The sequence below is a fragment of the Halorubrum sp. F4 genome, assembly GCF_027257195.1.
Taxonomy (GTDB): domain Archaea; phylum Halobacteriota; class Halobacteria; order Halobacteriales; family Haloferacaceae; genus Halorubrum.
The window spans coordinates 793,876-891,098 of the sequence record NZ_JAPDFS010000001.1 but is presented as its reverse complement, the minus strand read 5'-3'; the positions used below and the strand labels follow the sequence as shown (position 1 = coordinate 891,098).

The 97,223-nt window shown below is 67.3% G+C and carries 98 protein-coding genes and 2 pseudogenes; 52 read left to right on the top strand and 48 right to left on the bottom strand.

Annotated features, from left to right (window positions below):
* Both OKW78_RS04575 and OKW78_RS04570 read right to left on the bottom strand, forming a co-directional pair.
* Positions 1 to 262: pseudogene (locus OKW78_RS04575) on the bottom strand (halocyanin); the annotation flags it as partial.
* A 115-nt stretch (positions 263 to 377) separates the two neighbouring features.
* Positions 378 to 1,202 (bottom strand): hypothetical protein, encoded by an 825-nt coding sequence (locus OKW78_RS04570; RefSeq protein WP_281194111.1) that lies wholly within the window; start codon positions 1,200 to 1,202, stop codon positions 378 to 380.
* A gap of 128 nt (positions 1,203 to 1,330) precedes the next feature.
* Between OKW78_RS04570 and OKW78_RS04565 the strand changes: the two genes are divergently transcribed.
* From OKW78_RS04565 to OKW78_RS04535, 7 genes are all read left to right on the top strand, one after another.
* Positions 1,331 to 1,813, top strand: a complete 483-nt coding sequence (locus tag OKW78_RS04565; protein WP_281194110.1) for a hypothetical protein — start codon at positions 1,331 to 1,333, stop codon at positions 1,811 to 1,813.
* A gap of 62 nt (positions 1,814 to 1,875) precedes the next feature.
* Positions 1,876 to 2,496, top strand: a complete 621-nt coding sequence (locus OKW78_RS04560; protein ID WP_281194109.1) for an HAD family hydrolase — start codon at positions 1,876 to 1,878, stop codon at positions 2,494 to 2,496.
* The gene (locus tag OKW78_RS04555) at positions 2,493 to 3,467 is read left to right on the top strand and encodes a CobD/CbiB family cobalamin biosynthesis protein (RefSeq protein WP_281194108.1); all 975 of its coding nucleotides are present in this window, start codon (positions 2,493 to 2,495) and stop codon (positions 3,465 to 3,467) included. The genes OKW78_RS04560 and OKW78_RS04555 overlap by 4 nt, the downstream gene beginning before the upstream one ends.
* Positions 3,468 to 3,571: 104 nt before the next feature.
* On the top strand, positions 3,572 to 4,372 hold the full coding sequence (locus OKW78_RS04550) for an adenosylcobinamide-GDP ribazoletransferase (protein ID WP_281194151.1): 801 nt from the start codon (positions 3,572 to 3,574) through the stop codon (positions 4,370 to 4,372).
* Positions 4,357 to 5,073 (top strand): NTP transferase domain-containing protein, encoded by a 717-nt coding sequence (locus OKW78_RS04545; RefSeq protein ID WP_281194107.1) that lies wholly within the window; start codon positions 4,357 to 4,359, stop codon positions 5,071 to 5,073. Before OKW78_RS04550 ends, OKW78_RS04545 begins: the two co-directional genes overlap by 16 nt.
* A 44-nt stretch (positions 5,074 to 5,117) precedes the next feature.
* Complete coding sequence (locus OKW78_RS04540) at positions 5,118 to 6,125, top strand: threonine-phosphate decarboxylase (protein WP_281194106.1); 1,008 nt, start codon at positions 5,118 to 5,120, stop codon at positions 6,123 to 6,125.
* A complete protein-coding gene (locus tag OKW78_RS04535) occupies positions 6,122 to 7,030 on the top strand; it encodes an adenosylcobinamide amidohydrolase (protein ID WP_281194105.1) in 909 nt (302 codons plus the stop codon). Before OKW78_RS04540 ends, OKW78_RS04535 begins: the two co-directional genes overlap by 4 nt.
* 26 nt (positions 7,031 to 7,056) lie before the next feature.
* On the opposite strand, the gene OKW78_RS04530 is transcribed toward OKW78_RS04535, so the two are convergent.
* The 3 genes from OKW78_RS04530 to OKW78_RS04520 form a co-directional block, all read right to left on the bottom strand.
* Positions 7,057 to 7,884 carry an MBL fold metallo-hydrolase gene (locus tag OKW78_RS04530; protein ID WP_281194104.1) on the bottom strand — a complete coding sequence of 276 codons (828 nt, stop codon included), beginning with the start codon at positions 7,882 to 7,884 and terminating at the stop codon, positions 7,057 to 7,059.
* The gene (locus OKW78_RS04525; protein ID WP_281194103.1) at positions 7,884 to 9,716 is read right to left on the bottom strand and encodes a radical SAM protein; all 1,833 of its coding nucleotides are present in this window, start codon (positions 9,714 to 9,716) and stop codon (positions 7,884 to 7,886) included. The genes OKW78_RS04530 and OKW78_RS04525 overlap by 1 nt, the downstream gene beginning before the upstream one ends.
* A 118-nt stretch (positions 9,717 to 9,834) precedes the next feature.
* Positions 9,835 to 10,185 carry a TrmB family transcriptional regulator gene (locus OKW78_RS04520; RefSeq protein ID WP_281194102.1) on the bottom strand — a complete coding sequence of 117 codons (351 nt, stop codon included), beginning with the start codon at positions 10,183 to 10,185 and terminating at the stop codon, positions 9,835 to 9,837.
* 114 nt (positions 10,186 to 10,299) lie between these two features.
* On the opposite strand from OKW78_RS04520, the gene OKW78_RS04515 reads away from it, so the two are divergent.
* From OKW78_RS04515 to OKW78_RS04505, 3 genes are all read left to right on the top strand, one after another.
* Complete coding sequence (locus OKW78_RS04515; RefSeq protein ID WP_281194101.1) at positions 10,300 to 10,683, top strand: hypothetical protein; 384 nt, start codon at positions 10,300 to 10,302, stop codon at positions 10,681 to 10,683.
* Between the two features lie 83 nt (positions 10,684 to 10,766).
* Positions 10,767 to 10,922, top strand: coding sequence for a hypothetical protein (locus OKW78_RS04510; RefSeq protein WP_281194100.1), 156 nt, complete (start codon positions 10,767 to 10,769; stop codon positions 10,920 to 10,922).
* 4 nt (positions 10,923 to 10,926) lie between these two features.
* Entirely contained in the window at positions 10,927 to 11,376 is a 450-nt protein-coding gene (locus OKW78_RS04505) for an Hsp20/alpha crystallin family protein (protein WP_281194099.1), read from the top strand.
* Between the two features lie 32 nt (positions 11,377 to 11,408).
* Here the strand turns inward: OKW78_RS04505 and OKW78_RS04500 are convergent, their stop codons facing one another.
* Both OKW78_RS04500 and OKW78_RS04495 read right to left on the bottom strand, forming a co-directional pair.
* Entirely contained in the window at positions 11,409 to 12,593 is a 1,185-nt protein-coding gene (locus tag OKW78_RS04500; RefSeq protein WP_281194098.1) for an FAD-binding oxidoreductase, read from the bottom strand.
* A gap of 81 nt (positions 12,594 to 12,674) precedes the next feature.
* Positions 12,675 to 13,457 carry an LLM class flavin-dependent oxidoreductase gene (locus tag OKW78_RS04495; protein ID WP_281194150.1) on the bottom strand — a complete coding sequence of 261 codons (783 nt, stop codon included), beginning with the start codon at positions 13,455 to 13,457 and terminating at the stop codon, positions 12,675 to 12,677.
* 346 nt (positions 13,458 to 13,803) lie between these two features.
* On the opposite strand from OKW78_RS04495, the gene OKW78_RS04490 reads away from it, so the two are divergent.
* A complete protein-coding gene (locus tag OKW78_RS04490; protein WP_281194097.1) occupies positions 13,804 to 14,835 on the top strand; it encodes a glutathione S-transferase family protein in 1,032 nt (343 codons plus the stop codon).
* A gap of 42 nt (positions 14,836 to 14,877) precedes the next feature.
* Here OKW78_RS04490 and OKW78_RS04485 read toward each other — a convergent pair whose 3' ends face one another.
* The 4 genes from OKW78_RS04485 to OKW78_RS04470 form a co-directional block, all read right to left on the bottom strand.
* Positions 14,878 to 15,204, bottom strand: coding sequence for a DUF5615 family PIN-like protein (locus tag OKW78_RS04485; protein ID WP_281194096.1), 327 nt, complete (start codon positions 15,202 to 15,204; stop codon positions 14,878 to 14,880).
* Entirely contained in the window at positions 15,201 to 15,431 is a 231-nt protein-coding gene (locus OKW78_RS04480; protein WP_281194095.1) for a DUF433 domain-containing protein, read from the bottom strand. The genes OKW78_RS04485 and OKW78_RS04480 overlap by 4 nt, the downstream gene beginning before the upstream one ends.
* Positions 15,432 to 15,575: 144 nt before the next feature.
* A complete protein-coding gene (locus tag OKW78_RS04475; RefSeq protein ID WP_281194094.1) occupies positions 15,576 to 18,092 on the bottom strand; it encodes an MMPL family transporter in 2,517 nt (838 codons plus the stop codon).
* 60 nt (positions 18,093 to 18,152) lie between these two features.
* Entirely contained in the window at positions 18,153 to 20,204 is a 2,052-nt protein-coding gene (locus OKW78_RS04470; RefSeq protein ID WP_281194093.1) for a COG1361 S-layer family protein, read from the bottom strand.
* A 256-nt stretch (positions 20,205 to 20,460) separates the two neighbouring features.
* Between OKW78_RS04470 and OKW78_RS04465 the strand changes: the two genes are divergently transcribed.
* Complete coding sequence (locus tag OKW78_RS04465) at positions 20,461 to 21,114, top strand: TetR/AcrR family transcriptional regulator (protein ID WP_281194092.1); 654 nt, start codon at positions 20,461 to 20,463, stop codon at positions 21,112 to 21,114.
* 41 nt (positions 21,115 to 21,155) lie between these two features.
* On the opposite strand, the gene OKW78_RS04460 is transcribed toward OKW78_RS04465, so the two are convergent.
* A complete protein-coding gene (locus tag OKW78_RS04460; protein ID WP_281194091.1) occupies positions 21,156 to 21,857 on the bottom strand; it encodes an HD domain-containing protein in 702 nt (233 codons plus the stop codon).
* 582 nt (positions 21,858 to 22,439) lie between these two features.
* Between OKW78_RS04460 and OKW78_RS04455 the strand changes: the two genes are divergently transcribed.
* The 3 genes from OKW78_RS04455 (at position 22,440) to OKW78_RS04445 (ending at position 24,266) form a co-directional block, all read left to right on the top strand.
* Entirely contained in the window at positions 22,440 to 23,273 is an 834-nt protein-coding gene (locus OKW78_RS04455) for an alanyl-tRNA editing protein (protein ID WP_281194090.1), read from the top strand.
* Positions 23,274 to 23,371: 98 nt separating this feature from the next.
* On the top strand, positions 23,372 to 23,701 hold the full coding sequence (locus OKW78_RS04450) for a transcription factor S (protein ID WP_281194089.1): 330 nt from the start codon (positions 23,372 to 23,374) through the stop codon (positions 23,699 to 23,701).
* A gap of 52 nt (positions 23,702 to 23,753) precedes the next feature.
* Positions 23,754 to 24,266 (top strand): hypothetical protein, encoded by a 513-nt coding sequence (locus tag OKW78_RS04445; protein WP_281194088.1) that lies wholly within the window; start codon positions 23,754 to 23,756, stop codon positions 24,264 to 24,266.
* Between the two features lie 51 nt (positions 24,267 to 24,317).
* Here the strand turns inward: OKW78_RS04445 and OKW78_RS04440 are convergent, their stop codons facing one another.
* From OKW78_RS04440 to OKW78_RS04425, 4 genes are all read right to left on the bottom strand, one after another.
* Positions 24,318 to 24,617, bottom strand: coding sequence for a DUF4242 domain-containing protein (locus tag OKW78_RS04440; protein WP_281194087.1), 300 nt, complete (start codon positions 24,615 to 24,617; stop codon positions 24,318 to 24,320).
* 95 nt (positions 24,618 to 24,712) lie between these two features.
* The gene (locus OKW78_RS04435; protein ID WP_281194086.1) at positions 24,713 to 25,276 is read right to left on the bottom strand and encodes a hypothetical protein; all 564 of its coding nucleotides are present in this window, start codon (positions 25,274 to 25,276) and stop codon (positions 24,713 to 24,715) included.
* Positions 25,277 to 25,335: 59 nt separating this feature from the next.
* The gene (locus OKW78_RS04430; protein ID WP_281194085.1) at positions 25,336 to 25,761 is read right to left on the bottom strand and encodes a methylglyoxal synthase; all 426 of its coding nucleotides are present in this window, start codon (positions 25,759 to 25,761) and stop codon (positions 25,336 to 25,338) included.
* Between the two features lie 99 nt (positions 25,762 to 25,860).
* A complete protein-coding gene (locus OKW78_RS04425) occupies positions 25,861 to 27,786 on the bottom strand; it encodes a beta-CASP ribonuclease aCPSF1 (RefSeq protein ID WP_281194084.1) in 1,926 nt (641 codons plus the stop codon).
* Positions 27,787 to 28,069: 283 nt separating this feature from the next.
* Between OKW78_RS04425 and OKW78_RS04420 the strand changes: the two genes are divergently transcribed.
* A complete protein-coding gene (locus OKW78_RS04420) occupies positions 28,070 to 28,603 on the top strand; it encodes a hypothetical protein (protein ID WP_281194083.1) in 534 nt (177 codons plus the stop codon).
* On the opposite strand, the gene OKW78_RS04415 is transcribed toward OKW78_RS04420, so the two are convergent.
* The 8 genes from OKW78_RS04415 to OKW78_RS04380 form a co-directional block, all read right to left on the bottom strand.
* Complete coding sequence (locus OKW78_RS04415; RefSeq protein ID WP_281194082.1) at positions 28,593 to 29,459, bottom strand: SDR family oxidoreductase; 867 nt, start codon at positions 29,457 to 29,459, stop codon at positions 28,593 to 28,595. The two genes, OKW78_RS04420 and OKW78_RS04415, sit on opposite strands and share 11 nt — an antisense overlap.
* Positions 29,460 to 29,539: 80 nt before the next feature.
* Entirely contained in the window at positions 29,540 to 30,001 is a 462-nt protein-coding gene (locus OKW78_RS04410; protein WP_281194081.1) for a GNAT family N-acetyltransferase, read from the bottom strand.
* 80 nt (positions 30,002 to 30,081) lie between these two features.
* Entirely contained in the window at positions 30,082 to 30,855 is a 774-nt protein-coding gene (gene psmA, locus OKW78_RS04405; RefSeq protein ID WP_281194080.1) for an archaeal proteasome endopeptidase complex subunit alpha, read from the bottom strand.
* A gap of 4 nt (positions 30,856 to 30,859) precedes the next feature.
* The gene (locus tag OKW78_RS04400; protein WP_281194079.1) at positions 30,860 to 31,339 is read right to left on the bottom strand and encodes an Rpp14/Pop5 family protein; all 480 of its coding nucleotides are present in this window, start codon (positions 31,337 to 31,339) and stop codon (positions 30,860 to 30,862) included.
* A 33-nt stretch (positions 31,340 to 31,372) separates the two neighbouring features.
* Entirely contained in the window at positions 31,373 to 32,017 is a 645-nt protein-coding gene (locus OKW78_RS04395) for a class I SAM-dependent methyltransferase (RefSeq protein ID WP_281194078.1), read from the bottom strand.
* The gene (locus OKW78_RS04390) at positions 32,001 to 32,741 is read right to left on the bottom strand and encodes an RNase P subunit p30 family protein (protein ID WP_281194077.1); all 741 of its coding nucleotides are present in this window, start codon (positions 32,739 to 32,741) and stop codon (positions 32,001 to 32,003) included. The genes OKW78_RS04395 and OKW78_RS04390 overlap by 17 nt, the downstream gene beginning before the upstream one ends.
* Before the next feature lie 47 nt (positions 32,742 to 32,788).
* Complete coding sequence (locus OKW78_RS04385) at positions 32,789 to 32,986, bottom strand: DUF5800 family protein (RefSeq protein WP_281194076.1); 198 nt, start codon at positions 32,984 to 32,986, stop codon at positions 32,789 to 32,791.
* 97 nt (positions 32,987 to 33,083) lie between these two features.
* Positions 33,084 to 33,260 (bottom strand): DUF5786 family protein, encoded by a 177-nt coding sequence (locus OKW78_RS04380; protein WP_281194075.1) that lies wholly within the window; start codon positions 33,258 to 33,260, stop codon positions 33,084 to 33,086.
* Between the two features lie 176 nt (positions 33,261 to 33,436).
* On the opposite strand from OKW78_RS04380, the gene OKW78_RS04375 reads away from it, so the two are divergent.
* Positions 33,437 to 34,705, top strand: a complete 1,269-nt coding sequence (locus tag OKW78_RS04375; protein WP_281194074.1) for a polymer-forming cytoskeletal protein — start codon at positions 33,437 to 33,439, stop codon at positions 34,703 to 34,705.
* Between the two features lies 1 nt (position 34,706).
* Here the strand turns inward: OKW78_RS04375 and OKW78_RS04370 are convergent, their stop codons facing one another.
* The 6 genes from OKW78_RS04370 to OKW78_RS04345 all read right to left on the bottom strand — a co-directional run bounded on the left by OKW78_RS04370 (position 34,707) and on the right by OKW78_RS04345 (position 39,479).
* Positions 34,707 to 35,468, bottom strand: coding sequence for a ribonuclease H-like domain-containing protein (locus tag OKW78_RS04370; RefSeq protein WP_281194073.1), 762 nt, complete (start codon positions 35,466 to 35,468; stop codon positions 34,707 to 34,709).
* 94 nt (positions 35,469 to 35,562) lie between these two features.
* The gene (locus OKW78_RS04365; RefSeq protein WP_281194072.1) at positions 35,563 to 36,720 is read right to left on the bottom strand and encodes a thiamine pyrophosphate-dependent enzyme; all 1,158 of its coding nucleotides are present in this window, start codon (positions 36,718 to 36,720) and stop codon (positions 35,563 to 35,565) included.
* Positions 36,721 to 36,742: 22 nt separating this feature from the next.
* Entirely contained in the window at positions 36,743 to 37,225 is a 483-nt protein-coding gene (locus OKW78_RS04360) for a hypothetical protein (protein ID WP_281194071.1), read from the bottom strand.
* Positions 37,226 to 37,297: 72 nt separating this feature from the next.
* Entirely contained in the window at positions 37,298 to 38,338 is a 1,041-nt protein-coding gene (locus OKW78_RS04355) for an NAD(P)-dependent alcohol dehydrogenase (protein WP_281194070.1), read from the bottom strand.
* Between the two features lie 94 nt (positions 38,339 to 38,432).
* Positions 38,433 to 39,146, bottom strand: coding sequence for a J domain-containing protein (locus OKW78_RS04350; RefSeq protein WP_281194069.1), 714 nt, complete (start codon positions 39,144 to 39,146; stop codon positions 38,433 to 38,435).
* A gap of 75 nt (positions 39,147 to 39,221) precedes the next feature.
* Positions 39,222 to 39,479 carry an MTH865 family protein gene (locus OKW78_RS04345; RefSeq protein WP_122106125.1) on the bottom strand — a complete coding sequence of 86 codons (258 nt, stop codon included), beginning with the start codon at positions 39,477 to 39,479 and terminating at the stop codon, positions 39,222 to 39,224.
* A gap of 114 nt (positions 39,480 to 39,593) precedes the next feature.
* Here OKW78_RS04345 and OKW78_RS04340 point away from each other — a divergent pair, with 114 nt between their 5' ends.
* From OKW78_RS04340 to OKW78_RS04305, 8 genes are all read left to right on the top strand, one after another.
* The gene (locus OKW78_RS04340) at positions 39,594 to 40,697 is read left to right on the top strand and encodes a M42 family metallopeptidase (protein WP_281194068.1); all 1,104 of its coding nucleotides are present in this window, start codon (positions 39,594 to 39,596) and stop codon (positions 40,695 to 40,697) included.
* Positions 40,698 to 40,808: 111 nt separating this feature from the next.
* Positions 40,809 to 41,090 (top strand): 50S ribosomal protein L44e, encoded by a 282-nt coding sequence (locus OKW78_RS04335; RefSeq protein WP_066414660.1) that lies wholly within the window; start codon positions 40,809 to 40,811, stop codon positions 41,088 to 41,090.
* Between the two features lie 2 nt (positions 41,091 to 41,092).
* Complete coding sequence (locus OKW78_RS04330; protein WP_122106123.1) at positions 41,093 to 41,266, top strand: 30S ribosomal protein S27e; 174 nt, start codon at positions 41,093 to 41,095, stop codon at positions 41,264 to 41,266.
* A 17-nt stretch (positions 41,267 to 41,283) separates the two neighbouring features.
* Positions 41,284 to 42,084 carry a translation initiation factor IF-2 subunit alpha gene (locus OKW78_RS04325; RefSeq protein ID WP_281194067.1) on the top strand — a complete coding sequence of 267 codons (801 nt, stop codon included), beginning with the start codon at positions 41,284 to 41,286 and terminating at the stop codon, positions 42,082 to 42,084.
* 33 nt (positions 42,085 to 42,117) lie between these two features.
* Positions 42,118 to 42,297 carry an RNA-protein complex protein Nop10 gene (locus OKW78_RS04320; RefSeq protein WP_281194066.1) on the top strand — a complete coding sequence of 60 codons (180 nt, stop codon included), beginning with the start codon at positions 42,118 to 42,120 and terminating at the stop codon, positions 42,295 to 42,297.
* A gap of 113 nt (positions 42,298 to 42,410) precedes the next feature.
* A complete protein-coding gene (locus tag OKW78_RS04315) occupies positions 42,411 to 43,166 on the top strand; it encodes a proteasome assembly chaperone family protein (protein ID WP_281194065.1) in 756 nt (251 codons plus the stop codon).
* Between the two features lie 128 nt (positions 43,167 to 43,294).
* A complete protein-coding gene (locus OKW78_RS04310) occupies positions 43,295 to 44,461 on the top strand; it encodes a beta-ketoacyl synthase N-terminal-like domain-containing protein (protein ID WP_281194064.1) in 1,167 nt (388 codons plus the stop codon).
* Positions 44,458 to 44,919 carry a Zn-ribbon domain-containing OB-fold protein gene (locus tag OKW78_RS04305; protein ID WP_281194063.1) on the top strand — a complete coding sequence of 154 codons (462 nt, stop codon included), beginning with the start codon at positions 44,458 to 44,460 and terminating at the stop codon, positions 44,917 to 44,919. The genes OKW78_RS04310 and OKW78_RS04305 overlap by 4 nt, the downstream gene beginning before the upstream one ends.
* Positions 44,920 to 45,029: 110 nt before the next feature.
* On the opposite strand, the gene OKW78_RS04300 is transcribed toward OKW78_RS04305, so the two are convergent.
* Positions 45,030 to 45,797 (bottom strand): VOC family protein, encoded by a 768-nt coding sequence (locus OKW78_RS04300; protein ID WP_281194062.1) that lies wholly within the window; start codon positions 45,795 to 45,797, stop codon positions 45,030 to 45,032.
* A 561-nt stretch (positions 45,798 to 46,358) separates the two neighbouring features.
* On the opposite strand from OKW78_RS04300, the gene OKW78_RS04295 reads away from it, so the two are divergent.
* The 7 genes from OKW78_RS04295 to OKW78_RS04265 all read left to right on the top strand — a co-directional run bounded on the left by OKW78_RS04295 (position 46,359) and on the right by OKW78_RS04265 (position 52,215).
* Positions 46,359 to 46,790, top strand: coding sequence for an EamA family transporter (locus OKW78_RS04295; protein ID WP_281194149.1), 432 nt, complete (start codon positions 46,359 to 46,361; stop codon positions 46,788 to 46,790).
* Positions 46,791 to 46,966: 176 nt separating this feature from the next.
* Entirely contained in the window at positions 46,967 to 47,896 is a 930-nt protein-coding gene (locus OKW78_RS04290; RefSeq protein WP_281194061.1) for a spondin domain-containing protein, read from the top strand.
* A gap of 2 nt (positions 47,897 to 47,898) precedes the next feature.
* Entirely contained in the window at positions 47,899 to 49,371 is a 1,473-nt protein-coding gene (locus OKW78_RS04285) for a molybdopterin-dependent oxidoreductase (RefSeq protein ID WP_281194060.1), read from the top strand.
* 87 nt (positions 49,372 to 49,458) lie between these two features.
* Positions 49,459 to 49,734 (top strand): winged helix-turn-helix domain-containing protein, encoded by a 276-nt coding sequence (locus OKW78_RS04280; protein WP_281194059.1) that lies wholly within the window; start codon positions 49,459 to 49,461, stop codon positions 49,732 to 49,734.
* Between the two features lie 56 nt (positions 49,735 to 49,790).
* Positions 49,791 to 50,084 (top strand): hypothetical protein, encoded by a 294-nt coding sequence (locus OKW78_RS04275; protein WP_281194148.1) that lies wholly within the window; start codon positions 49,791 to 49,793, stop codon positions 50,082 to 50,084.
* 88 nt (positions 50,085 to 50,172) lie between these two features.
* Positions 50,173 to 50,655 carry a hypothetical protein gene (locus tag OKW78_RS04270; protein ID WP_281194058.1) on the top strand — a complete coding sequence of 161 codons (483 nt, stop codon included), beginning with the start codon at positions 50,173 to 50,175 and terminating at the stop codon, positions 50,653 to 50,655.
* An 84-nt stretch (positions 50,656 to 50,739) separates the two neighbouring features.
* Positions 50,740 to 52,215: an MATE family efflux transporter gene (locus OKW78_RS04265; RefSeq protein WP_281194057.1), complete on the top strand. Its 1,476-nt coding sequence runs from the start codon at positions 50,740 to 50,742 to the stop codon at positions 52,213 to 52,215.
* Positions 52,216 to 52,280: 65 nt separating this feature from the next.
* Here OKW78_RS04265 and OKW78_RS04260 read toward each other — a convergent pair whose 3' ends face one another.
* Complete coding sequence (locus tag OKW78_RS04260; RefSeq protein ID WP_281194056.1) at positions 52,281 to 53,480, bottom strand: iron-containing alcohol dehydrogenase family protein; 1,200 nt, start codon at positions 53,478 to 53,480, stop codon at positions 52,281 to 52,283.
* Between the two features lie 196 nt (positions 53,481 to 53,676).
* Between OKW78_RS04260 and OKW78_RS04255 the strand changes: the two genes are divergently transcribed.
* The 3 genes from OKW78_RS04255 to OKW78_RS04245 are packed head-to-tail and all read left to right on the top strand — an operon-like array spanning position 53,677 to position 60,254.
* The gene (locus OKW78_RS04255; protein ID WP_281194055.1) at positions 53,677 to 56,847 is read left to right on the top strand and encodes a tubulin-like doman-containing protein; all 3,171 of its coding nucleotides are present in this window, start codon (positions 53,677 to 53,679) and stop codon (positions 56,845 to 56,847) included.
* 5 nt (positions 56,848 to 56,852) lie between these two features.
* On the top strand, positions 56,853 to 58,295 hold the full coding sequence (locus OKW78_RS04250; protein WP_281194054.1) for a hypothetical protein: 1,443 nt from the start codon (positions 56,853 to 56,855) through the stop codon (positions 58,293 to 58,295).
* A gap of 6 nt (positions 58,296 to 58,301) precedes the next feature.
* Positions 58,302 to 60,254 (top strand): collagen binding domain-containing protein, encoded by a 1,953-nt coding sequence (locus OKW78_RS04245; protein WP_281194053.1) that lies wholly within the window; start codon positions 58,302 to 58,304, stop codon positions 60,252 to 60,254.
* 58 nt (positions 60,255 to 60,312) lie between these two features.
* On the opposite strand, the gene OKW78_RS04240 is transcribed toward OKW78_RS04245, so the two are convergent.
* Positions 60,313 to 60,990, bottom strand: a complete 678-nt coding sequence (locus tag OKW78_RS04240; protein WP_281194052.1) for a DUF6517 family protein — start codon at positions 60,988 to 60,990, stop codon at positions 60,313 to 60,315.
* A gap of 155 nt (positions 60,991 to 61,145) precedes the next feature.
* Positions 61,146 to 63,818 carry a PQQ-binding-like beta-propeller repeat protein gene (locus tag OKW78_RS04235; RefSeq protein ID WP_281194051.1) on the bottom strand — a complete coding sequence of 891 codons (2,673 nt, stop codon included), beginning with the start codon at positions 63,816 to 63,818 and terminating at the stop codon, positions 61,146 to 61,148.
* A 169-nt stretch (positions 63,819 to 63,987) separates the two neighbouring features.
* Between OKW78_RS04235 and OKW78_RS04230 the strand changes: the two genes are divergently transcribed.
* Positions 63,988 to 64,842 (top strand): hypothetical protein, encoded by an 855-nt coding sequence (locus OKW78_RS04230; RefSeq protein ID WP_281194050.1) that lies wholly within the window; start codon positions 63,988 to 63,990, stop codon positions 64,840 to 64,842.
* A 72-nt stretch (positions 64,843 to 64,914) separates the two neighbouring features.
* Here the strand turns inward: OKW78_RS04230 and OKW78_RS04225 are convergent, their stop codons facing one another.
* Positions 64,915 to 65,430, bottom strand: a complete 516-nt coding sequence (locus OKW78_RS04225) for a TIGR04206 family protein (protein ID WP_281194049.1) — start codon at positions 65,428 to 65,430, stop codon at positions 64,915 to 64,917.
* Positions 65,431 to 65,548: 118 nt separating this feature from the next.
* Between OKW78_RS04225 and aglM the strand changes: the two genes are divergently transcribed.
* Together aglM and aglG are read left to right on the top strand one after the other, a co-directional pair.
* The gene (gene aglM, locus OKW78_RS04220; protein WP_281194048.1) at positions 65,549 to 66,880 is read left to right on the top strand and encodes a UDP-glucose 6-dehydrogenase AglM; all 1,332 of its coding nucleotides are present in this window, start codon (positions 65,549 to 65,551) and stop codon (positions 66,878 to 66,880) included.
* Between the two features lie 191 nt (positions 66,881 to 67,071).
* Positions 67,072 to 68,010: a glucosyl-dolichyl phosphate glucuronosyltransferase gene (gene aglG, locus OKW78_RS04215; RefSeq protein WP_281194047.1), complete on the top strand. Its 939-nt coding sequence runs from the start codon at positions 67,072 to 67,074 to the stop codon at positions 68,008 to 68,010.
* Here the strand turns inward: aglG and OKW78_RS04210 are convergent.
* The 3 genes from OKW78_RS04210 to OKW78_RS04200 all read right to left on the bottom strand — a co-directional run bounded on the left by OKW78_RS04210 (position 68,000) and on the right by OKW78_RS04200 (position 71,062).
* Complete coding sequence (locus OKW78_RS04210) at positions 68,000 to 68,869, bottom strand: glycosyltransferase family 2 protein (protein ID WP_281194046.1); 870 nt, start codon at positions 68,867 to 68,869, stop codon at positions 68,000 to 68,002. The two genes, aglG and OKW78_RS04210, sit on opposite strands and share 11 nt — an antisense overlap.
* A 2-nt stretch (positions 68,870 to 68,871) precedes the next feature.
* A complete protein-coding gene (locus tag OKW78_RS04205) occupies positions 68,872 to 69,780 on the bottom strand; it encodes a glycosyltransferase family 2 protein (protein WP_281194045.1) in 909 nt (302 codons plus the stop codon).
* A 163-nt stretch (positions 69,781 to 69,943) separates the two neighbouring features.
* A complete protein-coding gene (locus OKW78_RS04200) occupies positions 69,944 to 71,062 on the bottom strand; it encodes an agl cluster protein AglQ (RefSeq protein WP_281194044.1) in 1,119 nt (372 codons plus the stop codon).
* 157 nt (positions 71,063 to 71,219) lie between these two features.
* Between OKW78_RS04200 and OKW78_RS04195 the strand changes: the two are divergent.
* From OKW78_RS04195 to OKW78_RS04165, 8 genes and pseudogenes are all read left to right on the top strand, one after another.
* Positions 71,220 to 71,357, top strand: a pseudogene (locus tag OKW78_RS04195) (IS6 family transposase); the annotation flags it as partial.
* A gap of 209 nt (positions 71,358 to 71,566) precedes the next feature.
* Positions 71,567 to 72,610 (top strand): DUF563 domain-containing protein, encoded by a 1,044-nt coding sequence (locus tag OKW78_RS16960; RefSeq protein ID WP_369335025.1) that lies wholly within the window; start codon positions 71,567 to 71,569, stop codon positions 72,608 to 72,610.
* Between the two features lie 259 nt (positions 72,611 to 72,869).
* On the top strand, positions 72,870 to 74,291 hold the full coding sequence (locus tag OKW78_RS04190) for a sulfatase-like hydrolase/transferase (protein ID WP_281194043.1): 1,422 nt from the start codon (positions 72,870 to 72,872) through the stop codon (positions 74,289 to 74,291).
* Between the two features lie 99 nt (positions 74,292 to 74,390).
* Complete coding sequence (locus OKW78_RS04185; protein WP_281194042.1) at positions 74,391 to 75,842, top strand: polysaccharide biosynthesis C-terminal domain-containing protein; 1,452 nt, start codon at positions 74,391 to 74,393, stop codon at positions 75,840 to 75,842.
* A 193-nt stretch (positions 75,843 to 76,035) separates the two neighbouring features.
* Positions 76,036 to 79,158, top strand: coding sequence for an oligosaccharyl transferase, archaeosortase A system-associated (locus OKW78_RS04180; protein WP_281194041.1), 3,123 nt, complete (start codon positions 76,036 to 76,038; stop codon positions 79,156 to 79,158).
* A 5-nt stretch (positions 79,159 to 79,163) separates the two neighbouring features.
* A complete protein-coding gene (locus OKW78_RS04175; protein ID WP_281194040.1) occupies positions 79,164 to 80,108 on the top strand; it encodes a DUF368 domain-containing protein in 945 nt (314 codons plus the stop codon).
* 62 nt (positions 80,109 to 80,170) lie between these two features.
* The gene (locus tag OKW78_RS04170) at positions 80,171 to 81,847 is read left to right on the top strand and encodes a methylmalonyl-CoA mutase (protein ID WP_281194039.1); all 1,677 of its coding nucleotides are present in this window, start codon (positions 80,171 to 80,173) and stop codon (positions 81,845 to 81,847) included.
* Positions 81,844 to 82,287, top strand: a complete 444-nt coding sequence (locus tag OKW78_RS04165; RefSeq protein WP_281194038.1) for a hypothetical protein — start codon at positions 81,844 to 81,846, stop codon at positions 82,285 to 82,287. The genes OKW78_RS04170 and OKW78_RS04165 overlap by 4 nt, the downstream gene beginning before the upstream one ends.
* Before the next feature lie 73 nt (positions 82,288 to 82,360).
* Here OKW78_RS04165 and OKW78_RS04160 read toward each other — a convergent pair whose 3' ends face one another.
* Together OKW78_RS04160 and OKW78_RS04155 are read right to left on the bottom strand one after the other, a co-directional pair.
* Complete coding sequence (locus OKW78_RS04160; RefSeq protein WP_281194037.1) at positions 82,361 to 82,675, bottom strand: YbjQ family protein; 315 nt, start codon at positions 82,673 to 82,675, stop codon at positions 82,361 to 82,363.
* 85 nt (positions 82,676 to 82,760) lie between these two features.
* Positions 82,761 to 83,564: a formate/nitrite transporter family protein gene (locus OKW78_RS04155; protein ID WP_281194036.1), complete on the bottom strand. Its 804-nt coding sequence runs from the start codon at positions 83,562 to 83,564 to the stop codon at positions 82,761 to 82,763.
* Between the two features lie 133 nt (positions 83,565 to 83,697).
* Here OKW78_RS04155 and mce point away from each other — a divergent pair, with 133 nt between their 5' ends.
* Positions 83,698 to 84,084, top strand: coding sequence for a methylmalonyl-CoA epimerase (mce, locus tag OKW78_RS04150; protein WP_281194035.1), 387 nt, complete (start codon positions 83,698 to 83,700; stop codon positions 84,082 to 84,084).
* 78 nt (positions 84,085 to 84,162) lie between these two features.
* Here the strand turns inward: mce and OKW78_RS04145 are convergent, their stop codons facing one another.
* Together OKW78_RS04145 and OKW78_RS04140 are read right to left on the bottom strand one after the other, a co-directional pair.
* Positions 84,163 to 84,363: a hypothetical protein gene (locus tag OKW78_RS04145; RefSeq protein ID WP_281194034.1), complete on the bottom strand. Its 201-nt coding sequence runs from the start codon at positions 84,361 to 84,363 to the stop codon at positions 84,163 to 84,165.
* The gene (locus tag OKW78_RS04140) at positions 84,360 to 84,812 is read right to left on the bottom strand and encodes a DUF5804 family protein (protein WP_281194033.1); all 453 of its coding nucleotides are present in this window, start codon (positions 84,810 to 84,812) and stop codon (positions 84,360 to 84,362) included. The genes OKW78_RS04145 and OKW78_RS04140 overlap by 4 nt, the downstream gene beginning before the upstream one ends.
* 84 nt (positions 84,813 to 84,896) lie before the next feature.
* Between OKW78_RS04140 and OKW78_RS16895 the strand changes: the two genes are divergently transcribed.
* Positions 84,897 to 86,009 carry a HAMP domain-containing sensor histidine kinase gene (locus OKW78_RS16895; protein WP_281194032.1) on the top strand — a complete coding sequence of 371 codons (1,113 nt, stop codon included), beginning with the start codon at positions 84,897 to 84,899 and terminating at the stop codon, positions 86,007 to 86,009.
* Between the two features lie 37 nt (positions 86,010 to 86,046).
* Here the strand turns inward: OKW78_RS16895 and OKW78_RS04130 are convergent, their stop codons facing one another.
* Complete coding sequence (locus OKW78_RS04130; protein ID WP_281194031.1) at positions 86,047 to 87,249, bottom strand: methionine adenosyltransferase; 1,203 nt, start codon at positions 87,247 to 87,249, stop codon at positions 86,047 to 86,049.
* Positions 87,250 to 87,361: 112 nt separating this feature from the next.
* Positions 87,362 to 88,483 (bottom strand): pyridoxal phosphate-dependent aminotransferase, encoded by a 1,122-nt coding sequence (locus OKW78_RS04125; RefSeq protein WP_281194030.1) that lies wholly within the window; start codon positions 88,481 to 88,483, stop codon positions 87,362 to 87,364.
* A 127-nt stretch (positions 88,484 to 88,610) separates the two neighbouring features.
* Here OKW78_RS04125 and OKW78_RS04120 point away from each other — a divergent pair, with 127 nt between their 5' ends.
* A complete protein-coding gene (locus OKW78_RS04120; RefSeq protein ID WP_281194029.1) occupies positions 88,611 to 90,056 on the top strand; it encodes an amidohydrolase family protein in 1,446 nt (481 codons plus the stop codon).
* A gap of 35 nt (positions 90,057 to 90,091) precedes the next feature.
* Here OKW78_RS04120 and OKW78_RS04115 read toward each other — a convergent pair whose 3' ends face one another.
* The 3 genes from OKW78_RS04115 to OKW78_RS04105 all read right to left on the bottom strand — a co-directional run bounded on the left by OKW78_RS04115 (position 90,092) and on the right by OKW78_RS04105 (position 92,259).
* Complete coding sequence (locus tag OKW78_RS04115) at positions 90,092 to 90,967, bottom strand: DUF5821 family protein (RefSeq protein ID WP_281194028.1); 876 nt, start codon at positions 90,965 to 90,967, stop codon at positions 90,092 to 90,094.
* A gap of 102 nt (positions 90,968 to 91,069) precedes the next feature.
* The gene (locus OKW78_RS04110) at positions 91,070 to 91,852 is read right to left on the bottom strand and encodes a 50S ribosomal protein L11 methyltransferase (protein WP_281194027.1); all 783 of its coding nucleotides are present in this window, start codon (positions 91,850 to 91,852) and stop codon (positions 91,070 to 91,072) included.
* On the bottom strand, positions 91,849 to 92,259 hold the full coding sequence (locus OKW78_RS04105; RefSeq protein WP_281194026.1) for a nascent polypeptide-associated complex protein: 411 nt from the start codon (positions 92,257 to 92,259) through the stop codon (positions 91,849 to 91,851). Before OKW78_RS04105 ends, OKW78_RS04110 begins: the two co-directional genes overlap by 4 nt.
* A 157-nt stretch (positions 92,260 to 92,416) precedes the next feature.
* On the opposite strand from OKW78_RS04105, the gene OKW78_RS04100 reads away from it, so the two are divergent.
* Positions 92,417 to 93,190, top strand: a complete 774-nt coding sequence (locus OKW78_RS04100) for a creatininase family protein (protein ID WP_281194025.1) — start codon at positions 92,417 to 92,419, stop codon at positions 93,188 to 93,190.
* Between the two features lie 513 nt (positions 93,191 to 93,703).
* Here OKW78_RS04100 and OKW78_RS04095 read toward each other — a convergent pair.
* On the bottom strand, positions 93,704 to 94,243 hold the full coding sequence (locus tag OKW78_RS04095; protein ID WP_281194024.1) for a hypothetical protein: 540 nt from the start codon (positions 94,241 to 94,243) through the stop codon (positions 93,704 to 93,706).
* A gap of 365 nt (positions 94,244 to 94,608) precedes the next feature.
* Here OKW78_RS04095 and OKW78_RS04090 point away from each other — a divergent pair, with 365 nt between their 5' ends.
* On the top strand, positions 94,609 to 95,988 hold the full coding sequence (locus OKW78_RS04090; protein WP_281194023.1) for a SipW-dependent-type signal peptide-containing protein: 1,380 nt from the start codon (positions 94,609 to 94,611) through the stop codon (positions 95,986 to 95,988).
* Positions 95,989 to 96,110: 122 nt separating this feature from the next.
* The coding region (locus OKW78_RS04085) for a SipW-dependent-type signal peptide-containing protein (protein ID WP_281194022.1) at positions 96,111 to 97,223 on the top strand (1,113 nt) is incomplete at its 3' end.

Sequence of the window (97,223 nt, the reverse complement as noted above, 5' to 3'; positions counted from 1 at the left end):
GTGCGCCGCCGTTGCCGGTCCACTCCCAGGTGATCGTCGTTCCCGGGTCGACCCACAGCTGCGTCGGGTCGAACGCGAGACCGCCGTCTCCGCCGCCGACCTCGACCGTCACTTCGCTCTCGCCGCGAGCGTCCCTGTAGCTCCCGAGGTTCCCGTTCGTGACCCCGCTCGGCCACTCCGGTTGCACCTCCTGTGCGGCGGCCGTTCCGGTCGCCCCGCCAGCGGCCGCGACCGCGGCGGTCGTGCCGCCGGCCGTTCGCACGAATTCCCGCCTTTTCATACAGTTTCACTCAGGACGGGGTGCGCTTAAACCCACCGACTATCCTCGATCGGTGGGCGGATAGTAAGGGGGGTTGAAACCCCTGAATTCGGCGTTTTCACCGATCCTCGGTCTCCTCGCTCAGGACCTCTCCGTCGACCGGGACGAACCCCGGTCGCTCCTCCGCTTCCCGGAGCGCGCGCAGCCGGTCGCGGTACTCCTCGGAACGGAACCGATCGGAGAGCCTGGCGTTGGCGACCATCGCGAACAGGAAGAGCCCCACGAGGAGGAAGACGGCTCCCATCGCGGGGCCGACGATGCTGTCGAGGTCCGTCAGGAACGACGCGCCGAGCAGGGCGACGCCCGCGATCACCTGGACCGCCGCGACGACCTGGATCATCAGGTTGCCGAACTCGCCGGACCCCTCCGGAACCGTGTCGGGATGGGGGAGCGACCAGTCGTCGGGAGGGTCGGCCACGTCGTGCTCCTCCATCGCCGCGAGCGCGACGAGCGGCTCGACGTCCCGGAGCACCGTCCCCCGGCCGCTCACCTCGCCGCTCGGACGGACGATCGCGTACCCCTCGTCGGAGTAGACGAGCACGCGCTCCTCGCCGTCCTCGCGCACGCGCTCGAGAAGCCCGAACACCTCGCGTCGGGCGATCCGCGACTTCAGTTCGGCCTCGACGCGGTCGAGCAGGCGCGCCCCGGTGATCCACGTGTCGGGGTCGAAGGCGGCGTCCCACTCCTCGGCGCTCATTCGGGCCATGTCCGCCGGCCCGAAGTCGTCGAAGTCGTACTCGTCGTCGACCCGATCGCGGAGCTCGGCGAGGTCGTCATCGGCGTCGGCCCCGTTCGGGCTCGGGACGTTCGGGTCCCCCGAACCCTCCTCGACGGCCTCCTCATCGGGACCGTCCGGCTCCGACCGCGTCGAGGTGTCCTCCATCGCCCGGACGTACGCGCTCGGGACGGTAACTCTTTTTCGTCCGATCCCGTGCCTCGGGAACTCCTGGGAACTCCACGACCCGTCGGCGGATCGTGGAGCTTTACGCACACGGGACCGAAGCGTGAGTCATGGTCGACGAGTCGGTGATCGCGGCGGCGGTGGGGCTGTCCGTAACGGCGAGTCTCCCGTTCCTTCTGTACGGCGCGTGGATCATGATCGACACCGAGGTGGTGACGTGGAACGTGTTGATGCGTCATCTGCGGTACATTCTCGTCGGCCTCCTGTTGACGACGGTTCCGATGGTGACCTGGATGATGCCCCGGCTCCTCGGTCAGCTCTCTGGCGGAGCCGTCGTCCACGCCTTCCTGGGACTTCAGGCGTACGCGCTGTTGACGTTCGCGCTCACCGGTATCGTCCGGATCTTCCAGGCCAAACGGGACGCCGACGCCTACGACGACCCCGACGTCGACATCGACGAGCTCCACGAGGACATGGGAAAGTGGCGCGGCCGGCTCCGCGTTGGTGTCGCCGGATTCATGCTTCTCTGGCTCTGTGCGTGGGTCTCCGGGCTCTATCGGTTCTACAACCTCCACCTCGGCCAGCTGTTCTGAGCCCGCGCGAGTCGTGACCCGACCGACAGGTTCAATCCCGGTTTGTCCCTACAGGGGGTATCGTGGCAGTTACGTTCGATCTCTTCGGCACGCTCGTGGACGTCGAGTACCCGACGGACCCGGCCGAGGTCGTCGCGCGCGAGCTCGAGTCGCGGGACGTCGCCGTCCCCGACGACTGGCACGTCGCGTACGGCGAGCGGCACGTCGACGCCCCGGACGGCGCGGAGGTCCCCCTCCCGGCGCACGTGGCCGCAGCTCTCGACTCGCGCGGCGTCGACGCCCCCGACAACGTCGTTCGTCACGCCGTCGTCGCCGCCTTCGATCCCGAGGTCACCCGCCGTGAGAACGCGCTGGAGGCGGTTCGGACGGCGGCCGACCGCGGCCCGGTCGGGATCTGCTCGAACTGTGCGGTCCCTGAGCTGGTTGCTCGGACGCTGATACGTGCGGGCCTCCGCGGGGAGTTCGACGCGGTCACGACGAGCGTCGGCTGCGGCTGGCGGAAGCCGCATCCGAAGGCGTTCGAGGCCGCGGCGGAGGCGCTCGGCGTCGCGCCGTCGGCCCTGATCCACGTCGGGAACGACTCGACGACCGACGGCGGCGTCGTCGAGGTGGGCGGCCGGTTCCTCGACGTGACGGAGATCCCCCTCGACGCGATCGGCGGCGAGCTGGAGGCCGAGCCGTGACGCTCGCGGCGGCCGGCGCGCTCGCGCTCGCCGCCGCCCTCGACCTGGCCTTCTCGGAGCCGCCGTCCTCCCTTCACCCCGTGGCGTGGCTCGGGCGGGTCGTCGCCGCGCTCGACGACCGCCTGCCCGACTCGCGGTCCGTCGGCGTCGCGCTCGCGGTCGTCGCTCCCGTAGCCTTCGCCGCGCTCCTCGCCACGCCGGTGATCGCGGTCGGATCCCTGTTTCCCGCGGCCGGGTCTCCGGTCGCCATCGTCCCGGCCGCCGGGACCGCGGGCGTCGTCCTCTTCGTCTGCTCGAGCCGTCGGATGCTGCTTTCCGTCGCCGGCGACGTGATCGATCTCGCCGACGAGGACCTCGAGGCGGCGCGCCGCGAACTGTGCGCACTCGCGGGGCGGGACGCCGCGGACCTGTCGTCCGCTCACGTCCGGTCCGCGGCCGTCGAGAGCGCGGCGGAGAACCTCGCCGACGGCCTGATCGCTCCCCTCTTCGGGTTCGTCGTCGGGGCGGTCCTCGCCTCGTACGCGGGGCTCCCGCCGACGGTCGTGCTCGCCGCCGCCGCGGGTGCGGCCGCCTGGATCAAGGGCGTCAACACGCTGGACTCGATGCTCGGGTATCGCGACCGGCGGGCCGGCTGGGCGCCCGCTCGCCTCGACGACGCCGTCATGTGGCTTCCGGCGCGGGCGACCGCGCTCCTGATCCTCGCGGTCGGCTGGGGAGCAGCCTCGACCGATCCGACCGCGAGGCTCGGACGCGCGCGGTCCGCGGCGCTCGTCCCCGACTCGCCGAACTCCGGCTGGCCGATGGGGTCGCTCGCGGCGGTGCTCGACGTTCGACTGGCGAAGCCGGACGCGTACACGCTGTTGGCCGAGCGCGCGCTCCCGACGACCCCGGAGGCGCGGCGGGGCGTGCGGATCGTGTCGCGGGCCGGGTGGCTCGGCGTCGGCGTCGCGGGGGTGTCGCTGGCGCTGTGACCGGGAGCGATGAGGATACCGAGGGCTTCGGAGACGACGGAGGCGACGGAGACGTGGAGGGGACCGGAGACGACCGGGACGGGGTCGTCCCACCGGTCCGCCCGATCCCCGCGCTTCGCGGCGCGTTCACGTTCCTGACGCGGGTACCGATGCCGGGTGCCGCTCCCGCGGATTGGCACGCGTTCCGACGGTCCCCCTGGACGTTTCCGGTGGTCGGCGCGGGGGTCGGATCGGTCGCGGGGCTCGCGTTTCTCGCTCCATCGCCGTGGACCGCCGCGGCCGGCTACCTCGTCGCGCTCCATCTCCTCACCGGCGTCACCCACGCCGACGGGCTCGCGGACCTCGGCGACGCGGTCGCCGCCCACGACCCCGACCGCCGGCTGGCGGTCCTAAAGGACGCCGACCTCGGCGTCGGCGGCGCGCTCGCGCTCGGCGTCACGCTGCTCGCCACGACCCTCGGTGCGCTGGCGCTCGCCACCGGCTTGGTCGGCGGTGGCGGCACGGGCGGTGGAGTCAGTGGCGCGGGCGGCAGCGTGCTCGTCGGAACCGTCGCGTTCAGGGTCGTCCTCGCCGCCGAGGTCGGCGCGAAGGCGGGGATGGCGCTTCTCGCCTGTCTCGGGACGCCGGCACACGAGGGGCTCGGATCCGCGGTGGTCGGCGAGGTCGGGCCGCGGTCGCTGGTGCCGGTCGCGGTCGCGTCCGTCCTCGTCCTGCTCGTGCCGCCGCCCGGCGCGTTCCCGGCGCTTGCGGCCGCGTTGCTCGCGGGTCCCGTCGTCTCCCTCGTGCTCCTGGCTCGCGTCCGTTCGTGGCTCGGCGGGGTGAGCGGCGATGTCCTCGGCGCGGCGAACGAGCTCGGGCGGGCGGTCGCGCTCCACGCGGGGGTGGTGGCGTGGACGATCGCGTGACCGGTGACGATCGCGAGGGCCGGACCCTCCCGGCCGTGCTCCTCTGTGGCGGGCGCGGGACGCGTCTCGGCGGCGACGTCGAAAAGCCCCTCGTCGAGGTCGGCGGCCGACCGATGATCGCCAGGGTACTCGACGCGTTGGCGGACGCCGGCGTCTCCCGCGTCGCCGCCGTCGCGTCGCCACACGCACCCGACACCCGGCGCGCACTCGTGTCGGGGCTCGCCGAGGAGGCGGCGGTGCCGTGTACCGTCCTCGACGGGAGCGGAGAGGGCTACGTCGCCGACCTCGAGGTGGGACTCTCGGCGGTCGACGGCCCGGCCGTCACCGTCGCGGCCGACCTCCCTCTGCTCCGGGGGCGCGACGTCGAGGCCGCGATCGGCGAGGCGGTTCCCGCCGGGAGTGCTCCCGACGAGGTCGGCCCTCCGCCCGACGGGACGATCTCCGCCCGCGACGAGACGACCGCCCCGCCCGACGACCCCGTCCGGTCGGTAACGGTCTGCGTGCCGGTCGCGTACAAACGCGAGCTCGGCGCGAGCGTCGACTCGTCGTTCGAACACGACGGGACCGCGGTCGCGCCGACCGGCCTGAACGTCGTCGGAGAGGGATCGGATCGGGTCGTCCTCCGCGAGCGTGACTCCGTCGCGATCAACGTCAACCGGCCGGGGGACCTCGAGCTGGCGCGCCGGATTCTCCGGTCGTGACCGAGCGGAGGTGGCTTTTTGAGGATCGCGCCGGGATCGATGACATGGACGCGCAAGCGCTGGACGACGTCGATCGCGTGCCCCACGGCGGGGCCACGGACCCCGGCGTGATCGACTTCAGCGCGAACACGAACCCGGAGACCCCCTCGGGAGTGACGGCCGTGTACGATTCGGCGCTCTCGGCGTCGGGGAGGTACCCCGCGGACGACTACGTGTCCTTCCGTGCCGCCGCCGCGGACTACGTCGACTGCGCTCCCGCCGAGGTGATCCCGGCCGCGGGCGCGATGGCCGGGATGCGACTGCTCTTCGCGGTCGCGCTCGACGACGGCGACTCCGCGGTGATACCCGAGCCGTCCTTCGGCGAGTACGCCCGCGAGGTCCGGCTCCAGGGCGGCCGCCCGATGCCCGTCGCTCACGACGCGGTCCTCGACGTCGACCCGGCCGAGCACGCGCTCGTCGTCGTCTGTACGCCGAACAACCCGACGGGGGAGCTCGTCGACCGGGACGGGTTACTCCGGCTCGCGGCGCGCTGTCGGGAGGCCGGGACCACGCTGTTCGTCGACGAGGCGTTCCTCGATTTCACGTCCCAGCCCTCGCTCGCGGGCGAACCCGGCGTCGTCGTCGCGCGATCGCTCACGAAGATGTTCGGCCTTCCGGGACTGCGCGCCGGATTCCTCGTCACGACGGGACGGATCCGTGACCGGCTCGACCGCGGGCGACTCCCCTGGGGGTTGTCGACGCCGGCCGCCGCGGTCGGCACGCACTGTCTGCGGCGGACGGAGTTCGTCGAGCGAACGCGCGACCGCGTCGCCGCCGAACGCGAGCGCGTCCGGGAACGCCTCGCGACCGAGTGGGAGGTGTACCCCTCCGACGCGCCGTTCCTCCTCTTCGATACAGGGAGGGACGATCCCGACGCGATCCTGGAGGTCGCGAGGGAGCAAGGGATCGTCCTCCGGGACGCCCGGTCGTTCCCGCGTCTCGACAACCACCTGCGTACCGCGATCCGTCGACCGCGGGAGAACGACCGGCTCCTCGACGCGCTCGGCGTATGAACGGTCGACGTCCCGCGTTCAGCGTCGACGTCGCCGACGGAGTCTGTCGGTTCCGTCGGAGCGGCGGCCCGACGCGGTTCCTCTCGACCGGGTTCGACGGCGGGGTCCGCGTCGCCGACGCCGCCCACAACGTGACGGTTCCGGAGGGTTGGGACGACGCCGGCGGACGGGACCTCCGCGAGTACGTCAACGGACGAGTCGAGACCGCGGGATTCGCCGATGTCGTAAGCGACGGGGACGACGAACACGCCGCCCCCGCGCTCCTCACCGGCGTCGATCAGGAACACGCCCGGATCGCCCGGATCGACGAGGCGACGGTCCTCGCCACCGCGGGGGTGTCGAACCCCGCCGCGCTCCCGCTCCCGAACGAGGAGGTCGACGCCGCCGGCACCCCCGAGGTCGACGTCCGATCCGACGTCGATCCGGACGCGACGCCCCCCGCCGGCACCCCCGAGGACGACGTCCGATCCGACGTCGATCCGGACGCGACGCCCCCCGCCGGCACCGTCAACCTTCTCGTCGGCGCGGACCGCTCCCTGGCATCCGGCGCGCTCGCGAACCTCGTCGCGGTCGCCGCCGAGGCGAAGGCGGCGACGCTGCTCGCGACGGTCGGGTTTCCCGGCACGACGAGCGACGCGGTCGTGGTCGGCTGTCCGCCGGAACGCGACGCGGTCGACGGAGAGAGTCCCGACACGACGGGCGAGTTCTCCGGCTCGGCTACCCCGATCGGGTCGGCAGTCAGGGCCTGCGTCCGCGACGCGGTCCGCGCCTCGCTCGTCTCGCGGTACGGGCCGGGGCTCGAGGGGGCTCCGCAGTCGGTCGCGACCGCGAAGTACGGCGTCGTGACCGATCGGTCGGCGACCGTCTCGATCCCGATCGACGGCACGGAGTCGACCGGCGGGTAGGACCCGTCGTCGGGAACGACCCCCGGCTACCCGTCGTCCCACGCCGCGTCGATCCGCCCCTCGGCGGCCAGCTTCTCGAGGTGTGTACGAACCGTCGCCCGCGCGAGGTCCGCCACGCCGGTCAGGTCCTTGTCGTAGGCCGCCTCGAGGACCGCGTCGACGTCGGCCGCGCCGGCCTCGACCGCCGCGAGCACCCGCTCCTCGCGGGCGAGCCGGTGGTCGATCAGGCGCTCGCAGGTCGTGGTCGGGTCCTCGATCGTCGGGCCGTGGCCGGGGTACAGCCGGTCGAAGCCGGAGTCGCGCACTCGTTCGAGACTCGCGAGGTACTCCCGGAGGTTCCCCTCGGGCGCCCCGACGACGACGCTTCCCTCGGCGACGGCGAGGTCGCCGACGAGGGCCGCGGTGGCGGGGTCGTCCTCCTCCTCGACAACGAACGCGACGTGGTCGGGCGCGTGTCCCGGGGTGTCGAGCGCGCGGACGCCGGTCGTCCCGAGCGTGTCGCCGTCGCGGAACGTCTCGTCCGGCTCGGTACCGGTCGCGTCGCGAAACCGTTCGACGTGGTCCGCGTGCGCGTGAACGGTCGCGTCCGTCCGGTCCGCGTAGTCGGCGACCGCGCCGACGTGGTCCGGGTGGGTGTGCGTGACGGCGACCGCCTCGATCCCGGATCCGTCCGCCGATCCGTGTGACGCCGCGGCCTCGTCGAGGTCGTCCGTCCGGACCGCGGGGTCGACGAGGAGACCGTTCGCGAGGTAGGCGTTCGTCGTTCCCGTCGTCGCGCGGGTGTCGACCGGGAGTTCGACGCGGGTGACCGTCGGCGACGGGGGACCGCTCCCGCCGGTTCCTGGCGATGCCATCAGTCCCCTCGACCGAGCGACGATCGGGACGCCGGGCCGGGCCCGGACCCGGGACGGTCGCGGCCGGGGATCGGGACCCTCGCGTCGCCGGCAACCGCGAACCGCGAGAGGTCGGCGACGCCGGCGTCGACCTCGCCGACGTCGTCGTACGGTCTCCCCACGACGACGTCGCCCGCCGTGTTCCGGTTGATCCCGGGGATCGCGGTCAGCTCGTCCATCGAGGCCGCGTTGACGTCGAGCGGGTAGGGAACGCCCGTCACGGAGCGGTAGCCGTGGTCCGTGATCGCCACGTCGATCGCGGTGCCGAGCTCGCGCTCGCCGGGAACCGCGACGAGCAGGGCGTAGGTGCCGAGCTGTCGGCCGAACGTCTTCCCGTCCTGGTGGTACTCGAGGTGGACGTCCGGGAGGACGGTGCCGGGCGGAACCACCCGGTCGAGCATCGGGTTGTCGATCGTCTCACGGACCTCGCGTTTGTAGGAAGCGAACTGGTCCTTGTGCTCCTGGGCGATGTCCGCGCCGGTCTCGGCCATCTCGGTGCCGGCGAAGGCCATCACCTGCCGGACGTTGATCCGTCGGAGCATGAGCCCCTCGTCGTAGACGCGCCCGAGGAACCGCTTGTTGTGCTCGTACGTCTCCGGGCGCTCGCCCTTCAGTCCGTGAACGAGGTTGATCCCGGGCAGGAGCTTCGGGAGCCGCGGGCTCGCGTCGGGGCCGGTGGAGGGGCCGTACCGCCGGTCGTCGTCCGGACCGGGGACGCCTCCGGAGTCGCCGGCGAGCGGGTCGCCCGGCCGCCAGCCGCCCTCCTCGTTGACGACGCGGACCGCTTCCAGACACTCGTCGGCGGTGACGAGCAGGTTGTTCTGCTCCTGAACGACTGGATCCGCGGACTCGAGGCCGAACGCGGCCGTGTCGCCGGGCGTGTTGTGCTCGGCGATGACCCGGATCGCCTCGCGGGACGCCTCCGGATACTCCACGATCGTCACGGGGTTCATGTTGTCGAGGTGGAGCGTCTCCAGGTCGGGCGCGACCGCGCGGATCCCGCCGTACAGCTCCCGCAGCGCGTCGGGGTTCGGGGCCTCGCCGTCGCCGCCGAACGCGAGGATGTCCGCCTGGCGGCCCAGCCGGAAGTGTTTGACCCCCCTGTCCGAGAGCGCGTCCACCTCCTCGACGACGGAACGCGCCTCGCGGAACGCCGGGTTGCCGTACAGCGGCTCCGTACAGAACGAACAGCGGTAGGCGCAGCCGCGGGAGGTCTCCATCTCGCAGATGAGGTAGTCGGGGTGGTTGGGGTGTTGCTCGACGACGAACGCGCCCTTCGCCGCCCACCGATCGACCTCGTCGTTGTCGCGCATCCGGTTTCCGAACCCCTCGAGCCCGTTCGCGACCAGGTCGTGGGCGGCGGCCTCGACGTCGCCTTTCGCGACGAAGTCGTAGTCGAGGTCGTCGCGCTCCATGTCCTGTGCGCCGGCGTTCTCCTCGCCGACGCCGAAGCGGACCGGCCCGCCGAGCAGCGTGACGCCGTCCGCGGTCCAGCCGAGCTCGCGGACCTCGTCCGGCTCGGCGGGCGTCCCGCCGACGTAGCTGCCGGGGACGGTCATGCCCCCGACGTAGACGAAGAGGTCCGCGTCGGCGACGTCGGCGTGTTTGCGCCGGTCGTCGCGCAACTCGTCGATGGTGTGGTAGGTGATCGAACCCTCGGGGACGCCCGCGTCGATGAGCGCGCCGGCCGTGTACCGCGGGTACGTCGAGACGTACGGCGGCACGCCGAAGTGCGCCGGCTCGTCGACGTACCCGTCGACGATGGTGACGGAGAGATCGGCCGGGTCGGTCATGTTGGCCCGTCGTAGACGGCCGAGACGGAAAACGCGTGCGGAACGTGGGGCCGGCGATCCTCAGGATCGATCTCCGAAACGGATCGTGTCACAGATATTCGGAGAGCGCTTCGACCGCTCACTCGTCGTTCCCCGCCCCGTCTCGTGCTGCGGCCAACCACTCCTCCCGGCTCTCGGAACCGAGTTCCTCGTCGAGGAATCCCGCAGTCGAGGCGAACGTCATCGCGTTCCGAACCGCGTCGAGGTCGCCGATGGCCCAGTAGGGCTCCCGGTGTCGAACCAGATCGCGGTCCGCGAGCCGTTTCAACACCGGATGGATCGAGTTCTCGTTGATCCCGGTCGCCTCGGCGATCTCGACCGCCTTGTACGCCTTGTCACGATTGTGGATCAGGAACCCGATCACCCGTTCCGCGTTCGTCTCCCGCTCGTCCGGATCGTGTGAGTCGAACTCGTCGATACCGATGGGCATGCTTCGAGGATCGTCGGTTCAATATATAAATGTATGTCTGTATTCTTGTACTAGTGTATCTATTTCGTCGGATCCCTCCGACCGTTTATGACCGATCGGGGCGAACGATCGCGTATGTTCCCCCGCCGTGCGACCCTCCTCCTGTACGTCTCGCTCGGGCTGTTCGCCGCGCTCGCCCTCGCCCGGGTCGTCGAGTCCGGCTCGGTCCCGTGGCTCCTCGTCGCCGCCTCCGCGCTCGCCGTCGCCGTGCTCGCGGGTCCGGTCGCCTGGATCGCCCGTGATCGACTCCCGGCGGCGCGACGCGCGGTCCTCTTCCGGATCGCGTTCCTCGGCGGGACGGCCCTCTTCACGCTGTATCTCGGCGTCTCGCTGGCGTTCGGCGTCCCGTTCCTGTTCGTGTCGGACGGCGTTCTCCTCGGCGTGATCTGTGGAACCGCCGTCGTCCTCCTCGCGGAGCGGACCGTCGTTCCGGAGCGGCTCCGGGGCTCCGGAATCTGAGGGGGACTCGGGTTCGAAGGAGACCGGCGTCCGGATCGCCGGCCCCACGTCGTTTAAGCCCTCGCCGACACAAGGGACCGGTAATGCCATCCACGATGGAGGTCAAATGCGAGAGCGACGACTGCGAACTCGACATGTTCGAGAACCACTACACCTACGACCTTCCCGACGACCACGCCGTCACGGACCTGACGTGTCCGTACTGCGGGGGGGACGACCTGTCCGAGATCGAGGTGTAGCCCCGTGACCCGCATCGTCGACACCGGGCGTTCGATCGTCCGCCGCACCCTCGAGCGTGTCGGCCGCGGCTGGAGCAAGATGCAGGAGCGCCGCCCGCTCTCCTCGGACCTCCTCGAGAGCGACGACGCCTACCTCGTCGTCTTCGACGCGCCCGGCGTCCACGGCGAGGACGTGGACGTGACGTTCCTCGACCACACCGTCGAGGTCCGGCTCGACCGCTTCCGCGACTTCTACGACGGCTTCGACGTGGTGTTCCCCGGCCGCGGGCTCACCCTCTCGGGCAGCGCCGAGCTTCCCGCCGACGCCGACGTGACCCCTCACGGCGCGAACGCGACGCTCACCCGGAACGGCACGCTACAGGTCGAGATCCCGAAGGACGGCGCGGCGGAGGCGGTCGACGTCGTCGAGGAGGGCGAGGGACCCGCCGTCGACGCCGACTCCAACGACGCATAGTTCGGCCGGACGGCGGTCCTTCCCTCTCGATATCAGCGGTTCCGTACCGACATCCCTTCCTCGATCTCGAACGTCTCGTCGCCCTCGAATCGGCCCGGATCGAACGCCCCGACCCACGGCGAGTCGTCGTCGCCGACCGCCGCGCCCGACAGCGACGCGAGGACGCCCTCGGCGAGGATCTCCCCGGTCGCGGGGGCGCGCATGAACCCGTGGCCCTGCCAGCCGGCGGCGACGAAGACGTCCTCGGCGACGGGGCCGAGAAGCGGGTCGCCGTCGGGCGTGGCCGTGCACACGCCGGCCCACGCACGCTCCACTTCGGGGTCGTGGTCGGCGCGCTCACGGAGCGCCGCCGAGACGTTCTCGACGAACCAGTCGTCGCCCTCGCGGTCGTACGCGTCGGGATCGGCCTCGAACGGCTCGGTGCCGTCGCCGGCCAGCAGTCCGGTCGGGTGCGGCCGGAAGTAGACCCCGGCGGTCGCGTCGTACGTCATCGGCCCGTCGTAGGCGACTCGGCTCGTCAACGCCTGGACGCGATACGGTTTCACCGGCACCGCGATCCCGGCTGACTCGAGGAAGCGCTCGGTGTGTGCGCCGACCGCGACGACGACGGCGTCGTACGCCCGCTCCTCCCCGTCGATCCTGATGGTCGCGCCCGCGTCAGCGACGAGTTCGACCTCGGCGTCGGTCTCGATCGTCACGCCCTCGCGTGCCGCGCGCTCGCCGAGCGCGACGACGTAGCTCCCGGGATCGGCCCACCCTGCCCCCTCGCCGACCGCGGCGACCGCGAGGTCGTCCGTCGAGAGCGGGAACCGCTCGCCGAGGGCGTCGGGCTCGACGACCGAGACCTCCCGGCCGTGCTCGCGCATCCGCGCGACCGTTTCCGGCACCGCCTCGGCGTCCTCGTCGCCCTCGCGGATCGCGATGACGTACGGACAGGGTGTGAACTCGAATCCGGGCAGCGTCCGATCGAACCCGCGGAACCGCTCCATCGCGCGCGCGCCGATCGCCGCGTCGACGTCCTCGGCGTAGGCGTCGTATAGCACGCCGGCCGCCCGGCCGGACGCGCCGCTCGCGAGGTCGTCGCGCTCGAAGAGAGTCACGCTTGCGCCGCGCGCGGCCAGGTCATGGGCGGCGGTGACGCCGACCGCGCCGCCGCCGACGACCGCCACCGCGGGATCCGAGGGCTCCACGCCGTTCGAAGGGTTCGAGTCCGTCATCGGCGGCCCTTCTCGAAGCGGTGATAAAAACGGTCCGGCGACGGGGCGTTCGTGTCGCCGCCGACGGGAACGCCGCGGCCCCTACGACAGGAACTCGTCGATCCCGCGGGCGGGATAGCCGACGACGCGATCGACGCCGGCCTCCCGGAGCTCCTCGACGCGCTCGCGGACCGTGGTCGGCGATCCGACGAGCGCGAAGTCGCGCGCGGCCGCCGAGAGGACCTCGCGGGTCCGTCCCGTGGCGGTCGCGTCCGTCGGCGGGGTCCCGTCGTCCGTATCGCCTCCATCGGGCAGCGCGCGGGAGACCGGGCGTCGCCGGGAGACGTACGCCCCGACCGCCTCCAGCACTGCGTCCTCGTCGTCGGTCAGCACGGTCGGCGCGTAGACGGCTATCTCGCCGTCGAACCCGGCGGCGCGGAGCGCACGGGCGTCCCGATCGGTCGACCGCGAGAGCAGCTCGTACTGCGTTCCGCCGGCCGCGAGCGCGAGCCGCTCGACGCCTTCAGTTCCGATCCAGGCGTCCGGCGCGACCTCCCGGGCGGCCCCGAACCGCGGGGCGATCGCCCGGGACGCCTCCGACTCGTCGAGGTACGCGCCGTGCCCGGCGACGAGCAGTCGACGCGCCCGGTCGGGGATCCGGTCGAGCAGCGAGTCGTCGCCGAGCGGGTCGAAGCCGTCGGCGCGGACCGGCGTGGTGACGTACAGCGACTTCTCGTCGGCGATCGCCTCGAGCGTCGCGGCGTCCGGGAAGTGCGCTCGACCCTCGTAATCGATCGCCACGCGGTCGACCGGCAGCTCGACCGCTCGCGAGACGTCACACTCGGCCGGCTTCAACGCGGCCGCGTCGATGCCGGCACGGACCATCGGGCCCGCGTCCTCGGGGAACTCCCGGTCGGACGTCCCGTGGTCCGACGCCTCGCGGTTCGGCTCGGTCGCCTCGCTCTCGCTACCGGTCAACATCCCGTTACACCCCACGTCGATCGGCGAGCGGCCGTCGCCCGCGCTGTCCTGTCCGTGCTCACGTAGAACTCCTCGTTACGATCGCGGAACGCGATCCATCGCCTGTGCGGCCATGACGGAGACACGTACCGCGTCGGCCGAGTTAAAGCCGTCGGCATGCGGCAACGATCGCGCTCGAGGATCGGAGGACTCGACCCGGTGACGCCCGTGTCCCCGGCCCGGTTATCCGTCTCGAGACCGTTGTACGCCCATGAACCAGCTCGTCGACGGCGAGTGGCGGACCGGCGCGTACGAATCGACCGACGAGGAAGGGGCGTTCCAGCGGGGGGAAACCACCTTCCGGAACTGGATCGCCGGCAGCGACGTGCCCGGTCACGTCGACGCCGAGCCCGACGAGCGGTTCCAGCCGGAGGCGGGCCGGTATCACCTGTACGTCTCGTACGCCTGTCCGTGGGCGCATCGCACGTTGCTGGCGCGGTCGTTGCTCGGCTTGGAGGACGCGATCGGCGTCAGCGTCGTCGACCCGTGGCGTGGCGAGGACGGGTGGCAGTTCTCCCCGGAGAAGGAGGGATGTACCCCCGACCGGATCCACGGGAGCGATTACCTCCGCGAGCTGTACGTCGAGGCCGACCCCGACGCGACCTGCCGGGTGACCGTCCCCGTCCTCTGGGACACGAAGGAGGACACGATCGTCAACAACGAGTCCCGCGAGGTCCTGCGGACGTTGACCACCGCCTTCGACGACCTCGGCAACGACGTCTCGCTGCTTCCCGGCCCCGACGACGACGCGACCGTCGCGGACGTCGACGAGGTCATCACCGAGATCTACGAGCCCGTCAACAACGGCGTCTACCGCGCCGGCTTCGCGACCTCGCAGGCCGCCTACGACGACGCCGTCGACGACCTCTTCGGCGCGCTCGACCGGTGGGACGAGCACCTCGCCGACGACCGCTACCTCGTCGGCGACTCGCTCACCGAGGCCGACCTCTGTCTGTTCACGACGCTGGTCCGGTTCGACCAGGTGTACCACACGCACTTCATGTGTAACCGGCAGTACGTCCACCAGTACGAGCACCTCTGGCCGTACCTGCGCGACCTGTACACCACCCCGGGCGTCGCCGACACGGTGGACATGGCCCACATCAAGGAGCACTACTACACGACCCACCCGGACGTCACTCCGAGCGGGATCATCGCTCGCGGCCCCGACCTCGACTGGGAGGCCCCGCACGATCGTGACCGGCTCGCCGGGTCGCCGCCGACGCCGCGCGCCGACGACTGAGCGGGGTCCTGGATCGGATCCGGCGAGGATCTCCGTGATGGATTATAAGTACTGAATCGACGGATCGCCGTCGGATCGGTTCTGTAGATGTTCATCGACGACTTTCACGACGTCACCGATCTGCCGTCCGGCCTGTTGTACGTAGATCAGGTCCCGATGCTCCAGTCCTTGACCTTCGACAAGCGTGAGAAAATCGTCGTCGAACGTCAGTAGAAGCCAGTCGTTTTCGACCGCATACCGCAACTGCTCGCGGTCCGCGTCACCGAGCGTACCCTCGTTTCGTGCGGTGTGAACCGTCCACCCGCGTCTGGTGAGCCCGTCAGCAACCGGGATCCAGATGCTCTCGTCACAGTACAACGGCCGCGTCATGCGGATGCTGGTTCGGACGATGCCGATCGGAAGTCGTCGATGTGGTCGTAGTAGTACGCGAGTGCCCGATGGACGTCCCCGAGACTGAGGTCGGGATACAGTTGCGTGATCTCGTCGGGACCGTAGCCGCTGTGCTCGTATGCCGAGGCGACGTCTTTTACACGGATCCCCGTCCCCTCGATCGTCGGCGCACCGTTGCTGTGTTCGGAGTCCCGGACGATTCCCATACCACGGATTGACCGTACACTGACTTGAAACGCGTGGTTGAGTGGCTCAAACGGGTTTTTCCGCTCGACACGCGATCGTTAGTGATCGACGGGTTCACTCCGTATCGTCTCCGAACGGCCGGATTTCAGCGGATCTCTCCGATCCTACCTTCCGCCGCGTTCCACGTCGCGTGCCGCCTCGTCCTCCTCCCCGAGCGTCGCCTCCAGCCCGAGTCCGACGCGGGATCCGTAGCGGTCCCAGACGACCACCAGCGACGGCACCAACACGATGGAACAGAGGTACGCGTAGAACACGCCGAGCGCGAGGAGCGCCCCGAACTCCTGGATCAGCGGGATCACGGCGAGCCAGAGGACGCCGAGGCCGGTGACGGTCGTGAGCATGCTCCCGGTGAGCGCGCCGCCGGTCCCGCCGATGGTGACGTCGAGCGCCTCCTGGATCGGCATGCCGGCCTTGTACTCGTCGACGAACCGGTGGACGAAGTGAACGGTGTAGTCGACCCCGAGCCCGATCGAGACGGAGAGGATCGGCGCGTTGATCGGCGTCAGCGGGATGTCGAGGACGTACATCGACCCGGCCAACAGCCCGACGGTCGCCAGCACGGGAACGAGGTTCAACGCGCCGTACACCGCCTTCCCTTCCAGATACCGGTACGAAAGCATCAGGAACGCCGCGGTGAGGACGAACGCGGCGATCAGGCTCCGAACGGCCGAGTCGAGAAGCAGCTCGATCACGGCCTCGTTGACCACGAGCTGCCCCGTCGCGACCGCCGTGAGCGGGGTGCGTTCGGCGAGTTCACGGACGTCCGCGACCGCCTCCGCGTCGTCGACGCCGGGCCGGATCGTGTAGTCGATCCGGGCGCTTCCACGGTCGGCGGCGATGTATCCGCGCGCTTGCCCCTCCGCCGAGGAGTCGAGCAGTTCGTCGTACACCTCGTCGACGTTGCGGTCCGGGACGCCCGTGCCGAGCCGGTCGTTGCGCTCGACGGTCCGACGGAACTCGGGATCGTTCTCGGCGTGGTCCTCGATCACGGTGACGATGCTCGTCGCGGAGGCCCGCCGCTCGTCGGTCGTCGCGAAGGTGTCCGGCGGGTTCCGCGTGGTCCGGTCGATGAGTTCGAGCGAGTCGTCGTCACGGACCGACTGATCGACGTACAGCGTCACGGAGCCGACGAAGCTCTGGTCGAACTCCTCCTCGAAGAGGGTGAGCACGTCGAGGAACGTGTAGTCGGTCGGCGCGAGCGGTTCGGGGAGTTGGCTGTACGTCTCCAGACGCCCTTCGTCCGGGAAGAACGCCTCCTCGGAGAACTCGGTGTCGACGCCCGTCCCGTACGCGCCGCCGAGCGCCCCGCCGAGGAGCACGACGACCACGACGAGGACCGGCGCGATCCGGGAGAGATCGACGCCGACGTGGAGGAGAGTTCCGAGCCGTGACCCGCCGGTCCCGAGCGGCGTGGACCCGAACTCGGGGATCGGCAGCCGGTCGCGAACCCGGTCGACGAGCACCTTCGCGGCGGGGAGGTAGACGCCGAAAACCATGAGCGTGAACACCATCCCCACGGCGGCGACGATCCCGAAGTCCCGGTTCGGGTCGAACGGGCTCACGACGTTGGCGATCAGGCTGACCACGGTCGTGATCGTCACGAGCAGGAACGCGATGAACAGCTGGTCCGTCGTCGTCCGCATCGAGTCGCCGATCCCCCCACCGTCCAGCCGCTCCTCGCGATAGCGGTTGATGATGTGTATCCCGAAGTCGATCCCGACCGCGACGAGAAGCGGGAAGACGGTGATGAGCGAGTCGGAGAAGGGGATCCCGGCGTACCCCATGAACCCGAACGTCCACAGCACCGACATCCCGAGCGCGGAGAGCCCGAGCGCCATGTCGATCGGGTCGCGATAGGCGAAGAGCAGGAACAGCAGGATCAACACGAGCGCCGCGGGGAAGACGATGATCGCGGTGTCGGTCAGAAGCGCGTTGATCTCGCTCTGGAGGATCCCGTCGCCGAACAGGATCGCGTTCTCGCCGGCCTCCATGCCCGGAACCGAGTCGACGACCTCGACGCTTCGGACCTGGAGGGTCTCGACCCGAGCGGTCGTCGCGGCGTCGGGCACGTCGTAGGTGACGCCGACGATCGCGGCCCCGGCCCGCTGTGCGGTCGGGTTGTAGTCCGTCGACACCTGTGCGGCCACCGCGCCGGACTCGTCCGCGGCCTCGATCGCCGCCGCCAGCTCCCGCGGCGTCGCCTCCGCGACCGCGTCGCGCTGTTCGCCGGGCGTCTCGGCCGACGGATCGAGCCGTCTCGCGATCGCGTTCGCGTGGCTCGTCGTCGACGCGACCCGCAGCGTCGAGCGGGACTCCAGTCTGTCCTGCGTCTCGAGGATCCGCACGAGCGCGTCCCGCGAGAGGACGTCGTCCCCCGTGACGATCACCTGTGCGGAGGTGGCCGATCCGCCGATCGAGGACTCGAACTCCTCGTCGATCTCGTCGAGCGCCTGCTGGGCCGGGATGTCCTGGGTGAACTGGTCGGCCCCCGCGGACGTCGAGATCGCCGTGACGCCGCCGAGCGCGACGACGCTCACGAGCAGGAACGCGACGATGACGGCCACCGGCCGGTTCGTCGCGAGCTCGTCGATCCGCTCCACCGCCCGATCGGCGGCGGTCACGGTCGCCTCCGGCTCGGCTCGGATCGTTCGGCGGCTCGCGTTCCGGGTCCGGTCATCGGGTCACTGTCGCCCGCGGTACCAGACCGCCCCGCCGGCGAGCACGACGAGGACCAGGACGCCGAGAACGATCGTGGCGATCGGGGGGCCGCCGCCGTCGTCGACGGGTTCGGACACGTCGAGCGGGTACTGCGTCACGTCGGAGATCCGGTCGTTTCCGCGCTCGTCGTCGTACCGGAAGTCCAACTCGAGCGGATACGTCCGCTCGCTCGCGCTCGCGGCGGCCGACACTTCGAACCGGATCTCGGTCGACTCGCCGGGCTCGAGCTCGTCCACGAACGCCTCGTCCTCGACCGCCGAGATCGGGTCGTCGGCGTAGAGGCCGGCGTTGATCGACGAGAGCGTCTCGGGACGCTGGTTGGTGATCTCGAAGGTGATCCGCCGCGTCTCGCCGGCCGGCACGACCGGGTCGTCGGCCTCGATGGCGAACTCCGGTCGACGCGGAGCGACCTCGATCCGTGCGGTCGACTCGTCGGTCAGCGTCGCGTCGTCGCCCGCGTACTCCACGGTGAACCGGACCTGCCGCGGACCCGGATCGGCCTGACCGCTCACGTCGGCGTCGAACGAGAAGTCCGTGGACTCCCCGGGTGCGAGTTCCGGGAGCGCGTACCGGTTCTCGCCGAGCGTCACTCGGGTGCTCTGCGGTTCGGCCACGATCACCGCCTCGTCGACGGTCCGCGGACCGTCGTTGGTGAGCGTCCCGTCTATCGATCCGGCGTACCCGACCTCGAGGGTCGAGTCGACGCCGTCGACCGCGAACGACTGTCCGGGACCCACCTCGATCCGTGCGGTCGACTCGTCGGTCGCCGTGCGGTCCCCGCTCCCGTGTTCGACGGTGAACCGGAGCTGTCGCGGGCCGGGGTCGGCCTCGGGGGTCACGTCGGCGTCGAACGAGAAGTCCGTGGACTCCCCGGGCGCGAGGTCCGGGAGCGCGTACCGGCTCTCGGGGAACGTCACGCCGGGACTCGTCGACTCGGCGACGAGGACGGCGTCGTCGACCGCCAACGGCCCGTCGTTGGCCACCGTTCCGGTGACGTTCCCCGAGTGGCCCACCTCCAGGCTGCCGCCGACGCCGTCGACCGCGAACCGCTGTTCGGCGATCGGCGTCACCCCGACCCGCGAGGACGGCGAGGTGACCTCCGCTCCGTCGCCGTCGCGGTACTCGACGGCCGAGCGGAGGACGTACGTTTCGCCCGCGAAATCGGACGCGACCGACGAGTCGAACGCCACGGTTCGGTTCTCGCCGGGCTCCCAGTCGCCGACGAACACGTTCGGCGGGCCGTTCGCGCCCAGCGTGACGCCGCTTCCCGACGTGCTTCCCGTGACGATCGCGTCGCGGGCGGTCTCGTCGCCGACGTTCCGCAGCGTCGCGTTCACCTCGCCGGTCCCGCCGACCTGCGCGTCGGTGTCGGCCTCGACGATCGCGAACCGCGCCCCGTCGTCGACCACGACGGTGACGTGGAACTCCTCGGTTCGGGAGGAGTCGTAGTGGTTGGTCCCGTTGGGCACGATCGTCCTGGTGTACCGGTACCGGACGGTCACCTCGAGGTCGTACTCGCCGTCCGCCGCATCGTCGGGGACCGCGACGTCGATCGGGACCGATCTGGGCGTGCCGGTCGGCACGTCGCCGACGGCGATCTCGCCGGTCGTCACCTCGATCGGATCGTCCTCGTCCTCGGCTTCCGCCTCCAGTCGGAGGCTCCGTGCGGTCGTCACGCGCGGGTCGAGCTCGCTACCCATCTCCATCTCGCCCGTGTTGAGGAGGTCGACGGTGATCGTCGACTCCCCGCCGGTCGGAACCGTCGGCTGCGAGAGATACGCCTCGAGATCGGGTTCGCCACGGACCTGTCCGCGCGCCTGCCCGACCGCGTCATCGTCGAGGCCCGCGCCGCCGGGACTTCCGACCGCGAGCGCGGTCGCCGGAGTCGGATCGTCGGGAGAACCCGTGCTCGTGGTCTCCGTCTCCGCGGCGACGCCGGCGAAACTCCCGGCGGCGACGAGGAGCGCGACGGAAACGACGACGGCGACGGCCGTTCGCCCGCTCGGCGGCGTCACCGCTCACCTCCGACGTCGGAACATCGGTGAGAAGAGCTCCGGGGAACGGAGTCCCGAAACGCGAGGGTCGTACGCGGCCGGAGTGGGAGAGCGGGGCCGGAAGCGGGAACCGCGAGCGTGACGTCGCGACTCCGGAGGGGCGACCCTCCGAGCGCCGGTTGTCGAGTCATGGGTTCGTCTCTCCCGCCCGCGTCATAAGCGTGTTGAATGAACGTTCAATCAGGGTCGATATATACCCATGCCGGGTACACACCCTATGGATGACCCGTTCACGGAGCCGGCGAACACCCGCGAGGCCATCCTCGGCGCGGCGTTCCGCGCGCTCTGTGAACACGGGTACGCGGACCTCACGATAAAGCGGATCGGCGAGGCGTTCGAGAAGAGCCCCTCGCTCGTGTACCACCACTACGACGGGAAGGACGAGCTGTTGGTCGACCTCCTCGAGTACCTGCTCGACGGCTTCGAGACGGCCGTCTCGGGGAACGCCTTCGACCTCCCGCCGCGGGCGCGACTCGACGCCTACGTGGCCGCGATGACCGACCCCGGCGGCGTCGACGACGAGTACGCTCCGGACGGGCGGTTCCTCGTCGCGATGGTCGAGCTCCGCGCACAGGCGGCGACCGACGAGGCGTACCGCGAACACTTCGACCGGAGCGACCGGGTGTTCAGGCGGTTCCTCGAACGATCGGTCCGCGAGGCGGCCGCCGAGCCGGTCGTGGACGCGGGGACCCCGCCGGAGCGGGACGACGACGTCGACCCGGCGGCGGTCGCGGAGACGCTCCAGACGCTCGCCACTGGCGCGATGTTGCGCTGGGCGACGACGACCGACCGCGAGTGGACCGAGGCGGTCCGCGAGGAGTCGAGGCAGTACCTCTCGCGGACGCTGCCCGCGGTGGACCCGGACGCGTAGCTGGCCGGACCCGAGGGGAAACGGAGCCGTTCTCCGACTCGTTACGGTTCGACGACGCCCTCGGCGTTCATCCGGCTGACCTCCTCCTCGAGCCACTCGCGGATCCACTGGACCCGTTTGATCCGTTGGTGGGCGATGCTCTCGGCGGTGTCGGAGACGACGCGGTCGGTGTGGTCGCGGCCGCGGTCGAGGACCCGGTCGACCATCTTCGCGGCGTCCATGTGGGTGCGGGACTCGTATCCCATCCGCAACAGCATCAACACCGCGCCGTTCGCCCCGACCTTGTCGAGCACGTCGGCCTCGATCAGACACCGGCTCTCGAGGGGAACGTCCGCGAGGTCGCCGGTGTAGGAGTGGTCGACGACCGCGCCGCACACCTCCTCGATGAACGACTCGGGGTAGTTTCCGCGGCTCCGGAGGTACTCGCGGGCGACGCGCGCGCCGGCCTCGGCGTGGACGTCCTGGTCGACTTCCAGTTTGGCCACGTCGTGGAAGACCGCCGCCACGCGGACCACGTCGACGTCCGCGCCCTCCGCCTCGGCGATCTCCTCGGCGAGGTCGACCACGTTGAGGATGTGGTTGAAGCGGTACTCCGCCGAATGCCATGGGTACCACCGCATCCGGCCGCCGTCCTCCTCGCTCTCGACGCTGGCCGCGAGGTAGTCCCGCACGAACCGCTTCATCTCCTCGAAGTCCGCCTCGTCCACCTCCGTCTCCTTAATCTCGACGCCCACGGGGACCACCTCGGGCGAAAAACTCGTGATTCATTGCCGTAACCGAGGGGCGTTCCGTTCTTAGTCGTTACGACGAGGGGCGCAGAACGGGTCCTGCCCCGCCACGACGAACGCGTACGACGCCCGCGAGGGGGACGGAACGACCGACCCGCCGTCCGTGGTCGGCGGCAACGCCGCGCACGGCCGACGGCTGCCGGAGGCGCGCGGTACCCCGGCTCGCGGTGCCCTGGCGCGCCTCCGAGCGCCCGGTCGGGCGCGAGGAGCCCGCGAGGGAGGTGGCGGGCCGGCGCGAGCGTGGTGCGGTCCCGCGCCGGCCCGCCGCCGAGGCTGGGGAGGCGTGAGGTGCGGTACCGTGTGGTGTGGGGGTGGTACCGTGCGGGGCGGGACTCAAAGGGACTTTGGACGCGTGTTCTACAACCGTGCTCCCTGCTTCGCGGGATCGATCGACTGGACCGTTAGCGGCCTCCTCGACGCCGACATCCTCGACGGCAATCGAGTCCGATCCGATGGCTCCCGCCGTCGTACGCGTCGTCACTCCGACGTCCGTCGCGCTCGCGGGAGTTTAATATCGCCGACCACCTTCCGGGTCACGTGACCGAGCAACGCTACCTCGCCGACGACACGGTTCAGCGGTTCGAGGCGACCGTCGAGCGGACCCTCGAAGAGCGGGTCGTCCTCGACGGCACGCACTTCTACCCGACCGGCGGCGGCCAGCCCCACGACACCGGCGTCCTCCGCGTCGCGGACGATCCCGACCGCCACTGGCGCGTCGTCGACGTCGAGAAGACGGACACGGTATACCACACGCTCGCGCCCGTCGACGCCGACCGCGGCGGCCATGCCACTCCCACCGCGCTCCCCGAACCCGGAACCGCCGTGATCGGCGAGATCGACTGGGACCGACGTCGGGAACACGCGCGGTACCACACCGCACAGCACCTGCTGTCGGCGCTGCTCCTCGAGGAGTTCGACGCCCGCACGACCGGAAACCAGCTGTACGCCGACCACGCCCACCTCGACGCGGCCTACGACCGGTTCGACGACGACGACCTCGCACGGATCGAGACGCGGCTCAACGAGCTCGTCGACGACGACCGCCCGGTCACGAGCTACACGATGGACCGCGCGGACGCGGAGGCGACCCTCGACACCGACCGGACCCGGATCGACCTCCTCCCCGACTCGATCACCGAGTTGCGGATCGTCGAGATCGGCGGCGAGACCGATAGTGACGGCGGGAGCGACGATCCGCCCGCGGCCGGCGACGATCCCGACTCCACTCCCGACCCCTACGACCGCACGGCCTGCGCGGGGACGCACGTCGGATCCACGGGCGAGATCGGTACGATCGTCGTTACCGGCCGCGAGACGAAGGGGAGCGAGGAGGAGCGGGTCCGTTTCGCCCTCGCCGACCACGTCGCGTGAGATCCGACGGCCACCGTCCCGCCGGACCGTCCCGTCGGACCGGCCGGTCTCCGGCGCGGGATCCCGCCGTTTATGTGTGACCCCTCGTTGGTTCGTGCATGAAGTTCTGCGACGAGTGCGGCTCGATGATGAAGTCGGGCGAGGGCGAGGACCACTGGGTCTGTGACGCCTGCGGCTACGAGACCGATCGCGCCGAGGAGGAGGACGAGGAGGACGCCTGGACGACGCAGTCCCAGGAGGAGTCCGAGATCATCGACGTCAGCGACGCCGAGGACAAGGGGCTCCCGGAGACGACCGCCTACTGTCCGGAGTGCGGCAACGACCGCGCGTACTGGTACATGCAACAGATCCGCTCCGCGGACGAGTCCGAGACGCGATTCTTCGTCTGTACCGAGTGCGAGCACAAGTGGCGCGAGGACGATCACTGACCGGCCCGACCCACCCCCGTCGTTTACTTACGTTCCGGTCGAAGGGAGCGGCATGGAACCCCCGGTCGTCCCCGCCGAACGTCTCGACGGCTGGCGGCACGTCGACGACACGGCCGACCGTCCGTTCGCCGCGGGTCCCGTCTCGGTGACCGCGAGCACGGTCCGATACGAGCGGGCCGACCGCCCGGATCCGCGCCCCTTCTTCTTCGCGACCCGGCTCCGGATACGGCCCGAAACGCCGCCGAACGCGGCGCTCACACGGTTCGTCGAGAACCGAGCGCGTGCGGGGTTTCGCGACCGGCTCACGGAGCGCGACATCGGTGGGGTAGAGTCCCGCGGCGAGCGGACGATCGCGGTCGACGATCCCGACGCCACCGAGGCGACGCTCGCCACCTTCCGCGGTCGCTGTACGCTCGACGGGGAGAGGGTCCCGGTCGAGGCCCTGCTCGCGGTGTGGGAGGTCGGCCAGTACCTGCTCGCGGGCGGCGCGTACCGGCTCGACGAGGACGCGAACGACGCGCGACGGGAACTGCTCTCGCTCGTTCGCGCGGTACGTCCCGAGTGACGAGCGAGCGGAACTCCCGATCCCGGTCCGGAGGTCTCGACCGCCGGGTCCTCACTCGCCCTCGAGCGGGTCGCCGCGTCGGTCGATGCGCGTCGCCGGGAGCCCGGCCCGGTCGGCGTGTTCACGGATCGCCTCCTCGTCCTCGGCGCGATAGTGACAGAACGTTCCGGTCACGTCGCCGTCCTCGTCGGTCATGACCTCGGAGTCGACCCACTCGATGCCGACGCCCTCCTCGCGGAGCCGTTCGAGAACCTCCCCCGACTTCTCGCCCGCGGCGTCCAGTTCGTCCTCGGAGATCGGTTCGTCCAACTCGCGCAGGATCGTGAAGTCCTCCAGCTCTCCATCGGACATGCTTCGTCCGCACGTTCCCGGAGCCACGGGGATAAGGTCACTGCCGGCTCGGGATCGATAAGGTCACCGACGGCTCGGGGTCGAGCCGCCAGTCGTCAGCAGGGAACCGCATCGGCGGAAGATCCGACCGGCGGCCGGTCCTCCTCGTAGGTCGTATCGCCGATCGTGCCGTCGAACATCGGGAGCCGAAGCTCGTAGGCGTACAACAGGTCGAACGCCGCGAAGGGGTCGATCCCGGTGGCGACGAGCCCGGGCGCGTCCAGCCGGACGCCCGCCGCGAGCGTGACGAGCGCCTCGCCGTCGAGCGTCCCCGCGAGTTCGACGCCGAACTCGTCGCCGGCGGCGGGATCGGTGAGCACCGAGACGTGGACCAGCGCGTCGATCGTCGCCGGTGGGTCGCCGATCGCCAGCGGGTATCCCTCGCCGGCGAAACACTCGGTCAGCGGTCCGACCTCGCGGTCCGTGGCCCCTGTCGCTTCCGTGGTACCTTCGGACGATCCCGCGGGACCCCCGGTGACGACGCCGGGAACGACCGCGGTCACGACGAGGAGACAGAGGCAAGCGGTGATCAGGGATCGACCCGACGCGGCGGCGTCCGTCCCTTCCGCTGGCTCCTCGTCACGATCGTCTCCCGGTCTCGGATCCGACTCCCTCCCCATCGGGTCGGCCTACGACGACCCGGACATAAACCCCGCCGAGCCGATTATCGACGCTGAGATCAGTCGTCGTCGCGGAGCGGCGACCGCTCGTCGAGGAGTTCCTCGGCTATCGGCCCCTCCGTGCCGAGCAGGCCTCGAACGAGCAGCTCCGCCGATGCGAGGTTGGTGGCCACCGGGACGTCCTTCACGTCACAGACGCGCAACAGCGCGGAGATGTCCGGCTCGTGCGGCTGTGCGGTGAGGGGGTCACGGAGGAAGATCAGTCCGTCTATCTCGCCGTTCGCGACCATCGCCCCGATCTGGAGGTCGCCGCCGAGCGGCCCCGAGGCCTGCCGATTCACCGCCAGTCCGGTCTCCTCGGCGATGCGTTTCCCCGTCGTTCCGGTCGTCACCAGTTCGCACTCGCCGAGGACCTCCGCGTGGGCCTCCGCGAACGCCACCATCTCGTTTTTGAGTTCGTCGTGAGCGATGAGCGCGATGCGCATGGATCGGTATCGCCGCGACGAGGCTTAAAGGATCAGCCGCGGTGGGGCTCGAAACGTCGGCCGCGACGGCGTGGTTGGGGCCGCCGAACGTCCGGACGCCTACTTGAACCGGAACGTCTCCAGGTTCTTCGGCGCGAACGTCCGCATGTTGTAGTCGTGATACAGCGCCGACGAGAGGTCCTGGACGGAGCGTTCGTCGCCGTGGACGCAGAGCACCTTCTCGGGACGGGGGTTCATCGTCTTCACGAAGTTCTCCAGGCCCTGCCGGTCGGCGTGGCCCGAGAACCCGTCGACGGTCTCGACGCCCATCTCGAGCGAGAGGGTGTCGCCGCGGCCGCCGTTGCCCCAGTCGGAGACCGGGATCTCGTCCCAGCCGTTCTGGATCCGACGGCCCAGCGTCCCCTGTGCCTGGTAGCCGACGAACACGAGGTTCGAGTCCGGTTCGGGGCCAATGTGACGGAGCCACGACATGATCGGTCCGCCCTCGATCATCCCCGACGTCGAGAGGATGATACACTCCTCGCCGTCCGCGACGTCCTGGCGCTCGTCCTCGCCGCCGTCGATGTGGTTGAACTCCTCGGCGAGGAACGGGTTCTCGTCCTCGTGGAAGATCCGGTTCCGGAGGTCGTCGCGGAGGTACTCGGGGTAGGTGGTGTGGATGGCGGTCGCCTCCCAGATCATCCCGTCGAGGTGGACCGGCATCGAGGGGATGTCCCCCTCGCGCATCGCCTCCTCCAGGACGAGCATGATCTCCTGGGAACGGCCGACCGCGAACGCCGGGATGACGACCTTGCCGCCCTGCTCGTACGTCTCGTTGATGACGCGTTTGAGCGCCTCCTCGGAGTCCGCCTGATCGGTCTGGTAGTCGTTGCGGCCGCCGTACGTCGACTCCAGCACGAGCGTCTCGACCCGGGGGAAGTCGTTGACCGCGCCGTTGAACAGGCGGGTGTCCTCGTAGTGGATGTCCCCGGAGAAGGCGACGTTGTAGAGGCCGTCGCCGATGTGGAAGTGCGTCACCGCGCTGCCGAGGATGTGACCCGCGTTGTGGAAGGTGAGCTTGACGTCGGGCGCGATGTCCGTCACGTCGCCGAACTCCAGCGGGATCGTGTGTTTGATCGTCTCGCGGACCTGCGCGGACTCGTACGGCGGGGTCCGACCCTCCTTGGCCGCCACGTCGAGATAGTCCAGCTGGAGCAATCCCATCAGGTCGCGGGTCGGCTCCGTGGTGTACACCGGACCGTCGTAGCCGTACTTGAAGAGGAGCGGCAGGAGCGCGGAGTGGTCGAGGTGGGCGTGGGTCAACACGACCGCGTCGATCGTCGCCGCGCCCGCGCCGAGCGCCTCCGGAACCTGGAGGTAGGGGACCTCGCCTTCCGCGCCGGGTTTGTCCCCACAGTCTATCAGGATCCGGGTCTCGGGCGTCGAGAGCACGAACGCGGCGCGGCCGACCTCGCGACAGCAGCCGAGCGTCGTGATCCGGACCCACTCGTCGTCCGCCATCTCCTCGCGGTGGATCTGTCGACCGACGCGTTCGAGGATGTCTCGACGCTCCTCGCGTTCGTTCTTCAGGAAGTTCCGGACGTTCGAGACGGTCGAGGACTCGATCGGCGGCGTCCGGACGACTTCCGGGGTCCAGCCGATCTCCTGGGTGATCTCCCGAAGCGTGGAGCCCCGCCGGCCGATCACCATCCCGGGTTTCTCGGCCTCGATCATCACCTCTCCGGTGTCCTCGTGGAAGTCGAGGGACGTCACTCCCGCGTCCTCGGGGATGACGTCTCTGACCTCCCCTTCGGCCCGTTTCGGGGGGGACAACACCGACGGGTCCGGACGGACCGTGATACGCTTTCGGAGCTTCGAGGCGAGTCGCCGGATCAGGTCTCCGTCGCCCGCGAACCGCTTGGGGTCTCGGGTGTACACGACTAGCTCCGGTCCCTCGTATTTGACGTCCGTGACGCTCACGTCGTTCGGGACCTCCTGTTCTATCGTCGACTTCAGATTCTCGAGTTGCTTATCGACTTGGCTCATAGCTCACCGCGGGCCGTAGATCGCCGCCGCCGTCGGGTCGTGCCGGATCGGGTCCGATCGGATCGGACCGGGTCGAACCGGGTCGGATCGAACCGGGTCGAACCGGTATCGATACACGACGCGTCGCCGAATGCACGGACCGTGACGGGGTAGGCATAGTGGAAGTACTGTCCGTATGTACCGTTGCGGGAACAGCCAGCGAAAACCCGCTTGCCTCGAAGTAGACCCCCTTCGTTATAAAAGACTTCGCAAAACCGATACCGCTTGCCGCCGTGGTCCGCCCATGCGCGTCACCCCGGAGACCGTCCGCGACGAGCACGCCCGTATCCGCGACCGTGCTCCCGTCGTCGTCCCGATCCTCAACGACACCCGCGATCGGCTCGGAGAGCTGTTCGGCACCGAGGTCGACGGCGTCGACGAGGGGACCTACCGGCGCGAGGTCGACGCCGTCTTCGCGGACGGGGAGGTCGGCGTCAACGTGGCCGGCTACGCGGCCGTCCTTCGCGACCTCGACGTCGCCGACGACTACCCCGGCTTCGTCGTCGACGAGGTCCTCGGCCGGGAGCTCGCGGCGACGATCGCCGGGGGCCAGCCGCTCTCGCTCCTCGCACAGGCGACGTTCCACTTCGCGGACGTCCACGTCGACCGCGACGCGACCGCCGACCTGGACGAGGCGGGTGCCGGAACCGCGGGCGCGGACGACCTCGACGCCGCGCTCGCCGCGGGCTTCCAGACGCGGCTCCCCGGCTGGGCGTGGCGCGAGGGGGAGAACCGGTTCGCGGTCGATTTCGACGACCGATCCCCTCCTACGAGGTGAACTTCCGGAGCAGCTCGAACCCCTTGTCACGGAGCGCGTCGGGGAGGAACCGGGCGAGCACGCCGACGCGCGCCGGCGTCCCGGGCTGGACCCGGGCGGGGGGTCTCGTCGCGCTCGCGGCGTCGAATATCTCCGCGGCGACGAGCTCGGGCTCGACGGCGCCCGGCCCGTCTCCGCCGATCAGCTTCGTGTCCTCGAACAGCGCGTAGAAGTCGTCGTACGCGCCGGATCGCTCGATCCCGCCGTTCTCCGCGGGGTCGCTCTCGCGCGCGACGCGGTCGGAGAAGCCCGTCCGGACCGGACCGGGCTCGATCACGACGACGTCGACGCCGAACTCGCGGACCTCGTTGCGGAGGGCGTCCGACATCGCCTCGAGCGCGAACTTCGATCCGGCGTAGACGCCGCCGCCCGGGAACGACACCCGTCCCGCGACCGAGGAGACGTTGACGATCGTCCCGTCGCGCTCGCGGCGCATCGCCGGCAACACGGCCCGAACCAGGCGATGGGGGCCGTACACGTTGACGTCGAACTGCTCGTGGACCGTGTCGGTCGTGACGTCCTCGATCGGCCCGAACTGACCGTAGCCGGCGTTGTTGATCAGGGCGTCGATCGCGCCCTCCTCGTCGAGGATCCGGTCGACGACGCGGTCGACGTCGTCCTCGTCGGTGACGTCGAGCGTCGCCAGCTCGCAGCCCGCCTCGCCGAGCGTCTCGACGTCCGCGGGGTTCCGCGCGGTGGCATACACGGTCCACCCTTCGTCGTTGAACGCGTGTGCCGTCGCACGACCGATGCCCGAGGAACACCCGGTGATGAGTACCGTCTTCTGCACGCGTCGTCGGTCGGCCCCCGCCGGCATAACTCTCCCGACCCGAGCGCGAACGGACTCACGGGTTCCCGGTTCGGGTCCTCGTCACCGTTCCCCGCTTCGGACGCCGATCAGAGCTCCTCGGTACGGACCTCCATCGCCCTCGACGCGGGTGCAGTCGGCTCGAACCCCCAGCGCTCGTAGAAGCCGTCGACGTCCGCGAGGAGATCGACGTACGTCCCGTCCGGCGCGTTCCCACGGAGCCAGGCGACGAGCGCGTCCATCATCGCCGTCCCGATCCCCCGTCCCTGGTGGGGCTCCGCGACGGCCATGTCCGAGACGTGGAAGACCGACCCGCCGTCACCGACGATCCGCGCCATCCCGACCGCCGCTCCGCTCTCAGTCTCGACGACGTGAACGCCGTAGGTCGTGTTCGGGAGCCCCCGCTCGATCGCCTCGCGCGAGCGGTCGCTCATGCCCGCTTCCCGGCGGAGGCGGAGGAAATCGTCGACCGACGGCGTCGTCTCCCGCAGTTCGTATCCGGTCGGAAGCCTCGATCCACCACGGTCTCGTGCGGCCTCGTCGTCGCTCATGCGTCCCCTTTCGCACCCCGAAGAATGGTCGTTTCGGCCGGGTCCACCCGGCACCACTCGCCGTCCGCGTCGGCCCGACGTTACTCCTCGTCCGCGTCCGTCGATTCGTCGTCCTCCTCGTCCGTCGCGAGCAGGTCGCGATCGGCGAGGATCGCCTCGAGCTCCTCGGCGGGCACCTCGGCGTACTGCTCGTCGTCGACGGTGATCGTGGCGACGCCGACGCCCTCGGGCGTAAGCCCGTCGTCGTTGGTCCGTGCGAGGGTGTCGAGCGCGAGCCCGACCGCCTCGTCGGTGGAGATCCCCTCCTCGTACTCTGCCTCGAGGTACTCGCGGAGGTCGCTCCGGTCGGATCCGATGGAGAGCGCCTGCCACTCGTAGGGCGTCCCGGAGGGATCGGTCTCGAAGAGGCGAGGCTCGCCGCCCTCGATCCCGCCGACGATGAGCGCGACGCCGAAGGGGCGTGCGCCGCCGATCTGGGTGTACTGCTGGATGTGGTCGGTGATCGTCTTCGTCAGCGTCTCGATCCCCATCGCCTCGCCGTAGCGCAGCCGGTTCACCTGCGCCTGTCGGCGCGCGAAGTCGATGAGCTGGCGGGCGTCGGCGACGTGCCCCGCGCTGGCGACGCCGACGTGGTCGTCGGCCTTGTGGAGCTTCTCGATGCTCGCCGGTTCCATGAGCGGCGAGCGGGCGCGCTTGTCGGCCGCGAGGACGACCCCGTCCTCGGCGCGGATGCCGACGCTCGCCGTGCCGCGTTTGACCGCCTCCCGCGCGTACTCGACCTGGTAGAGTCTGCCGTCGGGAGAGAAGATGGTGATTCCTCGGTCGTACGCCTGTTGTTGGGATTGGCCCTGCATGATATCACTCGATGTCGAACGCCGCCGCGCCGACGTACTCCGACCCGGCCCGCACGTCGTACGCATCCTCGCGCACGACCGCGGGCCGCTCGGCGTCCCCGAACGCGACGTCTCGCTGTGTCGAACTGCCGGCCGCGCGACGCATATATCTTTCCTCACAGGCACGCACCGTCCCGGAGATCCCTCGGATGCGGATCCCGACGGGGTCGCCCTCGATCGCGCCCACGCAGGCGATCGCCGCCCGCGCCTCCTCCACGTGGCCGCGACGAACCCGGACCACCGCCTCGCCCGAACCGCCCGAACACGAGAAGGAGAGCAGTTTCAGACCGGCGTCGGCGCTGCCCGCGTCGCCGAGGAGGTTGCCGGCGCTGTACCAGAGCGCGCGCTGGAACGCGCGGCGGCCGAGGTCGACGTCCGGCCACGTCTCGATCCCCACGGCGAGGTATCGCCAGCGCGGTCGAAGGTGCTTCGGGAGGTGTTTCACGGCTTACCCCCGTCGTCCGCGAGATCCTCGCGATCACTCGGCACCGGGCACCTCGTCGCCCGACCCGATGCGCTCGGCGACGATCACGCCGACCTGGTCGTGGACGCGCTCGACCGCGACGACCGCGAAGCCGACCGACGTGAACGCCTCGGCGAGGGTCCCGACGGTCGCCGGGTCGTCGACCTCGGGGCTGTAGAACGGCTCGTCGGGGTCCGGCTCCTCGAAGAACATCACGTCGCCGAGGACGACCCGCCGCGCGCCCGTGTCGGCCATGACCCGGATCGCCTCGCGTTTCTCGTCGTCGGCGAGGTGGTGGAGCGCGAAGTTCGAGGTGACGACGTCGACCGATGGCCGGTCCGAGCCGTTCAGGTTGGGATCGCGGAACTCGCCGTAGGCGAACTCGACGTTCGTGATCCGGGCCTCCGAGGCCTTGCGGCGGGCCTCCTCCATCATCCCCTCGCTGATGTCCCGGGCGAGGACGTACTTCGCGTTCGGCGCGAGCGCGAGCGCGATCGCCCCCGTCCCCGCGCCGAGGTCGGCCACCACGTCGTCGGGGCCGGGGTCGGCGTAGTCGACGACGAGGTCCGCACAGGCGTGGTACTCGTCGCTCTTCGAGTCGTCGTACTCCGCGGCCTTCTCCGAGAAGCGGGCCGCGTGATCCTCAACGCTCCGTTTCATACCGTCCACGTCGGACCCCCGGCTCTATGAAGTCCCCGGAGAGCCGCTCGCGGTTCCGCGCCGCGATCGATCCCCACGCGCGAAGGCCCTCGCGGATCCATTCGGGGTCGAACCCCGCCTCCGCGGCGACGGCGACGAGCTCGCGAGGCGCGCGCAGTTCGAGGTGGGAGCCGGCGTTCGTGCTGACGACGTGTGGGGCGTCGTAGTAGGTCACGATCTCGCGGAGCTTCCGGAGGTCGGCGAGCGCCCGGACGCGGTCTCCCCCCGTCTCCCGGAGGACCGGCCCGAGGTCGAACTCGACGTGGACCTCGTTGTCGCGGGCGGCCTTCGCGAGGACGTGGTTGAACCCGCCGCCGCCGGCGTTCGGTCTCGCGAGCACGTCGACGCGCGGCTCCTCGACCGCGTACCGGTTCAGGCGATCGTCGCCCCCGACGACGCAGACGACGGCGTGGTCGGCGCGACGGTTTCCGACGGCCCCCGACGCGGCGGTCGGTCCGTCGGCGTCGATCTCGACCGCATCGACGACGTCGACCCCGTACTCGTCGGCGATCGCGGCGGGATCGGTCATCGGGGCGTTTTCGTCTCCAGTTTCATCCCCATCGCCCGACTCCAGTGCGGCCCGCGTCCGGACGACGATCCCGTCGTAGCCGTATCGCGCCGCGGTCATGGCCTGTCTCGCGACGGTGGCGTCGCCGTCGGGATACGCGTGGACCGCCTCGTACATGCCCGGCGATTCGGGGGCCCGCGGTATCGGCGTTGCGCTTTGGACGGCTACAACACGTCGCCGATCCGGACCGGCTCGCCGTCGATGTCCGGCTCCTCGGCGACGATCTGGAGGACCTCGTGGTCGGTCACGTCGCGGTACCCCTTCCCCGTGGCCTCCTCTATCAGCGTCTTCTCGAGTTCGAACTCGGTCCCCTCGTAGACGACGTCGACGCCGTCCTCGTTGAACGTCAGCTCCGTGCTCATGGTCGGTGTAGCCCGTCGACCGATAAAAGGGACGTGACCCGCACCTCGCCGCCGTCCTCGTCACTCGTCGTCCCCGTACTCCGCGTCGCCGTCCTCGTCACTCGTCGTCGTTCTTCATCGCGCCGAGCCGATCGACCAGTTCGTCGGTGTCGGCGTCGCCCTCCACGGAGACGTCGCCGTCGTGGTCGTGCTCGTGGACGTTCACCGCCCCGTCTTCGTCCGTGTCGACGTCCTGGCTCCCCTGTTCGCTCTCGTCGTACGATCCGAATCCCATGGCGCCGGATTCGGGACCGGCGTTGAAAAGGTCGGTGACCGTGGGCCGCATCGGGAGCGATCCACACGCATCGGTTCGAGTTCGAGCGGATCTCCGTCCGGGAGGGACCGAGGTCCGTCCGACGAGCGTCCGACGCCCCCCTATCGTTTATGTCTCCCGGGGGACTTCCCACGGGTGTGTCACTGAGGGGGAACGGTCCGATAGACGAGCTCTCGGTTCCGTCGGGGACCACCGTCGAGGAGCACGACGTGGTCGTCGACGGCGACGTGCTCGTGGGCGGCCAGTCGACCGTCGAGTTCGGGATCCGCGGCCGCAACGTCGCGGTCGGCGAGCGCGTCGACGTCGGCGACGACATCGAGGCGGACGGCGACTGCCGGCTCGACACCTGGTGTTCCGTCGACGGCAACGTCCTCGTGGGCGAGGACGCCTACCTCGGCGAGCGCGTGACCGTCACCGGCCGACTCATGGTCTCCGGCGACCTCGACATCGGCGACGACGTGGACATCGAGGAGGGGTTCGAGGCCAACGGCTGGATCGTCATCCGGAACCCCGTCCCCGCGCTCGTCTTCTACTTCATCGTGCTCTCCCAGCTGTTTCGGGTCGGCGAGACCGACGCGGCCGACGAGCTCGCGGAGGCGCTCGCGGACGGCGACGACGTTCGAGACCCGCTTCTCGTCCCCCGCGGAGCCGAGGTCTCCGACGACGCCTGGCGCGTCTCGACGCCCGCCGTCGTCGGCGACGACTGCCGACTCCACGGCAACCTCCGCGCGGAGTCGGTCACGGTCGGCGAGCGCAACGAGGTGTTCGGCTCGCTGCGCGCCCGCGAGGACGTCGCGGTCGGTGCCGACACCACGATCCACGGCGACGTGACCACCCGGGGCGGTACGGTCACGATCGAGGCGGGCGCGCACGTCCGCGGCGACGTCTCCGCCGGCGACCTCGTGATCCACGACGGCGCGGAGATCGACGGCTCGCTGCGTGCCCGCGGCGAGATGAAGTTGGTCCAGTCGGTCGCGAACCATGAAGCGACCACGGCGGACGACGAAGACCACGGAGCGACCACGGCGGACGACGAAACCGACGACAGTGCCGACGCCGACGGCGCCACGGGCATCGACACCGACGACGATTCGGACGCCGCCGATACTGACGACTCGGGCGGGGACGACGCGAGTAGCGACGGGGACGACGCGAGTAACGATGGAGACGACACCGACGGCGAGGACCCTGACGAAACCGGGGGCGACGGTTCGGAACCCGTCGACGGGGCGTCCGACGACGACGCCGACAGCCCCGAGCAGGGCGTGGGCCCGCTCCACGCGACGATCACGGACGCGGAGTCGGACGGGACGGACGGAGAGCGAACCGAGCCGGACGACGAGAACGCGGAGACCGGGACGGACGACGAGAGCACCGCCGAGAACCTCCCGAACGAGACGGCCTGACTTACTCGCCGACGGCCGGCGAGAACACGTCGCGGTGAAGCGACTCACAGACCGTGTCGGCGAGCGTCCGAAGGTTCTCCGTGTCCTCCCGATTGTACGAGACGAGGGTGTCCAGGGCGTCCTCGTCGCCGCGCTCGTACTGGTGCCACAGCCGGACCGCGTCGCGGCCGGAGATGTCCGGGCGGTCGCGGTCGATGCCGAGCTGCTTTTCGATCGGCTTCAGCCCGCCCGAGAGCCCGATCCGCTTACAGGGGTACATCAGGTCCAGGTGCGGCGTGTCGACCTCGATCCCGAAGGAGGTCTCGAGGAACGGCACGTCGAAGCGCGCCCCGTTGAACGTCGCCAGGAGGTCGGCCTCGCGGAACCGCTTGCGGAGCCGGGCGGCGGTGAGGTCGTCGCCGGCCACGAGCGTCGTCGTCTCGCCGTCCTGATGGAAGCTGACGGTCGTGACCCGGTCGCGGTGCTCGTCGAGGCCGGTGGTCTCGATGTCGAAGAAGCAGGTACCCTCACGGAAGTCCTCGTAGAGGCGCCAGCGCTCCCCGCTCGGGAACCGTCGGTCGAAGTACGCCGCGTCGCCGTCGTCGAGGCGGGTCCGTGCCTCCGCGATGAACGACTCGATCCGGTCGGCGGTGGTCGAGCCGACGCCCGCGACGTCGACGGCGGGATCGAACTCGTCCCACGTGTGGACGCCCCGCTCCCAGAGCCGGCGCTCCGTGGTCTCGCCGACCCCCTCGACCGGAATGAAGCTGTTCTCGATGCGCATATCCGCTACCGGGAGACCGGCGGGCAAAAACCCCGCGGGAGGCGGGCGAATCGATACCGGGTGACGACCGGGTCGGTGGCGGGGTTCCCGGAAGCTACTCCCCGAGGTCGAACGCCTCCTCGCCGTGTTCCTCGACCGCCGCGAGCAGTTCGTCGCGCTGGCGACGGAGCTCGGGCGGGGGGTCGGCGTAGGCGTGATCGAACATCGCGGCCGGATCGGGCTCGACCGCCTCCGCCGCATCGATCGCGTCGGCGACGACGTCGTCGGCGCGGTCGCGGGCCGCCGCGACGCCCTCGTCGTCGATCCGTCCGGTCTCCCGGAGGAACGTCTCCATGCGGTCGATCGGGTCGATCGCCCGCCAGGGATCGACCGCGTCGTCGGCGCGGTAGGCGGTGGGGTCGTCGGCGGTGGTGTGTGCTCCGTACCGGTACTCGACGAACTCGACGAGCGTCGGACGGGCCGGCGGGCCGTCGGAGGGTGTCTCCCCTCCGTCCCCCTCCCCGTCCGCGTTCCGCGCGCGCTCTGCCGCCGCCCGGGTGACGGCGTAGCTCGCGAGGGGATCCATCCCGTCGACGCGGACGCCCTCGAAGCCGTAGGCGCTCGCCTTCGCGGCGAACGTCGCGCTCGCGGTCTGGCGCTCGCGCGGGACCGAGATCGCCCAGCCGTTGTTGTGACAACAGAACAGGGTCGGCGTGTCGAAGACGCCGGCGAAGTTCATCGCCTCGTGGAAGTCCCCCTCGCTCGTCGCGCCGTCGCCGAAGTGGCAGGCGACCACGCGGTCCTCGTCGCGGTAGTCGAACGCCCACGACGCCCCGACCGCGTGCGGGAGGTGCGCCGCGATCCCGATGTTCAGCGGGAAGACGTTCCCCTCGGCGATCGCCGCCGTCCCGGCCTCGTGGCCCATCCAGTAGGGGAGGTACTCGGCGAGGAGGTCGCGGACGACGATCGCCCCGTGCTCGCGGTACTGGTAGCTTACCAGGTCGCGGTCGCGGAGCGCGTGGGTGGAGCCGACCGCCGACCCCTCCTGGCCCGCGCACGGCGCGTACGTCCCCATTCGTCCCTGCCGCTGGAGGCTGACCGCGCGCTCGTCGAACCGCCGGGTCGTGACCATGTCGCGGTAGATCGCCAGAAACGTCTCGTCCGACAGGTCCGGAACGGTCGCGTCCGGGAGGGGGATCCCGTTCGGCCCGAGCACCCGGTAGACGTCCTCGTCGGCGAGGGGATCGACGGCGTCGTCGCCGGTCTCGTCCATGCGCCACCGGTGTGGTCCGCAGTCACAAGGAGTTAGCGGTCGCGGCGGCGTCGGGGCGTGCCTCGTTCCGGCGGCGGGCGTACGTGATCGGGAGACCGACGAGTGCCCCCGCGACGGCGGTCACGCCGAGCGTGAACCCGACCAACAGCGGGACGGGGCCCGCCGTGAGCATCTCGACGCCCCAGACGACCACGAAACGACCCGTCCACACGGTTCCGGTGGCGAGCGCGGTGAGCAGCCCGAACGCGGCTCCACGATGGTACGCGTAGGTCCCCGATCGTTCGACGAGCAGCCACCAGAATCCCGCGCCCGCGACGAGCGCGGGACTCGCGAGGATGGCCATCGAGAGAGCCGCCGGGAGGCCGATCACTTCGGCGAAGAGCCCGAGCATGTCGGAGAGCAGGACCGCCGTGAACGTGGCACAGGCGAACGTGTAGCCGCCCGCAAGAATCGACCAGCGTCCGGACGCCGAGAGGTCGGACCAACGGGCGGGGATCGTGTCCATGCTCGAATGTGAACGACGCACCGTATAGCTCTTCTCGAGGGTGAAACGCCGACTTGAGTCTCCCGTTCCCGCTCAGGGCGTGATGACGGCTCGGCCGTCGATCTCCCCGTGTTCGAGCTTCTCGGCGACCGCGTTGACCTCGCCGAGATCGTACCGGCTCGTGTGGAGGTCGACGTCGCCCTGCTCCACGAGCGCGACGAGTTCCTGGAGCTCAGCGTAGCGGCCGACGATGTTACCGACGAACGAGAACTCGCCGTTCACGAGTGCCTGGGCCGGTTCGTGGACGTGGCCGCCGTAGCCGATGACGTGGTGGTCGCCACCGGCGGCGGTGATGTCCGGGGCGTACGCCGTGGTCACGTCCTCGCCGACGAAGTCGAGGACCTGTGTCGCGCCCGTCCCGTCGGTGATCCCGTCGAGCTCCTCGCGCACGTCCGCCTCGCCCGGGTTGACCACGTGGTCGGCGCCGTACCCCTCCGCGAGGTCGAGCGCGGACTCCTTGAGGTCGACCGCGGTGATCCGGGCCGCGCTCATCGCATCGAGACACTGGAGACCGATGTGGCCCAGCCCGCCGACCCCGATGACGACCGCGTGGTCGCCGGGGTTCAACTCGCTTACCGCCTTCTTTGCTGCGTGATACGCCGTGATCCCAGCGTCCGCGTGCGGGGCGATGTCGACCGGCTCGACGCCGGTCGGCAGCGGGATCACCGAGCGCTCGCTCGTGTGGAGGTAGTCGGCGAAGCCGCCGTCGGTGGTGAGTCCGTTGAACGCGTCGTTCTCGCAGTACATCGTCTCGCCGAGCCGACAGGGTCGACAGGTGCCACAGGTCTGAACCGGATGACAGATGACCGGGTCGCCCTCGGAGACGATCCCGACGTCCTCGCCCGTCTCGACGACCGTCCCGGCGTTCTCGTGGCCGAGCGTCATCGGGAGATCCTGGGGGACGTACTCCTCCCACATCCCCTCGATTATGTGGTTGTCTGTCTGACACCACCCCGCCCCCTCGACCTCGACGATCACGTCGCTCGCGCCCGTCGCCTCCGGACGGTCGACCTCGTCGATCGTGAGCCCCTCGGTCATGTCGTCCGTGTACTCGTGGAGTCTGGCTGCGCGCATGTGACATGTGATGACGTATCTATCGACATAAACGTTCGTTCGGAAGGGATCGGCGGGTCCGAAAGAACGGGTGGATACCGACGGAGTGGTCGTGTCAGCGCCCGAACCCGTGTCCGCTCCGGCGGCCGTCCCGCCCGGATCGGCCACCTCGGCCTGCCCGGTCGGATACGGCCGTGTTCTCGTCGGCGTGGTCGCTGGCGGTCGCGTACGCCTCCTGGACGCGGCGAAACGCCGCCTCGTCGCCGCCGCGGTCCGGGTGCGTCTCCTTCACCCGTTCGCGGTAGGCCCGCTTCACCTCGTCGGCGTCGGCGTCGGGCGCGAGCCCGAGCTCCGTGAAGGCGTCCGCGACGCGGTCGTTTCCCCGCCGTCGATCGGGACCGCCGCCCCAGTCGGGTTCGGTCACGTCGAACGGGAGGCGTCGACCGAGCCCGCGTCCGGGCATCTCGTGTTCGCACAACACGGCGTGGACGCTCTCGCCCTCGAGCCGGAAGTAATCGTGCGCGTCGAAGGTGACGGCGACCCCGCGTGCCGGGAGGTAGAAGGGAACGACGACGCCGCCGACCGCGTGGTCCTCGAGGAAGCGCTCGCCGATCGCCGTGAGGTACGCGCGGATCTCGCCGCGGCGGCGCGCGTCGCCGCTCGGCGTCCCCTCGACGGAGGACGCTTTCTCCGGGAACAGCCGCTGGCCGAGGTAGAAGACGACGGCGACGACGACGCTCGCGGCGACGCCGAGTGCGACCCCCGCGAGGACCCACGGCGGGACGACGTCGGTAGCGGCCGGGACGATATCGATGGCGGCCACGGTCACGGGCGGTCTAACGGCTGCGTGACCATCAACCCCTCGCCGGCGTCCCCTCTCGGATCCTCGCCGGTGGGTAACCGTTCAGATCAGGTCCTTCGATTCGAGCGCCTCGAGGACGTCGTCGACGAGTTCCTCGGCGCTGTCGTAGGGGAAGTCCTGGTCGCTTCCGAGCTTGGCGGCGAGCTCCATCGCGGTGAAGCTCACGTCACCCGCCTCGAACTTCGTCGCCGGGCCGTTCGGCAGCGCCGGGACGAGGTCCATCTGGTTCTTGACGGGAAAGTCCGCGCCGCCGAAGGCGTCCATGAACTGTTCGCGGAGTTCCGCTTTGACGTCGGTCATGCCCCCACCTCTCCGGAGGGACCGCAAAAGCGTTGTGGAACCACGATGAATCAGTTTACCGTTCTCGAAGTCGGACCCCACGGTACTTTGCGTGTGGCGGCGTTGGATCCGCGCATGACCGCCACGTCCGACGACGACCCGTTCGACGATGACGATCCGCTGAACGCCGACGATCCGGTCGACGACGACCTGCTGTACGAGTTGACGGAGGCTCGGGGGGTTCCGGGATACGAGGACCGCGTTCGGGAGATCGTTCGTCGGGAGTTCGCCGACACAGTCGACCGCGTTCGCACCGACGCGATGGGGAACGTGGTCGGGACGATAGCGGGCGACGCCGACTACGCCGTCGCGGTGGCGGCCCACATGGACGAGATCGGGTTCATGGTCCGCCACGTCGACGACGAGGGGTTCGTTCGAGTGGACGCCCTCGGCGGATTCGATCCGCGCGTACTCCGCGCCCAGCGCGTGACCGTCCACGGCGAGGAGGACCTCACGGGCGTCATCGGCTCCGTCCCGCCGCACACGCTCACCGACGAGCAGAAGGAGGCCGACGAGGAGGTCTCGGACGTCTTCATCGACCTCGGCCGAGACGCCGAGGCGGTCGACGAGCTGGTGAGCGTCGGCGACCTCGTCACGCTCGAACAGACGACGACCCGGATGGGCGACTGCGTGACCGGGAAGGCGCTCGACGACCGCGTCTGCCTCTTCGCGATGCTCGAGGCCGCTCGGCGGATCGACGACCCCGACGTCACGGTCCACTTCGCCGCGACGGTCCAGGAGGAGGTCGGGCTCCGTGGCGCGCACGCGCTCGGCGTCGATATCGACCCGGACCTCGCGGTCGCGCTCGACGTCACCGTCGCCAACGACGTCCCGCAGATCGGCGAGGCGGCCGACGCGGTGACGAGCCTCGGCGAGGGCGCGGCGATCAAGCTTAAGGACTCCTCGGTGATCACGAGCCCGAAGGTCCATCGGCGTCTGACCGGCGTCGCCGAGTCGAACGACATCGACCACCAACACGAGGTGTTGCCGGCGGGCGGCACCGACACCGCCGGCTTCCAAACGCCGGGCGGCGCGAAGCCGGTCGGAGCGATCTCGATCCCCACGCGGTACCTCCACACGGTGACCGAGACCGCGGACGTGCGGGACGTCGCGGCGACGATCGACCTGCTGACGGCTTTCCTGGAGTCGGAGACGGGCGAGCACGACTACACGCTGTAGGCCGCGGTCCGAGGGCGCGATTCGCCCCCGACGGACGCCGCGTCCGCCGTCCACGCCAGACCAAACCCGTTTTAAGCGTCGGCGTCGAACCGGCTTCCAAGGTAGATATCCATGGAAATGCCACGCCGCTTCAATACGTACTGCCCTCACTGTGACTCCCATCAGGAGCACGAGGTAGAGAAGGTCCGATCGGGCCGTGCGACCGGCATGAAACGCGACGCGCGTCAGCGACGCCGCGCGCTCGCGACGATCGGCAACGCCGGCGGATACTCGAAGGTGCCCGGTGGCGACAAGCCCACCAAGAAGACCCACCTGAAGTACCGCTGCAGCGACTGCGGGAAGGCCCACATGCGCGAGGGATGGCGCGCGGGCCGACTCACGTTCCAGGAGTAACCATGGCGGGAAGCTTCCACCGCGTGGTCTGTGCGGACTGTGAGAACGAACAGGTCGTCTTCGGCAAGGCCTCCTCGGTCGTGTCGTGTGCCGTCTGCGGCACCACGCTCGCGACCCCGACCGGCGGGGAGGCCGAGCTGTACGGCGACGTCGTGGAAACCGTTGAGGCGCGGTAACCGCCTCACCCCCCATCATGAAGTACAGCGGCTGGCCCGAACCCGGTGAGCTCGTCGTCGGCGAGATCGACGAGATCGCCGACTTCGGCGTCTTCGTCGATCTCGACCAGTACGAGGAGAAGCGGGGCCTGTGTCACATCAGCGAGGTCGCCTCCGGCTGGATCAAGAACGTCCGCGACCACGTCCGCGAGGGACAGACGGTCGTCGCGAAGGTACTCGAGGTCGATACGTCCTCCAACCAGATCGACCTCTCGATCAAGGACGTCAACGAACACCAGCGGAAGGAGACGATCCAGGACTGGAAGAACGAGCGCAAGGCGGACAACTGGATGCTCATCGCGCTCGGCGAGGACGTCGGCGACGACCGCTACACCTCGGTCGCCAACGCCCTCCTCCGCGAGTACGACTCGCTGTACGACGCCTTCGAGGCGTCGGCGATCCGCGGACTCGAGGCGCTCGAGGACGTGGAGATCGACGACGAGTCGGCGGAGTCGATCGTCGACGCGGCCCGGGAGAACGTCTCGGTCCCGTACGTCGACGTCACCGGCTACGTCGACCTCGAGTCGACCGCGTCCGACGGCGTCGACGACGTCAAGAGCGCCCTGGAGGCCGCCGAGGGGAACGGCGAGATCCCGGACGGCGTCGAGCTCGACGTGGGCTACGTCGGCTCGCCCGAGTACCGGATCAAGGTGCGCGCGCCCGACTATAAGACTGCGGAGGACCAGCTCGAGGCCGCCGCGAAACGCGCCCGCGAGGCGATCGAGTCCGCCGGCGGCGTCGGGTCGTTCCACCGCGAACGACGCGAGGACGACGAGTAATCACGACCGCCCTACGTTTCATCTTCACCGCCCGTGCGCTCCGATATTCACGTCTGTTCGGATCCGGAGAACGTTCACGACCGTCCGGTGTACACGCTCGGCGACCGCTGTCCGGTCTGTGACGCGCCGGCCGAGAACAGCGCGCCGGCTCCGTTCGACCCGACGGACCGGTACGGCGAGTACCGCCGGCGTGCGCGGCGGGATCGGCCCTGAACGCTCCCGACGCACGTCCCGACTGAGCGCTTCCGACGGCACCGCCCCGGCGTCTCTGATCGCTGCCCGCGGAATAGCCACCCTCTTGTGACCGCCGCCCGGACGGACACGACATGGACGACATCGAGATCGACGAGGTGGCGACGCCGGAGCTCGACGAGCCGGTGCTGATCGAGGGGCTTCCCGGCGTCGGCCACGTGGGAAAGCTCGCGGCCGAACACCTCCTCGAGGAGTTCGACGGCGAGCTCGTTCGGCGGGTGTACGCGACGGAGTTCCCGCCACAGGTGAGCGTCGACGGCGAGGACGGCGTCGCGGAGCTCACTTGCGCGGAGTTTCACGCCGTCGAGACCGACGGTTCCGACCTGCTCGTGTTGACCGGCGACCACCAGGCGGGATCGAACGCGGGCCACTACACGCTCACCTCGACGTTCCTCGACGTCGCCGAGTCGTTCGGCGCGGAGCGCGCGTTCGCGCTGGGCGGCGTGCCCACGGGCGAACTCGTCGAGGAGTACACGGTGCTCGGCGCGGTCTCCGAGGCCGCGCTCGCGGACGACCTCCGTGAGGCGAACGTCGAGTTCCGGCCGGACGAGCCGGCCGGCGGGATCGTCGGCGTCTCGGGGCTCGTGCTCGGGCTCGGCGGTCGCCGCGGACTGGAGGCGGCGTGTCTGATGGGCGAGACCAGCGGTTACCTCGTCGATCCGAAGAGCGCGCGCGCGGTCCTCGAGGTTCTCGAGGACCTCCTCGACTTCGAGCTCGGCTACGACTCCCTCGAGGACCGCGCCGAGGAGATGGAGGAGGTCGTCGGCAAGATCCGCGAGATGCAGGACGGTCCGGCCGTCCCCGACGACGACTTACGTTACATCGGGTAGTCGTCGACTCCGTCCCGTTTCGTTCCGTTCCTCCGTCCCCGTCCCGTTCCGTTCTCGTCGCGTTTCCGTTCCGGATCCGATCCCCCGTTCCGGCAGAGCTAAACACGGTCCGGGACCATCGATCGTGTATGACTGGGGTACGCGTCGCCGGCGTCGGACTCACGCGGTTCGGGAGCCATCCCGAGCGGACGGGCCGGGACCTGTTCGCGGAGGCTTCGGAACGCGCGTTCACGGACGCCGGCGTCGACCGGGACGCCGTCGAGGAGCTGAACTACGGCAACTTCATGGGCGCGCTCGCGGAGCACCAGGGCCACCAGGCGCCGCTGATGGCGGAGGCGGCCGGGGTCCGGTGTCCGGCCACCCGCTACGAGTCCGCGTGTGCGTCCGCGGGCGTCGCGGTCCGCGAGGCGGTCCGCACGGTGGCGGCGGGCGACGCCGACGTCGTCCTCGCCGGGGGGATGGAGCGCATGACGAACCTCGATACCGAGGGAGCGACCGAGGGGTTGGCGATCGCCGCGGACGACCTCTTCGAGGTGCGGGCGGGGGTCACGTTCCCCGGCGCGTACGCGCTGATGGCGAACGCCTACTTCGAGGCCCACGGCGGGGGGCGGGAGGAGCTCGCGCACGTCGCGTCGAAGAACCACGAGAACGCCCTCCCGAACGAGTACGCACAGTTCCGAAAGGCGGTCTCCGTCGAGGAGGCGCTCGCCGCCCCGCCGGTCGCGGAGCCGCTGCACCTCTACGACGCCTGTCCGATCACCGACGGCGCGAGCGCGCTCGTGTTCGTCTCCGAGGAGTACGCCGCGGACAACGACCTCGACGCGCCCGTCGCCGTGACCGGTACGGGACAAGGAACCGACCGGATGGCCCTCGCTGACCGAGCGGACCTCGCGTCGACGCCCGCGGCCGACGACGCCGCGGCCGCCGCCTACGACGACGCCGGGATCGGCCCGGCCGACGTCGATCTCGCGGAGGTCCACGACTGCTTCACGATCGCGGAGGTGCTCGCGATCGAGTCGCTCGGGTTCGCCGAGCCGGGCGACGGGATCGCCGCCGCCCGCGACGGACTCACGACCGCCGACGGCGACCTCCCGGTGAACCTCTCGGGCGGCCTCAAGGCGAAGGGGCACCCGGTCGGCGCGACCGGCGGCTCGCAGATCGCCGAGGTGACGCGGCTGTTGCGCGGCGATCACCCGAACAGTGATCACGTCGCCGACGCCGACGTGGGCGTCGCGCACAACGCGGGTGGAACGGTCGCGAGCGCCGTCGTCCACGTCCTGGAGGTGGCGGAATGACCGACGAGATCGCGACCGACGGGGGCGCGTCGACCGTGAACGCCGGCTACGACGAGTGGATCGACGCGCTCGCGGAGGGTGCGGGCTACGCGCTCGTCTGTCCGGACGGACACGGCTCGCTGCCGCCGCGGCGGGTGTGTCCGGAGTGCGGGTCGTCGTCGCTCTCGGAGGAGGCGCTCCCGGATCGGGGGGAGATCGAGACGTTCACCGTCGTCCACGTCCCGTCCCCGCGGTTCGCCGACGACGCCCCGTACGTCACCGCGGTCGCCCGGTTCGGACCGGTCCGGTTGACCGGGATCGTCCGCGGCGTCGACCCCGAGTCCGGCGGCGACGAGGAGAGGGCGGGGAGTGACGCGGACGACGAGGCGGTCGAAGTCGGCACCACGGTCGAGGTCGGCGTGGGGGAGCGCGAGACTGACGGCGGGCGGATCGTCGCGTTCCGGCCGGTCGAGACGTAGACGTCGGCACATCGAGACGTCAGCGCGTCCAGAAGCGAGCGTCGACGGAGGAGCGGCCGATCCGCCGGTTCGGATCGCTCTCGGTTCGTCGGTCCGCGGTGACCGGTTCGTCAGTCTTCAGTGACCAGTTCGACCTCGTGGCCGTCCTGGTCCTTCGTGAACGCGTAGCGGTTGTCACACGACTCGGGATCCCGATAGTCGGCGGACTCGCGAACCATCAACCGTTCCCAGGCGTCGTCGAGGTCGTCGACCTCGATCGCGAGGTGGCCCCACGCGTCGCCCATCGTGTAGCTCCGGCCGTCGTAGTTGTAGGTGAGTTCGAGCGTCATCGCCTCTTTCGGGGCGTCCTCGGGCCCGACGAAGTAGTTCGCGAACGTGTCGGCCTCCCAGCGTCCCCGAGGCTCGACGTATTCGAACTTTCGCGTCCAGTAACCCAACGCCTCGTCGGCGTCCTCGACGCGGATCATCGTGTGGTCGAGGCTCCACTTCGCGCCGTGGTCGCGCTTGACGATCTCGACCTCGTGGCCGTCCGGGTCCTTCACGAACGCGTAGCGGTTCCCGCAGGACTCGGGGTCGCGGTAGTCCTCGACGCCCCCCTCCATCAGCCCGTCGTACGACTCCTGGAGTTCGTCCTCGGGCACGCGCACCGCGATGTGTCCCCACGCGTCGCCCATCTCGTAGGTGCGGTCGTCGTGGTTGTAGGTGAGCTCTAAGAGCGCACCGGCCTCGTGGACGTCCTCGGGACCGAGGAACACGTTCGTGAACGTGTCGGCCTCCCAACGACCCTTCTCCTCGTAGTTCAGGTGCGTTTGATACCAGTCGAGACTCTCCTCTAAGTCCTCGACGCGGATCATCACGTGATCGAACGTGGTCTCCATACCCGACCGTTCGGCCGCTCGGTGCAAAAACGTACTGAACCGATAACTCGCGGGAAGCGATCAGGGACCGTTCTCGGGATTCGATCGGAGACCGCCCTCCCGGTCCGGGAGAGGTAACGAAAAACGCCGTGTGTGCCTTCGTTTCGTATTTGCCGTCTTCCCCCGTGATCCCAACACGGAATGAGTCGGGATACGGAATCCGCACGCGTTCGGACGCTCGCTCGCTCCGGATCCGCCGGCGTCTCGGCGGCCGCGGTGCGTCTCGCGTTCTGGACGGCGGTCGCGTTTCCCGTCGTCTACGTCGGGCTCGCGGTTCTCCGCGACCGGATCCCCGCGTTCGGTGCGGCGGTCCTCGCCCTCCTCGTCGCCAACGTCGTCGTCCTGCTCGTCGGGCACGCGTACGAGCCCGACCGGAGCGAGTGGCGGATCCGGGACGAGTCGGGGCGTCCGGGACGGGTGACTGCCGGGACCGGTGACGGTGGATCACGGAACGGTGGATCACGGGACGGTGCCCCGCCACGAGTCGGCAGGGACTTGCCGATCGCCTTCCACGAGGAGCGTATGGACGCAACCTACCTCCCCTATGCGCTCCTCGCGATGGGTGCGTACACGTTCGTCTCGCCGCTCATGCGGGTCGCGACCACCGGGCCCGACGCGATCCCCAGCGACGTCGCCGTCATCGTCTCGAACGTCCTGTTGGTCTCGATGGCGGCCGGAATCGTCTGGTACACCGGACAGGGGTTCTCGTCGCATCTCGCCTCTCCCAAGCTGCTCCACGTGCTCGGCGCCGGCGTCTTCCTCGGTATCGGCATCCTCGCGCTGTATCGGGCGCTCTCGCTCGGCCCGGTCAGCGTCGTGACGCCGATATTCGCCATGTTCCTCGTGTTCTCCTCGCTGATCGGGGTCGTCCTCCTCGGCGAGTCGTTCTCGGCGCGGAAGGCACTCGGGATCGCCTTCGCCGTCGCCTCGGTCTATCTCGTCTCGGGAGCCTGAGAGTCCTGGCTGCCGGGCCGTCCGGCGTGACGTGTTGTCCTCGAGCCGCGATCGAGCCGTGATCGAACTTCGGCCGAAATTTGAACGCACTTCGAACCGATCCCGAACCGATCCCGGACCGAGTTCGTCCGAACCTTGAAAAATCGCCTTACGTGGCCCCTCCGACCTCCGTGTGTATGTCCGATCACGAGACTCGACGACGCGTCCTCCAGGGAACCGGAACCGTCGCGCTGCTCGCACTCGCCGGCTGTACCGGCGACGAGGGCGGCAGCGGCATGGACGAGGAAGACGGCATGAACGACGGCGAGGGCATGGACGACGGCGACAGCATGGACGAAGCGAACGGCACGAACGAGGAGGGCGGTATGAACGAGGAGGGCGACGGCATGGACGAGGAGGGCGACGGAATGATGGGCGAGACGACGACGATCGCCGTCCGGATCGAGAACGTCTCCGCGACCGACGTCTACCCCTCGGACGCGTCGACGGGCGGCGCGGTCTGGATCTCCCCCGGCGCGTACGCGGTCCACGAGGACGCGAACCCGATCCATGAGCCGGGCGAGGCGGCCTCGATCGGGTTGGAGGCGCTGGCGGAGGCCGGTCCGCCGGACGGCTTCGACGGCGAACCGGGACTCGTCGACGAGTTGGATGGCGCGATGGCGGTCTCTCACGCCGGCACGTACACGCCGGAGGACACGGTCGCGGACCCCAACGACCCGACCGGCGAGGCTCCCGGTGCGCCCCCCATCGCACCCGGCGGCGCGTTCGAGTTCGAGGTCGAGACCGAACCCGGTTGTCGGCTCTCGTTCGCGTCGATGTTCGTTCCCTCGAACGACGTCTACCTCTCGCCCGCTGACGGGATCGAGCTGTGGCCCGAAGGCGGCGACCCCGCCGAGGGCGACGTGACGGACGGGATCGCACTGTTCGACGCCGGCACCGAGCCCAACGCCGAGCCCGGGTTCGGTCCCGACCAGGCTCCGGCCCAGGACGACCCGACTCAAGGTGACGACGAGGGCGGCGTCGTCCGGCGACTGGCTGACGTCGACGACGGATACGACTACCCGGCCGTCGAGGACGTCGTTCGGGTGACGCTCGCGCCACAGTGACGATGTCGTCGCTTCCGACCCCTCGAGACGCTGCGGTGTCGCTCGTCGCCGGCGTGCTCGCCGTGGCCGCTTCGTTCGCCGTCGCCGGAGCCGCCCCGTCGTTCGTCGTGTCGCCGATCGACCGGGTGATAGTCGACGCGACCCCCGGGACGGTCATCGCCGTCACCATCGAGACCGTCGGTGAGGCGGGCCATTTGCTCCACCTCAGTGCGGCGGTCGCGGTCGCGGTCGGCCTGTTCGGACTCGTCGCGCTGGTCGGTCTCCGGGTCGGAGATTCGACCGACAGTCCGGTTACGGCCGGTCTCCTGGCCGGCGGTATCGCCTGGCTCCTCGCGGTCGGGCTGACCGCCGAGCCGCTGCCGGCCGCCGGGCCTGCCCTCGTGACGGGTGTCGTCACCGCGGCCGGGACGCTCGGGACCGATCCCGGGGCGATAGATCCGGCCCGAAGGCGAACGATCGCGGCGGCTCTCGGCGTGGCCGGCGCATCGGGCGCGGCCGTCCTCGCGGGCGGTCGTCGGGACGACGATCCGCTCCATGTCGCGCCGAACGCCGAGGGTGCGGAGACGCGGCTCCGTGAGCTTGAGTCCGCGGCGCTCGACGTCGAGAGCGACGATCTCGTCGGGTTGGTGAGTCCGATCGAGGAGTTCTACAACGTCGACATCGCGGAGTTCGATCCGGAGGTCGCAGCCGGGGAGTGGTCGCTGACGTTCACCGGCGAAACCGGCGCGGACGTGACCGTCGACTACGGCGACCTGACCGACCGGCCGACCGAACAGCGCGCCGTCTCGCTCCGCTGCGTGGGCGAGTCGCTGAACGGACGGAAACTCGACACCGCGGTCTGGACCGGCACGCCGATCCGCCCCCTGCTGGAATCGGTCGATCCGGAGGGCGACTGTGACTGCGCGATGCTCCGCGGGGAAGACGGCTACTACGTCCAGTTCCCGGTCGACGTGCTCGCCGACGGCTTCCTCGCGTGGGGGATGAACGGCCGGACGCTCCCGCCCCAACACGGCCATCCGGTACGCGTTCTGATCCCGGGCCACTGGGGCGAGACGAACGTCAAGTGGCTGACGGAGATCGAGCTACTGGAGACCGCCGAGGACGGCTACTGGGAGGAACGCGGCTGGCAGGGAACCGGCTCGGTCAACGCCGTCGCCAAGCTCTGGGACGAGGGTATCACTGAGCTCGACGACGGCCGGGTGGAGCTCGCGGGACACGCTTACGCCGGAATTCGAGGGATCGAGCGCGTCGAGGTCTCCATCGACGGCGGCGTGACGTGGACGGACGCGGCGCTGTCCGACCCGCTGCCTGACGCGGACGTCTGGCGGCAGTGGCGACACGTCTTCGTTCCCGACGGCGACCACGAGATCGTCGTCAGGACGGTCGACGGCGAGGGAACTCGACAGTCCGGCGAGGAGTCCGATCGAATGCCGTCGGGAGCGACGGGCTGGGTCCGGCGGACGATCTCGGGGTGATCCGGGCTCTCTCGACCGGCCTCCGGCAGCCCTCGTCCCGCGACGACGAAACGACTATCCCGTTCCCGTGACAGGGAGAGACGTGACATGGAAAAGGCCCTGTGGTACCTCTTTGCCGGGAGTCGCGGCGGGCCAAACAGGGTCCGGATCGTTCGGGAACTCGGACGGCGCCCGCGGAACGCGAACGAGCTCGCGGACGAACTCGACGTCGACTACAACACGATCACACACCATCTGGATATGCTACACGAACACGACGTCGTCGAACCCAGCGACCACGAATACGGGAAACTCTACTTCCTGACCGACCGGTTCGAACGGCACGAGCAGACGTTCGAGACGATCGCCGAGGAGGTGGAGTGACCGTGCCGATGGGCCTTCAGATCACCCTCGCGATGGGCTTGCCGACCGCCCTGCCGATGGGTCTACCGACCACCCTAGCGATGGCCGTTACCGCGATCAACAGCGTGTTGCTCGCCGTCCTCGTGAGCGTCTGGCTGTCGAACTACCGACAGTTCCGGACCCCCATGGTTCTCGGCCTGCTCGGGTTCGCGAGCGTTCTCTTCGTTGAGAACCTGATCGCGCTCGCGTTCTTTTTCAACAGCATGCGGACGCTGTACAGCATGGATCCGCTCGTCGGGAGCGTCGTACTGGGGATGCGGCTGTTGGAGCTCGTCGCCGTGAGCCTCCTGACGTACGCGACACTGAAGTGAGTCCGGCGCTCCCGGCCGTCTCGCGATTCCTGGCCATCTCGCGATCATCGACCGAAACGGCTACCTCGGTCTGCCCACTAGTGGGAGCGTGAGCCGACCGCCCTCCCTCGCGAGCTACCTCGCCAGCGCCGCCGTCGCGGTCGGCTGGCTCGCCGCCACGCTCGTCGTGTTCCTCCTTCCGGCGATCATGGCCGGCCTCGGCCATCCCAGCCCGTGGTGGATCGTCGTCTCCGCGGTCGGTCTGGTGGTTCTCGCGGCCGCGTACGCCCTCCGCCGTGTTGACGGCGCGTACGACCTCACGGACATCGGCGCGACCGAGCGCGTCGACGTCCGGACGTTCCGGGACGAACTCCACGCCTGCGCCCGCTGTGAGTCCTCGACTCGTCGAGGGATCGAGCGCCGCTACCGGCGTCAGTGGGTGCTCGGCGGCGTTCCCCTCTACACGATGGCCTGGGGGACCAACGCCTACTGTCCGGAGTGCGTCGATCCCGACACGCTGGAACCGCTCGGCGAACCGCCCGCCGCCGGCCTCGAAGTCGAGTCGAAGCCGGAGCGGTCGCGCCGCGAGTAGGGACGCGTCCACACGTCTCACCCGGAGACGCCTGCCGGGTGACGAAACTCCTTTGCTGTGGACTGGGAAGGATGTGTGTTCGCCGTGTCTCTCCGCTCGTCCCTCCGTGACCTCGTCTCCGACCCTCCGAACCCCTTCCGGCTGTTGATCCTCTACATCGGCTTCGCGCTCGCGCGTCTGGGGCTCATCGACCGCCACCGCGTGGTCCGTACCACCGATCTGGCGTGGCCGCGGATCGTCACTGGGATCGCCCGCATGTCGAAGAACGCGGTCGACGTGGCGATGGTCGGTGCCGCACTCGGTACGAGCGCGGTCGCCGGCGTCGGCTTCGCCGGCCCCTTCTGGGGACTCGCGTTCGCCATCGGCGGCGGCGTCGCCGGCGGGACGATCGCGCTGGTCTCACAGCGGTACGGTGCCGAGGCCTTCGGGGAACTCGGCGACGCCGTCCGTGCCAGCACCCTGCTCGTGGTGCTGATAAGCACCCCCGTCACGGTCGTCTTCTGGACGTATCCGACCGAACTCATCTCGCTCATCAGCAGTAATCAGACGGCGATCGCGTACGGTTCGGACTACCTGCGGATCGTCGGGATCGGCGTGCCGTTCGCGGGTTTGAACCTGGTCGGAGGGCGCGCACTCGTCGGCTGTGACGACTCGTACACCGCGATGCAGCTACGCGCCGGCGGAGCGATCGTGAACGTCGTGTTGAACGCGTGGTTCATCTTCGGGCTCCGCTGGGGCGTCGAGGGCGCCGCGCTCGGGACCGTCCTCTCGAACGTCGTCGTCACCGCGGCGTTCGCCGCCGGGATCGCGTGGGGTCGGCTCCCGCTCCTCGGCGCGTTCCCCGTCGCGATCGACCCGTTCGGGTCGTATCTCAACCCGGACATGCTCCGCGACCTCGTCGAGATCGGTCTCCCGGTCGGAGCCCGGAACCTCGTGTGGACCGCCGCGGAGTTCCCCATGCTCTTCGTGCTCGACATCTTCGGCGAGAACACGGTGGCGGCGTTCGTGATCGCCCGCCGGATCTGGGGGATCATGAACACGCCCGGGTGGGGCTTCGGGCTCGCCTCCTCGAGTCTCGTCGGCCAGGAGCTCGGCGGCGACGACCCCGCGGAGGCGGAGGCGTACGCCCGTGACATCATCCGCTTTTCGGTGGGGGCGTACCTCGTGAGCGCGGCGCTCATCGCGACGTTCGCGGGCGACATCGTGGTCCTCTTCGCCGACAGCGCGGCGAGCCCGGAGGTCCCCATCGCCGTGAACCTCGTGTACGCCGCCTGTGTCGCGGTCGTCTTCCAGGGGATCTCCGGCGGGGCCGCGGGACCGCTCGACGCCGCCGGCGACACGAAGATCCCCTTCGCCAGCCAGTTCGTCGGGATGTTCCTCGTGTCTATCCCGCTGGCGTACGTCGGAGCGACGACCCAACTGGGCCTGTGGGGACTCTACTTAGCCTTCCTCGCCGAGACGACGATCCCCGCGGCGATCAACTACTGGCGGTTCCGCTCGGGCAAGTGGAAGGCCATCAGCCAGGCGTATCGCCCCGACGCGGCGGTCGCGGACGACTGACTGCGTCACGACGCGGCGGTCGCGGACGACTGATCGCGCCCCGACGTGGTCGACGGGTGGCCGTCCTACCACGCCCCGCGGAGCACGCCCTCGATCCGTTCCGGCGAGGCGTCGATCCCGGCCGGTGCACGCTCCATCGGCGGGTCCTCGGCGATGAACTCGGCGATCGCGGGGAGGTCGTCCTCGCGGACGACGTCGACGTCGCGGAGGCGGTTCGGAACGGGAAGCGCGTCGCGGACGCCCGCGACCGCGTCGACGACCGCCTCGGCGACCGCGTCGTCGTCGCGACCCTCGGCGTCGATCCCGAACCCGGCGGCGAGCGCCCGGCGGCCGGCCTCGACCTCCTCGAAGAGGTACGCGAGGACGTGCGGGACGACGACCGCGTGTATCGCGCCCTGCTGGACGTCGTATCGGCGGGCGAACCCGTGACCGAACGCGTGGACGACGCTTATCTTCCGGTCGATCTGGACGAGCAGCGTCCCGGCGACCGCCCGGTCCATCGCGGCGGCCGTGTCGCCGGCGTGATCGCCCGCGACGACCGGGAGCGACCCGGAGAGGAGCCGGATCCCATGGACGGCGGTCGCGTCGCTGACGGGCGAGGCGTCGCGGGCGTACACCGTCTCGATCCCCTTATCGAAGCCGTTCATCGCCGAGCCGGCGAGGACGGATCGCGGCGTCGTCTCGAAGAGGTCCGGATCGAGCAGGTCGGCGACCGGCATGGCGGAGCCGCTCACGGTGATCGGTTGGCCCGTCGGCGACGCGTCGGCGGAGAGCACCTCGAGCGATCCGCCGGCAGAGAGGTCCGCCCCCGCGAACGTGGTCGGGATCGCGACGACCGGAAACGCCGGATCGGTGGTCGGCGATTCGATCGATCCCTCGCGGGCCTCCGCTTCGAGGGTCGGCAGGTCGCGCCCGTCGGCCGCGAGGACGGACGCCTGTCTCGCGACGTCGAGGCTGCTCCCGCCGCCGACGGCGACGAGGGCGTCGGCGTCCGCCGTCGACGCCGCCTCGAGCAGATCGAAGGCGGTCTCGGCCCGCTTCTCGGGGGTCGTTCCGTCGAAGGTCCCCGCGTGTCGGTCGCCGAGACCTTCCCGGATCGGGTCCATGAGGGCGTCGTTCGCCCCGACGTTCGAGCCGCAGACGACGAGCGCGCCGTGGATCCCCCGATCGGCGAGGTAGTCCTCGAGGTCGGCGGCACGTCCGCGTCCGTACAACACGTCACAGCCGTCGTACGCCGAGTCGAATCGGTCCGCGATCGGCAACATGCCCACCCGTACCACGCGGGCCGGTTTGTAGCTGTGGGGAACGGACGAGCCGAAGACTGGGAAACGAACGAGCCGATAGTGGATAATGGACGATCGAGAGCCGTCGATCCACCCGGATTCGTTTCCGAGATCTGTCAACAAAACGTCCAGCCATCGAATAATTTATAGATAGTTGTAAGGATCGTTGGATGTCAGCATGAATCTCCCAAGCAGGATATTTGCGATCGGGGGTGCTGGGAAGGCCATTACGTACGAACTTCTGAAAGCCGATTGGGTCCAGGAGGCGGTCCTGCGGCCCCGCCCGAACCCCGAGACGTTGACCGTGACCGTGATCGACACGGCGGAGGAGGAGGAGAACCGTGACCTCGAACGAATCAAGGAGATCGAACAGCAGATCCAGGAGACCAAAGACCGGCTCCGTTCGGAACACACCGGCCGACCGGGAGAGATCACCATCGAGTACCTCCCGCTCACCCGGAACATCCAGCTCCACGACCAGAACGACCTCATCGGCGAGGAGGCGGTGCCGCGGATCGCCTCGGGCGTCGGGATGGAGGAGGAGAACTGGTGGCTCCAGCCGGAGTTCATCAACGAGAACCTCGACTTCGCCACCGGCGTCGTCCGGAAGCGCGGTCTGGGGAAGGGGCTCTACTACAAGGCGTACGCCGAGGACGACGACGTCCGGACGGCCATCGACCTCCCGGGCCGCGGGAAGGTCGCGGTCATCGCCGGACTCGGCGGCGGGTCCGGTTCGGGGATCTTCATCGACCTCGTCAAACACCTCAAGCGCACGCAGCGGACCGCGGAGATCACGCTGTTCGGCGTGTTGCCGAACGACGACGAGGGCGACGCGGAGAACGCGAACGCACACGCCGCGCTCTCCGAGCTCGAGTATCTGAGCCTTCAGGACGAGGACCTGTTCAAGGACCGGGTCCTCATCCCGATCGACCCCACCGGGTTCGGGGGAAAGAAGGCGAACATCCTCCAGAGCTCCGACGCACTCCTGGAGTTCGACCGGGCGGCGATCTACCTGATCGCCACCTACTACAACATGATGGACATGGAGGACCCGTTCGCGGACACGCCCTCCCACGCGCCGTTCATCATCGGGATCCCGCAGGTACTCCGGTACAACGTCGACGCGATCCAGGACGCGAAAACCGTCACGAAGGACATCCTGAACGCCAAACAGGACGCCCTCGAGGCGGAGGCGGACATCTACGCGGGCGTCGACCGGTTCCTCTCACGCGAGTGGAGCCCCGACGGAATGAACGGCGAGCTTCACGACTCCGACCGGACCGACCTCGAGACGCGGCTCAACAACGTGAAATCGCTGCTCGACCTCGATCTCTTCACCGAGCTCGACTACGAGTCGGTCTCGATCTACCGCGAGATCGTCTCGGAGGCCGAGATGGAGACGGACGACATCGTCGAGCTCATCGAAGTGATCGGCGGCTCCATCCGCGCCGGGACCGCCGAGGTGAGCACCGACGGCGAGCAGTTCGTCGACAGCATCGACAAACAGCTCGGCGACGTGATCCGCGACGAGCTGAACCGCCTCGCACATCGGAAGGACCTGCTCGTGCGGCTCCGCGCCGTCGACGATAACCGCGTCGAGAGCACGATCAGCTACCTCCTCGCTCTGGAGGACGAGGCGATAAACGCCGGCGTCCGGCTCAACCAGCTCGAGGCCAAACTCGAGGAGGCGACCGATCGCCGCGACCGGCTCCAGGCGGACCTCGAGGACGCGGACGAGGAGCTCGAGGAGCGACGGCGGTCCCAACAGGACGAGGTCGACCGTCGCGTCGACGAGTGGGAGCGGTCGGTTCAGCCCATCTACGAGGAGTACGAGGACTGCCGGTCGATCGACGCCGAGCGGATGGGTGACGAACTCGAGATGGCGCTCGAGACGTACGCCCGCGAGGTGAAGAACGCGGAGACCGAGGACCAGCTCGAGGCGGTGAGCGACGGACAGGTACGGAGCACGCTCAACGAGCTCTCCGAGGAGCTCGACCGCGTCGGGATCAACGTCTCCGACACCGAACGACGGATAAACGGCTCGCTCGCCGACCTGGCCGACGCGAAGGAGGCGTTCCTCCTGATGAACCAGGAGGAGGGCACCATCGAATCCATCCTCCCGTGGGACACCTCAGGCGAGGAGGAGCGCAAGCAGGCACAGAAGAACTACCGGATGAAACGCAACCAGCTCGACGACAACGAGGTCTTCGCGATCTCCCGTGCCGGGGACTCGTTGTCGATCGAGCTGGAGTTCTCCGTCGACAGCCTCCAGCGGACGATAGAGGAGGAGCTCGAGGACCGCCGCCGGGACATCGTCACCGAGACCCGTGCCGAACTCGAGACCGACAGTCCGCGGGCGCTCGACGAGATCGAACGTCAGCTCGACTCGGGCGCGAGCTTCTCCGAGCTCGCGCGCGAGTTCGAGGAGCTGATCAAAGACGAGGTCGTCGAGACCGACGACATCGAGCGTCGCCGCGACGAGCTCCAGTCGGAGCTCGAGGACGCGGAACACAAAGCCGATCTGTACGAGGGCACGGTCAGCCTCTTCGAGGAGCTCAACGGTCCGCGCGACGTGTTCATCAACTCACAGAGCAAGTACCGCAACCTCCGGGAGAACTACAACGAGAGCCGGGAGACGTCCGTCTCGACCGAGGACGAGGAGTATCACTACGTCAAGACGGTCAAACCCCACGACATCCTCCAGCTCCGCGACGACGCCGACATCGCCGAGAGCAAACTGTTCGACGACGAGACGGAGAAACAGCGGCTCCGCGGCTCCTTAGAGGAGCTCGCGAAGAACGCACACAACCCCAAGTACACCGGGATCCGGAAACGCCGGATCAGCGGCGACCGCTCCCGATACAACGACATGAACATCGTCGTCGGCGTGATGAGCCGGGCGATAAACCAGATCGGCGACGTGGCCGACCTCAAACCCGTCTTCCAGGGCGCGTACAACCTGGGTGCCGGTAGCGAGAACTTCGCCTCGTTCCCGGTCGAGGCAGGCGGAAGCTGGGACATCGGGCTCGGGATCTTCATCGACGGGATCTTCCTGGACAACCTCCGCGCGGAGGTCGAAGCCGACGGGTACCAGACCGGGTACCAGGCCAAGGAGGCGTCCGACGACACCGACATCCTGGTTCACCACACCCACGGCCTCGACGAGGGGTACTACGTCCGTCGGAACGAGGTGTTGAACCTCGAGAACCCCAACGACACGCAGTTCTTCCTCCGGAACGAGGGAGAGATCAAACGCGACCTCTTGGGGGAACACATCGAGCGCGTCCCGTTCACGGACGGGGCGAAGCAGGCGGATGCGCCCTCCGAAACGCTCGACGGGGGCGAGTGAGATAGATGACGACGATCGGTGAGTTCCTCGAAGACAACGGCGAGAAGGTCTTTCTCGTCGTGTACTTCGCCGTGATGGTGATCGTCGCCGGCCCGCTCTTCCTCTCGCTCGGGGAGGCGTGGCAGGCGTCGGACATCGTCCGGCCGGCGATCCTCGCGTTGAACCCGCTTTTGGGCGTCACCCTCGAACAGTTCTCCGCGCTGATGTTCGGGCTCTATCTCGGGCTGTTGGTCCTCGTGACCCTCGACCCGAAGAAACGAGTCCAGGGGATCCTGTTGTGTCTGGGTACCGTCTCCGCGCTCGTCGCCCTGCTGTCGATCGGGCTTTTCATCCCCAACATCGACTTCGCGGACAACATCGTCTGGATCCTCGGCGGCTTCGTCGCCGGCGGACTCGTCGGCGGCGGTCCCAAGCTCCTCGAGGTTCGGACCGCGAGCGCCCTCGAGTTCCGGCAGTCGGCGACGCTCCTGTTCTATCTGATCAGCGCGATCGTGGTCGGCGGGCTGGTCGAGTTCCACCTCAACCTGCCGCAGATACTCCAGGTCTCCGCCGAGACGGTCCGGATCGTGCCGCCGACTCCGGAGGTGAGCGTCGAGTGGTCCGGCATCGGCGTGAACACGCTCATGGCGGCGGTGTTCGTGGTCACGTTGCGCCGCTTCGTGACGTACGACGCCTCCGAGAACTTCTTCGTGTTGGGCCCGCAGGGATCGGGGAAGTCGCTCTTCCTCGTCGGCAAGTACCTGGCCGCGCTCGACGACGCGGTCGGTCGCGAGGCGGACACGCCGTTGAACCCGAGCAGCGACCTCATGGAGCTGGTCGGGTCGCTCGACGCGGCGTCGAAGGACACCGGCTGGAAGCTCGACGCGACGGGCCAGACCGACGTCGAGGACCTGAACTTCAACTTCGTCGACGGCCGGGTGTTCCCGAAGAACATCCAGCTGTCGAGCCTCGACTACGCGGGCGAGTACCTCGAACGCCTGCCGAACGCGTTGATGAGTCCGGACGACGAGATAGACAACTCGACGCTCCGGCTGCTCGCCCAGCGGGTTCGCGACGCCAACACGCTGATCTTGATCATCGACGTTGAACGATACCAAAACAACGAGCCGCTGGAGATCGAGCCGTACTTCGACATCCTGGACGTCGCCTCGAACAAGGACGTGCTTCTCGTCGCGACGAAGTGTGACATCCTCGCCGAGGAGTTCCGCGACAAGCAGGCGCTCGAGGCACACCAGTACTTCGACGAGTTCCGGGAGTTCGTCAGCGAGACGCTGATCGAGAACAACCAGACGGTTCGGACGCTCGTACAGGACACCTCCGGGTCGGACATCCACCCGGTGTACTACCAGACGACGACCGACGAGAACGGGGAACGCGTTCCGATGCGCGACCGCAACGGGAACGTGATGACCGTCGGATTCGACGAACTCCTCGAGAAGATGGGGTGAACACGGATGCCATCACTACGCGTATACGACACGAAAGGGAACGAACACTCGCCGACGGGCGAGGCCGGGCGGTCGAACGAGCGGGTGAAGGACCTGTTTTACGACGGGGTCAGACTCGCGATCGAGACGGGCCGTGAGCGAAAGTTCACGATGTTCTTCCGAGCACGGGAGACCCGAAACGCGCGCACCGAGCAGTTCTACGCGGTGTACACCACGCGGGACGGCTCGATGCGGGAGTTCATCGACGCGCTCCGCGACCGGATCGAAAGCGAGTGGGGGTACACGATAGACGACTCCGCCGACGACATGAGCGTCTTCCGGGCGCTCGACGCCGGCCAGACCTCGCTGCCGGGAAGCACCCAGGACCGTGCGATACTCGAGGAGCTGATCGGCTCGCGGCAGGGCGGGACCGTCGGCGTACGCGACGCCGAGGGCGCGCTCGGACTCGTCAACGAGTTCATGGGTACGTACAACCGTGCCGCCGTCGCCGACTCGCCGGAGTCGAACGCGCTGTCGGACTTCGACCTGGTCGTCGCCCCGAACGGATCGAGCGGCATCGTTCCGGTCGGCGGTACCGAGGAACGGTGGGAGTCGACGAAGGAGTCGATCCGGAGCCGGCTCATCGACGAGGAGATCGCCTCGATCAACGAGTCGGTTCAGACGCTCTCTCGGGAGCACGGTCTCTCGAGCTCGGAGATACGCCGGCGGGTCAGCCAACGCGTCCCGGCGTTGAGCGCGCCGAGTTCCGGCGGATCGACGACCGACCGGCTCTCGAGTGCGGGCTCCTCGAGCCGATTCGACATGGCGGAGATCGGCAAGTACGTCGCCATCGCGGCCGTCGTGTTGATCGTGTTGATCGGCGGCTTCTTCGGGGCCTCCGCGCTCGGATTGATCGGCGGCGACGACGGCGGAGCCACCGGGAACGGGACCGCGAACGGCACGGGCGCCGCCCTCGCGTCGATGAGCGGGACCGTCGTCGACGCCGACGGCGAGGCGATCGGGACGGACGTGGACGTGACCGCGGAACGGATAGCGGACGGAAACGGGAACGAAACTGACGGGCCGACGAACACGACGATGACGGACGGCGGGACCTTCACCTTGGAGAACGTGTCGACCGGGACCTACGAGGTCACAGCCGGCTCGACCGACGTATTCGAGTACGGAACCGAGGAGGTCGACGTCACCGAGAACGGGACCAACGAGGTCGAGCTCGCACCGACGAGCGCGACCGTGAGCGGAACCGTCGTCGACGCGAACGGTGACGAGCTCAACGCGACGGTCGAACTCCTCGACGGGAGCGACGAGGTCTCGGACTCGACGGAGGGCGGAAGCTACCAGTTCAGCGTCGATCCCGACGGGAGCTACACGGTCCACGCGGCGGCCCCGGGATACGAGCCCGTCAACCAGTCGGTCGAGTCCTTCGGCGAACAGGGCGAGATCACGCTCGAGGAGAGTTCGTTCACGCTCTCCGGAACGGTGACGGACACGAACGATCAAGGGCTTGACGGTGCGGAGGTCACGCTGACGACCGCGGACGGGTTCTCGGATACGACTCCCGCAGGCGGAGCCTACGAGATCGATGACATCCCGGCGGGTGAGTACGAGGTCGAAGCCAGCCTGGACGGATACACGACCGATACGGCCACCGTTACCGGCGACGACGACGTTGAGGAGAACTTCGAGCTCGCACAGTTCGGCTCGATCGAGGGCGTCGTACGCGACGCCGACGACGGATCCGAACTCAACGGCGCTGATCTCACGCTCGTGAACTCCGACGATGAGACCGTCGAAACCGTCACCTCGGACAGCAACGGAAACTACGCGTTCGACTCCGTCGCACCCGGCGACTACACCATCGAGGCGGAGCGAGGCGGTACCGAGGATACCTCCGTCGACGTCACGGTTGAACCCGGAGAAACGGTGGAACAGGACATCCGGATGACCGTCACTGGCTGAGACTCGGCATCGACGCTCCCCGTCGATCGCCGCTAATCATCGCTCTCTTTCTCACGACTCACGACTCGTTTTCCCCGCCCTCCAGCGATTCGAACAGCCGCTCGATGCGCTCGCGTTCGCCCTCGACGTCCGCGGGATACGCGCCGGCGACGAGTACGACGTCCTCGCCGCGCTCGACGATCGTGAGGTGGAGGTACCCCTGCTCTTCGGTGCCGTCGGGCAGTATCACGGTCACCTCGTAGACGCTCACCTCCCTCGTCTCGCCGTAGATCTCCTGTTCGATCGTCTCGTCCAGCTCCGGGTCCTCGATCTCGCCGTCGAACTCCCCGCTTATCTCGCCGCGCGCCTCCTCGATCAGTTCCTCCTCGTCCATGTTCGCGAGCGGGCTGAGCTGCTGGCCGGCGGCGTCGACGCCGGGCGTGCTCACGACGGCGAACACCGACTCCTCCTGGCCGGTCAGCTCCGACTCGATCTCCCGGATGTACGCGCGGACCTCCGTCCGGGCCGTGAACTCCCGGCGCTGTCCGAACTCCTCGAACTCCTCCTCGACGACGACGGTCTCGCTTCGAACCTGCTCGAAGCCGGTCTCCTCGACGCTCGTCTCGTTCGGTTCGGCCGGTTCCGCCGAGCGCTCGATCTCCTCCTGTGTCGCGATCTCGACGGCGTCGGTACACCCGCTAAGGGCGATCGTTCCTGCCGTGGCCCCCGCAACCAGGACTCGACGACGTGATGGCATACGCTGACACGTTCCTCGTCGCCAGATATATCACTTGTCCATCTATTCTCGAGATCGATATCGAACCAATGTCGGGTTTGGATCGGGTCGGTACCGACGTCGATCGGGGTACACGGGTCCCGATCCGCCGACGTCCGGTCGCACGGTCGACGGGTTCAATCGAAGACGGCCAACCTGAGCACTCGCGCGAACTCGCCGATCGAGTCGTACCGTTCGTCCGGGTCCGGGTCGATGGCGCGGGTTATCGGTCGGTCGAGTTCGGAGGGGACGCCGGCGTGTTCGCTCGGCTTCGCGGGACGGTGGTCCGCGGGCGGGCTCCCCGTCGCGGCGTGGTACGCGAGTGCCCCGAGCGCGTACGTGTCGGGTTTTCCCCGCCAGAGGGGCTCGTCGGAGTCGGGGAGCTGTTCCGGCGCGGTGTACGGCGAGGACGCGCGCGTTCCGTGTTCGGCCGTTTCGGTCACCGACTCGATCCCCCAGTCGTCGACGATCCCGGTCGGCTCCGTCCCCGAACCGACGACCCGGACCGTCTCCGGCGAGAGGTAGTAATGTCTGACCGTGTACCGGCTGGCCTGTGACAACGCCTCGGCGGCGTCGACGACGGGCGAGAGCCGGTCTGCGGGGTTCTCGGGCGGGTCGTCGAGATGCGCCGCGAGCGTCGGAACTCCCTGGAGCGGGTCGGTGAGCACCCACGGGTACGGCTCGGTACCCGACCCGTATACCGTGGCGATCCCGTCGTAGTGGCTGACGCTGCCCCAGTCGGTCGCGACCGATTCGAACCGGTCGGCGACCGCCGGCTCCGCGTCCGGCAGCGCGAGAACCCGTCCGTCACCCCCGTCGATCCGCTCGTCCGTGACGGCGTACGCGACGAGCGCCCCGGTGGAACCGACCGTCTCGATCGACGTGAGTTCGTCCACCGCCGCGAGCAACGCGTCCTCGTCCGGGCCGCCGATCGAGTCGGCAGTTTCGACGTCGGATCGAGGCGCGTCCTCGCCGAGTTGAGCCGTTTCCGGATCGGCCGTCGAATCGATCGAGTCGGTCGAGTCGGCCGATTCGGCCGAAGAACTCCCGGATGACGCGCCCGAGGAGTCGATCGTCGATGCCCCCGAGGTGTCGTTCGTCGACGCCGGCGATGCCGACGACGACGCCGTACCCTCGTCGACGGTGGCCTGCGCGGATTCAGTCCCGGCGGTGCCCGTATCCGACTCGTCGGTTCCGGTGGCTTCCGTCACAGTCGCCGAACCCGCGGCATCCGTCGTCGACGGCCGCCCCGCCGGGGAGCCGGCCTCCGATCCCGCTCCCGAGGACGTTTCGTCCGAGTCCCCGCCGAGGAACCGATACGCGGCGAGCGCGCCGACCGTGAGTCCGCCCGCCGCGCCGAGAAGCCCGACCGCCGGAACTCGACTCGCCCATCCCGACGAGCCCGAACCGGCCGTGGAGCCGTCGATCGAGCCGGCTCCCGACTCGTCGGCACCGCCGTCCGACGACCCGGACCCGTCGACGGATGAGTCGTCCGAGCCGGTCGGATCGGTCGAGTCGTCCGAACCGGTCGAGCCGCTTCCACCCTCGAACTCGACGCCCGCAGCCGAGTGATGGTGCCCGAGCGTCCCGAGCGTCGTCCGCGAGCCGACGCCGTGTCCCTCTCCCACGAGGTCGACGACGGTGGGCGAGGAGAATATCGCGTCCCCGGGATCGTCGAATCGCCACCGCTCCTCGGCGGTCTCGACGTCGAACCCGTACAGCGTGCCGGCGGCGTCCCCCACGAAGGCCGTCCCGTCGGAGACGGTCGGCGAGGAGTTCACCTGGTCGCTCGCCCCCGCAGCCCACTCCACGTCGCCGGTCTCGGCGTCGACCGCGTACAGCGACCCGTCGACGCTGCCGACGTAGACGGTTCCGTCGACGACCGTCGGCGAGGAGACCACGCCGGGGATCCCGTCGGTGGCCCACTGCCGGTCGCCCGTCCCCGCGTCGAGGGCGTGGAGCCCGACGGTGGCCCCGACGCTGCCGACGTAGACGGTTCCGTCGACGACCGTCGGCGAGGAGAAGACGATGTCCTCGAGGTCCGCGTTCCACGCCGGCTCCCCGTCCACGGCGTCGAACGCGTACACCCGGTTGTCGAACGAGCCGACGTAGACGGCGCCGTCGACGACCGTTGGCGACGAGGAGATCCCGTCCTCGGGGGCCGACGCGCGCCACCGCTCGGTCCCGTCATCCGTCGAGAGCGCGAGGACGTCGCCGCCCTCGGTCCCGGCGTAGAGCGTCTCGCCGTCCACGGCGGGCGAGGAGACGACTGCGCTCACGGACTCCTCGACGCGCCACGCCTCGGTTCCCCCCGTGCGATCGAGCGCGACGATCGAACCGGAGCTGGCTCCGACGAACGCCCTGTCGTTGACCACGGTCGGCGAGGAGACGATCCCCCCGTCCTCGCCGTCACCGATCTCGAACGACCACACGGACGACCCGTCGGTCGCGTCCACCGCGTACAGCGTCCCGTCGATCGACCCGACGTAGACGGTTCCGTCGACGACCGTCGGCGAGGAGGAGACCGCGTCGCTCGGATCGTCGAAGCGCCAGACCGCCTCGCCGGTCTCGGCGTCGACCGCGTACAGCGAGCCGTCGTCGGAGCCGACGTAGACCGCCCGGTCCGGGACGTGGTTCGTCGCCGCCGCGGTCGTCGGCCCCTCGGTGAGCCCCCACGTCGAGACGCCGGCCGCCGACAACACGCCGGCCGTCCCGCGGAGCACGGACCGCCTGGCGGGCCGATACCGGTTCGTCGCCGTCCCGGCACCGTTCCGATCGCGACTCGCCCCCGATCCGCCGGCTCCCGTCATGTCGAACACTAGTCAGACCGATGCCATGAGTGTTTCCTCATCGGCCGGGGTCGCCGTGATGCCACAAGAACCATCCGGGTCGGCCGCGGAGACGATACCGAGATCGACCGCCTCCGGTCGACGTCGCTCACGCCCACCCGACATGAAACGCTATCCACCGATCCCGACCGTGGCCGACGCACCGGACGACCTCCTCGCCGGCCACCTCTGGCTCCTCGAACTGATCGACGGCCCGCACCTCCGGTTCCGGATGGACGAGTCCGGACTCATCCGGTTCGGCGACCGCGATGCAGTCTACGACGACCCCGACGAGTTGCCGGCCGCGTACGGCCACGCGGTCCGGCACGTCCAGGAGCGGTTCGATCGGGAGGCGCTCCGCGACGCGGTCGAGGACGTGGCGGACGTCGTCTTCTTCGGCGTGGCCACCAGTCGGCGTGGAACCGAATACGACTGGGACCGGACTCCGTCGTTTCTCGGACACGACGTGTGGTCGGCGGACGCGGGCGCGTTTCGTCCGCCGGACGCCGCCGAGGCGATCTTCGATCGGCTCGGGCTCGACGCGGTGAACGCGATCGAGCGCGAGCGCCGCGCCCGGGACTTCGATCCCGAGGCGTACACGGTCCCGTCGTCGGCGTGGTACGACGGGCCCGCCGCGGGCGTCGTCGTCCGGAACAAGACTGACGGCCGGGGGGTGATCCGAACCGAGTCCGACGTGCGAGGCGGTAGCGACACCAATGTTCACAGCGACACCGACGTTCACAGTGACAGCGTCACGGACGACGTTTCGTCCGCGGACGCGGCCACGACGTACGGGAGTCACGAGCGCCTCCACCGGATAGCGATCCGGATCGAAGACCACGACCAGCCGGTCACGGTCGACGCGCTCGCGGATCGAGCGTTCGAGGCGTTCCTCCGGGAGCGACACCGGGCCGTCTCCCGAGACGGGGAGGGGTCGCCCGGGGAAGCGGTCCGCTCGGAACTCGTTTCCCGAGCCCGGCGGTTTCTCGACGACGACGGCCGGTGAGCCGGCCGTCCCGAAAGGCGCTCTCCCCGTCGTGGTCGAGTGCGACGCTCCGCAGTCGCGCGGATCTCGTGGTCAGCCGCGAATCACGACGGCACGGAGGTCGTATCGGTACGCGATGACCACGACCGTGAGGGTCGCCACCGCACCGACCGGGAGGACGGTGGGCCACCTCGAAGCGGTCCCGGCGCCGAACCGTCCCGCCACGCCGACCGCCACCCACAGGCTTGCGACCGCGGCGAGCACCAGGAGTCCGCCAGTCACGCGTCGGTCCTCGCGGCCGACCGCGACGCCGCTCCCCGCGCTGATCGTCGCGAGGAGGTGGAAGGCGGTCGCGAGCGGCCAGACGCGGATCGACGCCGGGAGCGATCCGAACGACCTCGGTTGGGCCGCGAAGTAGGTCCAGACCGGATAGATATCGATCCCGAGCGACGAGCCGGGCGGGCCCACGTTGACGAGCCCCCAGAGGCTCACGAGTGTCGGATCCCCGCCCGACCCCGGAGCGATCGCGACGGGGATCGCCAGCAACGCGGCGACGGCGAACAGCTCCCACCGCGTGCTGACGGCGGAGCCCGTCCCGTCGGTCGACATACGAGCGGCTTCGGCGGCGGGCGGGATAAGCCGATCGACGGCGGCGGAAGACGCCGACCCGGTGCCCGCCCGATCGAGACGCGGAACGTTCTTGCGTCCGGGACGCGGTCTCACAGCCATGAACGTGAGCGTCGTCGGCAGCGGCTACGTCGGAACGACCCTCGCGGCCTGCCTCGCGGACGCGGGCCACGACGTGACTGCCATCGACATCGACCCCGACGTGGTGGCGGCGATAAACGACGGGCACGCGGCGATCCACGAGCCGGGGCTCGACGACCTGCTGGCCGAACACGCCGGCAACGGAGGATCCGGTCGACTGCGGGCGACGACCTCCTACGACGCCGTCCCCGACTCGGACGTGACGTTCCTCGCGGTCGGCACCCCGTCGAACCCCGACGGAAGCATCGACCTCGCCGGGATCTCCGCGGCCGCGGAGACGACCGGCGAGGCGCTGGCGAGGACGATCGGCGAGACGCCCGCGGGGACCGGGGACGACCGGCACCTCGTCGTGGTCAAGAGCACGGTCACGCCGGACGGGGTGGCGACGATCCGCGACGCGGTCCGTCGCGGTGCGGGAACCGCCGCCGACCGCGTCGAGGTCGCGACGAACCCGGAATTCCTCCGGGAGGGGACCGCAGTCGCGGACTTCCGGGATCCGGACAAGGTCGTCTTCGGCACGGAGTCGACGTGGGCCGCGGACCGGCTTGAATCCCTCTACGAGCCGCTGTTGGAGAGCACCGCCGCCGACGCCCCCGTCGTCCGGACCGACCCCGAGACGGCCGTGACGATCAAGTACGCCAACAACGCCTTCCTCGCGTCGAAGGTCTCGCTCGCGAACGACCTCGGAAACGTCTGTAAGAGGTTCGGGATCGACGCCTACGAGGTGATGGACGCGGTCGGCCTCGACGACCGGATCGGCGCGCAGTTCCTGCGATCGGGGGTCGGCTGGGGTGGGTCATGTTTCCCCAAGGACGTCGACGCGCTCCGCGCGGTCGCCCGCGAGCGGGGGTACGAGCCCGCGATGCTCGACGCCGCGGTCGCGGTGAACGACGGCCAGCCCGAGCGCATGCTCGAGTTGCTGGACGGCCACGTCGACGTCGCGGGCGAGCGGGTTGCGGTTCTGGGATTAGCGTTCAAACCGGGCACCGACGACACGCGCAACTCCCGGGCGATCCCCGTCATCGAGGGACTCGAGGAGCGTGGGGCCGAGGTCGTCGGCTACGACCCCGTCGCGACCGAGACGATGCGCGAGCGGTTCCCCGACGTCGAGTACGCGGAGTCGGCGGCGGCCGCGCTCGAGGGGGCAAGCGGCGCGCTCGTGGCCACCGACTGGGACGAGTTCGCGGCGTTAGATGAGGAGTTCGACGCGATGGCCGAGCGGGTCGTGATCGACGGCCGACGGATAATCGAACGGCGCGAGGGGATCACGTACGAAGGGTTGACGTGGTGAGGAGAGGAGTTGGACCGTCGGCATGGAGTGGGACGTCGACCGCGATGGCGTCGTCGTCCGTGGCGGGGCAGTTCGCGAGTTCAAGGTGGTCCGATCCACCGAACGATGAATGTCCGACGACGGAGGATCGTACGTGGACCTCCGTTTCGGAAGCACAATCCTTATTCGAGGATTCGTCGAATCTCCGGTGAATGAAGGTCTCCGTCGTCGTCTGTACGTACTCGATGGATCGATACGGCCCGTTCTCCGAGTGCGTCGAGAGCGTGCTCGCACAGACGTACGAACCGCTGGAGGTCGTTCTCGTCGTCGACGGGAACGAGGAGGTCTACGAGCGCGTTCAAGACGACTTCGGACGCGAGGAGGACCTCGTCGTTCACAACAACGCGGAGAACCGCGGGATCTCCTACAGTCGGACGAAGGGCGCGGAACTGGCATCGGGCGAAGTCGTGGCGTTCATCGACGACGATGCAGTCGCGGAATCCGCTTGGGTCCGACGGCTGGTGGACGTCTACGAGGAAACCGACGCCATCGCGGTCGGCGGTGACGTGAGATCGAACTGGCGGACGGAGAAGCCGGACTTCTTCCCCGAGGAGTTCTACTGGCTCGTCGGCTGTGTGGAACCGGGTTTCGCCGAGGACGGTGAGGAAGTCAGAAACACGTACGGATCGAACATCTCCTACCGGCGCGAGGAGTTCCTCGATGTCGGCGGATACGACCCGAATACCGGTCGGAAGGGAGACAAACACCTTCAGGCGCACGAGGCTCCAGTGGGGATCCGATTGTTGGACGAGTACGGGAAAGGGATGGTATACACCGAGGACGCGGTGGTCCACCACACGCTGTTCGACTATCGCGGCGAGTTCCGGTGGTTACTCTTCCGGTCGTTCTGGCAGGGGTACTCCAAGCGAGTGATGGATCTCCTCTATCCCGACGCCCCCGACGCCAAGGGCGAGTACCTGAACCAGCTGTTGACGCACTTCGTTCCCGGGCGTGTGAAGGGGTTGGTTCGGTCTCCGTCGGTACCGGAGGTGAAACAGCTGATCGCGATCTTCGCGTTCACTGGGGCCGTAGGTCTGGGGTATCTGTACGCGATCGTGACGCCGAACGTCGTGGAGAAGGCTAACGCGTAGGTGCCTCGAGATCGCGTTCCTCGCCGAGGAGGTACTCGTAGTAGTAGCCGAGGCCGCGAGCCCCGGTAAGGAACGTCGACAGTGCGCCGAACGCGAGACGATCACGTATCGAGAGATCACGATCGGGACGCTTGATCCCGGTCGGTCGAGGCGGGATGCCGGGCGTGCCGTAGCGGTCGGGATAGTATCGCTGGAGCTGGCAGAGGCCACGGCCGACTCGGCGGTCTTTCGACACGAGTTCGGGGATAGAGTTTCGAGTCGGGTGGAACATCCTCACGTCGTCCGCGAAGTGCTGATCGTATCCCGCGTCATGGACGCGGTTGCCGAACTCCTTGTCGCCACCGGACTTGAGGCGGTGGTCGAAGAAACCGACGTCTTCGAAGACATCTCGGTGGACGAACAAACAGCAGGTGGGAGCGAACTGCTGGTGTTCGAGGTAGCCCTCGACGGGGAAACCCGTGTGGCGGTCGTAACGCGCGGCGAGGGTCGGCTCGTCCGGGAGGGCGAGTTCGACGTTACATCCCATGTAGTCGGCATCCGTGTCGCGGAACGCGGTGAGTGCGTCGTCGAGCCAGTTCTCTGGAACGGTCATGTCGGCGTCGACGAACGCGAGCACGTCGGCGTTGGTACGACGGATACCGGTGTTGCGGGCGGCGTAGGAGGACTGGATGTCGCGTTCGTGATGGAGCGTGATCCGGTCGTCGTCGTACGAGCGGACGACTTCGGGAGTTCGATCGGTGGAGTCGTTGTCGACGACGTGGATCCGGTAGTCGTGGGTGATGGACTGGGAGCGAAGAGAATCGAGGGTTTCAGAGATTCCTTCGGGATCGTTGTAGACGGGGATAACGATCGAAATCATCGTCAGGGTTCCTCGCGCTTCGATCGCCGTTGCGCAAGCATTTCGCGAAGTGCCCCATAGCTCTGGGTGAGCTTCAAGACGTACTCGAGTAGGTAGAACCCGACGAGTAACGGCAACGAAAGGTCCTGTCCCGAGAACCGTCGTCGAAGGCGGAACGGACTCGGTGGAAGGTAGTTGATCGGATGTAGCGGATGGGGCTCGTCGAGTTCCGGGTGGTATCGACGTTTCTGTGTGCGTCCGCGTCCGATCCGGAGTGCCTTTGAGCGGAGGGCGTCCCAAGAGTTCCGTGCCGGGTGGTAGGCAGTCACGTCTCCAGCGTAGCCCTGTTCGAATCCTGCGCGATGGACCCTCTGGCCGAACTCCTTGTCTCCGCCGGATTCTAACCGTTCGTCAAATAATCCGACTTCCTCGAAGACGTCACGTTTGACCGCGAGGGCGCAGGTGGGGGCGAAATGTTTATTATTAATGTAGGTATCTACGGGAAATGAAAATGACTGCTCGTAACGCTCCCAGATATTGGGCTGGTCTTCAGCAACGACTTCGACGTTACAGCCCAGATAATCGTAGTCGTTAGACACGAGAGCAGTGATCATGTCTGCAACCCACGTTTCGGAAACCCACATATCGGCGTCAAGAAAGAGTAGGACATTACCTGAAGAGTCTTCGACACCTGTGTTACGGGCTGCATAGGAAGATTGAACGTCCGTCTCTTCACACGGCTGAACGAGATTAGGGTATTCATCGGCAATCCCAGTAATAACGCTGTTTGTAGAATCTCTCGAGTTGTTATCTACTGGGAATAGATCATAATAAGGGGATGATTGAGTTGTGAGTGAATGCAGAGTTGTTCGAATCCCTTCTGGATCGTTGTAGACTGGGATTATAACCGAAGCAGTAACATCATTATACATCTAGTTCATTTAGATCGACTATTGTCCGTCATATTCTAAACTTTCTGCTACCGAATACAGCGTCTTGATATTTCGTCTCGACTATCGGTATCATCGATAAAACTGGAGTAATTGTTCATAGTTACTGTCACGGAAATCCTGGTTAGTAGTCTATTTGGAGGAATCAGTTTATAGGTATATTTATATTTTGATCTGATAAATACGCTAAAATCGAAACAGCGGATGATTGATCGAAATCGCTCACGACATCTGATCTAAGCAAAAACGTCGTCTGGTCCAATTTATTTTTGAGGTCCTGTTGTATTAGTGACCTCATTCGATCGGTATCATGACCAAAAGCATACTCAGCCAACGCGAAGCTCAGTCCCGGATTGATGCTACCATAACCTACATCGCTACATTCATTTGCGGTAACAGCCCTAAGAGAAGCTTGAATCATATCACTCGACCAAACATCATGCTCTGGGAAGTGTATCCGTAGCTGAGCCAATCCCTTGAGGTTTACAGGTTGGTAGCCGATCTCTTTTTTCCTTCGTTTACCAGATCTCGAGTAATAGTGAAACAGCACCTCATTCAGTATCAGCGGCCAGTGTCTGGATTCGCGAAAGACGGCTCTAGCTGCATCAGTCGGAGAGGGTCGGACGTAGTGTTTTATCACACCATCGGAATGTAACTCCATGTTCGATGAAAGACGGTCAAGAAACGTTGTTACCTGATCGGTGACAGTATCTGATTCAGGAATCAGATTGCTACCACCTGCTGCGAACAGAATCTGATGGTTCAATGTCCTATCGAACGAGAGATACTTCCCGTCAACCTCTACTCGTTCCCAAAGTCCAAGTTCCTCATCAAACGGATGGGCTGTAAATACGTTTTCTGCCGTGGTGATTGCGTCTTGACGCTCGAGTATTAATCCCGCGTGAGCGAGGCCTCTGATCGGATATGCCTGACCGATCAGACCATTACAATGATCTTTCCCAGCCGTGTCTCGGCAATAGTATGTATATCCATGTGGTCTGATCTCGTCACTAAGCAGGTAATCTACGGCAGCGTCAGCCGCCTCCCGAAACTTGGCTTTGCCAGTGATGTCATATACCTCGGAGAGTGTCACCGTCCAGTGTGACGTTGTTCGAACCGGTGTCTCGGGTTCGTCGTAGGTGTAGTTCCGTCCCGGTGGAAACGATCCGTCCTCTCGCTGAAATTCGAGTGCTGATTCAGCACTTCGTTCCAGAAGTTCATGGATCGTGATCGTCTCTGCTTCAACCGACTCGTATTCGGACATTCAAGTATACACAATAAACTCGTCAGTTTATTAAATCATCTGGTAGTTCTATGTTAGATATCCTAGATTCTTGAGGCGTACCTTCGCTTCATCATCGCGAGAAAGGTCGTGTTTAGTTAAGAATGAAGGACGAGGCGAAGCGAATCTCTGAGTGTCTATGGCAGAAATCGTTCGCCTTAGCGGAGGTAGCGACTGGATTATCTTGGATTTTATGGAGCGGGAACGGACACCGAGCGAGCTGATGAAGCTCGGAATCCGTCTTCATCTGTCTTATTTATTGGTTTTAAATACTATTAAAAAACGCGGTTACGAAGCCGCTCCGTCTGGTGGAATTCGCTTAACTAAACACGATTCGAAGTACCTGATATCGCTAAAATCGACTTCCGTATATCGAAATGCGGAGCCACGAAATAGTATCAAATCAGGAATCGGTAGAACTAATCGGTTTCTAATGACAAGATATAGCATCCGGAGTTAGAAGCCCCAAAACATCTGAGAAAAAGAATGTCTACAATGGAACTTGTCCAACGGGCGCATCGGAAATACGAACAGGATGGGGCAAAGTCACTCTGGACGGAGGGAAAATATACTCTGTTTGAGTCAAAACAGTTCCGGTCGGTTCTTAAAAACTATCTGATTGATCGGAATAGTGTCGAACGAATTGATTACGACGACCTATGTCAGATTGCACGTTCGACTAGTTCTTTCTGGAATACGTTTGATGACGAACGATGGGATTCTATTACGGAACCGATCCCTACAAAAATGCACGTCCCAGAGACGAGGTCCTTCGATCGACTCGAAACGAGTGAACCCGTTTCTCCGGCAGTAATGGAAATTGCTGATTGTACCCTTATTCATCCATTCGGTCTCACTCTCTGTAAACGGGGAATACTACAGGAAACGATCGCTAAAAGTGCCGCATCGTCTTCGAGAATAGAAAAAGCACTATCGAAAAGCGTCTCGGATCACGGCTATCGTGAAATCAATAACTTGATAACGGGAACGGAAACGAACTCGCTAGAGTCACTCTCCATAGCTACTCCTCTGTTGATGCTCTGGAATAACTATTATCATTGGTCGATGGAGTGCCTTCCGCGACTCGCTGGCGTCGAGCGATATCGTCAGGAAACCGGTAACGAACCATCGATCATCATTCCGGAGGATCCATCCTCTTGGATGCTTGAATCCCTCCGTTTGCTTGGTATCAAGGAAGATCAACTTCACGAATTGGAAACCCACTGTACCGTCGATCGATTAGTCGTTCCAACACATCCTGGACCGACACTAGCTGAGTGTCAGTGGCTTCGAGATCGAATGTATCAAAGTGCTAAGGAATCTTCAACGATCGACGAATCAATGGATCATCGGATCTATGTCTCGAGACAGAGCGCGACGAGAAGACGAGCCACGAACGAGGACGAAGTTGTTGAGATGCTCCGATCTTATGGATTCGAACGATACGCACTTGAAGAGCTCTCCGTAGCTGATCAGGTGATTTATTCGCTAATGCGGACACAGTCGTATCGCCACATGGTGCTGGTCTAGCGAACATCGTATACTCTAAGGATGTCACTGTAGTTGAACTCTTTGGACAGTCGAAAAAAACAACGTTTTATCGGCTAGCCAAGCTCCTCGATCACGAGTATCACTTCACGACAAATGAAGAACGTTATGGGGACATCATCGTTGACCTTCAGAATCTCAACGATCTTCTAGAAGACGTGTTGGAGCAGTCTGAATAAAACCCCTCACGTAAGTAATCCTTCACCGAAGTATACAAATACGGTCATTTGGACTTCTACCTATGGGCCAGCCGAACGTCCTCCTCGTGATCCTTGATAGCGTTCGTGCCCAAAATGTAGGCCATCTTGGATATCCTCGGGATACCACACCAAATATAGATTCATTCACCGAGCGCGCAACGACGTACCTAAATGCGCGGTCACCGGGGATCCATAGCATCTCTAGCCACGTTAGCCTCTTTACTGGGTATCACGTGGCCGAACATCGTGCCACTTCTCATAGTACAAGTATTTCTCCGGGCCACACTATTTGGGAGGACCTCGCAGACGACGGATACCGAACTGGACTATTCACGCCGAACTCGATCGTCGCTGAATCGTCGAACCTCTCGTCATTCTTCGACGATGTCGTCGGTCCGAAACGACAGGAACTCGTATTCTCGGACGCACTTGGTCCGAAGCAAGTCAAAGGGGACCCGAGTTACGGAGAATATATCCTCGCAGCTCTGCGTAGTGACTCCCCGCTCAAAGCGATCGTGAACGGTTTATCTCGAGAATTTGGCCGATCGAAGGGAGTACATGACCCCAAGCGAGAACACGGTGGGAGGTATGTCGAAGAGTTCGAAGAATGGCGGCAATCCCGGGATGGCCCTTGGGCTGCCTGTCTCAACCTCATGGACGCACACTATCCCTACATACCACTCGAGAAGTACGTTCAGTGGGGTGGAAAGGAACTCCAAGATCTCCATAAAAAGGCGATGGGTGGACCACTCACTACTCAATATCTGGGAGAACGACCATTCTGGGAACTCGAAGCCTGTGAAAGTCTCTACGACGATTGTATTCGGCAAGCGGATACCTACGTTGAGAAACTTTTCACCACGCTTGAGGCAGCAGGAGAACTCGAGAACACTCTCATCGTCGTAACAAGTGATCACGGTGAGGGGTTCGGTGAATATAGTGTAGTGAATGACGAGGTACGCCTCATCGATCACAGTTGGGGGATCGGAGATGAGGTATCTCACGTGCCACTCGTGGTCAAACACCCCGAGCAGTCCACCAGCGAAACAGTTGAAACTCCTGCTTCCCTTACCTGCTTCCCGTCTGTTGTCGAACAGGTGGTAGATGGAAAAACGGATAGCTTCGTCCCAGACGATGAGCAGGCGATTACGACATCGCATCGGATTCAAGAGCCCGGCGACCAGTTACCACTAGCAAAAAAGGATCGCGAACCGTATTTCGGACCTTGGCATGCCGTTTGTCGAGAGTTCGATGGAACTATCACTGTTGACGCAGTTCGCCGTGAGGATTACGTTAGATACCAGCCGTCTTCGAGTCACCGTCAAAATAACCGATCGTCCATAGAGCGAAAATACGTGGACACTTTACTTGAGAACCTGTCGAACATAGGAATCGTAGAGGGCGTACAGGAGATCGATGGCAAGGTAGAACAGCGTCTACATGAACTCGGATACGTGACCTAACCTCACCTTTTGACATAATTTTGATAGAAAATCGGTTGGTCGTTAGTTGGTTGTAAATAAAAAGAAGGCCTTTTTATGCTTTCTCTCTGCCCTAGAGGTATGCGGCTGGGTCAGACGTCGATCATACACTTCGTCTCTCGGTTCTTGGCGTCTGCCTCGGGATTCGTTGCGACGATATTCATCGGGCGAATACTTGGATCTGACGGTCTTGGGACTTATTATCTCATTTTGTCGGTCGTCGCTTGGTTGGGCATCACCGTGAAGATGGGTATCACTGGTGCTGTCACTAAACGAATCAGTGAAGGAGAAGACGACGCTGCCTACGCAATTGCGGGAGCATCCATCAGCATAGTGCTATTTTTCGGTATCTCTGCTCTTGTTGTTATTTTTAGTAACCAAGTAAACAGCTACATTGGGTATCCCGCGGCAGTGGTCGTCGTAGTGTTCTTATTCGTAAATCTCGCACAATCGATTGCTAACTCTATTTTAAATGGTCAACATCTTGTCTATATTTCTGGCGTGTTCACTCCAATTAGAACTGGCTCACGTAGTCTCGTACAGATCGCTGCTTTACTCGGTGGCTTCGGACTGACCGGTCTTTTTATCGGCTACACGATTGGATATTTGCTTGTTGCCATTCTTGGCCTCTGGATAGCTGTCAAGCACTTTGAAGCTATAACAACCCCAGATCGAGACCATTATTTTCAACTTTTTTCCTATGCGAAATTTTCTTGGATCGGCTCGTTTCGAACTCGAGCGTTCAACTGGGTTGATGTGAGTATTCTCGGATTCTTTGTGTCGTCTTCGGTTATTGGTATCTATACTGCGGCTTGGAACATCGCTGTATTCCTGATATTGTTCGGGGGATCGTTAAGCCAGACGTTGTTCCCCGAAATGAGTTCGTTGTCGGCTGACGATGATCTACAAGAAGTCGCAGATCTCTTCGAAACAGCGATCGCGTTTGGCGGCTTGATTTTAATTCCTGGTTTGGTCGGTGGTACGCTTCTTGGTGAGCAATTGCTTCAGGTTTATGGTGAGGACTTTTCTCAGGGGAATGTCATCCTCTCAATTCTCATTATAGCTACACTAATTCAGGGGTACCAACGCCAGTTCACGACTACGTTGAACGCGATGGATAAACCGGATCTGGCTTTCAAGATCAATTTCACATTTATTATTGCGAATATAGTTTTGAATATTAGTCTGATTCCATACTTTGGAGTTATCGGAGCAGCAGTCGCGACAGCTACTGCGGTCGCCATTAGCTTGGTATTTGCCTACTATATTCTCTCATCGCTGATCGAATTTTCTATCCCATTCGGCGAGATCTTGAGACAGTGGGTCTCTGCAGCTGTTATGGGTGTTGTAGTTTGGGTTGGGATCTGGTTCGAAGCCACATACATCGATTTCACGTACAATATGTTGATTGTGATAGTACTCGTTGGAGTAGGGGCAACTGTTTACTTCACTACACTGCTCATCATCTCTCAACGCGTTCGTAAAACGATCCTTGATAATCTTCCCGCCAGGTTCACATTCGGTATGATTTAACAAACCTCCATATTTTAGCAGATATGATAGAATCATTGTACTTAATCTAATAAAAACAGTTTATGAGACATGAATATCGAATCACAGTCTTAAGTAACGTTGTCCGTTCATTCAACTCAACTTTTTTATACTTCTGAGATCTCGGATCGGTATATAACAAGCCTTAAGCACGTTTTCCGAATTCCTACCTACAATGAGCCAGCAACAGGACTCGTCCGAGGAGTCGGGTTCGTCCCCGCTCGACCTCCTCGAACGCTGGTACCACGTCCCGGCACTCGTCGGTACTCTCGCCCTCATGCTCTGGACGCGGCTCCGATCGTACGGAAACTTCGTCCAGAACGGCGAAGTATACTTCCGCGGGAACGACCCGTGGTACCACCTTCGAGAGACGAACTATCTCCTCGAAAATTGGCCGAACACGCTTCCGTTCGATCCCTGGACCGGATTTCCCTTCGGACGTCAAGCCGGCCAGTTCGGTACCCTCTGGGACCACATCATGGCGGTCGGGATCGTCCTCGCGCGACCGATCATGGGGAGCACCGAGGAAGTCATGCTCGTCATGGCCCCGATCGCGGGCTCGCTCGTCGCGATCCCCACGTACTTCATCGCCCGGCGGTTCGTCGACCGGTACGCCGCGGTCGCAGGGGCAGTCGTCCTCGCTCTCCTCCCCGGAACGTTCTTCAGCTACTCCCTCGTCGGCTTTCCCGACCACAGCGCGGCCGAGGTGCTCTTTCAGAGCATCGCGGTCCTCGCGTTCCTCGTCGCCTTCGGCGTCGCCGAGCGCGAGAAGCCGGTCTGGGAACTCGTCGTCGACCGCGATCGGGACGCCCTCCGCCGCCCCGTCGCCTTCGCGGCCGCCGCCGGCGTCACGCTCGGCCTCTACATCTGGACGTGGCAGCCGGGCATCCTCATGGTCGGCTTCACCGGCGTCTTCCTCGCGGTGAAGATCACGAGCGACGTCTTCCACGACCGGAGCCCCGAACCGGTCGCGTTCGCGGGCGCGGTCGCGATGACGGTCACGGCGCTTATGCAGGTGGTCCCGCTTGACACGTACTCCTTCGCCGTCACGGACTACTCGCTCACGCAGGTCGTCCTCCCGCTCGGCGTCGCGGTCGGCGCGGTCTTCCTCGCGTGGCTCGCCCGGCAGTGGGAGGCGCGCGACGAACTGGAGCCCGAGACCTATCCGCCGGCCGTCGGCGGTCTGATCGCGCTTTCCGCGGGCGTCCTCTGGCTCGCGCTTCCCTCTCTGTGGTCGACGCTGACGAGCAACCTCCTGAATTTCATCGGGTTCAGCGCTAATGCCTCGTTCCGCACCATCGGCGAAGGACAGCCGCCCCTCCAGGAGGCCTCCTTCGCCGACTTCGTCCTCGGCCAGTACGGGCTCGCGTTCTTCCTCGCGCTCGCGGCCGTCCTCTACGTGGTCGCGCGACCCCTCTATCGCTCCGACGACCCGAACCACACCCTCTACATCCCCGCCGCGCTCGCGGTCGTCGGCTCCGTCTACGCGCTGCCCGGCGTGTACGACACGATCGGCGGCCTCGTCGGCGTGAGCTGGCAGGTGGTCGGGCTCGTGGTCGCCGCGGGATTCCTCGTCGGCGCGACGTTCCTCGTCGAGTACGACGCCGAGGAGCTCTACTTCGTCGTGTGGGCGGCGTTCATCGGGAGCGCCGCGTTCACCCAGGGTCGGTTCAACTACTACCTCGCGGTGGTGGTCGCGGTCGGCGCGGCGTACTTCCTCCAGCTCGCGTTCGACGCGATCGACCTCCGGTCGCTCGACTCCGTTCGGGAGATCGAGGGCTGGCAGGTGCTGACGGCCGCGGCCGTGATCGTGGTCCTGATCGTCCCGCTCGTGGCGGTCGCGACTCCGGTCTGGACCGCCGGCGCGAACACCGGTCCCGGGAGCGTCGTCGAGTGGGACGAGAGCCTCCAGTGGATGAACGAGGAGACGCCGCAGCCGGGCGAACTCGAGGGCGCGGACAACGCGATGGATCCGTACGCGACGTACGAACGTCCCGCCGACGGCGACTTCGACTACCCGGAGGGGGCCTACGGCGTCCAGTCGTGGTGGGACTACGGCCACTGGATCACCACCCGCGCGGAGCGGATCCCGAACGCGAACCCGTTCCAGCAGAACGCGGCCGAGGCCGCGAACTACCTGCTCGCGCCGAGCGAGGAGGACGCGCGAGAGGTGCTCGCGGGCCAGAGCGACGAGGGCGAGAACACCCGGTACGTGATGGTCGACCGTCAGATGGCCTCGCCGAACTCCAAGTTCGGCGCGCCCGTCACGTTCTACGACGAGGGGAACGTGAGTCGGGACGACTTCAACCGTGTGGTCTACCAGCAGACCCAGCAAGGTGGGTTCGGCACGGTGATGCAGGTGAACACCCAGCGCTACCACGAGAGCCAGATGATCCGGCTGTACGAACACCACGGGAGCGCGGTCGAGCCCGCGCCGGTCGTCGTGGACTGGGACGTCCAGACGGCACGGACGGCGGACGGCGAGCAGGTCGAACTCGTCGTACTGCCGGAGGACCCACAGACCATGGTCCGGCAGTTCGACAACGTCTCCGCGGCGCGCGAGTACGTCGAGGAGGACGGGAGCGCCCAGATCGGCGGCATCGGCGGGCTCCCCTCCGAGCGCGTCGAGGCGCTCGAACACCACCGGCTCGTCCACGCGACGGAGTCGCAGGGGCGGTCCGCCTCCGCGGGTCAGATCGGCGTCCTCCAGCAGCTCGGCGTGGACTTCGAGGCGGTCCTCGGCGAGTCCGCCCTCGCCGCGTTCCAGGACGACTGGGTGAAGACGTTCGAGCGCGTTCCGGGCGCGACGATCGAGGGCAGCGGCGCGGAACCCGGCGAGGAGGTCGAAGCGACCGTCGAGATGGAGAAGCCGTCGGGCGCGACCTTCGAGTACACGCAGTACGCGACCGCCGACGACGACGGGAGCTTCGAGTTCACGGTACCGTACTCGACGACCGGCTACGACGAGTTCGGCCCCGAGGAGGGGTACACGAACACGAGCGTTCGCGCCACCGGCCCGTACGAGGTCACCACGGGGACGACGACCGACGAGGACCTGTACACGACCCGGAGCGTCGGACAGGTCGAGGTCACCGAAGGCCAGGTCATCGGCGAGGACGACGCCGCCGCGACCGTCGAACTCGAAGAGGAGATCGTCGACTGTCCCTCCGGCGATCCCGAGTGCCCGGTCGGGGACGGCGGCTCCGGCGACGGAAGCGGCGACGACGGCTCCGGTGACGGCGGAAACGACGCCAGCGCCTCGCTCGTCGCTCCCGAGTACGCGTCCACGGCGGCCTGACCGAGATGGCGGACGCCCGCGACTGGCTCGCGGTGTACCTGAAGGGGCTCGCGATGGGGACCGCCGACGCGGTCCCGGGCGTCTCGGGCGGGACCATCGCGCTCGTCGTCGGGATCTACGAGCGGCTGATCGCGGCGGTGACCGCGATCGATCCCGACCGGATCGAACGCGTGGTGGCCGGGATCCGAGCGACCAACCGATCGGACGCGCGGGCCGCGTTCCGCGAGGTCGACGGCGGCTTTCTCGCCGTGCTCGGCGCGGGGATCGGGACGGCCGTCGTACTCGTGTTGAGTCTCGTCGACACGCTCCTCGCGACGGCTCCCGTCGCGACGTACGGGTTCTTCTTCGGACTGATCGCCGCCTCCGCGGTCGTGCTCCTCGGCGCGGTCGACCTGGGAACGTCCGGCCGGAAGGTCGCGGCGGTCTGTGGCTTCCTCGCGGCCTTCCTCGCGTCGGGGTACGGCGCGACCGCCCTCGGTCACGCGCTCCCGGTCGTGTTCCTTTCGGGAGCGATCGCGGTCAGCGCGATGGTGCTTCCCGGGCTCTCGGGGTCGCTCCTGTTGATCGTCCTCGGCCAGTACGAGTTCATGGCGGGAACGTTGAGCGCGTTCCTCGACGGACTCGCCGCGGCAGCCTCGGGCGACGGGCTCGCCGCAGCCGTCGGGACCGCCCCGCCGATCGTCGCGTTCCTCGCCGGCGGGGTCGTCGGACTGTTCACGATCGCACACGCGGTGCGGCGCGCGCTCGAGACCGCCCGCGCCGCGACGCTCGCGTTCCTCGTGAGTCTGATCGTCGGTGCGCTCCGCGCCCCCGTACTCGAAGTCTCGATGCGGCTCGCCGACTCCGGCGAGCCGTGGGCGAACGCGTTCCCGCGGTTCGCGGTCGCCGCGGCCGCCGGTGCGGGAGCGGTGATCGCGCTCGATCGGTACGCCGGCGTCCTCGAGTACTGAGCTTGAGTCACGACCCCGCCGCGGGTCAACCGTTAAGTCGCGGTCGGTCGATCCTGTGAGTAATGTACGACTCCGAGGAGCTGGCCGAGATCAGGGAGGCGAAGGAGTCCTGGGAGGCGGGGACCTACGGCGACACCGTCGATCGATTCGGAGAGCGCGAGGCGGCGTTCACGACCGACACCGGCGGCCAGGCCGTCGACCCGCTGTACACCCCCGCGGACCTCGCGGACCACGACTACCGCGAGGACGCGGGGTTTCCGGGCGAGGAACCGTACACCCGCGGCGTCTACTCGACGATGCACCGCGGGCGACTGTGGACGATGCGGCAGTACGCCGGGATGGGGACCGCCGCCGAGACCAACGAGCGGTTTCGGTACCTCATCGACGAGGGGTCCTCGGGGCTGTCGATGGCGTTCGACCTGCCGACCCAGATGGGATACGACTCCGACGCCGCGATGGCCGAGGGGGAGGTCGGCCGGTCGGGAGTCGCCATCGACACGCTCGACGACTTCGAGACGGTGTTCGATTCGATCCCTCTCGACGAGGTCTCCACGTCGATGACGATCAACGCGCCGGCCGCGGTCCTGCTCGCGATGTACGTCGCGATGGGGGATGAACAGGGCGTCCCGAGGTCCGAGCTCCGCGGGACGATCCAGAACGACATCATGAAGGAGTACGTCGCACGGAACCTCTACATCTACCCGCCGGAGCCGTCGATGCGGCTCATCACCGATATCTTCGCGTTCTGTGCCGAGGAGGTCCCGGGGTTCAACACCATCTCCATCTCGGGGTACCACATCCGCGAGGCGGGCTCGACGGCCCCCCAGGAGGTGGCGTTCACGCTCGCGAACGGGATCGAGTACGTCGAGGCCGCTCTCGACGCCGGGCTCGACGTCGACGAGTTCGCCCCGCAGCTCTCCTTCTTCTTCAACGCCCACAACAACGTCTTCGAGGAGGCCGCGAAGTTCCGCGCGGCCCGTCGGATGTGGGCGCAGATCATGGACGAGCGGTTCGACGCCCGGAATCCCAAATCGAAACAGCTCAAGTTCCACACGCAGACCGGCGGCTCCACCCTGACGGCCCAGCAGATCGAGAACAACGTCGTCAGGGTTGCCTACCAGGCGCTCGCCGCGGTTCTCGGCGGTACACAAAGTCTCCACACGAACGGGAAGGACGAGGCGCTCGCGCTCCCCACGGAGAAATCGGTCCGGACCGCACTGCGGACCCAGCAGATCCTCGCACACGAGTCGGGCGCGGCGGACACGATCGACCCGCTCGCCGGGAGCTACTACGTCGAGAGCCTCACGGACGGGATCGAGGCGGAGGCGTTCGAGATCATCGAGGAGATCGACCGCCGCGGCGGCGCGCTCGAGGCGGTCGAGAGCCAGTGGGTCCAACGGCAGATCCAGGACGTCGCCTTCGAGCGCCAGCGCGAGATCGAGGAGGGCGAGCGCGTGATCGTCGGCGTCAACGAGTTCCAGGTGGACGAGGAGCCCGAGATGGACTTAGAGGAGGTCGATCCCGAACAGGAGGCCGAACAGCGCGATCGGCTCCGGGAGGTGAAGGACGCCCGCGACGACGAGGCCGTGAAGGCTGCGCTCGCGGCCGTCAGGGAGGCGGCCCGCGGCGAGGAGAACGTGATGCCCCCCGTCGTCGACGCGGTGAAGGCGTACGCGACCGTTCAGGAGATCTCGGACGTCTTCCGTGACGAGTTCGGCGAATATACGCCGGGTCGATGACGGCACCCGACCAGTCGGCGACGACCGAACGGGAGGATCGACCGTCCAGACGACGATTTCTCGCGACGTTCGGGGCGATCGCGTCCGCGTCGACCGCCGGCTGTGGTGACCTGCTTCCGGGAGGCGGCTCCGGCGATTCCAACGGGCCCAACGAGGTGATCGTCGAGAACGCCACCGCCTCGGCGGCCGAGATCGCGGTCCACGTGACGGACGCCGACGGCGGGACGCTGTTCGGCCACGTGTTCGCGCTCGGACCCGGGCGGATCGCCTCGCGTGACGGTATCGAGGTGACCCCGGCGAGGATACGGGCGTTCACCCCGGACGGCGTCTCCCACGCGTGGGAGTACGACCCGGACCTGCCGATCGAGTTCGAGTGTGAGCCGAAGGACGTCGGCCTCACCCTCCGGGAGGACGCGATCGAGCCGTGGTACGACTGTTGAACGACCGGTGGTGGCGGGGAGGGAAACCGAGTCTCCTGTGAGTTCTCGATGCGGGACCCTCGAGACCGAGGTCCTATCGGAGCCGAACCGCCGTGCCGTACGCCAGGATCTCCGCGCCGCTGTCGGCGATGGACGAGGTGGTGAACCGCACGTTGATCACCCCGTCGGCGCCGAGCGCCTCCGCCTCCTCGATCATGCGTTCTTGCGCCTGATCGCGCGCGTCCGTCATCAGCTCGGTGTATCCCTTCAACTCGCCGCCCGCGAGGTTGCGGAGACCCTGCGTGATGTCACGGCCGACGTTCCGTGCGCGGACCGTGTTCCCGCGGACGAGCCCGAGCGTCTCGACGACTTCCTTGCCGGCAACCGAATCCGTGTTGGAGAGCTCCATGGACTCCGTTCGTCGGGACGTCACTTAACTCACGACGACGCCCGTTCCGATCCCCACTCGAGAACCGACCCGTGACCGGTCGCGTTCAGTTCGCGCCGCGAACGACGTGGCCGTACTTCAACAGCGCGACGAAGATCGATCCGCCGAACGCGTTTCCGATCGTCGCCAGAACGAGGAACCCGACGTAGTCGGTCAGGGTGATCGCGGGGGACATGAACAGCCCGAACAACACCTCCACGTTGCCCGCGATCGAGTGCGGCAGGTGGAGCAGGCCGATCGTTCCGGCGACCACCCAGACCAGGATCAGTCGGCTCGTCGTCTCCTGGGCAGCCGTGATCAGCCACGCCAGAAGTCCCATCAGCCACCCGGCGAAGACGCCGCCGACGAACAGCCACGGGAGGTCGTGAGAGACGAGTTTCAACGCGATCGTCTCGAACGCCGCCGGCGTAACGACGCCGAGTTCCGGCATCAACAGAATCACGAGTAGGGTAAAGAATAGCCCGCCGACGAGGTTGCCGACGTAGACGAGCCCCCAGAGCCGCCCCAGGTCGCGGAGCGACGCCTGTCCGTCGAGGACGGGGATCACCGCCAGGGTGGTGTGTTCGGTGAAGAGCTCCGACCGGCCGAGGATCACGAACATGAATCCGATGGAGTAGACGCTGGCCAACAGTAGCTCGGTCGTGAGGTCGCCGAAACTCGCGGGCGAGAGCGTCAACACCACCGCCATCATCAGCGGACCGAACCCGATGTCGAGGCCCGCCGACAGTCCCGAGAGCAACAGTCCCGACCGCTCGCGGTTCATCTCGTGGAGCGCGGTTTCGAGGATCGAATCGAGGATGCTCCGCGAGGACTTCTGTTCGGTCGGTGCGTCGGCGCTCTGGTCGGACACGGGTCGTCCGAACTTTCTCGTCCGCTCACCCAAGTCTTTCCATCGGGCCGGTTCCGGCCGCGGGTCACGACCCTACCGGGGGGGGATCGACCGACTCGATCCGTATAAGTCGTGAGGGGACGACCGGGGAGCCGTGCGCTTCGATCACGCCGGCATCGCCACGCGCGACGCCCCCGACCTCGCCGAACTGTTCGCGGACCTCCTCGACGCCCCGGTCGTTCACGAGGAGACGTTCGACGGGATGGAGGTCGTCTTCCTCGAACTCGACGGCGGCGGATACCTCGAACTGTTAGAGCCCACCGAGGGCGGGGTCATCGCCGACTACCTCGACCGCGAGGGGCCGGGGATCCACCACGTCGCGCTCGCGACCGCGGACCTCCCGGAGGCGCTCGACCGTGCCCGCGATCTCGGCGTCGACCTCGTCGACGAGGAGCCCCGATCCGGCGCGTGGGGCCACGAGGTCGCGTTTCTCCACCCCCGATCGACCGGCGGGGTGCTCGTGGAGTTCGTCGAGCACTGAGCGCTGATCCGTTTCCTCTCCGTACGGACCGCGATCGAGCCGGAACCCGTCCCCAGTGTGAAATTCCAACGGAGCTCGTCAGCTCCCGTCGGTACCGTTCAACAGGAGCACCGCGCTGCCGAAGGCGACTCCGCCGAACGCTCCCGTCACGAGCGCGTCCGCCAACCGCCCGCCGGCGACGACGAACTCGACGACGCTCGCGACGCCGATCCAGACGACGACCGTCGTCAGGAGGTAGCGTAGCGGCTCGTCCGTCTCGAGGCTGAGCAGTGGACTCATCCCGAGAACTCCGTCTCGCTCACCCGGACCACGAGCGTCTCCTCGACGTCCCGGAGGTCGTATTCGGGGATCTCGCCCTGCGTCCGCCGCACGAAGAGCGGCTCGACCGGCTCGCCGTCGACGACCCCGAACACCTTCAGCCGCTGATCGGTCTCCTCGGGGGGGACCTCGCCGTCGCGGACCTCGCGTGCGAGGTCGCGCGAGAGCCACTCGCTCCCGGAGACGGACGGATCGAGGACGATCGCCTCGGCGACGAACCGGACGAGGTACCAATCGAGGTCGTTGAGCAGCGACACCGCCGCACCGAGGCTCACGGTGTCGACGGCGACGCTGTTCGCGAACGGCTCGGCGATCTCGTAGGTCGCGAGTGCCTCCCGCGCGGTCTCGCGGGACAACAGCTCGTAACTCAGGCTCACGTCGGACTCGCCGAGGAGACACACCCGCGTCACGTTCGATGGCTCGCGGGGCCGTCCCAAATCGGTTGCGGTCGGTCGGCACAAACCATTTATACTTCTCCGGGGATTCTCGAACCCGTGTCGTCTCCGCCATCGCGGATCCGGCCGCAACACGCCGTCTACGCGCTGGGGTCGTTTTGTTTCGGACTCGGGATAGTTCATCTCCTCACCGAAGGCGAAGGACTCGGGACGATACTCGAGACGTTCGTGACCTGTTCCATCTCCCTCCTCGTTCTCGTCACCGCCTACGAGTTTCCCGACCGTCCGATCTCCGAGGCCGGTCAGTGGCGAGCGGTGCGGCTGGGGTTCGGCGTGACGGGAGCGTTCGCGCTGCTGGCGCTCGCCGTCTGGACCATCTGGCTGGTTGAGGGTAACCCGACCGAGCTCTCCTTTCTCCTCTCGTTCGCCAGCGCCCTCGGCGCGATGGTGGGCGTGCGGAGTGGGCTCCACGCGGTGGAGTTCGACGAGCGGCTCGAGGAGGCCGAGGACCTGGGAAAACTGTTGACCATCAACCAGCGGGTCCTCCGGCACAACCTCCGCAACGAGCTCTCCATCGCGCTCGGACACCTGGACAACATCGAGATCGCCGAACGCGTCGAGGACACGAACGACGACGTTCGGATCATTCGAGAGCACCTCGAGCGGCTGCTCGAGACGACCGACCGAACGCGGGAGATCGTGACGATATGGAACGCCGACCGGACCGTCGAGCATCGGCTCACGTCGATGGTCGACGAACGGATCACACGGGTTCGTCGGAAGTATCCGGGCGTCGAGATATCGACGCGGTTCGAGGCCGATCCCCGCGTCCGGTCACACCCCGATCTTCCGGCTGCCGTCGAGGAGGCGCTGACGAACGCGATAGAGCACACGCCCCCCGACACGTCGGTCACGGTCACCGTCCGGACGGATTCCAAGGGGTCGGCGGTCCTCGAGATCGCCGACACGGGCGAGGGTATCCCGCGATACGACGTCGACGCGATCGAGAGTCCGGCGGAGACGCCGCTCGTACACACGCAGGGGCTCGGCCTCTGGATACTCTACTGGACGCTCGAGACCTCCGACGGGACGCTCGAAATCGCCGAAAACGAGCCGACCGGAACGATCGTCAGAATGACCTTTCCGACGCTTCGGGAGCACGCGCCGGGGGCGCGACGGACCGACGACACGGGGCGGACCGACGGACGGTGACGGATCGACGACACGACGGGGAACGCCCGGACCGAGTTCAGAACGTCGAGACGTCGCCGTCGATGACTCGGCGAGTCACGCCGGTGACGTCGGCGAGCTCGTCGTCGACGATCGCGACGACCTCCTCTTCGATCGCCGACAGCTCGACGTCGTCCTCGGTGACGATCTGCGCGTCGGCGACGTGGGGCTCGTCGATCGGCCGACCGATCTGCGAGAGCAGCCGGACCTGGAGGTCGCGGATCCCGTCGACTTCGTCGGTCACCGTCTCGGCGACGTGCGTCGACAGCAGGTTGTAGATCTTCCCGATGTGATTGACGGGGTTCTTCCCGGAGGTGGCCTCCATCGACATCGGGCGGTTGGGGGTGATCAGCCCGTTCGCTCGGTTCCCCCGTCCGACGGAGCCGTCGTCGCCCTGTTCGGCGGACGTGCCGGTGACGGTGAGGTAGATCGAACCCTCGTCGTAGTCGTCTGCCGTGTTGACGTCGACGTGTACCTCGCGGTCGGTGTGACTCTCGGCGAGGTCGGTCACGAACTCGCGGACGTTCCCCACGGCGTCGTCGTACTCCTCGAGGTCGGCGATGTGGGCGTCCACCATCGCGGCCGCGACCGTGATGTCGATTCGGTCGCCCTCGCGTTTTCCCATCACCTTCACGTCGGGGCCGAGTTCGGGGTGGTCGGCGTAGTAGGTCGTGTTGAGCTCGCGTTCGGTCTCGCGGACGATCGTCTCCGTCTCGGTCAACGGCGCGTGGCCGACGCCGAAGGAGGTGTCGTTGGCCATCGGGACCTCCTGGGTCTCCTCGCCGAAGACGTCCTGGAGGTCGCCGGAGCCCTCGCCGAGCCTGACGTCGACGACGATGTCGGTTCCGTATTCGAGTTCCGGAAGCGCCTCTCCGAGGTACTCGCGGGCGGCCGCGAGCGCGGTGGAGTCGACCGGGAGCTGGCGGCCCTCGTACTCCTTCGTGGCGCGGCCGACGATCAGGACGTATATCGGCTCGACGACCTCGCCGCCGCCGAAGGCGGGGGCGGCTCGTCCCGCGACGAGCTGCGTCTCGTCGGTGTTGTAGTGGAGGACCTTCCCGACTCGGTCGAGGTAGAGCTGCGAGAGCGCTCGGGAGACCGACTCCGCGAGACCGTCACAGATCGAGTCCGGGTGTCCGATACCCTTCCGCTCGACGATCTCGACCTCCTGGTCCTCGACCGCCCGTCGGTCGAGGCGGCTGACTTGGATGTTCCGGCTCATGCCCACATCGTCGTTTCCCGGCAGCAGTATAACTTGCGGAAACCACTCGTGTTCGAATAATGTCCTTCAGTAATCCACGCGTCGTCGTTCAAACGTCGTCCTTCGAGCCTTCCTACCGGACGGCCTCGTACGCGTCCGCCATCACCGAGATCGCCTCGCGGAGGTCCTCCTCGTCGGTCGCGTAGGAGATCCGTGCGTGTCCGCGCCCGCCCTCCCCGAACGCCTCGCCGGGGACGACGATCACGTCGCGGTCGAGACACTCCTCGACGAACCCCTCGGGGACCCGCGGCATCGCGTAGAACGCCCCCTGCGGAACCGGACACTCGATGCCCGCGTCGGCGAACCCCTCGAGTAAGACATCGCGTCGGCGCTCGAAGGAGTCGGTCATCTCCGCGACCACGTCGCGGTCGCCGCGCAACGCGGCCTCCGCCGCGTACTGGGCGGGTGCCGAGGCGCACGCCTGCGCGTACTGGTGGACGCGGAGCATCCGGTCGACCCGCTCCGCGGAGCCGTACACCCACCCCAGCCGCCAGCCGGTCATCGAGAACAGCTTCGAGGCGGAGTTGACGACGACGACGCTGTCGGTCTCGGCGAACTCCATCGGCGAGTAGTGCTCCCCGTCGAAGACGGTGTACTCGTACACCTCGTCGGAGAGGCAGAGCACGTCGTGCTCGTCGGCGATCCGTGCGAACTCCTGGACGTCCGCCTCGGAGGAGACGGCCCCGGTCGGGTTGCCGGGGGAGTTGACGACGAACGCGGCGGTGTCGTCGGTGATCGCCTCCTCGACCGCGGCGGGGTCGAGCGTGAGGTCCTCCCGAAGGCGGACCGGGATCGGGTCCCCGCCCGCCAGCTTCGTCAGCGCGTCGTACGAGACGAACCCCGGATCCGGGATGATCACCTCGTCGCCGGCGCTCACGTGGGCTTCGAGGGCGATGTGGAGCGCCTCGCTGCCGCCCGCGGTGGCGATCACGTTCGCGGGGTCGAGGTCGACTCTCTGGTCCGCGCGGTGTTTCTCGGCTATCGCCTCCCGAAGCGGCGCGATCCCCTTGTTGCCGGTGTAAGCGTCGGCCTTCCCGGCCTCGATGGCGTCGACCGCCGCCTGCCGGGCGTGTTCCGGCGTCGGGAAGTCCGGCTGACCGATCCCCAGGTTGATCGCGTCGTCGCCGGCCGCCTCGAACACCTCGCGGATCCCGCTTATCGAGACCCGCTCGACCCTGTCGGAGAACTTCGGCATGGCGGACCGAGGGTCCCGCCCGGAGTTAGTTCTTGTCACGTGGGTCGCGGCTGCCGGGTTCGTCGACCACCGCTACCGGTTCGTCGACCACCGACAGTTCCTTGCCGTCCGCTCGTGATCGGCTCCCATGGACACGCTCGTCACCGACACGCTCCTGGTCACGATGGATCCGGACGTGCCGGGCGCGACAGGCGACTTGGGGATCGTCAACGACGGCGCGGTCGGCTGGACCGACGGGGAGATCACCTACGTCGGCCCCGCTGACGGTGTCGATACCGGGGACGCGGAACGGAGCGTCGACGGCGGCGGCTGCCTCACGCTCCCGGGGCTCGTGAACGCCCACGTTCACGGCCACCACACCGTGCTTCGGGGGGCCGCCCAGGACGTCCCCGAGATAGAGTGGATGACCCGCTCGCTGGCGCCGATATCCGCACACGCGACGTCCGAGGACGGCGTCGTTGGTGCGGAGCTCACCGCCATCGAGGCGCTCGCGTCCGGCACGACGACGATCGGCGAGTACGCGGCCGGCGTCGCCGACCTCGTGAGGGAGGTGTATCGCCCGCTGGGGCTCCGGGTCGTCGCCACCGAGATGATAAACGAAGTCCCCGAGGACCGCTCGGACGTCGGCCCCGACGAGCCCTATCCGTTCGACCGCGACGGGGGTGAAGCCGGGCTGACGCGCGCGGACGACCTCGTCTCGGAGTTCGAGGACGACCCGCTCGTCGAGCCGGCGTACGGTCCGCAGGCGCTCGACATGGTCTCCCTCGACCTGCTCGAGACGATCACGGAACGAGCCCGAACGGAGGACCGAACCGTCCACATGCACGTCGCGCAGGGCGACCGCGAGCGGAGACAGATCGCCGCCCGGTACGGCGACGGCGAGACGACCGTCGGCGTCCTCGACCGGGAGGGACTCCTCGGAGACCACCTGCTCGCGGCCCACCTCCACGGCGCGACGCCCGAGGAGCGCGGGCGGCTCGCCGACGCCGGCGTCCGGATGGTCGGGTGCCCCTCCTCGATCACCGCCATCGACGGGATCGTTCCGCCGGTCGTCGAGTACCTCGAACACGGGGGATCGGTGGGGATCGGCACGGACCAGGCACCCGGCCCCGGCGGCCACGACGCGCTCCGCGAGGCACGCACGACGGCGATGCTCTCGAAGGCCGACCGGACCGATCCGACCGCCCTCGACGCGAGCGGCGTCCTCGAGTTGTTGACCCTCGGCGGCGCTCGCGCGCTCGGGATCGACGACCGCGTCGGGTCGCTCTCGCCCGGAAAGCGAGCGGACGTGGTCGTCTGCGACCTGGAACGACCCGGGATCGCCCCGACCGTCACGCAGCCGTTCCACACCGCGATCCCCAACCTCGTGTACGGCGGCGGCAGCGACACGGTCAGGGACGTCTTCGTCGACGGCGTCCAGCTCGTCTCCGCGGGCGGGATCGTCGGCGTCGACGTCGACGCCGTCGTCGCGGAGGCGGTCGAGCGTGCCGAGCGAGTCTTCTCCGAGGCCGAGGCGGACTGGCGCGCCGCGGGGTCCGCGCTCGTCGACGCCGTCGACGAGGGGCGGCTCTGAGGGAGGGTCGATATCGCGTTCGGGACGCTCCCGCCTCAGGGACGCCTGTCCCACACCGGCCGGTCGTCGACCCGCGCTCCACCGGCACCGGGTCTGCCCCCGGCGTCAGCCGCCTCGAACACCTCGCGTAGCGCCGGCAGGAACGCCTCGGCGTCGACGCGGTAGAGCGTCTCGTCGACGGCGCGGAGGCGGTAGTTCGGCCTACCGATCCCCATCGGTACCTTGATCGACTCGATCAGCCCACGCTCCTCGAGCGCGCGCCGCACCGCCGAGAACGTCTGTTTCGGCGCGATCCCCAGGTCGTCCGCCCACTCGCGCACGTCCGAGAAGAGGTGGTCGTGACGGGCCGCCAACGCGACCAGCAGCGTTCGGTCGTCGAGCTCCTCGGATCGGGCGAGCGACGTCGGGTCCGCGCCGAGCGTCGAGAACACGACCTCCAGGTCGTCGGCGAACCGATCGTCGAGCGCCTCGCGGGCGGCCGACAGCAGGCGGCTCCGTGACGGCATAGCTATCGACGCCGGCTCGCTCGCCTCGAAGCGTGCCTCGACGGTCTCCGAGGCGGCGGCCGTGCGGTTCGAATCGATCTCCGTCAGGAGCGCTCGGTCGGTCGCGGGCCCGACGACGGCGTCGACTCGTCCGGGGCTCGCGAACAGCGTCCGGTCCGGTCGCGTCCCAGTCGCGGTCCGCAGCGCGATCGTTCCCCGAACACGGGCCTCGGCCGCGGCGGTTCCGAGCACGAACGCTCGACCGAGGTCGTCGATGATCCCCGGCGAACACGCCACCCGCCAGCGGCCCTCCCCGTCCTCGTGGCGAGCCGAGAGCACCGCGGAGAGTAACTCGACGTCGACGCCGACGGCGACCACGTCCGCTCGTCCCTCGAGGGCGGCCTCGGCGTCGGCGACGATCGACATACCTCTCCTGGCAGTCGTGACGGAAAGAAGGTTCCCCCGTCTCGAGAGCGTAGTCCGGACGTCTCGCGCGACGCGGAGGTCTCGTTCGGGACGGGTTCCCGTTCAGGGGGCTCTCGCGATCACGAGGTACCCGGTGTGACCGACGCCGCGGGTGGACGGTCGGGAGCCGCGCTCGGAGAAGTCCATCTCGCGCTGGATCGTCTCCAGCGTCTCGATCTCGGCGAGTCCGGCCTCCCGTGCGGCCGTCACCGCCTCGCGGGTCCCCTCGACGAACGGCGAGTAGACGGCGAGGAACCCGCCGGAGACGAGCAGATCCGGTGCGTGAGCGACGACCGCGGGCGCGTCGCCGGTGTCGAGGGTGAGCACGTCGAAGGGAGCCTCTGAGACCGTTTCGTCGCTCTCGCCCGTATCCTCGCCGATCCCGCCGACGAGGCCGTCGGCTTCCTCGGCGAGGTCCCCGGTCCGGACGTCGACGCGGTCCTCGACCCCGGCGACACGCATGTTCTCGCGCGCCACGTCGGCGAACTCCGGATCGATCTCGTAGGTGGTCACGTCCGCGCCGATCCGACCCAGATGGGCCGCGAGGATCCCGGTTCCCGTGCCGGCATCGAGGACGCGATCGCCCGCGGAGACGCCGGTCAAGCCCAACACGAGTCCCACGTCACGCGGCATCATCGGCGCGCCGGTGCGCTCGAGGTGGTCGAAGAGGTCGGGGCCGCGAAGCTCGCGGACCTCGAAGGCGGTCCCGAGGTGGCTCTCGACGGTGTCGCCGGCGGCGACGTCCTCCGGAATCTCCAGCACGCCGAGGTCGGTGCCGAACTCCTCGCCGGGCTCTAAGAGATACTCACGGTCCTCGTGAACCAGGAGGTACGCGGCGTCGGTCACTCGAGCTCGGCGATCGCGGCCGCGAGGTCGCCGTCGTGCGCTTCGAGTGTCTCACGAGCCGTCGACTCGGGGACGCCCGCGCGCTCCGCGACGAGCGCCACGTCGTCGTCGGGGATCGCGTCGTCCGAACCGCCGCTGGTCGCGTCGGCGTCGCCGGACTCGACCGCGCTCGCCCCGCCGGCACTCCCCGCGGCACCCGCGTCCGCGACCTCGTCGGGGTCGCCGACGATCTGGTAGGTCTTCTGGCCCTGCGCGTCCATGCGCGTGACCTGCGGGCTCTCGAAGACGAGGTCGCCGTCGGCCGTCTCGACGACGACCCGCTCGGCGTCGAGCTCCTCGACGTCGATCCCCATCTGTTTCATCATCTGTTTCATCTTCCGCGGGTTCATGCCGCCTCCTCCGAACATGTCCCGGAGTTCGGCCGGGCGGCACAAAAAGGGTGACGAAGGGTCCCGGTACCGATCCCGTCCCTCTGGCTTGCTCCATCGCCCTCTCTCCCGCCGACTTCCCCCGCCGGGCTGCCTCCTCACGGGGTTTGATACGGACCGAGCGTCAGGGATCGGTATGTATCTCGCGGACCACACCTGGCCGGAACTCGGCGACCGACTCGAGGAGGCGTCCACCGCGATCGTGCCGCTCGGCTCGACCGAACAGCACGGACCGCACCTCCCGCTGGCGACCGACCACCTGATCGCGGAGGGCCTCGCGACCGCGGCCGCCGAGGAGACGGGGCTTCCCCGGACGCCCACCGTCGACATCGGCGTCAGCCCGCACCATCGGCAGTTCCCGGGCACGCTCTGGGTCGACCCGCCGGAGTTCCGCGACTACGTCGAGAGTTTCACGCGAAACCTCGCGTACCACGGGATCGACCGCGTCGTCTACGTCAACGCCCACGGGGGCAACGTCGACCACCTCCGCGAGGTCGGCCGGCGGCTCCACCAGGACGGGACGATGTACGCGATCGAGTGGATGTGGGACGAGTCCATCCCGGAGCTCGTCGACGACCTGTTCGCACGGAACGGGCCCCACGCCGGGCCGAAGGAGACCGCGATGATCACCCACCTCGCGCCCGATCTCGTCCACCCGGAGGAGTTCGAGGCCGCCCGCGACGGCGGGCTCGTCGACATCGACGACTCCGAGACCATGGTCCACGGCGCGCGTACCTTCTACGACGCGGTCGACAACTCGGCGAACGGCGCGTTCGGCGATCCGACGGACGTCACCCCCGAGAAGGCCGAACGGCTGTTCGAGGCGGCCGCGGACCAGCTCGTCCGGCTGTTGGAGTGGCTCGACGCCCGCGAGTTCGAGTCGCTGATGCCGGAGCCGCGGGTGGAGTGAGACGTCCGGGTTCGGATCCGGTCGGTACAGACGAAGGAGCGGACGATCGCGGTGGCGCGCCGGTGAGCGCCCGAAAGGGCGCGAACCCGACCGCGAGGGACGCGGCGAACGAAGTGAGCCGCGAGGCTGGGGAGGCGTGAGGTGCGGGGTTGTGCGGTTCGGGTGGGACTCAAAGGGGCAGTCGCGAGGGCGATGACGCGCGACGCTTTCGTGAGCGAAGCGAGCGAAAGTCGGGGAGTCGCAGCCGGCGAGCAACGCGAGCCGGACCGTCTCCCGCGACAAGCACCGCAGCGAAGGAGCGGTAGCGACTGAGCGAGGCGCACAGCGAGCGCATCGAGTCCTCGCGGCTGGGGCTTTGGACGTATTCACCCCGCCAACAACGATCCCGAATCGATCAACTCGGTCTCCTCCGAACCAACCGTCCGACAAGTACCGAGGATCCTTCAGCTGTTTCAGACGAGGACGTGTCTAAAGAACCATCTCCGGTGGATCTTCCTGAACTAAACGCTTAAATCACCGCGAGAGCGGCATCGAAAGCCGGTAGGCGGTCCAGAGCTGTGCGATCGTCACCGCCGCGAACGCCGCGAGCGCCCCGCTCGTCCACAGCAGGGGGTCGACCGCGCCGACGACCGGCGCGTCGAGTTGGGCCGCGAGCACGAGACACAGCGTCATGACGCCGAGCAGTTGGTACAGCTCGGTCCAAGTGAAGCCGTAGCCGGCGACGACCGTCATGTAGCGTTCCACGTCGCGCGCGCCGCGGCACGCACGCACCTCCTTGCGCGCACGGTCGTACTCGACGACGCCGAGGTCGTGGAGCCGCGGCAGGTGCGTCTGGTGGAGGGAGGCGTACACGCTCTCGCGGACGCAGCGCGGGGCAGGGTACTCCCCCGTCTCGTCGGCGGCGATCGCCTCCGAGAGCTTCCGGATCGAGACGGCTCCGCCGTGCGTCCGCAACTCGCGGAGCGCGTTCTTCCGGCGGCTGTTCGAGAGCACGTCGTGGATGACGGTCTCGGGAAGGGAGTCGGATCGGATCTGTAGGGGAATGGGAAACACCTCGTCTGGACATCTGAACGACGACCGAGGGGATATGTATGCGTCGCGTACTGGTGTGGTATGCGTTCACAATATTCGCTCCGTTTCGAGCCCGATCCACGGTAGGCGGTCCCACGTGATCCGGTAGTGTCTCTCAATGGAAGCGGTAGGCACACCGATACGGGCGGTATGGCCCTCCATCCGATCCTTTCGGACGTACCTGTCGACCCCGCCAGATCGTCCGAATTCGGTCGAATGAGTCGTTATGACCGTCGATGGTGGGATTCGATCGGCCGATGGCGGCGTTAGGATCCGACGTGTCGAGTCGTAACTATCCCCCCTTCCGCTAAGGGAGGGGTACTGGCCGAGACGCCAGGGATACTCAAATGGACGATACAAACGACAACTTCGGACTCTCGCGGCGACGGATGCTCGGCGGCCTCGGCATGATCGGCGTGGCCTCCGCGGGTGCGGGACTCGGCACGACGGCGTACTTCAGCGACGAGGAGAGCTTCACCGAGAACACGCTCACGGCGGGTTCGCTCGACCTCTACGTTCACGTGGACTACTCAGAGGATCAGGGGGACTTCGCGCAGTGGTCCACTCCCTCAGGCACGTATGTCCAGGGTGGTGTAGTCGGCGAAGACGTCAACGGAAACGGCGCGGTCGCCCCCGGTGAACCCCTCAGCATTCAGGTCGTCGACCTCAAACCCGGCGATTCCGGAGAAGGTGAATTCTGCTTCTCGATCGTTGACAACCCCGCCTATATGTGGATGTGTGGGGAGCTGACTGCGAACGACGAGAACACCGTAACAGAACCGGAGGCGGATTCTGCGAACGAGAACAACGCCGAGACGGATACCGATACCGACGGCGATGGCGAGCTCGCCGACGCAATGGAGGTCACTCTCTCGTACTGTGAAGACGGCGAAGTCGGCACGGAGATCATCTCCGGCTCACTCGGTGAGGTCATGGCGGCACTCCAAGCGGGTGTCCCCCTCTACGGCGACGGGAATCCGGACGCCCCCGTGGCGAACCGCCCCGCGTTCGACGGCGTCGAAACTCCTTTCGACGACGAGGAACCCAACATCGACGAGACCTGCGTCTGCTTCGAGTGGGAGGTCCCGACCGAGGTCGGCAACGAAATTCAGTCCGACTCCGTCACGTTCGACTTCGAATTCTACGCGGAACAGGAGCGGCACAACGACGGGACGAACAACCCCTGTGCGGACGAATCGTACGCAGCCGACTACGTCAACCCGGACGGCATCACCCAGCCCATCCCGGACGGCGTCGCTCGTGTCGATGTCTCCTACGGCGACGACCAGGTCGTCTACGGGATCACGTTCGACGAACCCGACGGGAGCCCGTACAGCCTTGCGGACCCGAACTTCGCGGTCGCCAACTTCTCGATGCCGTTCGACCTCGACGACGACGGGATCTACGACTACCAAGTGGCCTGGAACGCGGAGGGTGGAGACGACTTCCTCTACTCGGCGGTCGAGTCCGGCCCGAACTGGGAGAAGGATACGAGTACCGGATGGTCGTCCGTACCGGCGTCGATCACCGCGGTCAAGTTCGGGTCCCAGGCGGTCATCGCCGTCCCGCGATCTGATCTCGAAACCAGCGGTAACGACTACGTCTTCGGCTTCGGTGCGAGTGCCGGCGGCCAAGCGCCGTCTGTCGGAATCCCGATGGGCGGTCCGTACTCCAGCAGCGACAACTGGACCAGCAGCGAGAACGGGCAGAACGCGACGCTCCAGTAACGTCGAAGAACACGGTTAGACCGACGGACGAATCTGTCGTCCTCAGATCTACGGTTCCCATGCCGGCGCGTTACGACGGTTCGACTCCGTCGGTGGGACTTCCCCCAGAGGGATGATACACAATGGATGATAATATCGGGCTCTCACGGCGGCAGATATTGGCCGGACTCGGCGCGGTCGGCGTCGCCTCCGCGGGTGCAGGACTCGGCACGACGGCATACTTCAGCGACCAGGAATCGTTCGCGAACAACACGCTCACTGCGGGAGAGTTGGACCTCAAGGTCGACTGGCAACAGACCTACAACGGACCGATCCCGGGCACGGCTGGTGGGGTCGGCGAACACGCCGTGAACGCCTACCCGGACACCGCGATCGACGGCGAGGGCTACGGCGACGGCCTTCAGGACCTCAACGGGATCAGATATTCCGGTGCGGGCGATATCGACCCGGTGTTCAACGCGGCGGAGGTCCCCGCGTGTTGTGACTGTGAGGACGACGAGTACTACGTCACGTACGGCGGTGAGTCGTACTGTATCGAGCCGCTCACCGGAAGCAGCCCTGAGGACGCCTACCAACAGATCGGCGTCAGGTCCGAACAGACGGACTTCCAAGACGAGTCACGGAGTACGGTCTTCCTGTGGAAGGACGAGGATGACGGGGGCGTCTACCTCTTCATCGTCAACGACCGGATCGATACGGAGACGGGAGGCACCGCGACCTACCGGATCGAGGGATCACCCGAGGCTCGCTGGGTGTCCAGCGACTGGGTCGTCCAGGACGACGATCCGAGTAGCGACGATTACTACGAGGACCCGGACTCCTCCGATCAGGTCGCCGTCGGCAACTGGATCTGGAACGGTGAGAACACGGACGGCGGAGTCATCGGTCCGGTGAACAACAACGGGACACAGGGCGACTTCGCGCTTCGGCTCACACCGGAGCTGAACGAAATGGCCGAGCTACATGAGAATAACGCGGGAAGCTATCCCGGCTGGTTCGATGATAACAACTGGGCCCCGCTGACCCGCCTGACGGTGCTCGACGGAGATGCCAGTAACGCGATCACGCTGGAGGACGGGATCGACGCGTCCGGCGAGAGCGTCGGCCAGATCACCATCCACAGCTCCTGCGGCATCGACAGCGGCGTGGAACTGGATACACCGGCTGTCTTCCAGAGCGAGAACTACCCGAATCAGGAACACTTGATCGAGCTCGACGACGTCAAGCCGGGGGAC

Bases quoted from the DNA above. Each gene is read 5' to 3' on its own strand.
- OKW78_RS04570 (WP_281194111.1), bottom strand. From the start codon at position 1,202: ATGGAGGACACCTCGACGCGGTCGGAGCCGGACGGTCCCGATGAGGAG.
- OKW78_RS04565 (WP_281194110.1), top strand. From the start codon at position 1,331: ATGGTCGACGAGTCGGTGATCGCGGCGGCGGTGGGGCTGTCCGTAACG.
- OKW78_RS04540 (WP_281194106.1), top strand. From the start codon at position 5,118: ATGGACGCGCAAGCGCTGGACGACGTCGATCGCGTGCCCCACGGCGGG.
- OKW78_RS04535 (WP_281194105.1), top strand. From the start codon at position 6,122: ATGAACGGTCGACGTCCCGCGTTCAGCGTCGACGTCGCCGACGGAGTC.
- OKW78_RS04530 (WP_281194104.1), bottom strand. From the start codon at position 7,884: ATGGCATCGCCAGGAACCGGCGGGAGCGGTCCCCCGTCGCCGACGGTC.
- OKW78_RS04525 (WP_281194103.1), bottom strand. From the start codon at position 9,716: ATGACCGACCCGGCCGATCTCTCCGTCACCATCGTCGACGGGTACGTC.
- OKW78_RS04520 (WP_281194102.1), bottom strand. From the start codon at position 10,185: ATGCCCATCGGTATCGACGAGTTCGACTCACACGATCCGGACGAGCGG.
- OKW78_RS04515 (WP_281194101.1), top strand. From the start codon at position 10,300: ATGTTCCCCCGCCGTGCGACCCTCCTCCTGTACGTCTCGCTCGGGCTG.
- OKW78_RS04510 (WP_281194100.1), top strand. From the start codon at position 10,767: ATGCCATCCACGATGGAGGTCAAATGCGAGAGCGACGACTGCGAACTC.
- OKW78_RS04500 (WP_281194098.1), bottom strand. From the start codon at position 12,593: ATGACGGACTCGAACCCTTCGAACGGCGTGGAGCCCTCGGATCCCGCG.
- OKW78_RS04495 (WP_281194150.1), bottom strand. From the start codon at position 13,457: ATGGTCCGTGCCGGCATCGACGCGGCCGCGTTGAAGCCGGCCGAGTGT.
- OKW78_RS04490 (WP_281194097.1), top strand. From the start codon at position 13,804: ATGAACCAGCTCGTCGACGGCGAGTGGCGGACCGGCGCGTACGAATCG.
- OKW78_RS04485 (WP_281194096.1), bottom strand. From the start codon at position 15,204: ATGACGCGGCCGTTGTACTGTGACGAGAGCATCTGGATCCCGGTTGCT.
- OKW78_RS04480 (WP_281194095.1), bottom strand. From the start codon at position 15,431: ATGGGAATCGTCCGGGACTCCGAACACAGCAACGGTGCGCCGACGATC.
- OKW78_RS04465 (WP_281194092.1), top strand. From the start codon at position 20,461: ATGGATGACCCGTTCACGGAGCCGGCGAACACCCGCGAGGCCATCCTC.
- OKW78_RS04450 (WP_281194089.1), top strand. From the start codon at position 23,372: ATGAAGTTCTGCGACGAGTGCGGCTCGATGATGAAGTCGGGCGAGGGC.
- OKW78_RS04445 (WP_281194088.1), top strand. From the start codon at position 23,754: ATGGAACCCCCGGTCGTCCCCGCCGAACGTCTCGACGGCTGGCGGCAC.
- OKW78_RS04440 (WP_281194087.1), bottom strand. From the start codon at position 24,617: ATGTCCGATGGAGAGCTGGAGGACTTCACGATCCTGCGCGAGTTGGAC.
- OKW78_RS04435 (WP_281194086.1), bottom strand. From the start codon at position 25,276: ATGGGGAGGGAGTCGGATCCGAGACCGGGAGACGATCGTGACGAGGAG.
- OKW78_RS04430 (WP_281194085.1), bottom strand. From the start codon at position 25,761: ATGCGCATCGCGCTCATCGCTCACGACGAACTCAAAAACGAGATGGTG.
- OKW78_RS04425 (WP_281194084.1), bottom strand. From the start codon at position 27,786: ATGAGCCAAGTCGATAAGCAACTCGAGAATCTGAAGTCGACGATAGAA.
- OKW78_RS04420 (WP_281194083.1), top strand. From the start codon at position 28,070: ATGCGCGTCACCCCGGAGACCGTCCGCGACGAGCACGCCCGTATCCGC.
- OKW78_RS04415 (WP_281194082.1), bottom strand. From the start codon at position 29,459: ATGCCGGCGGGGGCCGACCGACGACGCGTGCAGAAGACGGTACTCATC.
- OKW78_RS04410 (WP_281194081.1), bottom strand. From the start codon at position 30,001: ATGAGCGACGACGAGGCCGCACGAGACCGTGGTGGATCGAGGCTTCCG.
- psmA (WP_281194080.1), bottom strand. From the start codon at position 30,855: ATGCAGGGCCAATCCCAACAACAGGCGTACGACCGAGGAATCACCATC.
- OKW78_RS04395 (WP_281194078.1), bottom strand. From the start codon at position 32,017: ATGAAACGGAGCGTTGAGGATCACGCGGCCCGCTTCTCGGAGAAGGCC.
- OKW78_RS04390 (WP_281194077.1), bottom strand. From the start codon at position 32,741: ATGTACGAGGCGGTCCACGCGTATCCCGACGGCGACGCCACCGTCGCG.
- OKW78_RS04385 (WP_281194076.1), bottom strand. From the start codon at position 32,986: ATGAGCACGGAGCTGACGTTCAACGAGGACGGCGTCGACGTCGTCTAC.
- OKW78_RS04380 (WP_281194075.1), bottom strand. From the start codon at position 33,260: ATGGGATTCGGATCGTACGACGAGAGCGAACAGGGGAGCCAGGACGTC.
- OKW78_RS04370 (WP_281194073.1), bottom strand. From the start codon at position 35,468: ATGCGCATCGAGAACAGCTTCATTCCGGTCGAGGGGGTCGGCGAGACC.
- OKW78_RS04365 (WP_281194072.1), bottom strand. From the start codon at position 36,720: ATGGACGAGACCGGCGACGACGCCGTCGATCCCCTCGCCGACGAGGAC.
- OKW78_RS04360 (WP_281194071.1), bottom strand. From the start codon at position 37,225: ATGGACACGATCCCCGCCCGTTGGTCCGACCTCTCGGCGTCCGGACGC.
- OKW78_RS04355 (WP_281194070.1), bottom strand. From the start codon at position 38,338: ATGCGCGCAGCCAGACTCCACGAGTACACGGACGACATGACCGAGGGG.
- OKW78_RS04345 (WP_122106125.1), bottom strand. From the start codon at position 39,479: ATGACCGACGTCAAAGCGGAACTCCGCGAACAGTTCATGGACGCCTTC.
- OKW78_RS04340 (WP_281194068.1), top strand. From the start codon at position 39,594: ATGACCGCCACGTCCGACGACGACCCGTTCGACGATGACGATCCGCTG.
- OKW78_RS04335 (WP_066414660.1), top strand. From the start codon at position 40,809: ATGGAAATGCCACGCCGCTTCAATACGTACTGCCCTCACTGTGACTCC.
- OKW78_RS04330 (WP_122106123.1), top strand. From the start codon at position 41,093: ATGGCGGGAAGCTTCCACCGCGTGGTCTGTGCGGACTGTGAGAACGAA.
- OKW78_RS04325 (WP_281194067.1), top strand. From the start codon at position 41,284: ATGAAGTACAGCGGCTGGCCCGAACCCGGTGAGCTCGTCGTCGGCGAG.
- OKW78_RS04315 (WP_281194065.1), top strand. From the start codon at position 42,411: ATGGACGACATCGAGATCGACGAGGTGGCGACGCCGGAGCTCGACGAG.
- OKW78_RS04310 (WP_281194064.1), top strand. From the start codon at position 43,295: ATGACTGGGGTACGCGTCGCCGGCGTCGGACTCACGCGGTTCGGGAGC.
- OKW78_RS04305 (WP_281194063.1), top strand. From the start codon at position 44,458: ATGACCGACGAGATCGCGACCGACGGGGGCGCGTCGACCGTGAACGCC.
- OKW78_RS04300 (WP_281194062.1), bottom strand. From the start codon at position 45,797: ATGGAGACCACGTTCGATCACGTGATGATCCGCGTCGAGGACTTAGAG.
- OKW78_RS04295 (WP_281194149.1), top strand. From the start codon at position 46,359: ATGGACGCAACCTACCTCCCCTATGCGCTCCTCGCGATGGGTGCGTAC.
- OKW78_RS04290 (WP_281194061.1), top strand. From the start codon at position 46,967: ATGTCCGATCACGAGACTCGACGACGCGTCCTCCAGGGAACCGGAACC.
- OKW78_RS04285 (WP_281194060.1), top strand. From the start codon at position 47,899: ATGTCGTCGCTTCCGACCCCTCGAGACGCTGCGGTGTCGCTCGTCGCC.
- OKW78_RS04280 (WP_281194059.1), top strand. From the start codon at position 49,459: ATGGAAAAGGCCCTGTGGTACCTCTTTGCCGGGAGTCGCGGCGGGCCA.
- OKW78_RS04275 (WP_281194148.1), top strand. From the start codon at position 49,791: ATGGGTCTACCGACCACCCTAGCGATGGCCGTTACCGCGATCAACAGC.
- OKW78_RS04260 (WP_281194056.1), bottom strand. From the start codon at position 53,480: ATGTTGCCGATCGCGGACCGATTCGACTCGGCGTACGACGGCTGTGAC.
- OKW78_RS04255 (WP_281194055.1), top strand. From the start codon at position 53,677: ATGAATCTCCCAAGCAGGATATTTGCGATCGGGGGTGCTGGGAAGGCC.
- OKW78_RS04250 (WP_281194054.1), top strand. From the start codon at position 56,853: ATGACGACGATCGGTGAGTTCCTCGAAGACAACGGCGAGAAGGTCTTT.
- OKW78_RS04245 (WP_281194053.1), top strand. From the start codon at position 58,302: ATGCCATCACTACGCGTATACGACACGAAAGGGAACGAACACTCGCCG.
- OKW78_RS04240 (WP_281194052.1), bottom strand. From the start codon at position 60,990: ATGCCATCACGTCGTCGAGTCCTGGTTGCGGGGGCCACGGCAGGAACG.
- OKW78_RS04235 (WP_281194051.1), bottom strand. From the start codon at position 63,818: ATGACGGGAGCCGGCGGATCGGGGGCGAGTCGCGATCGGAACGGTGCC.
- OKW78_RS04225 (WP_281194049.1), bottom strand. From the start codon at position 65,430: ATGTCGACCGACGGGACGGGCTCCGCCGTCAGCACGCGGTGGGAGCTG.
- aglM (WP_281194048.1), top strand. From the start codon at position 65,549: ATGAACGTGAGCGTCGTCGGCAGCGGCTACGTCGGAACGACCCTCGCG.
- aglG (WP_281194047.1), top strand. From the start codon at position 67,072: ATGAAGGTCTCCGTCGTCGTCTGTACGTACTCGATGGATCGATACGGC.
- OKW78_RS04210 (WP_281194046.1), bottom strand. From the start codon at position 68,869: ATGATTTCGATCGTTATCCCCGTCTACAACGATCCCGAAGGAATCTCT.
- OKW78_RS04205 (WP_281194045.1), bottom strand. From the start codon at position 69,780: ATGTATAATGATGTTACTGCTTCGGTTATAATCCCAGTCTACAACGAT.
- OKW78_RS04200 (WP_281194044.1), bottom strand. From the start codon at position 71,062: ATGTCCGAATACGAGTCGGTTGAAGCAGAGACGATCACGATCCATGAA.
- OKW78_RS16960 (WP_369335025.1), top strand. From the start codon at position 71,567: ATGTCTACAATGGAACTTGTCCAACGGGCGCATCGGAAATACGAACAG.
- OKW78_RS04190 (WP_281194043.1), top strand. From the start codon at position 72,870: ATGGGCCAGCCGAACGTCCTCCTCGTGATCCTTGATAGCGTTCGTGCC.
- OKW78_RS04185 (WP_281194042.1), top strand. From the start codon at position 74,391: ATGCGGCTGGGTCAGACGTCGATCATACACTTCGTCTCTCGGTTCTTG.
- OKW78_RS04180 (WP_281194041.1), top strand. From the start codon at position 76,036: ATGAGCCAGCAACAGGACTCGTCCGAGGAGTCGGGTTCGTCCCCGCTC.
- OKW78_RS04175 (WP_281194040.1), top strand. From the start codon at position 79,164: ATGGCGGACGCCCGCGACTGGCTCGCGGTGTACCTGAAGGGGCTCGCG.
- OKW78_RS04170 (WP_281194039.1), top strand. From the start codon at position 80,171: ATGTACGACTCCGAGGAGCTGGCCGAGATCAGGGAGGCGAAGGAGTCC.
- OKW78_RS04165 (WP_281194038.1), top strand. From the start codon at position 81,844: ATGACGGCACCCGACCAGTCGGCGACGACCGAACGGGAGGATCGACCG.
- OKW78_RS04160 (WP_281194037.1), bottom strand. From the start codon at position 82,675: ATGGAGCTCTCCAACACGGATTCGGTTGCCGGCAAGGAAGTCGTCGAG.
- OKW78_RS04145 (WP_281194034.1), bottom strand. From the start codon at position 84,363: ATGAGTCCACTGCTCAGCCTCGAGACGGACGAGCCGCTACGCTACCTC.
- OKW78_RS04130 (WP_281194031.1), bottom strand. From the start codon at position 87,249: ATGAGCCGGAACATCCAAGTCAGCCGCCTCGACCGACGGGCGGTCGAG.
- OKW78_RS04125 (WP_281194030.1), bottom strand. From the start codon at position 88,483: ATGCCGAAGTTCTCCGACAGGGTCGAGCGGGTCTCGATAAGCGGGATC.
- OKW78_RS04120 (WP_281194029.1), top strand. From the start codon at position 88,611: ATGGACACGCTCGTCACCGACACGCTCCTGGTCACGATGGATCCGGAC.
- OKW78_RS04115 (WP_281194028.1), bottom strand. From the start codon at position 90,967: ATGTCGATCGTCGCCGACGCCGAGGCCGCCCTCGAGGGACGAGCGGAC.
- OKW78_RS04105 (WP_281194026.1), bottom strand. From the start codon at position 92,259: ATGTTCGGAGGAGGCGGCATGAACCCGCGGAAGATGAAACAGATGATG.
- OKW78_RS04100 (WP_281194025.1), top strand. From the start codon at position 92,417: ATGTATCTCGCGGACCACACCTGGCCGGAACTCGGCGACCGACTCGAG.
- OKW78_RS04090 (WP_281194023.1), top strand. From the start codon at position 94,609: ATGGACGATACAAACGACAACTTCGGACTCTCGCGGCGACGGATGCTC.